We start from the raw sequence: 115343 nt of genomic DNA on the forward strand, positions 1-115343 counted from the left end.
TCATGGGGAGGGCATTCTCGCTGCCGTCTTCAGAAGAACAATGTGTTGCGCGAACGGATGATGACATCTATGCTGATGTCTTCACCGATGATCTGCATTGCCCGGATCTGATCGCTGGAGACAGGACAGACGATGATGCTGTCGTGGTTGTCGTAAAGCGACTGCACCTCGGCAAGGTTGCTTTTAATTTCATCGTAGACGGTCTTGTCGAGGTCGGCAAGGAAGATGGAACGCTGGATGCGTGTGCATCCTTTCCGTTCCAGATATTTTGCGATATGATAGCGTACCTTGTCGCTCTCTATATCATACATGACGAAGAATAGCATATTGGTTGCCGGTCTTACGGGTCTGTTTACGATTCCCATGAGAAAATCCACACGTTCCTGCAGTGTCGGCAGACAGCTGAAGTCGCCGGTCCGTCGGTTGATGACGGGCGATTTCTGCACACCGGCTCTGCTGAGCTTGCGCAAGATTTCTATGTAGGGGATAGCTTTTCGCATGGACTCTCGGGATGATTCGACTATCTGTTTTGCGGGAAATGTCCGTTTTTTTGAACCTTTACGGTACTGCCTGTTTTCCGACCGGGGGTTGTCTGCCTTCCAATCAATGCCTGTTTGCCTTCTTACTGATGCCCTTCCGGCCTGCAACTAACGCCCTTTTGCAATGCAACTGAGCGTCTTTTCAACAGCCCCTTTCAGACTTTCTGCAAGTACCTGTAAATGTGTTTTTTAGAGTTGAGGCCGACAACGTTCCTCCAGAGGATTTGACAGATCCGGCACTCCTCTCCGTGAGCCGGAGACACGGCCGTTCTGTCTGTTATTTTTACTTCTCCAGAAAATTGCCGACCAGTCCGGCGAGCAGTTCGTTCAGTTCCCCGTTGGTTCCGAGGCGCGGCGAGACGACGATGCTGAACCCCCGCTTTCCATAGAAGAGATTTATCTCGGCCTCCTTCTGTCCCAGCCGTGCCCGTATTTTCTTGGCGTATTGAATGTTGATGATTTCCGTCACCTGCAGTCCGGTCGCCTCTATGAAGCATTTCAGATCGGCAATGATTTCGTTGAGCCGTTCGGGCACGTAGGCCGGGGTCGGATCGTCCTGCGGCCGTGTGTTGGGGTTGAGCTGCCGGCGGATGCGTGCCAGCACCTCCTTGTCCGGGTCCTTCGGACGGGATGCCTGCCCGTCATCGCTTTTGTGTGTCACCTTGTCGTGCTCGTCCTGTTCGTGCTTCATCTTGAAGACGGTATCGGGGTCGGCCTCGTCGATATATGCCTTCATGTCGACAGGGATGGCATCAGGGTTGTAGTAGGCATCGGGGTCGATGCTGACAAAACACGCTCTTGCCACATCCGAGGTTCTGCCGTCAGTTACCTGTGTCAGGTTATGGCGCATGGCGAAGGTAGCCGCAAAGGCCTTGTAGAAGATGGAATACAGGCCTGCATCGTAGCACCTTTCCTTGAGCCGGAACATCACCTTCAGACCGTCTTCGCTCGGTGAGGCGAAGCACATCATCACCTGTTCGTCGCGGATGATGTCCTCCCGTACCGTCTTCAGCGACAGCCGCTTGGCAGACAGATGGTCGAAGTCGAGGATGAAGCTCTCGGTATAGGCGAAGTTTTCTTTCCGCCGGAAAGCAGGATTGAACTGTCCGCAGACAAAGTAGGGAAGTCGCCGTTTCAGCTGGGCGTAGCCTTTGGCATCCATGCTGTATACGATGCGCAGCTGCCGGACGGCGGCGGCGATGGCAGGCTTGGGATTGCGCAGACTGTTGTAAAGATATGCTTCCTGCACTTTCCGCAGTTCGTCTGCCGTTGATTGTATGTTTGTTCCGAATAGTAGCATAGGGAAGAGGTTTAGGAGTTGAAGGAGTTAGGGGGGATGGAGTTTATGAGTAAAAAAGTCCGGTGATGCAAACCTGTGTTTTTACCGTTTTACTTTTTACTATCTTACCTTTTTACTGTTTTACTTTCCTCTTTGAACTTCTGTGCGAGCGACTGCACGTAGAGAGTGAGCTGGGTGAGGCGCGAGCGTGTGGTGCCTTTCACGGTGACAACCTCGTCCATGTAATCGTTGAGCGACTGGATGAGTACACGCCGTCCGAGTGCTTCGAGCCAGTAGGAACCGTCTTCGCGGACGGAATAGAATTCTTCAGTGATGACGTTCTGTGCAAGGAGGGTATAGACGACGTAGTCTACCCATATACGGTACATCTCGATGACATCGTAGACGAGTACCGGGCGATTGTAGTCGTCCCGGTGCAGCACCCCGATATAGGGGTCGACGCCCGCCTTGATGAGCGCTCCCTCAATCCTGCCGTAGAGGATTCCGTAGCCATAGTTGAGAAAGGCGTTCGCCACGTCGAGCGCAGGATGCTGCGACCGGGCGTTGAAACGGAACTGCTCCGGGAGGAAGGCATTGATGGTGCTGAAGTAGATGCGTGAAGCCTGCCCCTCCCATCCGCGGAGCATGGGAGCGATGTCGTTGACGATGTCGCCGTCGAGGACACGGATCTTGTTGCGGTAGTCTTCCAGCCGGGCGACGTTCTTCTCCGTGGGTTCGTCCGTGTGGTCGCTCGTGTCGAAGAGCAACATCAGTGCCTGCTGGTTTTCAATCTTCCTGAGCAGGAGCTCCTTGATCCAGTCTACGGCGCGGTGGGAATAGACGAAGTTCAGCTGCCCTTTCCTGATGGTGGAGATGCTGCCGTACTTCGGACTCCATATCCGTCCGATAGGTTTCCCTGTCCGGTCCATGAACATGACTTCTATCTCGTGTTCCACGGCCAGCATCACGGCATCACTCGTGATCTGTGCGCCGCGGCTGATCTGTATGCTGTCTATGCCGACGGCAGGTATGCGCTGTTTTCCGTCGGACGTGCTGATGACGAATCCCTCGTTATCGCGGTTGAGGGAGACACCGTAAGTGTTGAGTATCAGTTCCATAAAGTCTTGGTTCGTTTTTTTGTTTTATCCATCCGGATCCGCCGGGGGTTGATGCCTGCACCAGCCGGAGGCCGTTTTCACGCCAGACCGGGGGCTTCCGTATTCTAATATTCTCTGAACCGGACGAAGGAGAACTGAGCCAGTTTCCGGTCGCCGTCCAGTTCTTCCACGATTCGTTCTGAGGTTGAGGCTACACAGCACACACCCGCCTCCTTGAGCTGACGGGCGGCATGATAGCAGAAGGTCATCTCACCCATGACGTGTACCGTAAGCCCCCTCGCAGGGTAGTGCTTCAGGATGTCGTCGACACAGTCCGTCGCCATTGCCTGCACATCCCCGGCAGAAAGCTCCGGACTGATGTCCGGGAAAGGCATCTCCTCCAGTCCGCCGTATTCCTTTGCCGCAGCAAGCTGTGCGGATGACCATGTGGAGAGGGGATGGTTAGAGAGGTTGAGGAATGTAAAGACAGGCCGGGCAGTCTGGCGAGAATTCCCGGAAAGGACAATGCCGTTTACTTTTTCGATTCTTTCTCCGATCTTACTGATAATTCCCTCTGCCTTCATGGGATTGTTACGGAAGCCCGCATGGTTGAAATCATTTCTTATGTCGGTAGCAACCATGAAACTACTGGAAAGCTCTGCGACGAGAGGGAGGCTGATAAGTTTTCTTACCTCGTTAAGTGCTTCGTCCTCTTTGCCGAATGGGGGGAGTTTCCAGCTGTCTTCTGCCTGCTGTTTCCTGTTTGCGACAATATGAAAGGCGGCATTGACAAGGGATCTGGCATTCTTGTCGGTTATAGACAGTCCTGAAAGTTGACAGATATAGGTGACTATCGTCTCCTGTAAGATGGTGATAGCCTGCTGGTACATCTGATTGTCATAGCACCATTTTGCCGCACATAATCCGTTGGTGATGTCGGCCTCGTCTGCAAAGTCTGAAAATGATTGTTCTATTTTATCGACAACCGGTATCAAAGGCCTTATGATGTCTTCAGACAGTTCGCTGATTATTTTCCTCAGACCGGAGATGTCGTTGTCCTGTGTGATGGAAAGTCCACGACACATCTGGAGGTTATTGGTTATTGTCTGCAGTGACTTGGAAAATGTCTTCAGGTTTTTAGCCTGTTCGTCCCGTCCCTGTGTCTCACTTAAGATGGGTCCGTAGACCTGTGTGGTGAGGTGTACCAGATGTTCGCTATGGCCGTTGCGCAGGAAGTCGGCAGCGGCGAATGTCCAGTCCTGCAGCACTGTCAGGGGCAGGAGGTCGACGATGGGTGACCCCTCCTCGTTCCGTGCTTCGTAATTTCCATAGGATATATGTGCGATGTGTACGTTCTTCAGAAACTTCGCATAATTGCCGAGGACAAGGACGAGCATGGGAAGATAGCGGAAGCTGTGGGTGAGATCGAAGTAAAGTTCGTCCCCCTCCTGTATTTGAGAGAAGATAGTCTGGAATATCTTCCACATCTCGTTTTCGTCTTTTCCATTGAGTATAGGGACCGGATGGATTTTCGGCAGTAATTCCATCTGTTGGAGAAGGGTGTTTAGCCCCTCGTAGGGAATCATTTCATCTGAATGCGGGCTTTTACGTGATGTCGCATTCCAATTGAGTTCCTGTGCCTTTTCGGTGAGCAGTATGCAGACCTCGTCGTTTTCCGTCCAGGTTTCCTTGCAACCGATCAGTTCGAGTGTCGCCTGCTGGATGAATCTTGTTTCAGACGATCTGAACGGGCCTTGTGTATAGACTCCTTTTTCGTATAATCCTGTACCGAGTACGGATATGAACAGTTTTCGTGCCATAAATGTTTTTATTTGATGATGGTTGTCAGGGTATTAAGATACTCTTTGAGCAGGTCGATCATCCTCATGGGTTTCTTGTCTGTTTCAAGTGAATGGGCAAGACTGTTCCTGACGCTGTTGGCTTTGCGGAAGATGTCTGTAAGCCCGGCATCAATCTTCCACGAGCTGGTGTTCTTCCGTAAAGCTTTCTTTGCTTCTTCCCTTGTTTCGTAGTCTTCCCATGGCTTATGGTTTATCTCGCAGGCATAAGTGATGATACTCTCAATGACAGAGATGTATGCAGCCGTGTAGTTACAATGCTCACACTGCCATTTTGCCAGCCGGAGCTGGAAGAGGGCATGTGAACTGATGTCGCCGAACTGTTCGATGAATGTGTTGATGATAGGAGTGATGATGAGACCCGGTATCAATGACCGGTATTTCGTATTCCTGATGGCTTTCAGGTTTTTCACCTCTTTCTGCAGCAATCCTAAGTGATTCAGGTTCATTAGATTGGAAAAACGGCGGAGGCGTTCGCTGACGCTTTTGTTCTCGCTTTCAATCAGATCGGCAATCTGATAGGCATTGCCATAGTTCTCGAAGGCATAGGCTCCCGTAATCCATCTGCTGATGTCGAGCATGCTGCCGAGTTCTGTCACAGGGGTATAACCGAGTTCTTTCGACACTTCTATCATGCCATAGTAGACGTGTGATATGCGTATGTCCTTGCGGCTGACTGTCTGAAGATAAATGAGGAGATTCATCAGCAGGATGGGGAGCGAACGGAAGGAATGAGTTATGTCGACGACCAGTTCGTCCCTTTCGTTCAGTTCTTCTTCAATAGCCAGAACGGTATTGATGTTTTCCTGGATTTCTTCATCTGTGATGCCGTATTTGATCAAGATAATCTGAGCATCCTTTCCGATGGACCGCTCGATGAGTTTTTTGTACGGGATGTCCAGAGAGGATGAATGCCCGGCTTTATTGCAGTGCTCGAGGATTTCAAAGTACTTGTCTTCATCAAGCTGCTTCCCGTCCTTTTCGGTAAAGTATCTGTAGACTTCTTCCCACATAGAATGGACTGTGCCAATCAGTATTATCTTGTCGATATTGCTGTGCTCGGCAAGTGCGGCGGCGACAAAGGTGTGTTCTTTTATATCACCGTTGTTGAAACGATACCTGGCGGTACGGTATTGACGTTCGCTGCAGGAAGGAGCATTGTTGCCTGTATCTGGTTTCAGTGCACCTGTTCCGAGAAATGATATAAGTATTTTCGACATAGAACCTTATTGTTTAAGATAGTCTTTTATGTTATCGGCATTTATCTCTATCCCCAGGATTTTCGAGGCTTCTTTCCATTTGAATTTCCTCTGGTCGGCTTTCTTTGCATTCACATATAACTCTGCAAGGGCGGCCGCACCTGTTTTCTGTTCTGTTTCCGTGAGTGCGGTTCTTCCGTTGTCGTATGCTGCGCACCACTTCTTCCATTTCCTCATGCGTCCATCCCAAACACCATAAGAGGTGAGGGAGGTGAGGAGGCGGGCAATACCGGTAAGGAAATCCTGTCTGTCTTTGTTGGCTAGAATCGCATCCTCTAGTGTCGTCCGTCTGGTAGTCCATTCCGTCTTCAATTCATAGTAGAAGTCTCTTCGTTCCCTATTCTTTTCCTTTTCATATTTCTCTTGAAGTTCCTCTTTTAGCTCATGGAAGTTCTGGAGAGCCTCTTGCGGAGGCATTGAAAGGAGTTTATCAAAGCGTCTGTTGTAGGATTCGCGTATCTCAGCATTCTCTGCATCTATCATGGGTCTGTATATTTCTTCACCACGTGCGTATAACGACTTTAGGTGGATATTTGCTGTCAGAATCTGTCGGGCTGGAGGGAGATATTCATGTGCATTTTTTGCTTTCACAAATTCGTTGCTCCCTTTCATGTCCATTGTCATGTATTCGAATGAACTGCCTTGAACATTCTTGGAAGCCATCGCCAAAAGCGTCACGACCTGTCCTGACGTGCCCCAGGGTGTAAGCTGCCCGGAGACAGAAAGGGTAGTAAGTTCTTTTGTCATGGCATATTCAAAACAGGCCATGTAGTATTCCAGATCATTATTCTTGTTGTCACAGTCGAGTTCGATGTGGAAACTCGTCTTGCCGAATCCGTAGGGTTTCCCCTGTCCCAGACTGTGATAACAGTCCGGGGTTCCATGGTATGTAAGCGCAGAAAGCAATGCACCGAGTTCGACTGGGCGTAAGTTGTGGAATGTGATACGACTATGGAAAGCAGCACCGGCTTTGACAGGATGGATGACCGTGTTCATCTTCTCTTGATCCATCGCATTCCGCCATGTATGTTCACGGATATAATAACGCTTCCATCCTGCCGGTGTCCCATCATTGTAAGTGCTGTATTCTGTGACAATTCCATTTTTCCCATTTTGCCGGATATAAATAGGGTAGTAGGAGGCCTTGGGCGAGTTGAGCACTAAGGTGACATCTTCATCGGGCTGCGCATCCTCCGAAAAGGCGTTGCCGAACTGCACTCTCCCTTTCAGGCTCTTATCCTTGGACGTGTATCCGAAGATACATTGTGCGAGGTCGATTCCATTCTGCCGGTGTGCTTTAGGAAGTGCCTCATAGGGTGTCCGTTCATAGGGCAGCTTGTAAAGGTAAGCCATGCCGAAATCCTTTATCCCTGTCTCCTCAATCCTGAAAAACACGGGAACTCCCTGTGAAGTCTCAATCGCCTTCTTGATTCGTTTCCACTCGTCTGAGCCCTGATAGATAAATTTGTAGTGTTCGAAGGTCTCTTTTGAAAGGTCATATACTGTTTGCTTCTTTGTATCATCATAATCAGCAAAAACGAACTCATAATACTTTCCTTTCGGTGTAGTCTTTTCAGAAGTTCCTTTTTCTTCTTTGCTTACCCGTTCTGTCCAGCGATCCGGTTGCCCTGTCAGCACGATGGTTCCTGTAATGTTTCCTGTTTCCGACACGAATACCCTTCGAGAGCTGTTCTTCGTACAGTTTTCTTTGTCAATTTCAAAGGACAGATTGTCAGTAGGGACACCCGCCTCGTTCATGAGATGATATTTGAATGCAGCAGTCTTGGGGTCGTAACCGGCTATTTTCTCGTTCAAGTTTAATTTGTGTTTCTCGGAGAAATAACTTTCCATAATATTTCTTCCGATGTATTCATCAAGACGCTTATGACTGATACGGTAGGGCTTTCCACAGTCTCTGATCTCGTAGTTTTCCCCTTTCCGCCTCAGCCAGCCACAATGAATCGCATCTGGAGTGGATTTGATGGGATAAAGACCGCTCTTCCCCATCTCTCGCTGTGCGAATAGCATTCTTCGGTCTACATCCAACTTGGAGAAACTCAATATCTCCAGTATATTACGTACCTCTCCCTTGATGGATGTCCCCGGGATGAAATAGCGGTCTGCAATATTTGAAAAGCTCTTATAGACAGCATTCTTGTCATCGGCATCCTGCTTTGTGTGTCCGTTACGGACAAATGTCGGCGTATGGGTCGTTATGGCCAGATGAATGACTCCGCAGATACCATCTGAAAAGGGTATGTCGTGGGATATTTGTCCGCTCCAGTCAGGGAAATATACATTGTTAGAGACGGGGATAAAGTTAAATGGTGATTTTATGTAAGTCATAATCTATTCCTCCTTCGTTTTGAATCCGACAAACACTTCTTTTTCAACTTCCTGTACATTCATGTCAAGACAGGCGGGGTCGGGAGTCTCCGTCCAGTAACGGAGGAACTCAGCCCACAGGGCATCCGAATGGTCCATGCGCTGGGTGAGATAGCACAGGCGGTCCGTGTCCTTGCTGTTGAAGTCGGATGGCTTCACCTTGTCTATATAAATACGGTATCGTCCATCAATATACTTTATGCTGATGGAAATGCCCTTCTCATGGTTGAACAGATAGCCTTCTGCCACAAACGGGTTATGGCCTTCGAACAGCTGTCTGTCGATCAGTGACTCGGGGTGGAATACCTGTGGATGGTTCTCGTTGCTCATCCACAGATAACCCTCGTAAGGTTGGTTGAAATCAATATTTATATCCATCATAGATTGTTTCTCCGTTTTTATTTAGTTTTCCTTTGAATGTTCCATTGCCGCGGTTCACGCCGCCTCCCAGCGGCAGATAGCCTCTGCAGAGGTCAGTCAGAGCCGCTTCAAAAGCCTTGACGATTTTTCCGTCTTTTTCATCTACAGCCGTTTTTCGGAGCATCAATTCAAGGTTGAAAATCTTTCCGGGTGCATAGAGTACTTCCTCTGAGAAGAGTGCTCCGTCAACGGCTCCACCTGTAAAACGGTCTATCTTGACATGATTGAGCACTTTCTTTTCAAGGGGTGCTTTCTGCTTCTCGATGACATCAGAGAAAAGAATGTTCCCTCGCTGCTTGTTCTTTCCTTTGCGGTCGCCTTCCGAACCGAATAAAGTCTTTACGGCTTTGTTTTCTTTGCCGGTATTCTTTTCAAGTTCCTCTGCGGTCTTTTTATCTGCAAATACTCCTTCCAACCGGTTGTAATGATAGGCCGTGCGGTGTGCCAGTGCGCCTTTGACGGAGGAGGCCGGGATGAGTATCACTCGTTCCAGCTCCTCAACAGTTGCTTCTCCCCTGTCCCATGATGTGACGACCGGTTCCCGCACAAAGGTCATGTCCGACCGGTCGTCGCCGAAACCGGAGCCGAAAAACATGAAGTCGACAGGCCTTAGTTCCAGTGTGTATAAGATGCAGTCAGGATCTATTGCTGCAGATGGTGTGTGCGGCCTGTACCCTTCCCATGCTTTCGCCAGTGACGAGGACTTCCCAAGGTAAAGCGCCAGCTCGTCCGGTACACAGAGATCCAAGTCCCTCCGAAGGATGCCGACAACTTTTATCTTCCCGAATCCGCTCCGGCTTCCACTGCCGATACGGAATCCATCCGATTGGATGATGGAAAGTATCGTGTCCATTATGCCGGGCTTGTCTTTTTCTGCCATCAGTTCTATCTCGAAACAGAAACGTACACCTTTGGGCACGATTTCTTCATCGAACTTACCGTTTTTCACAGCCGTTCCCTGCTGGTTGATGCGTACATGCTGGCGGATGGGCAGCTCACGGCATAGCCGCATGATTGCGTCCTCGTCAAGGTTGTCGAAGTTCAGTCCATCAATAGGATTCCCGTCGGCCGACAATATTTTGCCTTCAGACAGCATGATTCTCGATCCCTCTCCATCCTTCTTCTTCTGAAATCCCATCCAATACTCCTGTAGTTCCTCTGGGAGTGAATGTCGGATAAGTCCTGCCAAGGTCGTTGCAGGGATGTAAGGCAGTTCGTTTATATCTTTTGCAACGACCGAGTCGGTCTTGATGTCCTTGTTCCCGCTTCCGATTGCAAGCGGCGTTTCTGTTTCCAGGATGATTCTTGCCAGTTGCCTGTATCTATATGTATTCTCCATATTGGTTCATTGTTTTATGGTTTACAAATCTTCGCCATTTCCGACGCCAGGTTGATGACAGCCTCCTGCAGATGTCCCTTGAGTTCCTCGTTCTCCAAGAATTCCCAGAGCCTTTCCTTTCGTCCACGTTGGTCCCATTTTTCTGCTGCCGTTCCGTGGTTGATATAGCCTTTTCCCTCCTCGTCTTGTTTCCTGCTGCCGATGATTTCTTTCAGCTTCTCTTCATCTTCGTAGACCATGGCAAGACTGCGGATGCTTCCCCATTGCGAGGCGAACACATCTTGCTTAAACAGTCTCTTGTTCGCTTCTACAAACTTGTTTACCTCCGTGATGATAATATTCTGTTTTTCAGCATCTTCCTTTCTCTTTTGCAGGAATCGTACCAGGCTGCTGTCTACTCCTTTTTCTCTCTTCTCGCAGGCAGGCTTCTCCTGCTTGACAAACTGGAAGATGGAGTGTCCCTCCTTGTCGCCCTGCAGGAAAACCGGGTTGTAGACAACCTGTCCGAACCCTTCTGTCTGATAGCAGCCTACGGTGCCTGTTGCAGGCGGCGTACAGTCTGTTTCCACAAGAAAGACACTTCCTTTCTCTATTCCGCAGCGGTCAGCATCGAACGCCTGCCGCTTGTAGTTCCACGGCGCATACTGGAAGGTGCGAATCTGAGACCGTCCCCAGTCAATCTCTCCATGCTCTATCCCGAGGTCGGCAGGCTGTGGCCGGAACGTGCTGTTTCCATACCCGTCGAAAAAGACAAGGCGGCTGTCTGCATACACGGCGACGTACTGCCGGCTGCCAATGTGCAAGGGAGTCTGCAGGGTGGCGGCTTCTGCAAAACCACACTCTGCTATTTCCACGCATCCGTACTGTGCAGAACGTGAGCGTCCCACATGATGAAGTCCGCAGATGGCTTTGACAATGGCATCTTTATACGCTTTTGCCTCCTCGTCAATCTCAATGGAGAACAGCAGGACGAGTCCTCTGCAAAGAGCTTCGTAGCCGAATATCTGGTTGTCCATCGGCCTCCGTGTGTCGCTGTCGTATGCCGACTTGATGGCAAAGTCTTTGTCGACGGTAATCTGCGTGGCAATATGCTCTGGACCGAAAGTGCAGAAGCCTTCCCGGCATTGTCTCAGCTGCATTTTCCTGGCGGCATCCTCCTCTACGAGGTAGCGGACATAGCAGCCGCCCTCTATGCCTTTCAGTTTCGGATAGAAGAGTGAGGCGGGTATGCGCAGCCCCCTTGTTCCGTTGGCTGAAGGATGGGCATCGCCGAAGCGGACGTGTCCGCTGTGGAAGATGAGCCATGCTGCTTCATCCGTCTCCTTATATAATTGCGATGCCACAATCCCCAGAAAGTTGTTTCCCGGAATGAAGTCCAGACTTCTTCTTTTCCCTTCTGTTGCCGACGAGGCGTTCAGGACAATGTCTGAAAGCAGCTCGCATCTGAATTGTATCTTTTCCATAGTCTTAATCTTCTTTTGTTATCTCACAACGTCCGTAGCCGCGGTTGCGTCCCAGCCCCATCCGCTTGATCCATCTGAAGGCATGGGTCAGTACCTCCACATCTCGCTCGTCGACATTCATTACCGTGCCGTAGACACAGCAGGGCAGCGTAGTCTCCACCTTCCGGAGCGAATGGTCTTTTGCAATACCGTCCGCCCCGATGGCTGTCGAAGCCACCGACCGGTAGAGATGTGGCGTGAGCTTCTGGCTGATGATGGCATCCCGTTCTCCTTTGTCGAGTGTCGCATTGGTGAACGATACACTCCTGAACTCGAGGCCGTCTGCGCTACCTGCCTGTCCGAAAAGCCGGTGAACACTCTCCTCCGGAACATCCATGAACTGGTCGAGCATGGCAGCTGCCTCACGGAGCAGTCCCTTTACGGTGCGTCCTGGCACATAGGGCAGACCGTCTCGGTCCTTGATGACCAGTTCGTCGGTATCGGCACCTGCGGCAAGTCCCGATCCACAGTGCCAGCTGGAAAAAAATGTTATCTTGTATCTTACGTCTGTCATTGTCTTTCCTCCTTTGTCTGTTGGTTTATAATCGTATGGAGTGCCAGCACATCGTATGCCGGGTACACTTTCCCGTCCTTTTCCAACGGTCTTCCGTCTGTGAGTTTTTCAATCAACAGCCGCTGGCTTTCATTCATCGTCAGCAGTCGTTTCAATCTTTGGGCAGCCTTCCCACCGTTTTCGTGCATGAGCGTCAGCCACTGTCTGATACCGGTTTTTATGCCGTCTGTCTGTTCGTCGTCCAGCATTCTGCTCAGACTTTCCAGTTCGTCTATACTGTAGTGGGCTGCAGGTTCCTGTCCTTTGTTGAGAAAATAGGGGCCGTAGCAGAATGAGTTGCCTTCGGCAGTCGTCAGCTCACGCTTTTCTATTTCATCATAGTTCATGATGAATGAGTCCTGCACCTTGTGGAACATCAGGCAGGAGGGAGCCGTGGCGGCATTGTTTTCTTTTGCCCGCTTCTTAGCCCTGGTACAGAGCTGTTCGGCCAGGGTATAGCCATAGTAGAAAGGATAAGCCGATTTTGTAAAAGCCACGCCGGCACAGGCTGTCAGCCGGTCCATGCCGGCTTTCTCCAGAATGCGCCGCAGTTCGCCTTCACCGGTGTTTTTCTCGAACTGTCTCATGAATTCCGCAACATATTCTATTGCGAGGTCCCCGCGGATGATGGCGGTCATGTCGTCTCCGCCCAGTACGATCGGTCGGACGGGTATGGTTCCCTTCCAGCCTCCTTCCGGGCTTATCTTCCTGAAAGCGTCGTTGGCAGCTGCGATGGTCGCACGGTCCAGTGCATGGGAGAACCGTTTGAAATCGTCTATCTGATGTCCGATTTTCTGTACGACCTGTCCCAGACCGTTGCCGTCGGCATGGACGATGGCTATCCAGTCGTTCTTCCCTGTCATCTTGGATATTTCAAAAGGAATGGAAGTGCCTGCCTGTAATTTCACGGCCTTTCCGAAGCTCTTCTGGCAGAGAAATGGCGTATTGTTGCGCTTTCTTTTCGCACAGGTAGAGGCATCAAGGTGTTCGTTGTTGTCAACGCTTGTGATGGGAAGGCCTGTCTGTGGCGACCGTTTCAGTCCGAGTCTCCCTGTCGTCACGCTCATGCCAGGCCTGTTCCGCTGACTGCGCAGCTTGCCTTCAAGTTCGTTCACAGCCTGTGTGAAATCATCGCCAAGTTCCACAGCAGCCTGGCTGATGGTCACTCCAGGTGCCTCGGTCATCACCTTTCTCGGGAACGTACGCACCACTTCCCTGCATTCGGTTTCTGTCTCGAAGACGTACTTCACATTTCCCGCTGCTGATATAATCTGGTTGCTTTCCGCCCATCCTTTTCCTACCATTTCCTTGAAGAGGTCTGTGCAGATAAATTCTACCAGTTCACTTGCTCCGACGATATCTTTCAGCTCATTTGTCTGAAAGATGAAGCGTTGGATACCCTGTACGGATGCTCCATATAAATATTTTGCCATACGCTATAGATTATTGTTGCTTTTCTTTCTTGTCAGTAATCCGGCTCCCAGACTGCTGTGTTTCCCAATTCCAATGTAATCGGGCAGCGACAGATTGACGGAAAAATCAAGGTCGATGCTGACCATATTCAGATGCTTGTATTCGACGGGCCTGCCAATGGTATAGTCTGTTATGACTACCTGCAGTCGGAAATTGATGAAGATTCCCAATCCTTTCAGCAGGGAAAGAATGTTGCCCGTCAGTATCTTCTCCAGCAGGTGTGTTCTCTCCACCAGACTCTCTGTGGATTGGAAGTGTCTGTAATTTACTTCATTCAATGCAATCCAGTCCTTGATATGGTAGGAGAGGGGGAGGGGTGATGGCTTCAGATCCGTCTCTTCCACCCTGATGTCTTCTATCTTCAGCACTACTGGATGCTTTCCTATGCAGATGTTGAAATCAGCATGAACGAATAGTTCCTCCATAGCCCTTATCCCTTCACCTATACAGACAATGGCTGCTTTCCCTTTGATCCGTTTGTATTGTATCAATGGATAGGCGTAACGCAGTGTCTTACCATCATGGTTGTGGAACAGAAGGTTACCTGAGGGGATTGCGGCAATAACAGCGCCGCGGAACAGTGGAAGGTCTGCACGACGCAGTGGTGTGTCAAATAACAGGATCAGTGTTTTTATCTGGGTCATAATTTTCCGTTTTTTGCAGGTACGTGGCGCATATGGTGTGACTCTTGTGAATTTTTGCGGAAGAGAACCAGGGACGGGCCGGAATGTTTAGGTCTTTGGCCACAAATATATGAAAAATCCATCAATAGTACAATCAATATCATAAAAAACAACTGGAATTTTTCTGAAACAAGGAGAGAAACGGGGAGAGAGGAGAAAAGAGGCACTTCCGAAATATGGAGTGATGGAGTAAGCCTACTACATAATAAGTCACGCAGAGAATCGGAGAACACTCTAAACACCAAGGAATTGCCGATGGCACAAAAGGGCGAAAGAGAAGTAACGTACGGGTCTCTTCTATTTTCGGGATAAACGTCTTTCACCATTCTCACAGATAAATGCTCTGGTAAAACTCTCAGATAACCCTCCGCTCCACGCCTCCGTTATAGTGTTTTACCTCTACTCACCGCCTCTGTGTGATATTTCATCAAAGTCATCAACTTATGGGACAAACTTCATCACGCCAAATTCCTGAAGACTCGGCAAAGAGACGTCGGCAAGTGCTTCGCTGCATGTCAACAGTTGGGTAACAGGTTTATTCTGCCAGTGATAATTTGTGATGACAGCAGGAAGAGCAGAGACTCTGATTGTAATAATAAAGTCATGCAGGATTTTACAGGTGCCTGACAACGTTGCAACCAAGGCTTGACAGGGGTGCAACCAAGGCTTGATTGGAGGTTTAAAGGGCGTTAGTTGGAGCGCAACCAAGCATTGATTAGCTTACTGTTCTGCAACCGGTTGACTGTGTGTCGGTTGTGTATGAGGATTTTTAGGATATTTGTTGAGGATTAAAATCGCTTCCCAGCTTGTAGTGTAAAGATATTTCACCGCACAGGCTCATTTACCAGAGTGCTTTTCCCGGATTGTTGAAAAAGCCGGCACGTGTCTACATCCGGCGAATGTTTCATTCATTACCCGGCGGTGGAAGAGGGTTGGGTAACAGGCTGATGATAAGAAGGCAGATGGTCTGTTTCAGCGTAGAAAGGAAATCGGACGGATGTCATTCTATAAAAAAAGAAAGCAGCATGCCGTAACACGAGACCTCCGCCGACCTTGTTTACACGGAGGAAGCGTTGTAGACTGTCAATGAGTCGCTTGTTTCGTCACCGCTTAGCAAAGAGCTTTTGACGTGGCTCCAAGATGTCTGTTTTAGTGTGTCTTCCGGCCGCATTGTCACTGCGCTTTTGAAAGCCGGTCGATGGAATCTGCTTTTTCAGGTTTCCGGGAAGCTCATGTCGGTTAGACTTTTCCGGACGTGTTTATCTGCTTATCCGGAAGCCTTCTATCTGTTCGTATTGTCTTTCTTTCATTTTCCCGCAGATTCTGCCTATCCATCGGCGGTGGGTAAAGATGAAGCTGCAGCCGAGAAGGGAGAGAACCGTATGCGTAAGCAGGGGACGGCCAAGCCACCAGCTGCCCAAGGCGATGACGGGAAACGGACTGAAAAGAACCAAGAAAGGCACGACTGACAGAAGGTAAGGTGTTCCGGAACGTTTCCCGGTATGAACGGTGTTCAGGGGCTGTGCCACCTTATTATATACAGCCATCTGAAAGAGGATGCGGTAGCAGACTCCGGCTGTGTACAGCGCATAAGCAATGATTGTCCACGGACTTATCGTGCCAAGGATCGCGGCAGGCAGCAGCAGGAGAACCGGCAGCAGCAGCAAGGCGGCATAAAAGTAATATTTCGCAAGCAGCAGGGTGTACAGGCTGTTTCGCTGCATGAGCAGGCACTCAAAGTAGTTGCCTTCAACACTCATGATTCTTGTGAGGAAAGCAATGCCATAGATGGTGAAACAGTAAAAAAGGAAAAAATGGTTCTCTCCGTTTCCCACCCCGATTCCGAAGCATGTGCTCAGTGCGTAAAGGATGATGAATGCCGTATCGGCGATAAAGATGTATCGTAACCGTTTGTTTCGGAGAATGCTCCGTGTCTCGAGCTTGAAGTATTCTCCCAGAAGATGGAACCGTTCGAAGAAAGTGAGCGGCAGGGGGGCTTCTTTCCTATAGACAGCTGCCGGGGTGAGGTATTGTTCGTGACGGATCTGCCATTGAAGAACACGCCTGTTCAGGTCGGACAGCAGGAACAGCAGGGAGAACAGAGCCGTATAGACCCATAGGTTCCAGGTCATCAGGGCATTCCCGATGAAACCGAAGGAATCGACATAGGAACGAGGGGTGGGGAAGAAGAAGATGGTCGCTGCGGCAGACAGGTAGACGGCCGTCGGAAGCAGCCAGTAATAGATTCTGTGTGCAATGAGCACTTGTGTGATTTGGAAGAACTGTCCGTTGACAAGCAGCAGCAGATACAGGCCGACCGTATAACCGGCCATGGCTCCTAAGCCCGATTCCGGGACGACGGTTTTAAGGCCGAAAGGAATACAGAGAAACAGGAAAAAAGTGTTCTTGAAATCTGTCAGCTGGCGGACAACCAGATAATCTGCGTAGATGTTTCCCGGCAGCGGCAGCAGGAGGTAGGGGCGCACCTGCATCAGCCTGCGGTTGTCGGACGCATAGCGAAAGAAGTAATCGAAGAGGAGCAGGAGAGGGAGCAGCGCATAGATGAATCGGTAGCCGCCGATGTCCGAGCTGGCGACGAGATCCGCCATTTCTGCCCCTGCCCAGCCCATGTATACACAAACAAAAACAGCCAACACGTAGTAAAGAAACCTTCCTGCGTTGTTGGCTTGCCATTTAGGATTCCTCCTGTCCGAGAGGCAGAAGTGCGTATGTAGGGTGTAAAGTGCTTCCCAATAAGTCATTTACCGTAAGTCTATGATTTCAGCAGACGGATAGCTTTTCCTGTTGAAAGTAAAGATGGCATCGGAGAGATTCCTGCGCTGGATGCCCGTCACGGTGATGGTAGTCCATTTACCGTTTTGCTTCATCCTGACACCCTGTAACTGGTAGTTCCTGCTTACCGTCACATAAACCTCGGACACGCTCCGTCTGGCATCAAGCGCCTTCATGTGTACCACGTAGGCGTTGCCTTTGTCTGTCATCGAGAGGCTGTACCCCTGCCGGTACATCGTCAGCAAGGTGTAAGGATTCATCGAGAACCGCTGCGCCTCGGTGGGCGTGGAGATGTTCACTTCATTGGTAGACCTCATGTACGACCACTGGGTTTTCCCGTTGAACCAGATGGTCATCTGCGGGGTGGAGGCTACGAACTTCGTGCCTTTTACGGATATTGTGCCCGAAGTTCTTCCTACGGCTCCGGGTCTGGACAGTGCAAAGCGGGCGGTAATGCCTCCCCGGCTGGATACGATGGCCGTGGCTTTGTCCAGACAGGCCTTGGCCTGGCTGGAGTTCTGTGCGAGAACACTGTTTGCCGCAAAGAGGACGGACAGTAATAAGAAATACTTGATCTGTTTCATCGTTATGATGTTTACGCTGTTTTGTTCTTTACCGTTCTGGTCAGCAAGGGGACGGATGAACGGTGTTCTCCATCCGTTTGTCGACCGCCTGTAACACCTCATCCGTGCAGAGAAGCGAGCATGTTGTCGAGGCTTACCTCATCCCCGATCAGTACCTCACGCGGCTTCGAGCCTTTGGCAGCTCCTACGATGCCGGCTTTCTCCATCTGGTCCATCAGCCGGCCGGCACGGTTGTAGCCGATGGACAGGCGGCGTTGGATCATACTCGTCGAACCCTGCTGGCTGATGACAATGGCACGTGCGGCCTCTTCGAACAACGGGTCGAGACTGTGCGTATCCAGTGAACCGCCTCCGCTCACCTCATCTTCTGAAAGCGGTTCCGGAATCTCCAAAGGATGTACCGGCCCCAGCTGGTTGGCGATGAATTTCGTTATCTTCTCCACCTCGGGAGTATCCACAAAGGCACACTGCACGCGCACAGGATCGGCACCGTTGAGATAGAGCATGTCACCGCGTCCGACAAGCTGCTGCGCCCCCGGACGGTCGAGGATGATGCGGGAATCCATCATGGCACCGACACGGAAGGCGATACGGCCCGGGAAGTTCGCCTTGATGTTGCCGGTGATGATGCTGGTGGTCGGTCGCTGTGTCGCAATGATCATGTGGATGCCGACGGCACGTGCCAGCTGGGCTATACGGGTGATGGGCATCTCCACTTCCTTTCCGGCAGTAAGTATCAGGTCGCCGAACTCGTCGATGATGACGACGATATAGGGCATGAACTCGTGTCCGTCCTCGGGATTCAGCCTGTGGCTGAGGAACTTCTGGTTGTATTCCTTTATGTTTCTCACGCGGGCTGCTTTCAGCCTGTCGTAACGCTCATCCATGAGCACGCACAGGCCTTTCAGTGTCTTCACGACTTTCTGCACATCAGTGATAATCGGTTCTTCCTCGTTCTCTTCGACGGCCGCCATGAACGGTTTGGCTATCGGTGAATAGACACTGAACTCAACTTTCTTCGGATCGACAAGTACAATTTTCAGCTCGTTGGGATGTTTCTTGTAGAGCAGGGAGGTGATGATGGCATTCAGTCCGACGGACTTACCCTGACCTGTGGCACCGGCAACAAGCAGGTGGGGAATCTTGGCAAGGTCTACCATATAGACCTCGTTGGTGATGGTCTTGCCCAATGCTATCGGCAGTTCCATCGTCGATTCCTGGAACTTGCGGGAATTGAGGATGGAGTACATGGATACGATGTTCGGCTTGGCGTTCGGCACCTCTATGCCGATCGTTCCCTTGCCCGGCATCGGAGCGATGATACGGATGCCTATCGCCGCCAGACTCAGTGCAATGTCATCTTCGAGGTTCTTGATCTTGGAGATGCGGATGCCTTGTGCCGGAGTGATTTCATAGAGGGTGATGGTAGGCCCGACGGTAGCCCGTATGCTGCGGATCTGTACCCCGAAGTCGTTCAGTACCTTGATGATGCGGTCCTTGTTCGCTTCCAGTTCCTCGTGGCTTACATAGCTCGTCTTGGAGTCGGAATCGTACTCTTTCAGCAGATCGAGTGTCGGAAACTTCCAGTTTGTGAATGGTTCACGGGGATTGATCGGTGTCAGTGGCAGATTGCTGTTTGCCACGGTCCTGCCATGTGCCTGTTCGGTGTCAGGGACTTTTTCCACTTCCAGGCCGGGTGTCTCCTGACCGGCTGTATGCTCCAACGCATCATGGTCGTCAGGAGCATAGAGGGAGTCGCATTCGCGCTGTACGGCAGCTGGCCTTGTGGACAGGTCTATGGGCTGGGCAAGTTCGGGGTCTACCGGTGCCGTCAGGTTGTCGGATACGTTGTCTGCAACCGCCTCATCTGCATACAGTCCGTCCGCAGCGGCTTTGTTGTCATGATGGACTACGGTGAATTTGACCTTGTCGCGTATGTAGCCGACCGGGTTCATCATTTTGCGTACGACCGTGATGGTCTCCGAAGTAAGATAGGTCAGGTAAGCCAGCATGACGATGACCAGTATTGCCATCAGTCCTGTCGTCCCGACAAGATTCTCTATATACTGCATACAGAAGACACCGTGATCTCCGCCGGGATTGAAGACCTGGTCACCCATCAGCGGGGTGAGCAGTTTGGCAAATGTAATCGAGGACCATATCATTACCAATGCCATTCCCATGAACCATTTCATCAGGTTCAGCTTCTTGTAAGCCCCCATCATGCGGAGACCGCAGAGGGTGATGAAGGCCGGGATGATGAAGGCCGGAATGCCGAAACAGCGTGAGATGAGACCGTATGAGAGCAGAGCGCCGAGCGATCCGCACGCATTCTGGAAGACCCTGCCGGTGTTTTCGACCTCACCGGGACGCAGGTCGGTTACTAAACTCTGGTCGGCGGCACCGGTGTTGAAATAGCTGAAGAAGGCCACGCAGATGAAGAGCGCAACACCAAGGAGGATGAGACCGGCTACAAATCCCGTCTTGTCGTTAATGATATTGTTGAGCCCGATTGCCTCTGTAAATGTCTTGCTTTTGCGTTCCGTTTTCTTCTTTGCCATTGGTTCATCTTCGTTTTATCCTTGCAAAAGTAATAAATTCATGCCACATAAGTACAGGATTTCAGACTTTTTTTCTTAATTTTGCAGGTCAGTATACATTCTGAAATGAATAGGGTATTATATAACAAATTCGACAAAAGCAGAATCTCGCAGCTGCCGAGAGTTACTTTTCCGGGGAGAATCGTCGTTGTCCTGAATGAGGCAGAGGCGGAGAAGGCCGTCAATTATCTGCTTTCACGTGACATCATCGGCATTGATACCGAAACACGTCCCACCTTCAGAAAAGGGCAGCACCACAAAGTCGCGCTCTTGCAGGCCTGCGACAAGGAGGTGTGTTTCCTGTTCCGACTGAACCTGTTGGGTATGCCTGACTGCATTAAACGTTTTCTTGAAGATACGACCGTACCGAAAGTAGGGCTTTCCTTGGGCGATGACATGCTGATGCTGCACCAGCGTTCAGCTTTCAAACCGGGCTATTTCATCGATCTGCAGGACTACGTGAAGTCGCTGGGCATCGAGGACATGAGTTTGCAAAAGCTCTATGCCAACGTTTTCCATGAGCGCATCACGAAACGTGAGCAACTGTCGAACTGGGAGAATCAGATTCTCAGTGACAAGCAGAAACTCTATGCCTCAACGGATGCGTGGACGTGTATCAATCTCTATGAACGGCTGCATGAATTGAAACATACTGGTGATTACGAACTGATTGTAGTGCCTCCGAAAGAACAACCGGTTCCTGCCGGGCACAAGGAAAACGTGGAGAGTGCTGCAATCTGACATTTCAGAACCGGACTGTCCCACGGCGATTGATTTCCCGTGACGTGTAGCAGGGAAATCGCTTGGGTCCGGTAGGGTCCAAGGACTGACAGACCGATGAAACGGGAATAATAGTGAAATTGAAACTTTATGTATAAGCAAATATATCTGAAAAAAGGCAAGGAGGACAGCCTGCTCCGTTTCCACCCCTGGATATTCTCAGGTGCTGTCGATGGAATCGATGAAGGACTTGAAGAAGGTGATACTGTCCGGGTGCTGACACATGACGGAAGATTCATTGCCGTCGGACACTTCCAAATCGGTTCCATCGCCGTCCGTGTCCTTTCTTTCCGTGACGTAGAGATTGACAATACCTTCTGGGAGAGCCGTCTGGAAGCGGCCTTGCGTATGCGGGAAGCCATCGGTGTCGTCTGCGAAGAAGGAGATGCCGACTCCTCGTTTGTCAACACGACCTACCGGCTTGTTCATGGGGAAGGTGACAATCTGCCAGGCCTGGTCATCGACATTTATGGCAGAACAGCGGTCATGCAGGCACATTCTGTCGGCATACATGTATGCCGGTCTGTGATAGCAAAGGCCCTTGTGGACGTGATGGGAAACAGGCTGGACAGCATTTTTTACAAGAGTGAAACAACCCTGCCTTTCAAAGCCGATCTCGGACAGGAGAATGGTTTTATCTACGGTGAGACGGATCATGATATTGCGGTTGAGAACGGATTGAAGTTCCATATCGACTGGTTGAAAGGACAGAAGACCGGCTTCTTCATCGATCAGCGCGAGAACCGTTCGCTGCTGGAACGCTATGCCAAGGGGCGCAGTGTGCTCAATATGTTCTGTTATACAGGTGGCTTTTCTGTTTACGCCATGCGGGGCGGTGCGGAACTCGTACACTCCGTGGACAGTTCGGCCAAGGCGATAGAACTGACCACAAAGAATGTAGACTTGAATTTTCCGGGCGATCTGCGTCATGAAGCCTACTGTGAAGATGCCTTCAAGTATCTTGACGAACATGAAGGGAAGTACGACCTGATCGTCCTTGATCCTCCGGCTTTTGCAAAACATCGGAAAGCTCTGAAGAACGGTCTGCGCGGGTACACCCGGTTAAATGTCAAGGGATTTGAGAAGATCAAACCGGGGGGGATTCTCTTTACTTTCAGCTGCTCTCAGGTCGTTACAAAGGACAACTTCCGGCAGGCAGTATTCACGGCAGCTGCACAGGCCGGGCGTAAGGTGCGCATCCTGCATCAGCTCCATCAGCCTGCCGATCACCCCATCAACATCTATCACCCTGAAGGTGAATATTTGAAGGGACTGGTTCTCTATGTTGAATAAAGTCAGACGTTTCATAGCTAACGAACATCTACTGCATGCGGAGGCTCTATACTTAGTCGCCCTGTCCGGCGGTGCAGACAGTGTCGCCCTGCTGTTGACCCTGAAGGAGTTAGGCTATCGTGTTGAAGCTGTACATTGCAACTTCCAACTGCGTGGGGAGGAAAGTCTGCATGATGAACGGTTCTGTCAGGAACTTTGCCGGCGGGAGAACATTCCGCTTCACAAGGTGCATTTTGACACACGGTCTTATGCCGCTTTGCATAAGGTGAGCATTGAGATGGCGGCACGCGACCTGCGTTATCATTATTTCTTTCAGTTGAAAGAGACGTTGGGAGCGGATGCCGTCTGTGTGGGACACCACGAAGAAGATTCTGTAGAGACGATCCTCATGAATCTTGTCCGTGGAACGGGGCTCAAGGGGCTGATGGGGATTCGGCCGAAGAAAGACGGTATTGTCCGTCCGCTGCTCTGCGTGTCACGCCATGAAATCGAGGCATATCTCCATGCACGGAATGAACCATTCGTAACGGACAGTACGAATCTTGTTGCCGATGTGGTACGTAACAAGATACGACTGACCATTCTCCCGAGGCTGGCTGAGATAAACCCATCTGTCAATGAGGCCATCCTCCATACGGCAGAACACCTTTCTAATGTAGACAGAATAGTACAGAATGTGCTTCAAAATACTTTGAGAGAGGCGATTATCCCTGTCGATTCAACTATTGGAGAAGAGGATATTCCCTCAACGGATCATGCCTTTAAACTTAATCTGAAGGTCATTCGCCAATTTCCCGCTCCCTCTCATCTCCTTTTTCATGTATTGAGACCTCTCGGTTTTACCCCCTCTCAGATTGAAGAGACGGCCGGGCATCTTGAAGGACAGACAGGACAGGTCTGGACGTCTTCCACACACGAGCTCACACATGACCGTGACGTTTTTTTCGTCATGCCGGTGGAGAAAGAAAGGAAACATACGCTTGTCATGCCTGAACCAGGACGCTATGTCTATGATGACGGCCTTTCCGTACGATTGACACGAAAGCGTCTGCTTCCTTCCCAAAGTCCTTCTTTCTCACGCAGTCAGACCATTATCGACCTTGATGCCTCTTCCATCCGCTTTCCTTTGACCCTCCGCCGTGCAGCCGAAGGCGACCGCTTTGTCCCGCTCGGAATGGACGGTGCTCAGCTTGTAAGCGATTTTCTCACTAATCTCAAGCGTAACCGTTTTGAGAAGCGAGGACAACTGATCCTGGCAGATGCCACGGGTACGATTCTCTGGGTTCTCGGGCTGCGTATCAGTGATCGTTTCAAAATCACGTCACACACGACCTCCATCCTGCATATCGAACTGCTTTAGCTTTCTTGTACGGTGTCTCTTTCCGGTTAACCCTTTATGATTCCGCCCGGCATTCGTATGATCTGCCGTTTCTTCGGTTCTTCCGTTAAATACATAGATTGGAAAAAGAATAAAGGATTATGCGCTTCCATGGTACGGTTGTCCAAAATCAGATAGTCTTGCAAAGGAGGATAAACTACAAGATGAAATGCAGAAAAGGCTAATTGAAACGATGTCCATTTATCAGCAGGCCTTTCTGCCTTCTACAAACAACTTATTCCTATATCATCAGTGTTTGTAAACTGTTTTCATGCAACGCAAAGCAACACATGCTCTTTCAGCTTCTAAAAGATGCCTGATTGACCTGCAACAGGTGCTCTTTCAGCGTGTTACCAACGCCCTTTTGGAGTCCAATCAAGCACCTTTTCAAAACGGATAGACAACCAATTGATTTACTGCTGGTTGCAAACTTGCTTTTGGCACGTGTTTCCTATATCCGCAGATGATTTATTTAAAATTATGTAATGGTTTTTCAAAACCGTGGTCTTCGGGACAGGACGGTCTGTAACTTTTGAGTTGCTGTCCGTTGAAACGTAAATGTCATCGATTTCTGTGCGGAATTTCCTTATAAATCAGTAATGCCTCTTGGCCGTAGGGAAGCAAGTTCCCCTTTATTCAATTGATGACGTTAGCCTTTGGCTTTTACTGCATGCCGCTCCCGTTCCGGAAACAGAGGGCAAGATCGTATGCCCTCGACATGTCCCGTGTCCGCTGCCGGCACAATACGTGTCGGGCATCAACACGATGTGTGGCGGACATCAGTATATCGGCAGAAGAAAGGAAGTTCCTGCCATGATCGGCAGGCGAAAAGAGGGCTGTCCTATAGGGAAAATACTACCGGACAGCAACACAGGGTCTGCATCCTCGCATTGCCAATGGCGTAGTATCGGTTTGATGGTCAGGAAATAAAGTTGTAGGCCGGGTGCATGCCGAGGAATTAAACAGAAGGGGAGCCTTGCCTCATCTGCCTATAAGACAGATTTCTCCTTCAAGACGGACGGGAGCGTTATCCCTACGGTGCATCTTCCAATTGATACATTCGGGGGTGTGTCGGGATGCGATTTCAGCCAAAGACAGCTGTCATGTATAAAGAACAACCGCTGCCAGAGAGCTGATAACTCGATGGTAGCGGTTGTTTTAATGTTTCTGAAGGATAGAAGCTGTCATTATGAAAGGAGACTCTCCACGGATTCTGTGTCTTGACGCACCCGCCTCTCTGTAAGATTATTCTGCAAGTTTCTTTTTTACTTCCGCGAGTGCTGCAATCCAGTCTGTATCGAGCGAGAACTGCGTAAGGTAATCTTCACGGTTGAAATAAGCCAGCACAAGGTCTTGGTCGGGATCATTATACAACGGATGATTGATGCTCGTCTCCTTGAACAGCTTGAGAATGCGATCCCTGTCCCGTTGCTTTGTCGCATGGGCGTATTGGCGTGTAAAGAGGTTGACATACTCGTGCATGCAATAAGACATGGAGTCGAGCTGGGCATTGAGATGGGCGATTTCCTTTTTGGACAGCTGCCGGGTCGTATCAACGATAGCCGATAATGTACGGGTATTCAGATAGGTGATGGCGTCGACCTTGAATGAGGCCGCCTTACGTACATCTACATCCTCTTTGGAATCAGTCGCTACTTTGTAAGCACTGGTATAAATCTGTTTTGAGACACGTTCCTGTTGCGCATTTACAGTCAGCAGTGAAGCGAACAGGAATGTCAGTACCATTAATTTAGTTTTCATACGCTTTGATAGTTTTAATATTGTTACTATATTTTTTCCCCGATGTGATTACCATGCCGGTCTAATCCGCACAAGTTGGACAGCTAACCCCGCCCTAACCATCTGCCTCCGGCACTGTTTCCCTTGAAGATGCAGGCTGCCGTACAAGGTCATCTTATCCGGTCAGCATGTGACCTTGCAAAGTCTTTCCAGGAACCATAATGCCGGGCATCAGTCGTCGGACGGTTCATCTGCAGGAAATGGCAATAAGCAGCAGCGACAGCATCTGTAGCATCCATGAAGTGTGGCATCTGGTCGTCACGCAGGTGGAGCAGCTTCTGTAACATACCCGCCACCTGTTCTTTAGAGGCCGACCCGTTCCCGGTGATGGCCAGTTTGATCTTTAACGGGGCATACTCACTGATCGGGACGTCATGATGAATGGCTGCTGCTATGGCCACGCCTTGCGCACGTCCGAGTTTCAGCATCGACTGCACGTTCTTCCCGAAGAAGGGTGCTTCGATGGCAAGTTCGTCAGGCAGGAATTCATCGATGATGCCAGTGACACGGTCGAAGATCTTGCCCAGCCGTAAGTACACATCTCTCTCTTTGCGCATATCGATCACTCCCATGACGACCAGTTCCGCCTTGTTGCCGCTGACACGCAGCACGCCATACCCCATGACATTGGTTCCCGGGTCGATACCCAGCAGTATCTTTTCAGTCTGTGAACTTCTTGTCTGCATTCTGAATTACTTTGATGCAAAGCTTCTCAACGGTCCATGTAGGGATTGTGGGCAAGTTCAAATCCAATGGTCGTCTTAGGCCCATGTCCCGGGTAGACGACGGTGGAGTCTGGAAGCTGTGCAAGTTCTCTCAGGCTGCCGATGATCTGGAACATGCTGCCACCCGGGAAATCGGTTCTCCCGATGCTTCCCTTAAAGAGGGTATCGCCTGTGAAGAGAACATTCTCTTCCGCACAATAGAAGGAAACCGAACCGCCCGAATGTCCGGGCGTACGGATAATCCTGAAAGTATGTGCTCCGAAGGATATTTCCTTGTTTTCAGTGAGATTCAGCTTGCCGGCGGGGAGTCGGTCGTTTAGTGTGATTCCCAGCATCTGGCTGGCAGCCTGTTCCGGATTCTCCATGAACACGCCATCACATTCATCCACTTCCGGCAGCAGCTTGAAAGCTTTGAGAATCGCAGCATCACCGAGGTGATGGTCAAGATGTCCATGTGTGCCAAGATTGTGGATGGGTGTCAGTCCGTTATTCTTTATGTAGTCGATGACCGTGTTCTGTTCACTCTCCGTGAAGGCACCACAATCGATGATGACGCATTCTTTGGTATCGTCGCTGACGACGTAACAGTTTTCCTGAAGAGGATTTACTTCAAATGTCTGGATTTTAAGCATAAGCGTTTATGTAGAATAGTAAGGAAGCGCAGATGAAGGGACGAGGAGGGGAGCCATGGGGGAGAAGGTCTTTCCGTCAGGGGATTATCCCGGTACATAGATGAGATACTTCTCTTTAAACCATGCTTCGTCAAACCATTGCGACAATTCTGTCTTTTCGGCAATCTTTCGGAACGGTCTCAATTCTTCGTCAAGGCAGCCTCCTTTGAGGACAAGTACGCCATTGGGAAGTACGTTGTGCTGGTCGCAGGCAATATTTTTCTTGACTACTTTCATCAATTCAGGCAGAGGCATCACAGCCCGCGAAACGATGAAATCGAACTTTCCCTTTTCCTCTTCGCCCCGTTGGTGCATGGGGAGAACATTCTCGAGGCCGATGGAATCGGCAATTTCCCGGGCAACCCTGATTTTCTTTCCTGTCCCGTCTATGAGTTTGAAATTTGACTCGGGAAAAAGAATGGCAAGCGGGATGCCGGGAAATCCGCCCCCCGTGCCGAAGTCGAGGACATTTGTTCCTTCCCGGAAGCGAATCCGTTTGGCGATTGCCAGGGAATGCAGGATATGATGTTCATAAAGGTTGTCAATGTCTTTGCGGGATATGACATTGATCTTGGCATTCCAGTCATGATACAGTGTGTCGAGTGCGGCAATCTGTTCTTCCTGTCGAGGAGTGAGATGAGGGAAGTATTTTCTTATTATTTCTGTCATTGTCTTGTTGAATGTCGGGGGATGTCAAGGTGAATGTGCGAGGGAGCGGAGGAACAGGCGGAGGGAATCTGACAGGAGGCGGATGAGTCTGCAAGGTGCCACCAGACGAGCAAGCTCAATTTTCCACCGCCACGCTTACTTCTTTCCGGCTGATTTCCCCGGGCGTATAAATGAACACGGTGGAATCATCCGTAAGGATGAAATTGTCGGATGGATAGGGAGTAATGCCCACGAAATATCCTTTCGATTGCAGCCTTTCAATATCGTTGTCCTCTATGTCTTCACGTTTTGACAGCCTTTCGATGATTTTCTCTGTCAGTTTCTCCCCGGCATCCTTTCCGAAATGTTCCGACAGGGTGACACGGTGTCCGTCTTTCAAATCGAAGTTGCGTGCTATTGTGTACTTTGTCAGCCTCCCGTTTCCATTGTTGATGGCGATATGTGAGACAGCTGTGACGTAATGATCTGCCGCAGCCCTCAGTTCTGTCTTGATGGACAGTTCCCCAATCAGTTGACTTCTTCCTTTCTCCTTCTGACGTATGAGGCGTGCCATTTCCATATAGTCTCTTATATATTGGCGCACGAAGGAGGGAATGGCCGTCTTTGGTGAGAGCGGACCGTAACTGATAGAAAGATAATCAGGCTGCAGAAGTCCCATTCGCAGCAAGGAGTCATTGACAGCAGCATACTTCCGTTCCTTCAGGCAGGTGAAGTCGACATGAACATGACACTGTATCGCATCAGAAAGACGAGCCAGCGTGTCTGCGGACACGACTATTGTAGAAACCTCCAGCTTCTTGGGAGGGCTCTTCCGATGCCCGCAGCTTCCTGTTGTCAGCAGGAAGACAGCGGAGAATGCAATGATTGAAAATAACTTCTTTGTCATATTACAGACGGCAAAGTTACAAAAAGTTTTTGTAACTTTGCATTATACATCTTATAATAAAAGGGAAAGAATGATAAAAGCTTGTTTGTTTGATTTGGATGGTGTCGTGTTCGATACAGAACCTTTATACACCTTGTTCTGGCATGAAATGGGGCGCAGGTATTGTCCTGACGTCGAAGGTTTCGAGTATGCCATAAAGGGACAGACACTGGTACAGATCTTCGACCGGTATTTTGCCGGGGAAGAAGAAGTGCAACGGCAGATTACGCATCGTCTGGATGTATATGAGCAGAATATGCCATATCATTATGTTTCTGGTTTTGAATCGTTTGTAAAAGACCTCAGAAGTAAAGGACTAAGGACGGCGGTCGTGACGAGTTCCAATCTTGACAAGATGCGGAATGTCTACAGATCCCATCCGGAGTTCAAGGATTATTTTGATGCCATCCTCACGTCGGAAGACTTCGCTGAAAGCAAACCGTCGCCAGACTGTTATCTCAGGGCTGCAGCCCGGTTCAATGTCCCCGTCGAGGCATGTGTGGTCTTTGAAGACAGTGTCAACGGCTTATGTTCCGGCATCTCTTCCGGTGCACGGGTCATAGGTCTTGCAACCACCAATCCGGCAGCTGACATCAGGCGCTATACCCATGAGGTCATCCGTAATTATGAGGGATTCACTTTGTCGGATGATTAAAAAGAGGTAACTTTGCAGCCTGAACGCAGGGCTTGCAGTCCGTGATTCTATGACAGGAGGAGCAAGAATGTATGTTCTGGATCACAGAAGGTAAATATGAACCGGAATTGTTGATTGTGAATCCGGAGACAAGAACAGGTATATGGGATATTTAACAACAGACAAGAAAAAGGTAACGGCCAGGACGCTGCTGGAGATGAAAGCGGCAGGGGAGAAGATTACCCAGATGACGGCCTATGACTACACTACGGCGGGAATCATCGATGCAGCTGGCATAGACAGCATTCTCGTCGGCGATTCAGCATCCAATGTGATGGCCGGCAATCAGGATACAACCCCGATCACTGTAGACGAGATGATTTATCATGCACGTGCTGTCGTACGTGCCTGCCAGCGATGTCTGGTCGTCTGTGATATGCCTTTCGGATCTTATCAGGTAAGCCGGGAAGATGGAATACGCAATGCCATCCGCATCATCAAGGAGACAGGTGCAGGAGCAGTCAAGATGGAAGGCGGCACGGAAATCGTCGATACCGTAAGAGGAATCATAGCAGCGGGGATTCCCGTTGTCGGACACCTCGGCCTTACTCCTCAGAGCATACACAGGCTCGGCGGCTACGGTCTCCGTGCAAAAGAGGAAGCCGAAGCACAGAAGCTCATGGATGATGCGCTTGCCCTTGATGCTGCCGGCGTGAGCGCCATCACGCTCGAGAAGGTGCCCGCTGCTCTCGCCGCCAAGGTGACAACGCTGGTTAAAGCCGCGACCATCGGTATCGGTGCGGGGAACGGGACAGACGGTCAGGTGCTTGTCTATGCGGATGCACTCGGCATGACCCAGGGGTTCAAACCTAAGTTCCTACGCCATTTCGCCAATGTCCATCAATGTATGACAGATGGGGTACAGGCGTATATCAGATGTGTGAAAGAAGTTACTTTCCCATCGGATGCGGAGTCCTATTGAGATGCAACAACCCGCAGACCGGCTTGTGTCTTTACACCGTCAGACAGGGCATGATTCCGGTTACGGAGCCGGACAATAGGATGAAAACGTGGCAAGATGGGTTGCCTGCGTCGACCGATAAAGGATAAGCATATAGGCAGAAGGGGATCCTTACTCCTGTCTGTCAAATGATTATAGAACTTTGATTCTACCATAAAATAAAGGTCATGGACACTCAAAACATACCTGTTCACGTCAGACTCTGGAACAAGCGTTTCTGGATGCTGGCGATGGCAAACCTCCTGCTGGCGATGTCTTCTTATATGCTTCTTCCCGTAATTCCACTGCGAATGAAGGCATGGGGATATACGCATCTTCAGATAGCATGGGTGCTTGGAATCTTCTTTGCAGGGCTGTATCTGTTCGGATGTATGTCGGGTTATCTCGTGCAACGCTATCGCCGTAAGAACGTGTTCTGTGTGTCGACTTTGGCATTGTGTGCTGTCACGGGGGTTTTCTACTATCTGAATACACGTCCGGATGATTCTGTCGATTATGCACTGCTTCTGCTGCTCCGGCTGCTGCAAGGAGCATTCTATGGTCTGTCTCAGCTCGTACTTCTCGGTACTTTGATCATCGACACCGTGGAGGCTGTACACCGCACGGAAGCCAATCATGCAGCAACATGGTTTGGCCGGTTCGCCCTTGCCCTCGGTCCTTTGGCGGGGCTTCTGGTCTACCGGCATGGTCAATTCGGATCGGTGCTTCTCCTTTCCTGCGCCTGTCAGTTTCTCTCCTTCATATTCGTCTGTCTGGTTCGTTTTCCCTTCCGTATGCCGAACGAGGATCTCCACCGCTTTTCTTTCGACCGTTTCCTTTTGAAAGACAGTCACTGGCTGTTCCTAAACGTCATGCTGGTTACCGCTGCTGCAGCCCTTGTACTGACCCTTGCACACAGCCTGCGCTTTTATGAATTTGTCATGCTGGGTTTTTTCATGGCGCTTCTTGCCGAGCGGTATGCTTTTGCTGATGCCGACCTCCGAAGTGAGGCGACTACCGGGATGACGGCGATGGGGATTGCGGTCTTGCTCCTGATAACGCACAGTCGGGAGAGTGTCGGCTATATCGCTCCTCTCCTCATGGGTTTCGGAATTGGCGTGACAGGAAGCAGGTTCCTGCTGTTCTTTATCAAGCTGTCCGACCATTGCCAGCGCGGAACAAGTCAGAGCACCTATCTGCTTGCCTGGGAGACCGGGATTGGAGGGGGGCTGATGGCTTCCTTCGGCCTGTTCAACTGTTCTCCCGCTCCTGTACTGTGGACGTGCCTCGGGATTCTTGCAGCAACCTTGATCCTCTATGTGGCCTTTGTCCATAAATGGTACATTGCACATAAAAACCGGTAAGGAAAAAGAGGGAATAAGCCGAGACGGACGTCTTTTTCGGTTCTTCCGTTAAATGCATAGATTAGAAGAATAAAGGGCTTATACACTTGCAGGGTATGACTGTCCGAAATCAGATGGCCTTGCAAAGGAGTGTAAACTACAAGGTAAAATGCAGAAAAGGCAAATTGATACGATGCCTGTACATCAGCATGTCTTTCCGTCTTCTACGGACAATTATTCCCATATCATCGGTGTTTGTAAACTGTTTTCATGCAACGCAAAGCAACACATGCCCTTCTGGCTTCTAAAAGATGCCTGATTGACTTGCAACAGGTGCTTTTTTAGCGTGTTACCAACGCCCTTTTGAAGTCCAATCAAGCACCTTTTTGAACGGCTTCACAACCAATTGATTGACTGCCGGTTGCAAACCTGCTTTTTGAACGTGTTTTTTATATTTGCAGCTGATCCATTTGAAATTATGTAATGGTTTTTCAAGACCTTCTCTGATTTCAACAGATTAAATTGAAAAGGTCTTTGTATCGGATGATGATGATAGAATAGCCAGCCAAGACGATCTTGCTGTGTTTTGTTTAGTGATTAACTTCGGTCTTCCGTTGAAGCTATACGAAAAGCATACACGCATTTAACGGAAGAACCTTTTTTCTTTTCCATTTATCACGCTCCGTTTTTTCATGCTTCAAGCCGTATTGGCGTTTCCATGATGAGATTCCGGACTCTCCACGGCTTCTGTCTCATCCGCATTGAGCAAAGACTGTATCAATGTGGGTGGTGTACACCCCGTATTATCCCCCCTTGCCGGAGATACAGGTGTTTTCTGATTGTCAGCTCTTCGATTTAGAGTACACATATCCAATGCGATTGCCGTCCGGCAAACCTTCCCTGAATCAGTCAGCCATTCACTTTCCGTCATAACGGCAGGAATCCCCTCGTCTTGCCGTTTCCAGCCGATGTGTTGATGCCCAATACGCATTGTACCGCTCGCAAACACCAGACGCACTGAGGGCTTGCATCGTATCGTCCGTCGCAGCTATATTCTTGTCTATCGTCCACACATCTGTTTGTAAGGGCAATACTTGCACCGGTCCCAGTCGTCTGTCGGGACGAAAGCTATGTCCGGATTGTTGATTTCCTCCAGTTTCTCCGTGAGGTTCCTGAAGAAGTCCTTCTCGTATATGGTGGCATCCGTAATTTCTTCACCGTCCATGGACAGCACCGGGCTGTAGTCTTTGCCCCCTGCATGCTGGATGAAAAGCAGTGCGGGACTTACGGGACGATGGTCGGGATTGTGCTCAGGATCATGTCGGGCCTCGATGAGACTGTAAAGCATGGCCTGCATTGTGTAGTCGCTTTTCTTCCCGATGTTCTTCGGGTCAAAGATTTCATCGACGTTCTTCAACGGTTCTGCAGCCTTTCCTCCTGTTTTATAGTCGACGACACGTAGGCGAGAGCAGTCTGTATTGAGACATATTTCATCGAGACGGTCGATTCGCCCGCCGGTTTCTATCTGCTTTTCGGTTCCGTTGACCTTGACGGTCAATGTCTGTCTCACATCGAATTCATGACCGATTACACACAATGGGGTCATCCGCCTGTCTATCCGCAGTAGTTGATGAAGGTACTTGATGATGACCTCGCGGTTGATCAGCTGAAGACCGTTGAGTTTCGGATGTTTCCTGCTGCCTGCCTGCTGATGGAATAGCTCCGTTGCGAACGCCTCGTCTACGACATCGTCCAGTGTAGCGGGAATGTGTCCGGCTGGGGTCGGGCGGGCGCTCTTCCCGGTCTTTAGCAGGTAATCAATGTCCTTGGCCGTGATGACCTCCTTCGGAAGCAATTTCTCGTACATGAGCTGGGCAGCGGCATGGAAGATATTACCGAACATCCTGTTGTCGACATCATCAACATCCGTCTCATCGTTTTCTTTGATTCCGGCAATGTATTTAAAGTAATACTTTAATGGGCAGCTGATATATGTATTGATGGCAGTCGGTGAAAAATAACTGATTCCATCGAGCTTCCTGCGTACGGCTTCATCTTTCTTCACTGCATGAGCTTCACAGTGCATGGGTTCCTGCCCTGCTTGCAGAGTCTGCCGGTGGATGGGATGGTTCCATTCCACCATCAGCTGTAACATGAAACGGCTCATTTCCCCTGTCCTGCTTCCTTTTGTGGAATTGTTGTAGAGGAAAGTTATGTCTTTCGCCCGTTGGATCAGACTGTGAAAATAGCAACTGTAGATGGAAACCTTATTTTCAATAGTGGTCAGGTCGTATGCTTTGCGGATGAGATGGGGGATAAACGACGAGTCGTCAACTCCTTTGGGCATATTGCCTTCATTGCAGGAAAGCACGAGCACATGGTCGAAATCAAGGTTACGCGTTTCCAGTACGCCCATCACCTGTACGCCTCGTGCCGGTTCGCCATGGAAGGGGATGCTTGTGGCTGCGATGAGTTGTGTCAGCAGGCGTCGGAAAATGATCTTGTCTGCTTCGAGATCGCCGCTTGCCATCAGGTCACTTAGCCTTGTGAGCAGAGTGAACATACGGAATATTGACTCTTCAAAGAGCGGGTCTTTGTCTGCGGCTCCATTCACTCCAATGGTACGGATGGTTTTGGCAAGCCAATCGACCAAGGCCGGCAGATGCCGTCTGTCGCCCGGATGATATTCAAAGAGAGAGCCGGCCTGCGGGATGATGTAAAACCGCCTTTCCTTGTTCAGCCTCTCGATGACCTCGGCCACATCCGGAACAAGATACTTGCCGTAGGGATGTCGCAGCACCCTGTTTACGTAATGTAGTCTGTAACCTTGCTCTTGTACGGAGAACCCTTCTGTCTGGAGTGTCAGCAATTGCGTCACCATGGAGGCTATCGGAGTCTGCTGTAGAGGATATCCGGTGGTCACATTGAGCGACTCCACTTCGTTTGGAATACAGTGGATGACGGTCTGCAGCAGATGTTCATCGCAAAGTACGATGGCAGTGCGTTTTCCGTCTTTGTATCTGTCTCCATCACGCAGCCACTCGGTAATGAACCGTGCCTGTAGATTCTCTGTCGGTGCAGAGATGAAGCTGATTTCTTTCTCCTTGTCGAGATTTTCGTACAGGTCATCGCAGTCGTTCGGAAGAGCATTGGGAAACCGGTCGAGCCACCGCCTGATATAGTTGCCGGCCTCGTTCGTCCGCCTCATATAATAGCGGTCATAATCCCAATAGAAGCTCGCCTTTTCTTCATCTTTGAAGCGTTTGAAGAGTCGCTGTTCAACTTTCTGAAGGACGTTGAAACCGACAAATACATAATGTTTGTATTGCGTTTGGATATCGTCCTCTTCAACGACTTCTCTATAAAGCATTCCTTCATAGGCAAGTCCTTGTGAATGAAGTTTCTTCTTGAATTGGTTGTATATATCATTTAATCGTCCCCACAGCATGATGAATCTCTCCTTGAGCCCCTCAGGGTTGTCGTCGAAATTGGCGAAGAAACGGTGCAGTTCAGCCTTTTGCTCCTCGTTGAGATAGCTGAGGTCGTCCAATTCCCTGAGGTCACGGATATTGGAGAATACCCTGTGTGCATCTGCCATATTCTTGTCGATGTCATCGAAGTCGGCCAACAACAGCTGTCCCCATCCGTAAAACTGGTCAAGCGTCTCTCCCACATTGCCGGTCACCTCTCCATATGTTTTGTAGAGGTCGCATATACTTTTGATGGGATCGGCCACGGTCAGTTCGGAGTGCTGGCGGAAGAAATCAGAAATCGTAATATAGGCTGGACTCCAGAGCGGCCGTCCGGCCATCCGTGCCAATGCCTGGTTCAGGAAGAGGGATGCCCGTTTGTTCGGAAAGACGACTGCTATGCCCGACATGTCCGTTCCGTACTTGTCAAGCAGGTCTTGTGCTACGTATTCAAGGAATGTAATCATATTTTAAAACTTAGACTTCCTTCAGAGACGATGGAAGACTGACTTCATCAACTTGTTTCTTTTATTTAGCTGTACTTTACTGACCCGTTTATTTACAATAGGTTGCCAGGTGTTCTGTATGTAAGGCCTCCGATACTCGGAATCGTCGGTTCCAATGTCTGCAACGGATTTTCCGGGTACTCGGGAGTACTGTTCCTTTAGGGAAACAGAGGGTCAAGGGAGAGTGGGAACGGGGACTACTTCATTTCTGACGACATACCAGATATAGCCTGACACCTGCCGGTACTCCATGGATGTAAGCAGCTTCATGTATCTTTGTACCTGTTCACGATATTCCTTGCGAGGCTTGCCGAACTTGAAATCGACAACGATCATCTCCTTGTCATCGGTCATGACACGGTCCGGCCGGTGTTCACGGACTTCCCCGGTCTCTTTGTCATATTCAAGGATCGTACACTCGTTAAATAGCTTCCAACGAGGGCTGAACCAGCTTTTCACCTGTTCATTTTTCAGGGCTTGCGAGATTCGTTCCTTGAGTTCTTTCGATGTGACCTCATCATTGTAGACGATTCCCGCTTGCTCAAGTTCCTTCAGTCGGGGCTGGATATCAGAATCGGTAAGGATCGTGGAAAACAGCTGGTGGAGAATATTCCCCATCTTTATATAACGGTTCGCATCCGGGAGCTCAAGATCTTCTCCGTTGATAAAATCGTGGCTTTTATTGCTCTGACGGAAACTTACGGGGTGAGGGAATGTCTCGATTTTCAGCGTGTGGGTCTCTGGTGTGATCTCAAAGGGATTGGTGGAGTGCCGTCCTTTCCCGGCCTTCTGTGTGCTGTCCGACAGACTGCCCATTTCAAAGACGAGCGGTTCTTTCTCCCCCCGGTCTTCAAGTGTCGCTCCATGGAGTTCGGCAGTAAGATCATTGAGAATGAGTTGTATGATCTGTGAACGGTTGGAAGCCGTACCGCCCTCCTGAAGTTCCTTGAATCTCTTTTTGGGAGCTCTTTTCCCTTTGATAAAGAGGTTCTTGCCAGCCCTGGTAAAGGCAACATAGAGCAGATTCATGTTGTCCACGGTATTCTGCAGATGTTCTTCTTTATAGTCGTTTTCATACACGGTGCCCATCATGCTGTTCTTCGAAAAGTCTACGGGAATAAGCGGCAGTTTTCCATAAGGCATCTCCTTGTCGTCTCCCGGGCACCATATCGTGTTCCCCGACTTTTTTTCCAAATCCCAGTCGCAGAATGGAATCAGCACATTGTCGTATTCCAGTCCCTTGCTTTTGTGGATGGTGATCAGGCGTATTCCGTCCACCTCGTCACTCTGGATGGTATTGCTCGAAAGTGTGTTGTCCCATTCTTCGATGAAATCGTCTATATCCGCAGGATGATCGCGCAGGTATTCATTCAGCGTATCATAGAAAGTACAGACATACGCACTCTGCCCTTCGAGTCGGTCAAGGTTGAAAAGGGCGTATATCTCATCGACAAGGTCAACGAGCGACATCCTTAACAAAGTCTCAAACCTGCTTGTATAACCTTTTGGCAGCAAGCTCCTTGTGGATGGCGTATCATTGTCAACGAACAGTGTGTTGTCGTCCATCCCCGTCTGCAGAACCTGTTGCTGATAGAGTTTGACGAGCTTGCTTTCCGTGAGTCTGTCCTCACGGTGTGTCAGCAGGTGAAGGGCATAGACAATCACATTCACTGCCAAAGAGGCATCCAGGCGGAAGGCCTCGTCGGAAACGATGCCGACTTCCGTGCCGAACTCGTGTAGAAACTCGTCTGCAATTGCCTGTATGACTCCTTTTGACCGTACGAGGATGGCGATGTCTTTCTGCTTGTAACCGTGTGAAAGGAGCTCACGTACATTGTCGGTCAGCTCGCCGAGTATGTTTTCTCTATATTCCTTTTCGTTTCTACCGCAGTAAAATAGTTTCACACGGACACAGCCCTTTCCGTCGTTTTTCTTAGGATGCTGTTCGATCTCCTGATAGGCTTCTGTCAGTTGGTCGGCATCTCGGATTTCATCAGTCTCCAATTCCTTTACCGTCCGACTTACGGCCAGTGAGAAGAAAGCATTGTTGAATCGGATGATGTTCTCCTCCGAACGGTAGTTGGTGTCAAGCGGCTGTATTCTTATCTGTTCGTCGTGGAAGTCATGTTCGATGTTGTTCAGCAGTTTCCAGTCTCCTTGCCGCCAGCGGTAGATGCTCTGCTTGACATCACCCACAATCAGATTGTGCGAGTCGATCTGTGCCATGCAGTTGTCAAGCAGCTTCCGGAAGTTCTTCCATTGAATCGTACTTGTGTCCTGAAACTCGTCAATCATGATGTGTTTCAGATAGGCTCCCATCTTCTCGAAGACGAAAGGCGTATCGGAGTCTCTCATCAGTGTGCTGAGCAATGATTGTGTGTTGCTTAGCATAAACCGGTTCGTGTCTTTATTGATTTCATCGACAGCTTCGGATATTGCATGGAGAAGTCTGAGCTGGGAGAGATGCGTCAGCGTGAGGTTGGAGGATTGGTATTCCTTCCATCCCTCTGTCCTGTATCTTTCCAGAAGCTTCAGGTCTGCACACAATGCGGTTGACGCAAGGTCGGTAATGGCGGATTTCTCCGCTGCCGGGCAGTCGCCTGACGGCCACTTTCCGGCATCCTCGATGCAGGCATTCACATATTTGGGCGCACCGACACTGGAAGGCTTCTCTTTCGCCAGTCTGACGATGTACGGATAGATCCCTCTTGACTTGTTGTTGAACAGGTTCTGGTCGTCAAGGTGTGCCTCATGTATTTTCCCCAGCATTTGCGACGCATGGTCATTCAGGCATTTCTGTGCTGAAGCTCGCCGTTTGCGCAGGTCGGTGATCAGTCCGTCAAAGAAATTCTCTTCTCTGAAACGCTCGTCCAGTTCCTTCTGGTGATCCTTGTAGAAATCCTTGAAGATATTTTTACCGAACTCTTTTATCTGATTGATTACATTCCATCCCTGGTCATCCTCGATGTTTTTGTCTATGTAGTCACGAATCCATTTCAGCACTTCTTCTCCCTCCTCCAGGCTGTTGATCATTTCATCTACGGCCTGTGCTTCCACCTGGTCGTCGTTGAGGTCGATGCGGAGGTTGGCCGTCAGATTGAGCTCGTGCGCAAGGTTGCGCAGCACAGACTGGAAGAAAGCGTCAATCGTCTGTACACGGAACTCATTATAATGGTGGGTAAGCAGGGAGAGCGCTTCAGCTGCATGCTCACGGATGGTCGTCTCAGGGAATCCGGTATTTTTCACGACCTGGTCGAAGTACGCCTGCGAATCGGAAAGGCCATGGGCGATGCCATAGAGTTGCGATAGGATGCGCATTTTCATTTCCTGTGTCGCTTTGTTGGTAAAGGTCACGGCAAGGATTTTCTTATAGTCCTGCGGATTCTTTATCACCAGGGCGATATATTCGGATGCCAGGGTGAAGGTCTTTCCTGATCCGGCCGATGCTTTGTATACTGTCAACGCTTTCTCCATCTTCTGACGGCAATACCGGGATTAGAGGCGGACACAATAGATGAACATTCCCGGGAAGTCCTTCTCCAAGGCGGCAGGGCGCTGGCCGAAGATGCCGAAGATCGTACTTCCGCTGCCGGACATCTGTGCATAGATAGCCCCGCGGTCGTACAGGGTCTTCTTCACGGCTGCAAGTTCCGGGTGTCTGGCGAAGACAGAGGCCTCAAAATCGTTCGTCAGTTCATTGCGCCATGTGTCGATGGGCTGCCGGACGATGTCACGGCAGCATTTGGCGGGTTTTTTAGGCGTGACTCCTGCGTATGCTTCGGCAGTAGCTACATCAGTCCCCGGCTTTATCAGTACAAGATAATATCCTTCCAGATTGCAGTTTTCATCGTCTGCGGGGGCGAGAATATCGCCGACACCTGTCGCAAAGGCGATCTCGGAACGGACGAAGAAGGCACAGTCCGCCCCCAGCTGTGCTGCGTAGCGTTCCATCTCGGCACTTCCCATATTCAGGCGGAAGCGTTCGTCAAGCAGCCGGATCATGTATGCCGCATCCGAAGAACCGCCGCCGAGTCCGGCTTGCATGGGGATGCGTTTGACCAGGTGTGCGTGGACGCGGGGGAGGGCGTAGTCGCGGGCAATAAGATGGTAGGCCTTCACGACCAGGTTTTTGTTCTCGTCACAGCCGACGGCATTTCCCGTCACCTTGAGGTCAATAGGCGTAGGAGACGGAAATTCTTCATCCATCTTCTTTATCTCGAGTGCATCACAGAGCGGAACAGGGTAGAATACCGTCTCAAGGTCGTGATAGCCGTCAGGACGTTTGGCAACAATGTTTAATCCAAGGTTGATTTTGCAGCAGGGAAATGTAATCATAGTCTGAAATGTTGTTTTAAGAATTATTTTGCAAAGATAGTAAAAGGTTGGAATATTGGTGTACCGAATGGAATATTTTTTGTAAATTTGTCGCCAAATGCCGGAAAGAAATAGTAACAGCAAAAGCAGTCGCAGGAGCCGTCAGGCTCCCATCGACACAACCTTTGGTCATCTGCAGCCGCAGGCGACAGATATAGAGAAGGTTGTCTTGGGTGCCCTTATGATAGACAAGGACGCCTTTACGGTCGTGTCCGAACTGATCAGGCCGGAGACCTTCTATGAAGCCCGCCATCAGAAAATCTATGAGGCGGTACAGTCGTTGAACCTGCAGGAGAAGCCTGTCGACATCATGACGGTCGTCGAGGAACTCCGCCGGAAAGGGACGCTGGAAGAAATCGGCGGCCCTGCCTACATCGTGGAGCTGAGTTCCAATGTGGCGTCCTCTGCCCACATAGAGTATCATGCGCACATCCTTGCACAGAAGTTCCTCGCCCGCCAGCTGATCCAGTTTGCTTCGATGATCGAGACGGATGCCTTCGACGAGACGGTCGACGTGGATGACCTGATGCAGAAAGCCGAAGGCGCACTGTTCGAGATCTCCCAGAAGAACATGCTGCAGGATTACGTGCAGATCGATACCGTCGTGGAGCAGGCTCACCAGCTGCTGCTCAAGGCTGCCAACAACAAGGGTGGACTGACGGGAGTCCCCAGCGGCTTCCACGACCTTGACAAGATTACGGCGGGCTGGCAGGCCTCCGATCTCGTCATCATCGCCGGGCGGCCGGCCATGGGTAAGACCTCCTTCGCACTCAGCATAGCGAAGAATATCGCCGTCGACTACCGCAAGCCGATCGCTTTCTTCTCCCTTGAGATGAACAATGTGCAGCTTGTGAACCGTCTGATTTCCAATGTCTGTTCCGTCCCGGGCAGCAAGATTCTCAACGGACAGCTGACGAATGACGAATGGGAACGCTTCGACTCGAACATCCGGAAGCTGCAGGGAGCACCTATTTATATTGATGATACCCCCGGGCTTTCCATCTTCGAGCTCCGGACGAAGGCGCGCCGGCTGGTACGCGAACATGACATTCAGATTCTGATGATCGACTACCTTCAGCTGATGAATGCCAATGGAATGCGTTTCAACAGCCGGCAGGAAGAGGTGTCGACCATCAGCCGCTCTCTGAAGGGACTTGCCAAGGAACTGAACATCCCCGTGCTGGCTCTCTCGCAGCTGAGCCGTGCCGTAGAACAACGTGAGGGCGTGGAGGGAAAACGGCCGCAGCTGAGCGACTTGCGTGAGTCGGGTGCCATTGAGCAGGATGCCGATATGGTGCTTTTCGTACACCGGCCGGAATATTACCATATCCTGCAGGACGAAAAAGGGAATGACCTGCATGGCATGGCGCAGATCATCATCGCCAAGCACCGTAAGGGTGCGACAGGAGACGTGCTCCTGAACTTCCGTGGCGAATATACCCGCTTTGCCAATCCGGAGGATGCGGCTCTCTCCGTACCGATGCCCGATGATGCGTTGGGAGGAGAGATTATCGGCAGCAAGATGAATGATGGACCGCTGCCGCCGCCTCCCAGTGGTGATCTGCGAGCACCTTTTTGAATAGAAAGGCAGCTTCTGGAGGACACCTCTGATTGATATTCGTCTTTTTAGGCGGCGGTCTCCTTCTTGTTGAAAGCGGTATGGCGGGTGCCATGCGGCAGTGAAAGAGAAAGCTGGAGGATCTGCATGCAAGAACCATCTATGTTGAGACGAGAGGCTTCCATAGCCACCCGTCTGTCTGTGTATATTTTAGAACCTGTCATAAAGCATTTCCCCACGGGATTCGATAGGACCTGTCGTCTGATTCTGTCAGTTCTGCATACTCCTTATGTATGCGGAACATCTGACAAGGTTTTCGTCTGTTTTTCCGGCCGAGCAGGCGGAGCTGTCAGTACCTCCTTCGCTCGTCTGACCGTATATTGATGGAAAATGTTTCTTTTGTCCTGATAATTTGCTCCTTGTACCCGGAGATTGCCTATCGCATATATGTTTGAAGAGGATGAAGTCCCTTCGATGAAGATATGTTTAGACCATCTTTTCTTGTTTTTATAAGCCGTTTGTAACCAGTTGGTTAGCAAGTCCTTTTCAAAAGGTGCTTGTTTGCGTTCCAACCAACGCCCGATTGAGGCTCAATCAGGCGTTGGTTGGAACGCAAGTAACGCCCGTTTGGAAATCAAGCGGGCATGGGTAAGAATGGACAGGCTGGCGATGCGTTCCGTCAGGCATCGTTTTCCCTTTCCACAGACAGCGGCCAAAGGGAAAAGAACCGACCGCTTTCCGGATAAAGAAAAGCAGTATTTTTGATTCTTCCCAAATATGGAGTGATATAAAGTCCGTTTTCAAAAGAGGCGTCCAGCCTGTCTTTACGCAATGCTTAAATAATGTTTTTTCGTTCTAAGCGTTTTGTGGTGTGGAAAAATATTCGTATCTTTACACCTTGAAAATGAAAGAAAACGGCTCTGGGCGAAAATAAAGGCTATTGTAGACGATTTCGGCCTTTCGGCGATGAGCTTTTGTTTCCATGGAATTTATAACAATATAATATAATGGACGAAAATCAGACAATTGATCAGGACAGAATCATGAAGATCAACATCGAGGAGGAGATGAAAAGCTCCTACATCGACTATTCTATGTCGGTGATTGTGGCACGTGCCCTCCCTGATGTCCGTGACGGCTTCAAGCCTGTCCACCGGCGTATCCTCTTCGGTATGCGTGGTATCGGCAACTTCAGCAACCAGCCTTATAAGAAATGTGCCCGCGTCGTCGGTGAGGTGCTCGGAAAATATCACCCTCATGGTGACTCTTCCGTCTACGGCGCACTTGTGCGTATGGGACAGGAGTGGAATATGCGCTATAAGTTGGTTGACGGGCAGGGAAACTTCGGTTCTGTCGACGGTGACTCTGCCGCTGCGATGCGTTACACGGAATGCCGCCTCTCAAAGATGGGTGAGCACGTCATGGACGATATCGAGAAGGATACGGTGGACATGGTCAACAACTTCGACGATACGCTGCGCGAGCCTGCCGTGATGCCTACGAAAATTCCCAACCTGCTGGTAAACGGCGGTAACGGCATTGCCGTGGGCATGGCGACGAATATCCCTACGCATAATCTCGGCGAGGTGATTGACGGCTGCTGTGCCTATATCGACAATCCGGATATTTCTACAGACGGACTGATGGAGTTCATTCCTGCTCCAGACTTCCCTACAGGGGCTTATATTTATGGTCTTCAGGGCGTAAAAGATGCCTACGAGACAGGACGCGGACGTGTCGTGATGCGTGCCAAGGCTGAGATTGAGAGCGATGAGAGCCACGACAAGATTGTTGTTACAGAGATTCCTTATGGAGTCAACAAGCAGCAGCTTATTGAATACATTGCCGATCTGGTAAAGGAAGGAAAAATCGAGGGTATCTCGAATGTAAACGATGAAACGGGCCGCCAGGGGATGCGGATTGTCGTCGACGTGAAGCGTGATGCCAATGCGAATGTCATCCTCAACAAGCTCTTCAAGATGACGGCGCTGCAAAGTTCGTTCTCCGTGAACTGCATCGCACTGGTGGGCGGGCGTCCACGCCTGTTGAGCCTGCGTGAGTGCATCAAGTACTTCGTTGAGCATCGTCATGACGTCACCATCCGCCGTGCCCAATTCGACTTGAAGAAGGCGCAGGAGCGTGCACATATCCTGGAGGCTCTGATAAAAGCCTGCGACAATATTGACGAGGTAGTTCATCTTATCCGTGCCAGCAAGACACCTTCCGAGGCACAGAAGAACCTTGAGGAGCGTTTCGGTTTCGACGAACTGCAGTCCAAGGCAATTGTCGATATGCGTCTGTCCCAGCTGACGGGTCTGCGTCTCGATCAGCTGCACCAGGAATTTGAGGAACTTATGCAGACCATCAAGGACCTGCAGGAGATTCTGGACAACCCGGAGCGTTGTAAAGAAGTGATGAAGGCAGAGCTGCAGGAGGTAAAGGAGAAATATGGCGATGACCGCCGTACGGAAATCATCCCTGACGAGCACGAGTTCAATGCAGAGGACTTCTATCCCAACGACCCTGTCGTCATCACCATCAGCCACCTCGGCTATATCAAGCGTACTCCGCTCGCCGACTTCAAGGAGCAGGCTCGTGGCGGCGTGGGATCGAAAGGTGCCCGCACACGTGACAAGGATTTCACAGAATATATTTATCCGGCGACGATGCACCAGACGATGCTCTTCTTCACCCGTAAGGGACGTTGCTACTGGATGAAGTGTTACGACATCCCTGAGGGCGACAAGAACTCAAAGGGACGTGCCATCCAGAATATGCTCTCACTTGATCCGGGCGACTCTGTAAATGCTTTCCTGCGCATCCGTGGTCTTGACAATGAAGAGTTCCTGGATTCGCACTTCGTGGTATTTGCCACAAAGCAGGGCATCGTCAAGAAGACATCCTTACGGGCCTACTCCCGCCCGCGTACGAACGGTGTGATCGCCATCAACATCAATGAGGGCGACGAGGTGGTAGACGTACGTCTGACAAACGGCAAGAACGAGCTGATCATGGCTGACCGCAACGGCCGCGCCTGCCGTTTTGACGAGTCGAAGATCCGAAGCATGGGACGTGTCTCGACCGGTGTGCGCGGCATGCGTCTGGATGAGGACGGTCAGGATGAGGTTGTCGGCATGATTGTTGTCAATGACCCTGTCAACGAGACGGTAATGGTAGTTTCGGAAGAGGGCTACGGAAAACGCTCACAGGTTGCGGACTACCGGTTGACGAACCGTGGCGGAAAGGGGGTCAAGACCCTGAACATCACGGACAAGACAGGCAAGCTCGTCGCCATCAAGAACGTCACTGATGCGAACGACCTGATGATCATCAACAAAAGCGGCATTGTCATCCGTATGTCTGTCGCCGAGTGCCGTGTCATGGGACGCGCCACACAGGGTGTCCGGCTGATCAACCTCGCCAAGAAGAATGATGTCATTGCATCCGTATGCAAGGTGATGAGTTCTGAAATGGAATCACAGGTAGAAGAGGAAAGCCGCGAGCAGTGGGCGAAGAACAGTGAAGACATCAAAAACGACACCGCCTCCGTATAAAATTATAATTCAAAGAAATCACCGTCCGGAATCATGATCGTCGAGCAGTCCTGCCGTACAGGGCGAAGGTTCACCGATGAGGCGGAGGACACCGGCATACGGAGGATGGACTGATTCCGAATACTGAAGAAATAGGATATAAACCTTTTAAAATGATAACTGATATGAAAAAGTTAATGTTCGCAGCATGGATGCTACTAAGTACATCAGCTGCATTCGCTGGTGACAGCGAACCGTTGAAGGCAATCCTGAAGGCACAGACCTATGCTGAGGCAGCAGATCTCCTGAAGGCAAACATTGCACAGATCACGGACAATGCCGAGAAGGCGAAGGCCTACGACAAGCTCTATGAACTTGCCATGAAGAAAGTCAGCGCCGAGCAGGGGGTACAGCTTGAGAACCAGACCAACCAGCAGATGGGCAAAGAGGGCAACAAGCCTGTTGATGAGAAAGGACTCTATGAGGCTGTCGGCCAGGCCTTCGATGCCGCTGCGGAAGTTGTCAAGTATGACAATATGCCCAATGCAAAGGGGAAGGTGAAGCCGAAGTATGCGGGACTTGTCGACCAGCTCTATCCGCTCCGCGGCCAGCTCATCAACGGAGGCATCTTCTATCAGGGAGCTAAGGACGATGCCAACGCTTACAAGTATCTTGCCCGTTATGTAGATTCTGCTGACGACCCGATGTTCGCAAAGTTCGACAAATCCAAGGACGAGAACCTGAACGAGATCGCCTATTTCGCAACTTACTATGCTTACCAGAACAAGGACTATCAGAAGGCAGAGAAGTATGTTTCGTATGCGATGAAGAGCAAGGACCGTGCGAAAGATGCACAGCAGCTGCAGCTGGCTATCCTCGGCGCACAGCTCAAGACCCGTCAGGACTCTGTGGATTATGCGGAGAAACTTGCCGGTATCTATGCGCAGGATCCTGAGAATGATGCCGTTCTGACAACGCTGACATCTACTTACAGCGCGCTTGGCATGCAGAACAAGGCTGAAGAGATTGTCAATGCCGCTTTGGCCAAGAATCCTAACAGCTATGGTGCATTGGTCATGCAGGGACAGTTCGCAAGCCAGAAAAAAGAATACGAAAAGGCCGCTGACTACCTTTCAAAGGCGTTGGCTCTTGCAAAAGATGACAATGCCAAGATTGCGATCAATGCGTCAATCGGTCAGTGCTGGTTCTACAAGGCACAGGAGCGTGTTGCAGCCGTAAAGGGTGTGTTGTCGCAGGCTGCACGTGCCCAGTTCAATGAGGTGTACAACAAAGCCATCTCTTACCTTGAGACCGCCAAGAAGCTGGATGTACTGAAAGAGCAGAAGAGCTCATGGGCTTATCCGCTCTACGGCTGCTACTATTTCGTAAAGGGTCCTCAGGCTCCTGAAACACTTGCAGCGGCAGCTGATGCCGGTGTACAGCAGTAACATCTTCTGTCAATCACCCCTCTTGTATAATGCTGCTCCCGTCAGATTATATGAGAGGGGGATTCTGTTTCACGAAAACCATTGTGGATGAATCGATTACTGATACTGGCGTTTACGGTCCTCACAGGAGGCAATATCGCCGGAGCACAGGAGGCATACAAACAGGCCGGGTCTTTTAACCGTCTTGCAGAGGAAGCCGTCTCCCGCATGGAGAAATGTTCGGATAGGGATTCTGTGGCCATCTTCAAAGCCGTTGTAGATGGTGTGGAATATTCATTGAAATGTGATGAGTTTGACAGAATGCCTAACCGAAAAGGAAAAGTGGCTCCGAAGTTTGAAGAGGAGAACAGACACCGGCTGTCCCTGCTGCATCCGATGCTGATAGACGCAGGAAAATACTTCAGCAAGGTAAGCTGTCGGAAACAGGAGGGATTGGATGCCCTGAAACTCTATCTGAGGACACGGAAGTCGCCCTTGGTGAAGGACAATGCGGACGAGTCGGGGGTGGCGGCCTACTACCTTTCTTATTATTATATGAGAGCGCATGACCTTCCGAAGGCCGATGCGTATGCTGATACGGCAATGCTGTATGATGAGACGGCACAGGCGGCGGCAGAGATCAAGGCGCAGTGCATGCACGACAAGATGCAGAACGGTGAGGATTCACTCCGTTATCTTTCAGTAGTGCAGCGACTCTATCAGGCTGATCCGACGAATGAGACTTACTTCGCATGGATAATGAAATTCTATCAGAAACCTTCTCGGAAATTCAATATAGAGGATTTCATAGACAAGCTGTTGGAAGAAAACACGAACTCTACGGTGCCATGGATTTTGAAAGGTGAGATTGCCATGCATGCAGAACGCTGGGAAGAGGCCATCGATGCCTATAAACAGGCGGATGAGATTGATCCGAGCAGTATTCCCGTTGCATATAATATAGGTGTCTGTCTGAATACGGTAGGCATGGTTGTCCGCGACTCTGTCGCCAGGCGGAAGCGGAAGGGCGAGCTTGTGTCGGAAAATGAATTCTTGGACTATTTTGCAGAAGCACGTACTTATCTGGAACGTGTAAGGGCAAAAGACCCGCGTAGAAACAGGGTGGATTGGGTAGGACCGCTCTATCTCGACTATACCATATTGAATGATAAAATCAAGGCTGAAGAACTGGAGCCACTCGTAACGAACTATAAGAAGTGAAGAAGATAAGAGCATTGTTATTCTGCATTTGCCTGTTTTCCACATGCCTGTGCTATGCCCAGAAGAGGCAGCTGCAGACGGTTCGTGACCAGGTAAAAGCGGGGAAGGAACTTGCGAAGGCAGAGAAAACGCTTCGCGGACTACTCGTTGATTCTGCTGCAAGAAGGAACGGCAGGATATGGCTCATGCTCTGTGACGTGCTGGCGAAACAGTATGAGCAGGGAAATGAAAAGTTATATCTGAGACAGAAGTATGATACGGCGGCGTTCTTTTCTGTCACAAGGAAACTGTATGATGCCATGTCAAGTTTCGACTCACTCGATGCCCGCCCGGATGGGCAGGGGAGGATTCGTCCGAAGTATCGGATCAAACATGCGGCTTTTCTGAATTCCATCCGTCCGAATCTCTTCAACGGCGGCGGGTATTTTGTCCATAGGGGGGATTATCAGACGGCCTTTGACTATTACAGCGACTATCTCAGGTCGGCTTCGTTCCCGGTCCTTGCGGGCTATGATTATATGCGGAAGGATGCCCTCATTCCTCATGCAGCCTACTGGGCGATGTTCTGCGGGTATAAGCTGGGGGATGCAGATAAAATCATGCGTTTCAAGGAACTGGCTGAGCGTGACACGTCCATGTTGAACTTCGTAAGGCAGTATGAAGCTGAGGCCTATCTGGTGAAGAAGGACACTGCCATGTATGTGAAATCCCTGCAGGCGGGCTTTGAACAGTACCCGAACTTTGCCTTTTTCTTTCCCCGGCTGGTGGAATACTATGCCGGTATCGGTGAACATGAAAAGGCATTGGAAATTACGGAGCGGGCGCTGAAAGCCGACTCTACGAGCCTCCTGTTCCGTTTTGCAAAGAGCACCGCCCTCCTGAATCTTGGCAGGTACAGTGAGTGTGTCCGGTTGTGCAGGCAGCTGATAAGTGAGAAAGACTCTTTCGCGGATGCGTATTACAACATCGGTCTTGCTTATTTCAATCAGGCGATAGAATTGAATAAGGACAGACAGAAATACCGTGCCAACAAAGAGAAAGTCATCTCTTTGTATAAACTTTCCAGACCTTATATGGAGAGATACAGAGAACTTGCCCCTACGGCAAAGGAGAAATGGCTGGCTCCCCTGTATACCATCTACCTCAATCTGAACATGGGCAGGGAATTTGATGAAATAGACAAGATAAGAAAGGAAAAATAAAATGAACAGCAAAATTCTGACCAAACTCGGTATTACCCTGAATGCGATGCAGGAGGAGACTGCCGATGCCGTCTTGCATACAGGAAAAGACGTTGTGGTGATTTCGCCTACGGGATCAGGTAAGACGTATGCCTATCTTTTACCGCTGATCCAGCGACTGAAGGCTTCGTCCGATGAATTGCAGGCGGTCGTATTGGTGCCGGGCCGCGAACTGGCACTGCAGTCAGCCAGTGTCCTCAAGGATATGGGCAGCGGGCTGCGGGCCATGGCATTATATGGCGGGCGGCCGGCTATGGAGGAGCATCGGGCACTAAGGGAGGTGAAGCCTCAGATCGTCTTTGCGACGCCGGGGCGTCTGAATGATCATCTCGACAAGGCGAACATCGATGCAGGGACGGTGAAATGGCTTGTGATAGATGAATTTGACAAATGCCTTGAACTGGGCTTCCAGGAGGAGATGATGCACATTCTCAGCAGGCTGCCGGGTATCGAACGGAGGATTCTGCTCTCGGCGACCGAGTCGGAGTCGATACCTGATTTCGTCTCTATGGGAAGGACTGTGCGTCTGGATTACCGTACGGATAATTCGGGTGTCTCCGACCGAATCCGTCTTTATACCGTTGCAAGTCCCGAGAAAGACAAACTTGAGACGTTGAGCAGACTGTTGCTTTCATTAGGAGACAAAAGCAGTATTGTCTTCCTGAACTATCGTGATTCCGTGGAGCGTACGGCCCTGTTTCTGAAAGAGAAAGGATTTACAGTCAGTTGGTTCCACGGAGGGTTGGAACAGCACGAACGCGAAGCTGCACTCTACCGGTTCTCCAATGGCTCTGCGCCGATCCTCGTCAGCACCGACCTTGCTTCGCGAGGACTGGATATTCCTGATGTCGATAACATCATACATTATCATCTTCCTGAGACGGAGGAAAATTATGTACACAGGGTAGGACGTACAGCACGCTGGGACAAGGAGGGAAAGACTTTCTTTGTGCTCGGCCCCGGAGAGCACTTGCCCGAATATGCAGGTAAGTGTCAGGATGAATATCAGATCCCGGAGCGTCTTCCGTCCCCGTCCCAGCCCCGCATGGGTACTATATATATAGGTAAGGGGAAGAAGGACAAAATCTCGAAGATGGATATTGTCGGGTTTCTCTGTAAGAAAGGCGGACTGAATGCCTCCGAGATAGGGAAGATTGATGTGAAAGACCGTTTTTCCTATGTTGCGGTGTCGCGCAGGAAAATCAAAGAATTGCTCAGGCTGACGAAAGGTGAAAAAATAAAAGGGATTCATACCGTTGTGGAAGAGGTCAGATGATGTATGGGGCAAAGTGTCATTCCATGGTTTTTCGGAGACAGCTATATGTATAAGCGGCCGGAATTATGTCGGATAAAATTTATCTGTTTTTATTTGGAAGTATAAAAATAAAAGCGTATCTTCGCAACGTAAAACCATAGAAAGCTCTGACACTTTTTGATACAGATAATAACTATAAAACATAAGTCGAATTTTAACTAAACAAATCAGATGAAGAAGTACAATTTTAATGCAGGTCCTTCAATGCTTCCACGCGAAGTGATTGAGAATACTGCGAAGCAGATTTTGGATTTCAATGGTATTGGTCTTTCCCTTATGGAGATCAGTCACCGCTCAAAGGATTTCCAGCCGGTTATTGACGAAAGCGTTGCCCTGATCAAGGAGCTCTTGGACGTACCGTCAGGCTACTCTGTCATCTTCCTCGGTGGTGGTGCCTCACTGGAGTTCATGCAGATACCGGCCAATTTCCTGATCAAGAAAGCGGGGTATCTGAATACCGGTACATGGGCCAAGAAAGCCTTGAAGGAGGCTAAACTCTTTGGTGAAGTCGTTGAAGTCGCTTCTTCAGCTGGTGACGGATATATGAAGCTGCCTCACAACTTTGACATCCCCAAGGACTTGGATTACCTCCACATAACAAGCAACAATACAATTTATGGTACAGAATACAGAAAGGATCTCGATTCTCCCGTTCCACTGATCGGCGATATGTCTTCTGACATTATGAGCCGTCCGGTTGATGTATCGAAGTATACCTGTATCTATGCCGGTGCGCAGAAGAACATGGCCATGGCCGGTGTGACCGTTCTCATTGTCAAAGACGACATGCTGGGCAAGGCTCCGCGTGAACTGCCGACAATGGTTGACTACCGCACACACGTTGAGAAGGGTTCTATGTTCAACACCCCCCCTGTTGTACCTATCTATTCTGTACTGGAGACCATGCGCTGGGTGAAGGCTCACGGTGGCGTGAAGGAGATGGAGCGTCGTGCTGACGAACGTGCCCGTATTCTCTATGATGAGATCGACCGCAACAAACTCTTCAGAGGCACTGTCGCAACAGAGGACCGCTCTGTGATGAACATCTGCTTCGTGATGAACGACGAGTACAAGGAACTTGAAAAGCCGTTCTTCGACTTCGCTACTGAGCGTGGCATGGTAGGTATCAAGGGGCACCGTTCTGTCGGCGGCTTCCGTGCTTCCTGCTACAATGCACAGACCCTGGAAGGTGTGAATGCACTCGTTCAGGCGATGAAGGATTTTGAGGCTCAGCACTAAATCCATACTTGTCAGACTCGGCAACAGCGGATATGCTGTCCGCCGGGTCTAAACACCATCTTCATTATTTCCAAACCTAAACTTTAAAGCTATGAAGGTTTTAATTGCAACTGAAAAACCGTTTGCACCGGCTGCTGTGCAAGGTATTACAAGTGAACTGAAGAATGCGGGACATGAAGTTGTTCTGCTCGAGAAATACACAGAGAAGGGACAGCTCCTTGATGCTGTAAAGGATGCCGATGCCATGATTGTCCGTTCAGACAAAATCACCCCTGAAGTACTTGATGCTGCCAAGCAGCTGAAAATCGTTGTCCGTGCCGGTGCAGGATATGACTCCATTGATACTGCTTATGCAAAGGGGAAGAATGTGGTTGTTGAGAATACGCCGGGGCAGAATTCCAATGCCGTTGCCGAACTCGTATTCGGTATGTTGGTGTATGCTGTCCGCAACTTCTTCAATGGAAAGGCCGGTACCGAATTGAAAGGCAAGAAACTCGGTATTCTTGCTTTCGGAAATGTCGGGCGCAATGTGGCACGCATCGCCAAGGGCTTTGATATGGATGTTTACGCATACGATGCTTTCTGTCCTGCTGACGCTATCGAGGCTGCCGGGGTACATGCCGCCAAGTCGCAGGAGGATCTGTTCAAGACTTGTGACGTGCTTTCACTCCATATTCCTGCAACGCCACAGACCGTGAAGAGCATAGACTACCGTCTGGTCAATCTGCTTCCAAAGAAGGGGATTCTCGTAAATACTGCACGCAAGGAGGTTATCAACGAGGGAGAACTGTTGAAGTTGATGGCTGAGCGCGAAGACCTGAAGTTCATCACGGACATTAAGCCCGATGCTGATGAGGAATTCAAGAAGTTTGAGGGCCGCTATTTCTCAACGCCGAAGAAGATGGGGGCCCAGACAGCAGAAGCAAACACGAATGCGGGCATTGCGGCTGCAAGGCAGATCAATGCGTTCTTTGCGACAGGTGACACCAAGTTCCAGGTAAATAAATAACATTCTATATATAAGGATTGATTGTCCTGACCATTGGCACAGGTCTCGACGGTCAATCCTTTTATCATTTTCTAAAACCTAAACACTATGGCAATTATCAAACCTTTCAAGGGTGTTCGTCCACCTAAGAATCTTGTAGAATCTGTCGCAAGTCGTCCTTATGACGTACTCGACTCTGAAGAAGCACGTGCAGAAGCAGGCGACAATGAGAAGAGTCTGTATCATATTATCAAGCCTGAAATCAACTTCGAGCCGGGAACCAGCGAGTATGATCCACGCGTCTACAAGAGTGCAGTTGAGCAGTTCGAGAAGTTCCAGAAAGAGGGATGGCTGGTGCAGGATGACAAGGAGCATTACTATATATATGCCCAGACGATGAATGGCAAGACACAGTATGGGCTTGTTGTCGGTGCTTTTGTCAATGATTATCTTACGGGTAACATCAAGAAGCACGAGCTGACTCGTCGTGACAAGGAAGAGGACCGCATGAAACATGTACGTGTATGCAACGCCAACGTGGAACCTGTATTCTTTGCTTATCCTGACGATCGAGTACTGGATGATCTGTTGAAGAAGTATGCCCAGACGACACCGGAATATGATTTCGTTGCCCCGGACGATGGCTTCCGTCATCAGTTCTGGGTGATCTCGGATGAGGCTGACATCAAGACCGTGACGGAGGAGTTCCGTAAAATGCCGAGCCTTTATATAGCAGACGGACACCACCGTTCAGCGGCTGCCGCTTTGGTGGGAGCAGAAAAAGCCAAAAACAACCCTGGACATAAGGGGGATGAGGAGTACAATTACTTCATGGCAGTATGTTTTCCTGCAAGTCAGTTGACTATTCTCGACTACAATCGTGTCATCAAGGATCTGAATGGCATGACTGTTGCAGAATTCCTGAAGGCTTTGGAGAAGAACTTCACCGTTGAGCTTAAAGGAAAAGAGGAGTATCGTCCGAAGAAGCTGCATGAATTCTCTATGTATCTTGACGGCAACTGGTACGGCCTGGTTGCCAAGCCCGGTACATACGATGACAACGACCCGATAGGGGTTCTCGATGTGGATATCTCAAGCCGTCTTATACTGGACGAGCTGATGGGCATCAAGGATCTCCGTTCTGACAAACGAATCGACTTCGTCGGTGGATTACGTGGTCTCGGTGAACTGAAACGTCGTGTTGACAGTGGCGAAATGCGCTGGGCACTGGCGCTTTATCCCGTATCTATGCAGCAGATCATGGACATCGCAGACAGCGGGAAGATCATGCCGCCTAAGGCAACCTGGTTCGAGCCGAAGCTCCGTTCCGGTCTTGTCATCCACAAGCTGGATTAATGTGAGAACAGTAATTTTCTGAATGGATAACGATAAATACAGAACAATAAAAGAGAAGGCAATTGGCGAGGGATTTTACTCTGAAAAGCGGAGTAAGTTCCTCGCTTTTGCACATCATGTCGAGTCGGCAGAAGAGGCTCTGGAGATCATCAAGGAATATAAAAAGAAGTATTACGATGCACGGCATTGCTGTTATGCGTACCGTGTGGGGGCTGATGGTGCTGATTGTCGGGCCAATGACGACGGTGAACCTTCTTCGACTGCGGGAAAGCCTATTCTTGGACAGATTGACAGTAATGGACTGACAAATACCCTCGTCTGTGTCGTCCGTTATTTCGGAGGAGTGAAACTCGGTACTGGCGGGCTGATTGTAGCCTATCGAGAAGCTGCCGCTGACGCCTTGTCGAACAGTAAGAAGGAAGAGCGGTTTGTAGAGGAAGAAGTAAAGTTTACTTTTACTTATCCCATGATGAATGATGTCATGCGAGTTGTAAAAGACATGAATCCGCACATCGTCAGTCAGCAGTTTGACAATACATGTGAAATAACACTTTCTATTCGGAAAGGAAAAGCGGAAGAACTTCGTACACGGCTCAAAAATCTGTCCTTCGAGTGACCGAGTCCGATCGAATAGACGCATCCAATACGATTCAGGGATGTGTTGCAAAAAAGGTGAGGCAAGTCCGTCTGGGAAGGGAGAATAAGGTACAGGTTATTTTTTCATCGGTACTTCATAGAACATTTATGGTTGCTGATAGGGGGGAAGGAGATGCTTCTTTTCCCAAATTCGATGTGTGGAGAAGTTGAGAGTATGTCGATAATCCCGGATCTTGTCAGGCTGCATGCAATTATCGTTTGAATAATTTGGCGTTTACAGTAGAATTGTTTACTTTTGCACTGTCAAATTAAGGAAGTATGGCAGAGTGACCGAATGCGCTGGACTCGAAATCCGGTATACGCCCTTACGCGTATCGGGGGTTTGAATCCCTCTACTTCCGCTTGTGAAGCCGTAAGCATTTTGTTTACGGCTTTTTTCTTGCTTGTACTAAAGCCATAATAAATCCATAATAATAATGGGTCAGTCCTAAAACCCAGTTGCAAGTCTATCCTCTTAAGCACACAATTTCATAAGTATTTATTACCTTTGCATCATGAAGAGTCACCAATTATTACGTTGCATCTTTCCAGATGTACTTGCCGACTACTTTGATGTTGTCGATATTCAAGAGAGATAATGGGACAGTAGATATTTAAGGGCAGCCTGTTTGTGCTCGGAACAGTGGACTCTGCAAAACGCAGTCCGTTCAGAAAACCGTTATTGATAATCAACAAGCAATACGCATTAAAGTTTCCTACTTACAAAGCTGTTTTGCAGAGGTCTTGAAACTGTGATTTCCATGGGAATATGAGACTGTGCGTTCCTGTCCATGAGACTTTCTGATCCTCTAATCTGTTCATGTACGCAATTTTAACTTGGTTGCTGGAATCCGATTAACGGATGATATGTTATGAATGCGCTGCACTGATCACCTTATATTTTTCTTCCTCGTTTATGACCTTTGAATTAATCTTTCGTTTATTAAATCTTATGACAATCTTGTATGGTATATCGTCTGAATTTGTATAAAAGAGGCGTCTGAATTTTATTCGCTCTCCAATGCCCTGTCTATCACGATCATTTATAGAATTAACAAGCTCTCTAATGTTTGAAGAAGATAAATAAGAATAGTCAGCTGTCCCGTCCGAGATGGTACCTTCCAAACTAGCTCTCCATCCCTTAAAATGGGAAGAAATAGTCTTGCCATTGCGTGTATAAATTTCAATAGATTTGATTCTCTCATCAATTCCCTTTAGACCGGGTTCAACCCCTCCTCCAAAAAGAGTGAATTTTGAATGACATAATACGGTAGTGAAGCCTATCAAATAATATTTCTTTTTTGAGTTAACGGAGTCGCTCAAAGTGACAGCGTGCATACTTATCCCTGTGATCTTAAAGTTATTATACTGATAATCACAAGAAATGAAAGCCATTGCAGCCAATAAACAAATCATCTTCTTCATATAAATTATCATACAGTCATATAAGATTTGATAGATGCCATGTATCTGTCAAAAAAGAGATTTACGAGGTCTGTTTTCTTCCAATGTCGGGAAACTTGCAAAGTTTTGTCGATTGAATACGATAATTTCACATGAGGATTTTGAATGAAATCATCCGTTATATTGTCTTCCGTCTGTTTCTGTATTCATACATTCTAACCATACCTAACCTACTTTGACAGTAGTCTGATGCTTTTCATCCTCATAGTTGCAGGCGGAATTGTACAATTTCGACATCGGCATGAAGTCGATACGCTGCAAAATTTATTGTCATATTCGCAAGGAAGGGATTTACCGGTCATTCATGACTTTCTTTATACATATCCAGAGAGTGAAGGCATAAGTTATTAGACTTACGAAATCTGGTAAGAAGTTTTCAAGAAAATAAAGTCGTCTATCTATGTATATGCTTAATGAACCCAGGGAGAGAAGCATAGAAAAACTTCTGGCTAATATACACCAAGATAAAATGCCAACTGCCAGCACTGTTGGCAAGTGCTTAGATATATTTCTTTTCATGTTTTGCAAAATAATTTTAGGAAAGACATATTCATAAAGAGAATCCTTCTCCTTCTTTCAGCTGACTAGTGAGGAAAAATCATTTTTTTTAGAATAAAATTATCTGCTGCTATATTTCTCCTGTTCTTCACAATGAACCTATATTTTCCTTGGGGCATATATCCACTTGATATTAATGAAGTAACATTGAATTCCTGCCTGCAATGGCATCTTTTCTTTGAATTCATTTCCCTCTACATAAAGAAAAGCTTGTCAGTATCTTTTCTTTTATAGAATTTAGTTAGAACGGCAATTAAAAAAAGAACAATATACACGTATAAAATTTTAGCGTCATCAGAAAAACAGGGGTGAATGGTGTAAGCTGCATCAGAAACAGCATTTCCACTTTCAACTATAGGGGGAGTGTAATAAAACTTAATATTGTCTGGAAGATAATCTATCACCATTCCTAAAACATAAAAAATTATCCAAAACAGTGTACTTTCAATCACGCATACCCATTTGCTTCTCATCCATATTCCATTTATCTTAGTGAAATACAGCATCCATAGGAAAAAAACATTTAACCAGCCAAGATACCCGAACGTAATAAAAGAAAGAATAAAAAGACCATTTATCATTTCTGTCATTCTATCCGGGAAAATGGTTTCCTGACGGGCTCCTGCCAGAAGAGTTGTAATGATATATAAAATCATTTGCATCCCCCAAAAGATAAGGAGAGAAATAAAGGATGTGTATAGAAAGAATTTAAATTTCTTCATTTTCTTAATGACTGTTTTGGAGGCCTTCCGTTAAATCCATAGATTGGAAATAGAATAAAGGTTTATGCACTTGCAGGGTATGACTGTCCAAAATCAGATGGTCTTGCAAAAGAAGATAGACTGCAAGATAAAATGCTGAAAAGACAAATAGATACGATGTCTGCCCATCAGTATGTCTTTCCGTCTTCTACAAACAACTTGTTCCCATATCATCGGCGCTTGTAAACATTTTTATGCAGTTCAAAACTGACACATGCTCTTCAGGCTTCTAAAAGATGCCTGATTGACTTGCAACAAGTGCTCATTTAGCGTGTTACTAACGCCCTTTTGCCCCCCAATCAAGCACCTTTTTGGAATGACTTGATAACCGGCTGATTGACTGCCGGTTACAGACTTGGTTTTTGCACATGTTTATTATATTTGCAGATGATTCGTTTGAAATTATGTAATGGTTTTTCAAAATCTTATCTGTATTTCAACGTATTAAAATGAAAAGGTCTTTGTATCGGAGGATGATAACAGGATAGACAGTTGACGGTCTTGGCTATATTTTTTAATGGATAACTCTGTTTCTTCCGTTAGTAAGGCTATACGAAAAGTATCCACGCATTTAATGGAAGAATCTTTTTTATTCTTAGTCTCATCAATCTATTGTTTATAAACTTTCTTCTATCGTCTTGTATCAAATCCCCCCATCGGACTGTCTCTGTTGAATTTGTGCGGCATACCTAAGTTGGCATGCTATTCAAATCTTACACATCTTATATAAGGCTTACTTATTTCTGGGTGTTTAATGTCATAATTTACTGCTATCGTATCTCCACTTTTGATCGAATTAAAAGCTCCTGTTCGTTTTTCAGAACCTTTGAATTCTTTTCCATTGACTCTGTATGTATAAGAAAAGTAGGGACGGTAATGAGCGTAATACAAGTCCTCTATTATTCCAAAAGTCACAGAGGGGTTTTTCGTGATTTCATTATTTTCCCATACGTGGTAAATTGGAATTGCAAGAAAGGCCAAAAGGGCAAAGCATGATATGATTTTATTTTCTTTTTTCATTGATGCCTTCTAATATTTAAAATTTTACTCTTGTGCTGTCTTGCTTCGTTTGATTCCTCACAACTTCTCGTGAGGGAGATGGATGATAATTAAAAGCGTCTCATAGATAGCCGGTTGTGTATGAGCTGTTGCGACCGTAGACGTTGTTAAACAATCCTGTACCGATACGGCTGGTGTACTTGTCACATCTCTCCATCCTCCGTAACAGTAGCTTTAAAACCTCTGTATAGCTAAAAGCGTTATTCATCTAAACAATAAAATATCGAATAGACAGCCGTAGGTTTTAGTCTCATAGACAAGATGTCGTTTTTTGATAAGTTGCTTACTGATTCCGCCTCCTTAAGAATAACGAATTCCTTTTCTTCCAACATCTTTTTTAAGGTAAAAGACAGACTTTTCCCCCCCCTTTCAGAGCTATGCCGATGTATTTTATAAAAATAATATCACCCGAAAAATAGTAACAAGATATTAATTGACCACGACTATTCTTTGGATAATAAAAAGCACCTGCGGAATGTACAAGAGTACCATCATATCCATATTCAAGATCAGATAAATAGAGATCTCTTTTATAAATACCTCTTTGTGCATCCAAAGCAAAATCCATATTAATAAATTTCCGATATTCCAAAGTGTCTAAAGGATTGGTCCATTTACGAATCTTAGAGTTATCTTCTATCCTCATATAGAACGGATAAGTTTTCCCTTTTATCGAAATCGTATGCCCTTTACGTATATAACATAATCCGTTAGAGGATAACTCGTAATACCCTTTTATAATCGCTTTTTCTACATGGATGGATTTAAAAGTAGTCTGCGCATTAAGCACTATTGCGGGTATCAGAAAGAGGACAGCCCATACCGTTTTATTTCTGCATTTCATAATTCCCGTTTAGATGAATATTTACTGTTTACTCTAGAAGAATGATTATCAGGAACTGCTTGTAATATCAGTCCAATGCCATATGATAACTCCTGTGGATTTATGAAATATTTTACCGTGGAGTCCTTATGCCTCCCTCTATTAAACTCTGTTCTGACAAATCTTCTGCAAGCATTTATTCAGAACCGCCACTGTCAATGTAAGACTTAAAGTATTCAATACCATTTCAAATAGATTTTTCTCTACTTCACTATGGAAGATTAACTCACTCGAAAAAATCTGATTAATCCGTAAGCAATTGCAATAATACCAGCTTCATAGCCACCAATATGCCATGAATATTCAATCGTAAGACCAGGGGAAGGCTTGTTCTTGTCACGATATGTAAAAATGAAGAAAACAACACCAAACAATATTGCGCAAATCCCATGATATTCATCAACAAGTATAGCTATTACGGCTAATATCACCATGAGACATCCAGTACACAAAGAAAAGAAACTTAAAGGTTTTATCGATCGTATTCCATTCTTTGCTATACGATATACAATGATGGCACCTGCAACAAGGGATAATGAATCCCAAATATAATCACAATACATCATATTAATTTCCGTTTTGCTTACTTCCTATATTCTCTTTTTTTCGATAAGTTTATCTGTTAGCCGTTCTACACCAGACAGCTTCAAATTTACACCTTGTTTTATCACTTCAGTTCCTAAATCAAATCCTTCTTCACCAATTTTCTTGCCATAATCTGGAAGGACTTTGTTTAACCCCATACCGACTAATTTTCCTGCAAGCACATAGAAACCTCCTTTTCCTGCATTAAAATAATCACCATTTGCAAAATCAAGAAGAATTTCGCCTAAACTGCCTACGCCAGAAACACCTTCTCCGATTCCTGCTAATGGTGCCCCAATTTCTGCTCCTGCCCCCGTCAGAGTCTGTCCATATCCTGCTAATGCTGCTCCATCAACAACATCCTGCATTCCTTTGACAAAATCAGTGCTAAATTTATAATGAAGTGTAATTTCAAATCCATTACTAGATCCCTCATAGGTACTATACGTATATCTAAATTGAGGATTAGAGGTGTTGTAGGCGTGATTATCTGTGATGTAAGACATGTAGCCGAGGTGATCACCGTGATAGAAGAATGTTTCTTCACGTGTCGTGTCGTTAGGGACGTAAGCCGTAATCGGCCTGCGGATCGTCGGGACCGATCGGTCATCCCGAGAGACCAAGGGGGCGGGATGGGGGAGATTGAAGATGCGGGAACAGAATCAAAATCCGGGGGACGTAACTTCCCTTCTGTGATGTTCATCACAGTATAGGGAAATTCTTCTCCATCACAAACCGACCTCCACCGTAAGGATCTATACCCGCAGACGTCCCATGTCATGTGTTATGTTGTGGATACACCGTTGCAAAGCCTGTCCTCTCCAAAGTTTTACAGAGGAACGCACACACCCGTGGCAAACCACTTTCAAGAGCAAATATACAACTTTATTTTGTAAATACACTATTGAACGGATTGAAAACAAAGATTAGCCCTATCCATTCATTCTGCATCCTGTTTTCCAGCTTTCTGGTTAGGTCCTGATATGTTCTTCTTTGTTCTGTTTTGTTTTTGATTTCATCTGCTGTCACTTTTCATATTCAGCCTAACCGGATTTCTATCATCAGGTTAAGCAAATCTCGAAAGTGACAGAAGTGACAGCAGACTTGGAAAAGCATTTTCCAGTCTTTCCTGTTGGCAGTACTGATCTTCTTGCATTTCACTATTGGCGGCTCCTGACCGTCAGCAGATTGGAAGCGTGTGTGCCCTCAACACACTTGATGTCGACCGCAAACACAACCGGTGCCGGGCATCGGCACATCGGCAGGAGGTGGAAAGAGTTGCATGCCAGTCCATACAACACATACTCGTAAGAGACGGATTCCAGACTCATCTGGCGAGTGGCTGCTGTACGGCAATACCCGGGAAAGAAAGGGAAGACTGGGAATCGATGAAAGTCGGGGGGATAAGGCATGTTTTGAAAAAGCAAGTCGGTCTGTCGTTGACAGGGTGGAGAGTCGTCTATATTTGTGCTTTCTTATGCGGGATTTCCTGCTTTCCCATTCTGCTGCATCCTTCCCTGTGTCCTTTCAAGAAGGAAGCAGGGGCTGATCGCCTGAAAAGCAAAAAAAATCATGGATAATTCCAGAATCTGCCAAAAAGGCAATGGGCGTTGATGAAGCGCATTAAGCAATTCATCAACGCCCATCTATTATCAGGCATTCTGAAAAATCTATGTCGGTCTGTGTCTGTCGTTGATAAGGATATTGCCGACTTAAGCCCCTTCGAACTCCCGGAGGAAGCGGGTGTCGTTCTCGGAGAAGAGGCGGAGGTCGCTGACACGGTACTTGAGGTTGGCGATGCGCTCGACACCCATGCCGAAAGCGTAGCCGGTATAGATGCTGGAGTCGATGCCGCAGGCCTCAAGGTCGTGCGGGTCGACCATACCGCAGCCGAGAATCTCCACCCAGCCGGTGTGTTTGCAGAAGCCGCATCCCTCGCCGCCGCAGATATTGCAGCTGATGTCCATCTCGGCACTCGGCTCGGTGAATGGGAAGTAACTCGGGCGGAGGCGTATCTTCGTGCCGGCACCGAACATTTCACGGGCAAAGGTGAGTAGCACCTGCTTGAGGTCGGTGAAGCTGACGTTCCTGTCTACATAGAGCCCTTCTACCTGATGGAAGAAGCAGTGGGCGCGTGCCGAAATCGCCTCGTTGCGGTAGACGCGGCCCGGACAGAGCACGCGGATCGGCGGCTTGTGGGTAGACATATAATGTGCCTCGTCGTTGGAAGTATGGCTGCGGAGAAGCACGTTCTTCGTCACGTCCATCGTATTGCTGCGTTCGATGAAGAAGGTGTCCTGCATATCGCGCGCCGGATGGTCGGCGGCGAAGTTCAGCATGGTGAACACGTGCTGGTCGTCGTCAATCTCCGGACCCTGATAGAGCGTGAAGCCCATCCGTGCGAAGATGTCGATGATTTCGTTCTTGACAAGTGTCAGCGGATGCCGTGTACCCAGGCTGATGGGGTAGGCGGTGCGTGTAAGGTCGATGTCGTCGCTCTGTGCCTCGCTGGTCTCGAGCTGGTCCTTCAGCTCGTTGATTCTGTTCTGTGCGAGCTGCTTGAGTTCGTTGATTTTCATGCCGACGGCCTTCTTCTGGTCGGCCGCCACATTCCGGAACTCACCCATCAATGCGTTGATTTCGCCTTTCTTGCTGAGGTATTTCAGTCGGAGCTGTTCCACGTCGCCGGCATTCTGTGCCGTAAGTGCGCTCACTTCCTTGAGAAGTTCTTCTATCTTGTCTAATAGCATACTGCTTGGTTATTTTCCTGCAAAGGTACGATTTATAATCGGAACGGAGAAATTACCCTGATATAAATTTATGTTTTTCCTGTCTTATTAGAAATAAATATCGTACATTTGCAGGAAATTTGAGACGAATAAAACGAGCGTATGAGAAAAGCATTTTTACTTGTTGTATGTGTCTGTGTGGCCATGATGGCGGTCACCACAGGCTGTTCTAACAGGAAGGTTGAAGCGGTAGACAGTTCCAGTACGGATTCTGCCATGGCGGCGGACAGTGACACCGCTGATACCGTCGACTCTGCCACGGAGGTGATTGCCTCCACGCCGATGCCGAAGGCGGCCGACCAGCTGTTCGATGACTTCTTCTTCAATTTCATTGCCAACAGGAAGCTGCAGCGCAGCCGCATCAAGTTCCCGCTGCCGGTTGTCAACGGCGGGAAGACATCAGAGCTGACGCGCAGCCAGTGGAAGACCGACCATTTCTTCCGGCCGCAGGGATATTACACGCTGATTTTCGACAACGAGAAGCAGATGAAGTATCCGAAGGCAACAGACCTGGACAGTGTGATTGTCGAAAAGATCCACTTGAGGAAAAGAACCGTGGAACAGTACTGGTTCGACCATCAGGATGGGAAATGGAAGCTGAACAAAATCTGTACTATCGGTTTCAAGCAGAGCTATAACGCTTCATTCTTCACTTTCCTTTCCCGCTTCTTTGCCGACAGCGGCAGGGGCTTCGTGAAGAATCCGCTGGCCTATTCAGGACCCGATCCCAATGGCGAGGAGGTCGCAACCATCAATACCACCATCCCTGCCGGGGAGTGGTCGTCGTTCCTTCCGGAAGTACCGGGCGAGATGATTTACAATATCCTCTATGGCCAGAAGTACTCGGAGTCGGACCGCAAGATTCTTACTTTCCGCGGACTGGCCAATGGAGCGGAGACGCAGCTGTTCTTCAGACGGCACGGAAAGGACTGGCGGCTGGAGAAGATCGTCGCTTATTGACGGGAAGGCCCTCTGCCTGATCATCGGTAGCGGGTCTTTCTTTAGCATATATCCAACTTTACAATGCCTGTTGCTTATGAAAAGTGAACGTCAGAAAGCCTTGGATGGTGAGTTCTTTAATGCTGTCGACCCGGAATTGCAGCAGATAATATTACGTACGAAACGCTTATTGCGTAAGTTGAACGATTGCGACTATGCCGACCATGAAGGCAAGCGCAGGATTTTTGAGCAGCTGTTTGGCTCTGTCGGTGAGCCGGTTCATATCGATGTTGATTTTCATTGTGAGTATGGTGTCAATATCCACTTGGGCGACTGGGTCGTTATCAATATGAACTGTACGTTTGTAGACAATAACCGTATTGACATCGGCAATCATGTTCTCATCGCTTCAGACGTGAAAATCTATACAGCCGCGCATCCTGTCACTGCCGGGGAACGGATGATTCCCGGCGGAGGGTGGAATATCTATGCCCGACCTGTCAAGATAGAAGACGGTGCGTGGATTGGCGGCGGAGCCATCCTCCTGCCCGGTGTGACGATAGGTCGTAATGCCGTGATAGGCGCAGGAGCAGTGGTGACAAAGGACATACCTGCCAATGCTGTTGCTGTCGGCAGTCCGGCAAGGGTCATCAGATACCAGGAAGAATAGTTCCTTGTTATAAGTTATGAACAGAAACAAAGGCAACGCCAAAACGGAATAAGTTAAAATGAAGATAGAGTGTGACTATAGTCTGTTAGAGCATAACACGTTCGGTATTGATGCAAAGTGCCGGCGTTTCGTTGAATACGAGTCCGTGGAGGAGGCACAGGAGGCTGTGTGTTCCCTGAAGGAAGAAGATCATCCGTTGCTGATACTCGGCGGCGGCAGCAACCTGTTGCTTACGGAAGACTATAAGGGGACGGTACTCCATTCGGGTATCTCGTTTATAGAAGACGTGGGCGGCGGGCGTGTACGTTGTGGGTCGGGTTACGTGTGGGACGACTTCGTAGCGTATTGTGTTTCCCATGGGCTTTACGGTGCAGAGAACCTTTCGATCATCCCCGGTGAGTGCGGTGCGAGTGCCGTACAGAACATCGGGGCGTACGGTGCGGAAGCCAAGGGCCTGATAGAAGAGGTAGAGGCTGTGGAGATTGCCACAGGCAGGGTGCGTCACTTCAAGAATGCGGACTGCGGGTACAGCTACCGTCAGAGCCGCTTCAAGCATGAGTGGCGCAACAAGTACCTCATTACGTCGGTGACCTACCGTCTTTCCAGCACCTACAGGCCCAGGCTCGATTACGGCAATATACGCACGGCACTGGCAGAACGGGGTATTGCACACCCGACGGCAGACGAGCTGCGACAGACGATTATCGCCATCCGTAATGCCAAGCTTCCCGACCCCAAGGTGACGGGGAATGCGGGCAGCTTCTTTATGAATCCCATCGTCTCCAAGGAGAAATACGATGAACTGGCGGCGCAGTACGAGCGTATGCCTCACTATACAATAGACAGTACGCACGAGAAGATTCCTGCCGGATGGATGATCGAACAGTGTGGATGGAAGGGCAGGTCGCTCGGCCGTGCCGGTGTCTACGATAAGCAGGCACTGGTGCTGGTCAACCTCGGGGGTGCTGCCGGGGCCGATGTTGTCCGTCTCTTTGAAGCCATACAGCATGACGTAAAGGAGAAGTTCGGTATTGAGATACATCCGGAAGTGAATGTGGTGTGACCTCCCCCTGACCCTCCGAAGGGAGGGAAGTGCCTGGCGGAAGCAAGTCCCCTGACCGTCCAAAGAGAGAAGAAGGGCTGATGGGGGCAAAGTCCCCCTCCATCTTTGTAGGAGGGAGGGAGCAATGTCTGTGACTTGCCGGATGGAAGGATTCTTCTTGGTGCCAGAGTATATATATGGAGGACGGATCATATAAAATAAGGTGTGTCATGCGTAATAACGAACGCCTCAGGGTGATGGGAGTATTACGGTGACAGCGGCTTTTATTTCAAAAACGACATATCTTTTGGACAGACAGCAATCTTCGACCGGTACACAGTCCGTCAGACCCTCCCTTCCTTTCGGAGGGGGCGGGGATGGCTTCTCCTCTTCTTCGGAAGAAGCGGGGGGCACCTTGACTTTCCTGGGCACAGGTACTTCCAACGGCGTACCCGTCCTGGGCTGCACCTGCGAAGTCTGCAAGAGCAGTGACCCGCATGACAGCCGGCTGCGCACTTCAGCCCTTCTGGAGACCGCACAGACGCGGGTCATCATCGACTGCGGACCCGACTTCCGGCAGCAGATGCTGCCGCAGCCATTCCGGAAGATAGACGGACTGCTGATAACACACATCCACTACGACCATGTGGGCGGCATCGACGACGTACGTCCCTATTGCAGGTTAGGCGACATAGATGTCTATGCCAATGCCGACACCTGTGCCGGACTGCGGCATAATTTCCCCTACTGTTTTGCCGAACACCTTTATCCCGGTGTTCCCAAACTGAACCTGCATGCCCTTCCACCTCATTCCCATATACGGATCGGCGACATAGAGGTGGGGCCTGTCAACGTGATGCACGGCAGGCTGCCCATCTTCGGCTATCGTTTCGGGAAGCTCGCCTACATAACGGACATGAAGACGATGGACGATGCCGAGCTTCCTTATCTCGAAGGGGTCGAGACCCTCGTGGTGAACGCACTTCGCTGGGAGCGGCCGCATCATTCGCACCAGCTGATACCGGAAGCCGTCGAGTTCAGCAGGCGGATAGGTGCCAGACGTACTTATCTTACCCATCTCACCCATCAGGTCGGATTGCATGAGGAGGCGCAGCGACGGCTTCCCGACGGTGTGTTCCTTGCCTATGACGGGTTGAGAATCAAGGTGTAGTCGCCCGGACGGATTTTTTTTCCTGTTCACACATCGGCCACAGAATGCTATAAAACACCTCAGAGATGTTAATGCTGTGAGAAAGGCAGAAGCTGATACAGGAGAAGCAAGCCCGTCAGGATGCAGTACCTGATCCATCAGGATGGGATGGGACGACTGTCCGATGGAACTTGGTGGGATGGGCCGGCCGAGTTCTTTTTCTATCGTATGTCATGTCCTTTGACACGTTTTTTCTTCTTAACCTATCGGGAGATACCGCACGAAGATACAAGGGACGGCCAGTTTGATTTGAGAGGGGCAAATCGGCAATGTGGAATTTGGATGCAAACCTTATAATTTGCCTGCGATAGTTTGTTATCTCATGCTTTTTTACTATCTTTGCGGGCGAAATGAAAAAGGGGCTGTTCTATATCGTACTGTTGTTCTTCCTGTCCGTCTTCGATGCGACGGCAGGGGGACGGCCGGTAGTATATGCTGACAGTGTCCAGGTCTCTCTCTTGACCTGTTCTCCGGGTGAAGAAGTCTGGGCGCAGTATGGACATACCGCAATCCGTTATCTTGACAGGAAGAGCGGGGAGGATATAGCCGTCAACTATGGCATCTTCTCCCAGGACCAGCCTTATTTTATTCCTCGTTTTATCCTCGGACTGACCGACTACCGCATGGGAGTCGAGCCGATGGATATGTTTCTCGCACAGTACCGTTACGAGGGGAGGGGTGTCATAGAACAGGTGCTGAACCTGTCGGCGGAAGACAAGCAGGCTATCCACAGTGCCTTGCTGGAGAACATGAAGCCCGAGAATGTCGTCTATCGCTATAATTTCTTCTACGACAACTGTACGACGAGGGCGCGCGACATGCTTGTCAATCACCTGCATGGGAAGGTCACCTATCCGGTCGCTGACAAGCCGGAAACGTTCCGTTCGATGTTGCACAGGTGGAACCATGATTACGAATGGTCGCAGTTCGGGGAAGATCTGTTGCTTGGTGTGGATGCCGACCGCAAGACAACAAAGGCCGAGCAGCAGTTCCTTCCGGACAACCTAAGGTGTGACTTCGAAAAAGCTACCTATAACGGCAGGCCTCTTGTAGCGGAGACGCATACCCTGCTGCCTCCACAGAAGAAAGACATCGAGAGCGGTTTCCCACTTTCCCCGTTGTCCGTCTCCCTCCTGTTCGTTCTCCTCTGCGTCGTGATGATGACGTTCAGCAACCTTAAACGGCAGTTGTATTGGGGCTGGGATGCCTTCCTTATGCTTGTGTCGGGCCTGTTGGGAATGATCTATTTCATCATGCTTTTCTCCCAGCACCCCTGTGTAAGCCTGAATGTGATCATCTTCTTCTTCAATCCGCTTCCACTCTTTTTCCTTTACAGTACTGTCAAAAAGAAGAGAGATACTTGGTGGAAGATATGGAGCATCCTCATTGTCTTAGGGTTCGCCGGTTGTCTTTTCCAGCGTGTCTCCGTACCGGTATTGATTGTGGCATTGTTCTTGCTGCTGCATTGCATATTACATTTACGAATAAGCCGTTCGCTCAAGCGCGTGGCTCAAAGAGAGAAGGCACATGAATAAGTATATCACCGCTTTACTTGTCGTTCTGGCGGCAACAGGGGTCGAGGCGCAGGGCTGTCAGTCTGTGCTGAAGATCGCGTTGGGTGATGTCAACATTGAAGACCTCTGTCACCAGCAGGCCTTCAAAGGTGTCGGACAGGATCTTCTCTCCGTCCTCGAAGCCTTTAAACAGATCAAGGAAGGCGAAGAAGTCGATCCGGCACAGAGCAAATTGGTCTATACCGCGGACCGCCCTGAAGGGCTTTTAGCAGCGTCAACATCTTATTCACATATTCATCAGGAGCAGCAGCTCTTTCTTCCCAATCCCTCCTTGACGACGGGGATTCAAATCCGTGCCCCCAGTCTGGTATCTTGATTTAAACAGGACGGGGCCATCGTGTCCGCCTGTTTGCATGAAGATAAATTGTCCAGAGGAAGAACCACCTCTTTTTTTAATCAAACATCCGATAAGTACGTCGCAGGCTGAGACTTTGTTCCAGCAGGGCTGTAATGTCTTTGCCCAGACAGTATCTCGTTCTCGGATTTCCGGTTATGTGGGAATCCTGTTCCCGACTATGTGGGAATCTTATTCCCAACCGTATGGGAATCTTATTCCCAGCCCTTGGGACACTTGTTCCCGACCGTTGGGAACACCTTTCCCGACCACAGGGACACATCGTGACCAGACGATAGTGGAACGGGAGGGAAGATGGTACTGACAGTCAGTGTACTGTCGGATGAAATAAAATTTATAGTAGAAATGAATTTCAATAAGATATTAAAAGCGATTTTCGGTGACAAGTCAGCACGTGACATGAAGTTGATCCAGCCTTATGTGGATAAGGTCAAGGCGGTATATCCGGAGATCAAGGCGCTCAGCAACGATGAGCTGCGTGCCAAGACAAAGGAGATACAGAAATATGTGCAGGATGCTGCCAGGGAGCAGCGTGAGCAGATAGCAGAGCTGCGTGCAAAGATCGAGGAGACCCCGATTGACGAGCGTGAGGAAATCTTCAACCAGATTGACAAGCTGGACAAGGAGGCCCTCGACAACTACGAGACGGCACTCAACGAGGTGATGCCGGTCGCCTTCTCCATCGTGAAGGATACGGCACGCCGTTTCTCGGAGAACGAGGAAACGGTTGTCACGGCAACCGACTTCGACCGTGAACTGGCAGCTGACCCTGCCAAGGACTTCATCACGATCGATGGCGACAAGGCCATTTACCACAACCACTGGACAGCCGGCGGCAACGACCTGAAGTGGGAGATGGTACACTATGACGTACAGATCTTCGGCGGTGTCGTCCTGCATCAGGGCAAGATCGCCGAGATGGCGACAGGCGAGGGCAAGACCCTCGTTGCCACCCTTCCGGTGTTTCTCAATGCGCTCACCGGCAACGGTGTCCACGTCGTAACCGTCAACGACTATCTGGCAAAGCGTGACTCCGAGTGGATGGGGCCGCTCTATATGTTCAACGGACTGTCCGTCGACTGTATCGACAAGCACCAGCCGAACTCGCCGGCACGCCGCAAGGCCTATCAGGCAGACATCACCTTCGGTACGAACAACGAGTTCGGATTCGATTACCTGCGTGACAACATGGCCGTGTCGCCGGCCGACCTCGTACAGCGTCAGCACAACTATGCCATCGTCGATGAGGTCGACTCGGTGCTGATCGACGATGCCCGCACGCCGCTCATCATCAGCGGTCCTGTGCCCAAGGGCGACGACCAGATGTTCGAGGAGTTCCAGCCCCTGGTACAGAGTCTTTATGAGGTGCAGCGCAAACAGGCTACCGAACTCCTGTCGGAGGCCCGTCACAAGCTGGCAGAAGCACAGAAGAATGCCGGCGACAAGGCTGCTTCCCAGAAGCTGCAGGAAGAGGGCTTCCTTGCTCTTTACCGCTCGTTCAAGGCCCTGCCGAAGAACAAGGCACTCATCAAGTTCCTTTCCGAAGAAGGCATCAAGGCCGGCATGCTGAAGACGGAAGAGTTCTACATGGCCAACAACAACCGTGAAATGCCGAAGGCCGTCGAACCGCTCTACTTCGTTACGGACGAGAAGATGAACTCCTGCGACCTTACCGACAAGGGTACGGCATGGCTCGCCAACCAGGTGAAGGACGACCAGCTCTTTGTCCTGCCGGATATTACGACGGAGCTTTCCGCACTCGAGAAACAGAAAGACGACAAGGTGATTGACGAGCAGACCTACATCGACCGGAAGGATGCCATGATGGCGCATTACGGCGTGCAGAGCGAACGTGTACACACCTTGCAGCAGCTCTTGAAAGCCTATACCATGTTCAACAAGGATGACGAGTATGTCGTCCTGAACGGTGAGGTCAAGATCGTCGACGAGCAGACAGGACGTATCATGGAAGGCCGCCGCTGGAGCGACGGCCTGCATCAGGCGGTTGAGGCAAAGGAACACGTGAAAGTGGAGGCTGCCACGCAGACGTTCGCTACCATTACGCTGCAGAACTACTTCCGTATGTACCACAAGCTCGCCGGCATGACCGGTACGGCTTCCACGGAGGCCGGTGAGTTCTGGGACATCTACAAGCTGGACGTCGTCGAGATTCCCACCAACCGTCCTGTCATCCGCAAGGATATGGAGGACCGTGTCTACAAGACGGCCCGCGAGAAGTATGCCGCCGTCATCGACGAGGTGGAAACCATGCGGAACCAGGGCCGCCCCTGTCTTGTCGGTACGACTTCCGTCGAGATCAGTGAGCTGCTGAGCAAGATGCTCACGATGCGCAAGATTCCGCACCAGGTGCTGAATGCCAAGCAGCACCTGAAGGAGGCGCAGATTGTTGCCGAGGCCGGACGGTCGGTGAATGGTCTCGGTGCAGTGACGATTGCCACCAATATGGCCGGCCGTGGTACCGACATCAAGCTGACAAAGGAAGTCAAGGATGCCGGAGGTCTGGCCATCATCGGCACTGAGCGGCACGAGAGCCGCCGTGTAGACCGCCAGCTTCGTGGTCGTGCCGGCCGTCAGGGCGACCCCGGTTCATCCGTATTCTATGTGTCGCTTGAGGACAAGCTGATGCGTCTCTTCGGCTCGGAACGTATCGCCAAGGTGATGGACCGGCTGGGCTTCGAAGACGGCGAACGCATTGAAAGTTCGATGATTTCCAACAGCATCGAGCGTGCGCAGAAGAAGGTCGAGGAGAACAACTTCGGTATCCGTAAGCGGCTGCTGGAGTATGATGATGTCATGAACAAGCAGCGTACCGTCATCTACGAGAAGCGTCGTCATGCGCTGATGGGCGAGCGTATCGGTATGGACATCTCGAACATCATCTGGGACCGCTGTGTGAACATCATCGAAAAGAACGACTACGAAGGCTGCAAGGAAGAGTTCCTGAAGATTCTGACGATAGAGTGTCCGTTCACAGAGAACGAGTTCATGAACGTTGACCATGACGAGCTGGCGGAACGCAGCTTCCAGCAGGCCATGGAGGCTTTCATGCGCAAGACCGAGCGCATCCAGACCGTCGCATGGCCTGTCATCAAGCAGGTCTATGAAAACCAGGGAGCCATGTACGAACGCATCATGGTGCCCGTCACTGACGGCAAGCGTGTCTACAACATTCCCTGCGACCTGAAGGAGGCCTATGAGAGCGAGGGCAAGTCGGTCGTCAAACAGTTCGAGAAGGTCATCCTGCTCCATATCATTGACGACGACTGGAAGGAGAACCTCCGCCAGCTGGATGACCTGCGGCATTCCGTCCAGAACGCTTCTTACGAGCAGAAAGATCCGCTGCTCATCTTCAAACTGGAGAGCGTGAAGCTGTGGGACAACATGATCGACGACATGAACAACCGTACGGCGAGTGTGCTCATGCGCGGTCAGATTCCAGAGATGCAGCCGGCCGAGGAGGTGCAGGAGGCTGCCCCGGAGCAGCGTTCACAGCGTTACAATGAAGAGAAGGTAGACCTTGACGATCCCGGTCAGACGGCTGCCGCACGGCAGGATACCCGTGAGGGAGCGCAGCAGGCACGCCACACTCCTTACCGTGCAGACAAGATGCCGCGTCCTAACGACCCATGCCCCTGCGGCAGCGGCAAGAAGTTCAAGAACTGTCATGGTCGAAATATCCGTTAGTCAACTGATAAAGAAATTCGGGGATAAGACGGCAGTCTTTATCCCCGAATTCTGCTTTCCGGCGGGTGAAATCATCGGCCTTGTCGGTAATAACGGTGCAGGGAAAACGACACTGTTCCGCCTTATTCTGAATCTCGTCAAGGCAGATAGCGGCAAGGTGTTTTTCAATGTAATGGATAATTCCTCCGTGCCACGACACGGAAAAGACAGCGAGACCGCACAGCGCATCTCTCATCTTGACGAAGCGTGGAAACAGTATGTTGCCGCTTATCTGGAAGAAGGTTTCCTCATCGATTTCCTTACGCCGAGGGAGTACTTTACCTTTATTGCCAAAGCAAACGGCATAGAGAAGCAAGATGTTGAGGGACTTCTGGAAGATTACAGGCCCTTTCTCGGTGACGAGATCCTCGGCCGGCAGAAATATATCCGAGAGTTTTCTGCCGGTAATAAGCAGAAGATCGGTATTGCAGCCGCCTTGCTGCCTTCTCCGCAGTTTGTGATTCTTGACGAGCCTTTCAATTTTCTTGATCCGAGCAGTCAGAATCATTTGAAAACCTTGCTGTTGGAATATAAGAAACGCTGCCATGCGTCGATCCTCCTCTCCAGCCATAACCTTCATCATACGACGGATATAAGCGACAGGATTGTATTGATGGAGGACGGCTTCGTCATAAAGAACATTTCCGAGAGAACGGATGGGGCGATAAAGGAACTGGAAGACTATTTCCTGTAGAACATGGTTCTGTGGAAAATTCTGCAACCTGTGTACAGGCAGAGACGGCTTGAGGATGTGTCGATACTCAAAACCCGGAAAGTTTCCTTTTCTGTTGACAGTCTCAATCCCTCATAAATATAAAGACAACCGCTGCCATTGAGCCATCAGCTCTTTGGCAGCGGTTGTTCTTTACAACCAATAGACAGCCGTCTTGGGCTGGAATCGGGTTTTTACACATCCTCGCTTTATCCGCAATGGATTTTGCGCCGAACGGTATAGAGTTCCTTTGCCATCCCGTGGAACGATCGGTCAGGCCAGCTCTGACAGTTCCAGCCACCGGAGTTCCATTTCGTCTAATTGCTCTTTCAAAAGGGGAAGCCGCTTGCTTTTTTCGGTGAGTTCTTCCACAGACAGTCTGCCTGAACAGAGGGCTTCTTCAAGCTGTTTCTGCTCTGCTTCCAGCTGAGAGATCTTGTCTGAGAGCTGCTCGTATTCACGTTTCTCCTTGAAAGACATCTTCCGTTTCGCATGGTTGCGGTACTCCTTTCCGGCTGTCTCCTCCGTCTGTTTCTTTGATTTGAGGTTTTTCTGCTGCTCTTCCTCCTGGGATTTCATCTTCTGGAAATCACGGTACTGAGTGTAGTTGCCGGGGAAATCCTGAATTTCACCCTCTCCCTTGAACACGAGGAGATGGTCTACAACCTTGTCCATGAAGTAACGGTCATGCGACACGACGATGACGCAGCCGGGGAAGTCCTGCAGGTATTCTTCAAGTATCTGCAAGGTCTGGATGTCCAGATCGTTGGTAGGCTCGTCCAGCACGAGGAAGTTCGGATTCTTCATCAGTACGGTACACAGATACAGCTTGCGTTTTTCTCCACCCGACAGCTTATACACATAGTTGTGCTGTTCCTCCGGGGAGAAGAGGAAGTAGTTGAGGAACTGCGATGCCGTCATGTGCCTTCCGCCGCCCAGGTCTATGTAGTCGGCAATGTCCGTGATGATGTCGATTACCTTCTGGTCTTCACGGAACTGCAGTCCTTCCTGTGAGAAGTAGCCGAAGCGGACCGTCTCCCCGATGTCGAACCTGCCGCTGTCCGGTGCTGTCTTGCCGAGGAGCATCTTGACGAAAGTGGATTTTCCGGTTCCGTTGTTCCCGACGATTCCCATCTTCTCAAACCGTGAGAAGTTATAATAGAAATTGTCGAGGATGATTTTGTCATCAAACTTCTTTGAGACATACTGGCACTCGAAGATTTTACTTCCGATATACACGCTGGAGGACTTCAGGCGTATCTGTCTTTCTTCAATCCGCTGTTTGGCTTTTGCCTGTAGCTCGTAGAAGGCTTCTTCACGGTAGCGTGCTTTGTGCCCGCGTGCCTGCGGCATACGGCGCATCCACTCCAGCTCAGTCCGGTACAGGTTGTTGGCACGTGCTATCTCGGCCCTTGTGTTGTCGATGCGTTCCTGCCGTTTTTCCAGATAATAGGAGTAATTGCCCCGATAGGTGTAGAGGGTCTGGTTGTCCAGTTCCAGGATGGTATTGCATACGTTGTCAAGGAAATAGCGGTCGTGCGTAACCATGAAAATGGTCTTGTTCCCACGGGATAGACAGCCTTCGAGCCATTCGATCATCTCCAGGTCGAGATGGTTTGTCGGTTCGTCGAGAATGAGGAAGTCGGGCTCCAGAATCAGCACGTTTGCCAGTGCGACACGTTTCTGCTGCCCGCCGCTCAGCTGTCCCATCGGCTGTTCCAGATCGTGAAGCTTCAGCATGGTAAGTATCTGCTTCGCTTTCAGGATGCGCTCCGGGTTTCCCTTATGATTGAAGCACGCATCCAGTACGCTCTCTTCCGGGTCGAACTTCGGGCTTTGTTCGAGCATTCCCACACGCAGGTCGTTACGATAGATGATCGAACCGCTATCATAACTCTCCTTGCCCGTGAGGATGGAGAGCAGGGTGGACTTCCCCGTACCGTTCTGTGCCACGAGCCCGATGTGCTGCCCTTCTGCAATGGAAAAGGAAATGTCTTTGAAGAGAACCTGTGCACCGAAACTTTTTGTCAGGTGCTGCACATCAAGATAAGGAATCTGCGCCATGCTCCTATTCTAATGTATTGTTGATTTGTTCGATATAGTCCAGCACCTCCTCTTTCCCTGCTTTCGTCTCTGCGGAAGTAATGAAGTAGGGTGGGAGTGCCTCCCATCTGTCTTCCAGTTTCTTCATCCACAGCAGGGCATTCGATTTCGCTTTGGAAGGCGACAGCTTGTCGGCTTTCGTGAAGATGATGGAGAAAGGAATGTTGCTTTCTCCCAGCCAGTCGACAAATTCACGGTCGATCTTCTGTTGCTCATGCCGGATGTCTATCAGTACAAATACATTGACAAGCTGTTTGCGCTGCAGGATGTATTGTGCGATCATCTGCTCCAGCTTGTTTCTCACCGTCTTGGAGTTTTTGGCATAGCCATATCCCGGGAGGTCGACCAGATACCACTCGTTATTGATGATGAAGTGGTTGATGAGCAGTGTCTTGCCCGGTTTGGCCGAGGTCTTTGCCAGTCCTTTGTGGTTGCAGAGCATGTTGATAAGACTTGACTTGCCTACGTTCGACCGCCCGATAAAGGCATATTCAGCTTTGGTGTCTGACGGGCATCTTGCTATTGACGGCGAAGATATGGTGAATTCTGATTTCTTAATGATCATAGTGCAGTTTATGTGTCTGTAAATTACTGCAAATTTACATAAAAAGTGTGATTTACAAGCCTGTGGAATCAAGAAAATGCTTTTTTCTTTAGGTGAAAGCTCATAAAAATTTAATTGTTAGTAATGGTAAATTGGTGGTTTTTTGTAATTTTGCAGTAGACAGGATGATTCGGTGTGGACAGTGGTCATGTTTTCCTGCCACGATTCCTGCTATTCTGCAAAAGACAATGTGTAAAAATGAAACAGATCAACTGGGGATTCATAGGTTGTGGAGAAGTAACGGAAAAAAAGTCCGGGCCTGCCTTCAATGAGGTGATGGGTTCGCATGTCGTCGCCGTGTTCAGCCGCAGCGAGCTGAAAGCCCGTTCATACGCTGAACGTCATGGCATCCAACGCTGGTACACAGATGCGCAGGCACTGGTGGACGATGCGGATGTCAATGCCCTCTACATTGCCACCCCTCCCTCTGCCCATGCCACCTTCGCCATTATGGCGATGCGCGCCGGAAAACCATGCTATATAGAGAAGCCGCTGGCGGCCTCGTATGAAGACTGTGTGCGTATCAACCGAATATCTGAACAGACCGGTGTACCCTGTTTTGTGGCTTACTACCGCCGCTATCTACCTTATTTCAAACGGGTGAAGGAGATTGTAGACGCAGGCGAACTGGGCAAAATCCTCACGGTGCAAGTGCGTTTTGCCGTCCCGCCCCGCGACCTGGACTACGAACAGAACACGCAGCTGCCGTGGCGGCTGCAGTCGCACATCTCCGGCGGAGGGTATTTCTACGACCTCGCCCCTCACCAGCTCGACCTCCTGCAGACGCTCTTCGGCGTCATCGTGAAGGCGCACGGCTATACCGCCAATCGTGTCGGGTTGTATAATGTGGAGGACACTGTGAATGCTGTGTTCCGCTTCGAGAACGGACTGACGGGGAGCGGCGCCTGGTGCTTTGCAGCCCATGAGAGCGCACGCGAGGACCGCATAGAAATCTACGGCTCCAAAGGCAGGCTGTCGTTCTCGGTCTACACATATTCACCTATCCGGCTTTGCACCAGTGAGGGGGTGAAGGAAATGGAAGTGCCCAATCCTCCCTATGTGCAGCTTCCGATCATCAAGTCGGTCATTGAGGACATGCAGGGATATGGCGCCTGCGACTGTACAAGTGTCAGTGCAACGCCGACAAACTGGGTGATGGACCGTGTTCTTGGGAAAATATGATGGCCTGTCTGGAAAATTTGTTCTCGATCTGTCAATTCACGATGAAGCAGCCCTCAATCCACAGGATCTGTCTTTTCGTTCTCCTTCTTGTAGCGGGAGAAAACACTTTGCATGCCGTTTCCATGCGGATGTCGTCCGACTGTACAACGCAGAGGACAGACAGTGGAAGGCTGCGCACCGTCGGCTGGCAGGCTTTGGATTCCGTGAGATGGATGCGCAGAGAAACGACGGCACACCGGTCCGGACACCATCACAACAAAGAAAGCCGGTTTGTACATAAATTCAACGAGATTGACACTGCTTACATAGAACCGCAACGGTACAACTTCGCCTTTATGCTGCAGAACACGAACACGTATGAGGTGTACCGCCTGAGCAGTTCGAGCGGACAGAGCATCACCTTTGCCCCCGAGGCTACGGTCCGTGTCGGACCGTATTTCGGCTGGCGGTGGATCTTCCTCGGCTATACGCTTGACATCAAGCATCTGGACTTCTGGCATGGAAACGACAGCCCCCGGCAGGAATATGATCTGAGCCTGTACAGTTCGATGATAGGGCTTGACATCTATTATCGAAAGACGGGAAATGATTACAAAATCAGACAGTTGTATCTGGGCAGGAAGGTTGATACGGATGCTGTCCGTGGCTGCGCGTTCGGCGGGTTGACCTCCACCATCAAAGGCTTCAATCTGTATTATATCTTCAACCACCGACGCTTTTCTTATCCGGCGGCCTTCAGCCAGAGTACGATACAACGCCATTCGGCGGGAAGCCCGCTGATCGGCATCGGATATACCCGCCACAGTCTGGATGTAGACTGGGAGGAACTGGGCAGGATCGTTGCCGACCGGATGGGCAGCCGGATTGACGACACGCCGATCGACAGTACGCTGATGTTCAGCCAGGTGAAATACACGGATGTTTCGGTCAGCGGAGGATATGCCTACAACTGGGTGTTTGCCCATAACTGGCTGCTGGCGGGTTCGCTCTCCATGGCACTGGCGTATAAGCGGAGTACGGGAGATGTCACACACCGCAGTTTCTCTTTCAGCGACTTCAAGTTCAACAACATCAATTTTGACGGCATCGGACGTTTCGGACTTGTATGGAACAACAGCAGATGGTATGCGGGCATGAGCGCAGTCTTCCATGCCTATAATTACCGGCGAAGCAAGTTCTCAACCAACAATTTCTTCGGGAACGTGAATCTGTATGCCGGCTTCAATTTTGGCAGGAGGAAGATGAAGTAGAAGGCCGTGCAACAGGACTCCAGGGATATCGCTGTCCGGTGGTCATTTCCCATCCGCCTGTCATCAGCCGCTTGCTTATAAAGATTCCATTGACCGGGAAGTCACCACCTCCGGCTTTCGTGCGGATGCCTGTCACCACCTGTTCTGTTGGTGGACACCATGCGTGCTGGGCGTGAACACCATTGCGGTCTGCTGCCGGTACGGAACCATTGTTTCGTGACAAAAGCGTGCTGCATGCTGCTGAAAATCAACGCGGCCAGTTGGAGGTAGAGGGCATGCCTTTCCGGACACTGCAAGGAACGGCCTGTTTAAGAGAATCTGCACACAGAACACCGTGCGATTTAAGCTCAATGAATGCGCTGATAATGAAGCTGTTTCCGAATCGTATTTAATAATTTGTAAAAGTTAGTATGATCATTGATTATAAGAATGAAACTGAAGTATATCTTTATCTTTCCGCCCCTGTTTGTCCTGACCGCATGCGGAGCGAAGAGCAGGCAGGAACAGCAGACTGTAACAGCCGACACAACAGACCTGATACAGCAGCGGTCATACACCGCTTCAGACAGAAAGATGACTGCGAGCGACACGCTGCCGACCTATGTTGACAGATATTCAAAGGCTGACAGTATGCTGGTGTGCAGGATTCTGAGAGAGACCGTCCCTCTGCGGTGCCGGCTTTCTCACGGGCAGCTCATCTTGAAAGTTGCCAGGACTTTTGTCGGCACACCGTACGTGGCACATACACTGGACCGGAATACAGATGAGAAGCTGGTAGTTAATCTGCACGGACTGGACTGCACCACCTTCATAGAGACTGTAACTGCGTTGGTTTTGTGTATAGAAAGAGATGAAGTCCGTTTTTCCGACTTCGTACATCAGTTGGAGCAGATACGTTATCGAGGCGGGAAGACCGGATACCTGAACCGTCTGCATTATTTCCACTGGTGGCTGGAGGACAATGTCCGCATGGGATTCATTGCGGAAATCAATACCCCCGTTCCTCCTTTTACAGCTGTCCAGACTCTGAAGATCAACTACATGACCCTGAATGCACCGGCATACGATATGCTGAAAAACAGTCCGGAGCGTGTCGCCGGACTGAAGAAACTGGAGGATGCAAGCAATGGAACGAGGATACGTTATATTCCCAAGAGCCAGCTGGGAAACAGCGGGCTGCTCAAAACGGTGGTCCGTGACGGAGACATAATTGCCATTGTAACCAGCAAACGTGAACTGGACACCACGCATCTTGGCTTTGCGGTCTGGCATAGGGACGGACTGCATCTGCTGAACGCATCGAGTCTTGAACAGAATGGCCGTCAGGTAATAGAGCCCGTAGAGACTTTCTACCATTATATGATGTCTCATCCTTCAAGTATCGGTATTCGGATTGCACGGATACGGTGAACCGTCCTGTCTGGCGGGCGGGAAGAGGGGGGCTTCTGTGCCCGGGAGGGCTTCCCGTCTCGGGTCAGGACACTTCGAGGGGGAAAGGAAAAACGATATCAGAAAAGAGAGAAATAGAACAACCGACAGGATAAAAAGATTAAATAATATCAAACTTTTCCTCTCTAAATTTGTAAGTCTGCAATATAATATATAATTTTGCACATGATATTTGCGATGTGCAAATCGTATAACAGAGGAATAACAAAGGTATGTCAATATCGAAAACCAGACAGAAACTTGTTGATGTGGCACGCCAGCTCTTTGCAAAGAACGGCATTGCCAACACGACAATGAACGATATAGCGAAGGCTTCGGAAAAGGGAAGGCGTACGCTCTATACTTACTTCAAGAGCAAGGATGACGTATATTATGCCGTCATAGAGTCGGAGCTGGAACGGTTGTCGGACAAACTGGACGAGGTAGCCGCGAAGAAGATCAGTCCGCAGGACAAAATCATTGAGCTGATATACACACATCTCAGCATGATCAAGGAGACCGTGATGCGCAACGGCAATCTGCGTGCGGAGTTCTTCCGGAATATATGGATGGTCGAGAAGGTCCGCAAGAACTTTGATGAAGACGAAATCGAACTCTTCCGCAAGGTCTATGCGGATGCCAAGGAAGACGGTGAGTTTGATATTGACAATGTCGAACTGGTCGCAGACATCACACACTATTGCATCAAGGGGCTAGAGGTGCCGTTCATCTATGGCCGCCTCGGACACGGGCTGACGGAAGAGTCCTCCCGTCCCTTGGTTGCCAAGGTCGTATATGGTGCATTGGGCAAAAGCGGGCTGAAGTAGTCCGTCTTGTCCGCCGGCACGGTACAGGAAGAGGTCTCCTTGCGGGTACGTTCTGTCTGGAGTGTACCGGTCTGGCAATCATCAGAAATCAACATAACAAATATAGGAACTAACAGTATAAATCAAAACAACATGAAATTATTGGAAGGAAAGACAGCCCTCATCACAGGTGCTGCACGCGGTATCGGCAAGGCTATCGCATTGAGGTTCGCAGAAGAAGGTGCAAATATTGCATTCACCGACCTTGTCATCGACGAGAACGGCAAGGCTACCGAGGCGGAAATCGCTGCAAAAGGCGTAAAGGCCAAGGGCTATGCAAGCAATGCCGCCGACTTCGCACAGACAGAAGAGGTTGTCGGTCTGGTCAAGGAAGAGTTTGGTTCTATCGACATCCTTGTCAATAATGCCGGAATCACGAAGGACGGTCTCATGCTCCGTATGACCGAGCAGCAGTGGGATGCCGTCATTGCTGTAAACCTGAAGAGTGCCTTCAATTTCATCCATGCCTGTATCCCGGTGATGATGCGGCAGCGCAGCGGAAACATCATCAACATGGCAAGTGTGGTAGGGGTACATGGCAATGCCGGTCAGGCCAACTATGCAGCTTCGAAGGCCGGCCTTATCGCTTTGGCAAAGAGCATCGGTCAGGAGATGGGACCCAAGGGCATCCGTGCCAATGCCATTGCTCCCGGTTTCATCGATACCGCTATGACACAGGCCTTGCCGCAGAACATCCGCAAGGAGTGGATTTCCAAGATTCCGCTTCGCCGTGGCGGTACGGTCGATGATATTGCCAATACGGCTGTCTATCTCGCTTCCGACCTGTCAAGCTACGTATCCGGTCAGGTCATCCAGGTTGACGGTGGTATGAATATGTAGTCTCTTTCCCCTCTTTCCTGTCATGGGAAGGGGGAATCTCAATGTCAGAATCTCCCTTGCTGCCCCGGGACAGGGGCTTATGATGTCCGGTGGGAATCCGTTTCCGTCAGGTATCTTTCCTTGATGGAGGGGCAGGGGAGATTCCCTTTTTCCTTACTATACTATGCAAGTACTTTACGAAGATAACCACATTATCATTGTCTACAAGGAGCCGGGCGAAATCGTCCAGGCCGACAAGTCCGGTGATGAGCCGCTTTCAGAGATCGTCAGGCGATGGATAAAAGAGAAGTACCAGAAACCCGGTAATGTCTTTCTTGGGGTCGTTCACAGGCTTGACCGTCCTGTATCGGGGCTGGTTGTCTTTGCGAAAACCTCAAAGGCACTGACGCGCCTGAACAATATGTTCCGCAATGGCGAGGTCCACAAGACTTATTGGGCGATTGTCACACGTCCTCCTCTCGATCCGGAGGCGACATTGACCGACTGGCTTGTGCGCAATGAGCGGCAGAACAAAAGCTATGCTTATAACCACCAGATTCCGACCGCCAAGAAGTCTGTCTTGCATTATAAGACCATCAACCGGTCTGACCGGTACACGCTGCTGGAAATCAACCTCATGACAGGCCGCCATCATCAGATCCGCTGCCAGCTGTCCAATATTGACAGTCCCATAAAGGGGGATCTGAAATACGGAGCACCCCGTTCCAATCCCGACGGCAGTATCAGTCTGCTGAGTCATCGCGTAGAGTTCGTCCATCCCGTTTCCAAAGAGAACATCTGTGTAGAGTCTCCTTTGCCTGATGACGCACTTTGGCAGGCCATCGGGCACTTTCAATGAGGACGGAAAGGACGGGTGTACGGATAAAACCGGCCGGTTTCTGCTTTTGTACAATCCCCAAAAAAATTGCTGGATTTCCTTCTTTTAAAAGGTTCTTCCGTTAAATGCTTGGATGCTTTTCGTATGGCTTTAACGGGAGAACCGAAGTGATTCATTCAACAAAAACATAGCCAAGACCGTCAGCTGGCTATCCTGTTATCATCCTCCGATATAAAAGTCTTTTCAATTTAATATGGTGAAAAGACAGATGAGATTCTGAAAAGTCATTACATAATCCCAAACAAATCATCTGCAAATATAAAAGAAACGTGCAGAAAGTAGGTTTGTAACCAACAGTCAATCAATTGGTTATTAAGTCGTTTGTAAAAGGTGCTTAATCGGTCTTCAAAAGGGCGTTGATAACACGCTAAAAGAGCATCTGTTGCAAGTCAATCAGGCATCTTTCAGAAGTCAGAAGGGCATGTGTTGCATTGGGTTGCATGAAAACAGTTTACAAACACCGATGATGAGGGAATAAGTTGGTTGTAGAAGACGGAAAGACAGGCTGATGGACAGGCATCGTAGCAATTTTCCTTTTCTGCATTTTATCTTGTAGTTTATCCTCCTTTGAAGCCCCCTCTGATCCTGGACAGCCATACCCTGCAAGTGCATAAGCCTTTATCCATGTCCAATCTATGTATTTAACGGAAGAACTCTCTTAAACGGGTTGATCTGGCTTTTGCTGCAGGCGTCCAATATCAGACGGACCTGAGGCTGATGATGGATGTCTGCCTTGTGTAGAAAAATCCATTCCTGCCTGCTTGCCATCCGATAAGATTTAGTAACTTTGCAGACAGAAATTCATTCCCTATGGTTAAGAAGGTTCTTAAAGTGATAAGGTGGGTATTTGTCCTGACCTTTATTTCCACAATATTGACGGTAGTGGCCTATCGCTTCGTCCCAGTGTATTTTACTCCTCTGATGATCAGCCGCTGCTTTGAGCAGATAGGGAAGGGGGAGTCCGTCAAACTCTATCATGACTGGATTCCTCTGGAAAAGATGCCGAAGTCGATGCCGGTAGCCGTGATGGCAAGTGAAGACCAACGGTTTCTGATCCATCACGGGTTTGACTACCAGGCTATAGAGATGGCGGCGGAGGAGCATCTGAAGAAAGGCAAGAAACTGCGTGGCGGTTCGACTATTTCGCAGCAGACGGCAAAGAATGTCTTTCTATGGCAGGGACGTTCGTGGGTGAGGAAGGGGCTGGAGGCTTATTTCACATTCCTCATAGAGGCCTTGTGGAGCAAGCAACGCATTATGGAAGTCTATCTGAACTCAATTGAGATGGGAGATGGTATCTATGGTGTAGAAGCCTGTGCCGAACAGAATTTCGGGATGGAGGCCATACAGCTGGACCGGCGCGACTGTGCGCTTATAGCGGCTACCTTGCCCAATCCACGCCGATTTTCTTCCAAGACACCGGGTCCCTATATGCGTAAACGGACCGGACAGATCGAACATCAGATGACTTTTATCGCTCCTTTTCCCGAGGAACATGAATAATGCAGAAAGTCATATTGTTCTGCCATTCTGTTTAATGACCGAATAAAGATTATCTCCTGAAAAAGCAAAATGGATCATCAAGAAAGGGAAGAAGAACTCCTCAACGCTTTGAATGAAAGCCAGCGCAAAGCAGTAGAATATTGTGCAGGTCCCTCACTGGTGATTGCCGGTGCCGGATCCGGCAAGACCCGTGTACTTACGTATAAGATAGCTTATCTGCTCGAGAAAGGGCTGAAACCCTGGAATATTCTTGCGCTTACGTTCACGAACAAGGCGGCGAAGGAGATGAAAGAACGAATAGCGCAGATCACGACGGCAGGTGAGGCTCGACGGCTATACATGGGTACTTTCCACTCCATCTTTGCCCGTATCCTTCGTAGTGAAGGCGAACTGATAGGATTCGGACACAATTTTACCATCTATGATGAGACCGATTCACGTTCACTCATCAAGAGCATTGTAAAAGCCTTGGGACTCGATGAGAAGATCTATAAGCCGGCAGCGGTCCATAACTTCATCTCCATGGCAAAGAACCGCCTCATAACGGCTTCTGAATATGCAGAAGACCGTGCTGCACTCAATCGGGACAGGAATGCCCGTATGCCGGCAGTCTATCAGATCTACAAGGCTTACGAGGCGAGATGCCGGCAGGCGAACGCCATGGACTTTGATGACATTCTGCTGTATACTTATCTTCTTTTCCGCGACCACGTGGATGTAAGGAAAAAGTATGGACAGCTCTTTGAGTATATTCTTGTAGACGAGTACCAGGACACCAACTTTGCCCAGGTGAGCATCATCAGCCAGCTGGCGAATACACACCGCCGCGTCTGTGTCGTGGGCGATGACTACCAGAGCATCTATTCTTTCCGCGGGGCGAATATCGACAACATCCTTGACTTCAGAGAGAAGTTCACCGATGCAAGACTTTTCAAGCTGGAGCGGAATTACAGGTCCACACAGCTTATCGTGCAGGCTGCGAACTCGCTGATGAAACACAATGAGCGGCAGATTCCCAAGGAGGTCTATTCAGAAGAGGGCGAAGGACATAAGGTGCTTTACAAGCCCTGTTACAGCGACCGGGAAGAGGCCATGGTCGTGGCCGGTGAGCTGAGGCGTATCAAACGTGATGAACGATGTGATTATGGCAGCTTTGCCATCCTCTATCGGACGAATGCGCAGAGCCGTCCTTTTGAAGATGAGTTCCGCAAGCAAGGGATACCCTATAAAATCATCGGTGGACTGTCTTTCTATCAGAGAAAGGAAATCAAGGACATCATCGCCTATTTCCGTCTGGTTGCCAATCCTGATGACGAAGAGGCTTTCCGGAGAATCATCAATTATCCGGCACGCGGAATCGGCAGCACGACGGTCCAGAAGATCGTCGACTGTGCCCAGCACCATGCTGTCTCGCTGTGGGAGACAATCCTCAACCCGACTGGATACGGACTGAATGTCAACAAGGGGACATTGACGAAGCTCCTTGCTTTCAAGACGTTGATCAGTGGATTTATAAAAAAGGCGGCACTGACTGACGCCTATGAGCTGGGGCGTGAAATCATAGAGGAAAGCGGCATCGGTGCAGATATTCGTTCGGGGAGTGACCCGGAAGATCTGGCACGGCGTGAGAATCTGGAAGAGTTCATGTCGGCTATGCAGGATTTTGTCGACATCGGCCGGGAGGAAGGCCGGGAAGAGAACGTTTATTTGACCGACTATCTTCAGGAAGTGGCTTTGTATACTGACGCTGACAAAAAAGACGACGACACGCCCAAAGTGACCCTGATGACGATTCATGCAGCGAAGGGACTGGAATTTCCCACTGTATTTGTCGTCGGACTGGAGGAGAACGTCTTTCCGAGTCCGATGGCATCCGGTTCGAGACGCGAGGTGGAAGAGGAGCGTCGGCTGCTTTATGTGGCCATTACACGTGCGGAACGGCATTGTATTCTGACAAACGCCAGGAATCGTTTCCGGTACGGGACGATGCAGGTTGACGATCCCAGCCGTTTCCTGGACGATATAGATGCTTCACTGCTTCAGGAGGAGAACAATGGTTCCGATGTCTTTAGAACTCAACGGCAGAAAATGCCTTGGGATGATGATCCATGTAAGCGGAGTGGCGGAAGTACACGTGAATATGAACCTAACCGGCCCTATACGGGCAGTCGGCCATGGGGACAGGAATACAGACAGATGGGGGCTCGATGGCAGAATGCGAACCCGGTAGCCAGCCAGTTCCGTGCTGATCCGAAACCGAAGATTACGGAACGGAAGCGGCCGGAGGCGGCAGTTGATCCCCTGTCCGAGCGTACAAAGCGCAGGATTCTCTGCGAAGGAGGCAACTTCAAGCGGCTTTCTTCTGCAATGACAAATGGGGGAAGGATACTCCCAGCTTCTTCTTCCGGTGCAGCAGATTCCGCCTCGGCCTCAACGTCCGGGCTTCGTGTGGGGATGACCATTGAACATCAGCGGTTCGGCATCGGTAAAGTCTTGGGGCTCGAGGGTACAGGTGAGAATGCAAAGGCAACCGTCGAGTTCCGTAATGCCGGGAGAAAGCAGCTCCTGCTGAAGTTCGCCAGATTTAAGGTCATCGGGTAAAGCCGGCTGGTGGAAACTGACGGTGACGGGTGATGCCAGAGGCTGACGGGTAAGGAAAGGCAGTGGTCATCGTTGACAACAGCAACTTACCGTAAGGGGGAATAGGGGCCAAGGCATCTTGATAGCATCTACCGATACCCCCTCCCGCAGCCGGTCTATATCTACATAGGTCCAGATGCCACGTACTCTTCCACGCTTGCTTGATTGCCATATATCATGCTTTGCACCAAGTAGTTCAGGAGAGACGTTATAGTTTGCAATGAACAGGTGATAACGGTTGAAGTCCGGATAGAGATTCTGATGGTAGTACACTTCATTGGTATAAATCATAGGTGCATGACCTGTACGGTCCTTTACCAGGCGGATAAACTCTGCAAGGTTCTTCTGGATGAGTCTGCGGTTCCAGCCCCGTGTACCGTCTTTTTCTATGTCGACGAGCAGCAGCAGATCCTGCCTGTCCAAATCAATATGTGACAGAAAATTATCAACCTGCTCGGACATCGATGTACGGCGAGTAAGGAAGTGGTAGGAACCGACAAGCAGCCTCTTTCTTTTCGCTTCTTCAAAATTCTGTTTATAGAAAGGGTCTGCCATTGAACTTCCCTCCGTCGCCTTTATGTAAACAAATTGCAGCTGCGGATTCTCATCTACCAGCTCATCCCAGTGTACCCTTCCTTGATGTCGGGAGATGTCAAGGCCGTCAAAGTCTTTGGCGTATTCCCCTTTCGTCATGTCGTGATAGGGCCATTTGTCGCTGACTGCCGCATGCGGTCTGTGCCATGGTTTGAGGTCTATGATCAGAAGCATGGTCAGAGCAGCCAGGCCACAGCCCGCCAACCGCCACAGCTTTCCGTTCTTATATTTCCTGTTGTTACGTTTTCTTTTTCGTTTCACCATCTTTTCTAATTTTGATTCTTTCAAGGCATACCCTGAAAATCTCACATTGCTCTGTCGTTGACAGGAATACGGCCAACGCTTTGTCTCATTTTGTTTTATGTGGCATCATCAGCTTTTCCTTTCACGCGCATAGCTTTGCTATGTTCTTATACGGGCGACAGATTGTAAGCGTGTGAGCCATCGACACGACCGGTGTTTACCATCAACACAACCGGTGTCGGGCATCGGCACATTGGAAAGAGGCCGGGTTCATTTCTGGCGTCATCATGCCATACAGCAAGAGGGAACGACCGACCTTTACGGAAGAGGTGCAGCGGTCTGAGACAGCTGCCTTTGCGACCGCTTTGGGCAGGAGGAAACTTGCGTCCGCCCCCCGCAGCCCGATCAAATCGGATGGTCTTTTCCAAGTCCTGTTTTCTTTCCTTGTCCTGTTGTCTTGTTTGCCGATTTTCAGGACAAAGTTACGCATTCTTTTCCACTGCTGCAAATTATCGGGTATGGCCTCGACAAAGCTGCCTATGACCTCGAACAGCTGCGGGTTCACATCCTTTCAGATAATCTAAATTCATTTCAAACTTTATATAATTATTCTTAAATGGTTGGTTTACAGGTATATTTTTCGTACCTTTGCAACATTAACATGAAGCCGAGGCGTGGTGGTAACTCATTCTCACATAGGAACACGCCGTAGAAAGCAGCTGTTTGAAGCACTTTCCAAGGCTTCGGAAAAGATTTAATGATGAGAATTTTAAAAGTAGTAAGTATTTGTTTCTTAATGATTTTTGCTTCACACGTTGAAGTATCTGCCAAAGACGATGGCTTCGACTGGGAACCCGTGATGAATGCTATCATCCAGATTGAAAGCAAGGGAAATGCTGCGGCTGTCAATGGCTCCTATGTGGGCGTGCTGCAGATTTCGCCTGTACTGGTGAAAGAATGCAACAACATCCTCAAGAGTTCTGGCAGCAAGAAGCGTTATTCGCTCTCTGATCGTTTCAGTGCCGCCAAATCAAAGGAGATGTTCGTCATTATCCAGGGCTTTCACAATCCGTTGAACAGCATAGAGAAGGCTATTCGCTTGTGGAGCGGGGGCATCCGCTATAGCGTTTCGAAGACACAGGCTTATCTCCGCAAAGTCATGCGCAGATTAAATTGACGGAGAACACAGATGATTTAGGAAAATCCTTATGAAAAAGTCCGGCTATCTGTCCTTCAGGATAGATAACCGGACTTTTCTTTCCCTGTCTGCCCCTTTTTGTTTACTTTTGCATAGAAATAACTTTACTATAAGAAAAATTCAGGCATGATGAGACTACGCTTTCTATCTCTCTCTTTCCTCTTGACTCTCCTTTCTGTACAGGCTCAGAAAGTGATGTATCATGGGACAAAACATTATGATGCAAAGGTAAGGCAGTTTCAGAGGGAGGGGAGGTTACCTGATGGGGCAATCATCATGTTGGGTGACAGCCACTCCGAGTATGGGGAGGACTGGAATCGCTTTTTCCCCGATGTAACGAAGATCGTCAACCGCGGAATCATCGGAGACGACAGCAGGGGCATCCTCAACCGCCTCAATCAGGTGCTGCCATATAAGCCCAGCAAGATTTTCTTTGAGTGCGGAACAAACGACTTGAGTCATGGATGGACCGTTGATCGTACCTTTCAAGGGATCGTCCGTGTCATCGAGACAATCCGCAGGGACAATCCGGGCACGCGGATCTATGTGCAAAGTCTCCTGCCGCTGAATGAACGTGTCGGTGTCTGGAAGCTCCTGAAAGGAAAAGAGGACATGATCATCCAGCTGAACCACAGGCTGGAGGACTATTGTATCCGCCATTCCCTCACCTTCATCGATCTTTATACTCCGCTCCTTGGGGATCGTCCCAAAACCATGCGTGAGGACTGCTGTCGTGACGGACTTCATCTGACTGCCAAAGGCTATGAAGTCTGGGCTGATGCCATCCGTGCCTATATCAATGAGTAGGCAACGTAAGAAACGGATATTTTCCTGTCTGCTGCCACACGGCTTCCCGACCTTATCCGGCCATCAACCGAACAATGCCCGGAGAGCTTCTTCCACCTTTCTGACGGGATGGAGCTGTATCTTGTATTTCCCCTTAAGCCCAGACAGGTTGTACTTCGGGAGAATGATATGACTGAACCCCAGCTTTTCGGCTTCAGCTATACGCTGCTCTATCCGGCTTACCGGACGCACCTCACCGCTAAGTCCCACCTCACCGCACATACACCATCCTTGTTCTATCGGTGTGTCAACATTCGATGAGAGGACGGCGGCTATGACACTCAAGTCCATGGCCATGTCCGTCACACGGAGTCCGCCGGCAATGTTCAGGAACACGTCTTTCTGCATAAGTTTGAAGCCCACCCGCTTTTCCAGTACGGCAAGCAGCATGTTCAGTCTGCGCTGGTCAAATCCCGTTGCTGAACGTTGTGGAGTTCCGTATGCAGCAGAAGATACAAGAGCCTGTGTCTCAACAAGAAAAGGCCTGATTCCTTCAATAGTACTTGAAATAGCCACCCCTGACAGTCCCTCATGGTCTTCTGCAAGCAGCAGTTCGGAAGGATTGCTCACCTGTCGTAATCCCTGCTGCTCCATTTCATAAATACCTAACTCGGAAGTCGAACCGAAACGGTTCTTGATGCTGCGGAGTATGCGATACATATAATGCTGGTCGCCTTCAAACTGAATGACGGTATCAACGATATGCTCCAGTATCTTCGGCCCCGCAATGCTTCCTTCCTTGTTGATATGCCCGATGAGTATCACGGGCACACCGCTCGTCTTGGCAAAGCGCAACAGTGCGGACGCACATTCACGTACCTGCGTGATGCTCCCCGGACTGCTGTCCACATCTTCTGTTGAGATGGTCTGGATGGAATCCACGACCACCAGATCCGGCTGTACGTCCCGGATGTGCTCGAAGATATGTTCAAGTGATGTTTCTGACAGGATGATGACGTTTTCAGCAATATCCTTCGTTATGCGTTCGGCACGCATCTTTATCTGATGGGGGCTTTCCTCGCCACTGACATAGAGTACACGCTGCGTCATGTGGAGGATTGTCTGGAGGGTCAGCGTACTCTTTCCGATACCGGGTTCGCCGCCCAGCAAAACGATGCTTCCCGGAACCAGTCCTCCCCCCAGCACTCTGTTCAGCTCTCCGTCATGCAGGTCCAGCCGCGGTTCATCGTGCGAAGACACGTCACGCAGCCGCTGGGGTTTATTGGCCAGCGCAGAGACCGCACCGCCTGTCCCCGTGTTGCACAGCGACGTAGCGGCATGCCGGGCTGCCTGGGTGCCTGTATCGGCGGCAATACGGATTTCCTTAAATGTGTTCCATTGCCCGCAGCTGGGGCATTTGCCTATCCATTTCGCACTTTCCTGTCCGCAGTTGCTGCAGACATAAGCTATTTTGTCTTTTGCCATAAGTAGGACAAAAGTAATAAGTTTTTTTTTAGTTCCAAAATTTATTCTTAAATTTGCAACTATATGAAACTTATCAATTCCCTATCCATACTCTTTGTACTCATTTTTGCCGGCTGTGGCAAGAGCGACAAGGAACGGCAGGCAGAGCGGCTGGCACAGAGACTTGCAGAGCAGGAAGCTTATCAGAAGGCTTACAAGATCGCTGTGATGCCGACGATGGACTGTCTGCCTGCTTACCTGTTGAAAGACAGCCTTCTGTATGATTCTGCTAAAGTAGATGTCAGACTTTGCAGATTCAATGCCCAGATGGACTGCGATACGGCAATGGCCGGCGGGAGTGTGCAGGCGGCTTTCACCGATCTCGTTCGTACAGAACGGTTGAAGCACAAGCGAAAAGTGCTGATGCACTATCTGACGGATACGAATCTCGACTGGCAGCTGATAGCAGACCACGGCTCCAAGCTGAAGAAGCTGTCTGACCTCAGTGACAAGATTGTCGCAATGACCCGATATTCAGCAACCGACCTGCTGACCAATCTGGCAGTACGGAAAGGCAAGCCCAAGTATCAGGTATTCCGTGTACAGATCAATGATGTGATGGTACGGCTGCGTATGTTGCAGAACCACGAGATTGATTCCTACTGGCTTGCCGAACCGCAGGCTGCAAAGGCCTTGCAGGCTGACAACAACGTTATCTTCAGTTCGGCAGATGCCGGCGTACACCTCGGAGTGGTGGCCGTGATGGATAAGGTACGTCGCCAGACCGAAGAAGCGGCTTTTGCCGAGGCGTACGACAAGGCGGTAGATCAGATTAACAAAAAGGGCGTGAAATATTATGCCGATCTGATAAAGAAGTACATGAAAGTGGACGATGCTACGGTGCGTGCGCTGCCTGACATCAAGTACACGAAGATCGGGCCGCCCCGACGATCGGATCTGCTCATGGTTCATAATTTCCTGACGAGCGGAAAGTAAGAACAGAACTGGATATTAGTAATAAAAGCACAAGACGGTGAACGTAGAGGATATTCTAAGCAAAGCGGTTAACCTTTTGATGGACAAATGGCTGGGAAAAGCCATTGAAGTATTAGAACAGCTGTACATCCAGCATCCATCCCTCATAGGGCATAGAGAGTTCGACTCCATTCGAACTGATTACCAGCTGATGGTAGACTACATGGGAAAGGGCTATCCGGACCGTCAACGCGAGTCGCTCTATCGGGCTTTGCTGCAGCGGCTCTATCGGGTCACTGCCAATCTCGAAATCAGCTGGCGGTGCAAGAATACCGGCGCATATATTGATGCTTTTCGGACAAGCGACCATTTGAACATGAGCCACGACCTTATCCGGACGGTTCTGGAGACCTTCGTGTCGGAAGTCGCAATGCTGTCATTACGGTCTGGGGCTGAGCGGGAACGGAGGAAGAACGAACTCTACGACCGTCATCACCAGTTTGTCGACCGCCTTTTCAATGCGCTGTGGACCTCCTGTCAATGGACGGATGAAGACAGTGCCTTCTATACCGACCTGCTGCTTTCTCCGACGATTGTTTCCAGCGACCAGCAGATCATCGTGAGCGCCATCAGCATGGGAGCCATGAACCTGTTTGATGTCAATAAGTTCAAGACGCTTGTCTCTGTCTACCGGCGTTCCACAGACGAGTCTGTCCGCCAGCGCGCATTGGTTGGCTGGGTGCTGTCGGTCTTTGAAGGAATGGATATTTTTCCCGAACAGGAGTCGCTTGTGCGTGAACTCTGTCAGGATCCAGCCGTCACCCACGAACTGTTGACGCTCCAGATCCAGTTCTTTTATAGTCAGGATGCCGAGAAAGATAATGACAAGATCCAGCGTGACATCATGCCCGACCTCATGCGCAGTTCCAATCTTGCCATCGGCCGGCTCGGTATCATCGAGAAGGAAGACGACAGTATCGAGCATGTCCTGCATCAGGATGCGGAAGACAAACGCATGGAACAGATGGAAGAAAAGGTACGCCGGATGATGGAGATGCAGAAGCAGGGATCGGATATCTATTTCGGCGGTTTCAGACAGATGAAACGTTTTCCATTCTTCAGGGATATGGTAAACTGGTTTACACCCTTCTATTTGGAGCATCCGGCCTTGCGCACGACGACACAGCGTTTGGGAGACTCACAGTTTCTACAGATTCTCATGGACAAAGGTAACTTCTGCGATTCGGACAAGTATTCTTTTACACTCGCTCTGGAGCACGTCATCAACCAGTTACCTGCCAACATGAAAGAAGTAATGGGCTCTGAAGCGGCCCTGGGATCCCTTGCATCAACAGATGATCCACAGGATGCGGTTGCTATTCGACGTACTTATCTGCAGGATCTCTATCGTTTTTTCCGTCTCTATCGTACAGCAGATGATTTCATCAATCCTTTCGTGGATAACGGAAAGGGCAACTTCATGGGAGACACTTTCTTTTTTACCTACAAGACATTCATGGGGACAGCGCTCGATGAGGTCAAACTGCGCATGGCATTACACCTTTACAGGCATCATCGGTTCACCCAGCTTGCCGAACTGCTCACGACCTTCCAGAGCGATGATCCGCGCTATGCGATTCTTCTGGGCTATACAAATATCAACATCGGCAGGCCGGAGGCGGCTTATCAGTTCTTTGACAAGGTGCTGCAGCATGAATCTGACAATCTGTGGGCATTGAAAGGGAAGGCGCGGGCGGCACTTGCCTGTGAAGATTACAGCACGGCGGAAAAGGTCTATGCCCATTTATTGAAACTCGATCCGGCGCATAAGAACTATACTTTGAACCGCTGTGTGGCGCTGTTGAAGTTGGACAGGGCAAATGAGATTCGTGACGACCTTTTCCGCCTCGACTATCAGTATCCCGATGACGAGAACGTGAAACGTGTACTTGCCTGGGCGATGCTGTCAGACAACTGCCTTGAGAAAGCATCGAAGATCTATGACAGGCTTCTTGCAGCCACGCCGACCTGTGAGGATTATCTCAATGCCGGTTATTGCCAATGGGCACAGGGAAACACACGGCGTGCAGCCGAACTGTTCCGAGAATGGATGACAAGGAGCAAGAACAGTCGCGACCAACTTCTGGAAGAGTTCCGTAATGATGCCGGCATATTGAACAGATACAACATTTCAGAGACAGACTGTTTTCTGATGTTGAGTCTGGTGGAATAGAATAAGATGTCGTTCTTTGCCTTATGCAAGATGCCGGAAAATGAAAGATCCGGATCAAAGGAGATCGGCTTTGCATTGGAATCAGACAATTCACTCCCATCCGATGGAATACAACCGGCGGTGACTCCCCTTTCATGTAGTGGATATACACCCAAGCAAAAAGACTGCCGGCACTATTGGCAATTGCTTAGACATTCTTTCATGTTGCTGTCCAAGTAATTGGATAAACAGGAAACAGCCCTTATATGCGATTCGTCATATAAGGGCTGTCCTGTTGTTGTCTCAAGGTCGGATGACATGAAACGTGGCTGCGGTCTCTTTCTTTAGAAAAATCCGACACGCTTCATCCTGCAGTCCCGAGGACAGGTTGATGCACGTTCAAAGCGGGAGATCATATCCTCACGACCTCTTTGACACCTTTTACCGTCCTGAGCTTTTTGATGAGCATATTCAGTTTTGAATTGTCGTCAAGCAGAACGACAAGGTTGCCGGAGAACAGTCCGTCATGCGAATCGATGTTGATGGAACGCATGACGATTTTCTCGTCTTTGGAAATGATGTTCGAAATATTGCTTACAATCCCTATATCATCATTTCCGATGACCCGCAGGGTGATGGCATACTGGGACGTGCCTTTTCCGCTCCAGCGTGCCTTGACTATCCGATAACCGAAACGCTTACGCATCTCCGGCGCATTGGGGCAGTCACAGCGGTGGATTTTGATACCTCCGCTGACGGTCACAAACCCGAAGACGGGATCGCCATAGATCGGATGGCAGCATTTGGCAAGCGAGAAGTCCAGCCCCTTCAAGTTCTGGTCGATGACAAGTACATCATCGTTCTTCTTCAGGAACTCGGTCGACGGGTTCTCAAATTCAAAGTTCTCCGCACTTTCAGCCTCTTTGGGCTGATTGAGATTGTGGTCGTGGTTGTAGACCTTCTGATATTCCTCGATGATGTAGTTGGGATCGAGCTTTTCCTCGGCGATCTGCTTATAGAACTCAGACACTTCCTTGAATCCCATCTTTCGCAGAAGATGCCCCATGGTCGCCTCTTCTATGTCTATCTTCTTGTTCTTGAACCGCCGTTCGAGGAGTTCCTTGGCATAGAGTCCGTCCTTGACCTGCGTTTCTTTCAGTGCCAGACGAATCTTGGCCTTTGCCCGTGACGATTTGCAGATGTTGAGCCACTCCTGCTTGGGTTTCTGTGTCGTTGACGTGAGGATTTCCACCGTATCGCCACTGTGCAGCTCGGTACGGAAGGACACGTTCTTGCCATTGATTTTCCCTCCCACACACTGATTGCCGATCTTGGAATGAATGTGATAGGCGAAGTCGAGTACGGTTACTCCCTTGGGGAATTTCAGCAGGTCACCCTTGGGGGTGAAGACATAGATCTCCTTTTCGTAAAGATCAGACTTGAACTGATCCATCACCTCAAGGTTGTCTCCGGCTTCAAGAGCCGCACGGATGGAAGCCAGCCAGTCGTCCATGCCGCCTTCCGCCTTCACCCCCTTGTACCGCCAGTGGGCAGCCAGACCGTGCTCGGCAATCTCGTCCATGCGTTCTGTACGTATCTGTACTTCCACCCATTTCTTGTCCGGCCCGAGAACCGTAATGTGCAGACACTCATAACCGTTGGATTTCGGCACAGAAAGCCAGTCCCGCAGCCGCTTCGGATTGGGCTGATACATATCCGTCACGATGGAATAGGCCTGCCAGCACTGCATCTTCTCCTTGTCTGCCGGGGAGTCGAGAATGATACGGATGGCGAAAAGGTCGTAGATACCTTCAAACCCGCACTTCTGCTTCTTCATCTTCTGCCAAATAGAGTGGATGGACTTTGTCCGTCCTTTGATATGGAACTTCAGCCCAGCCGCCTTCAGATGTTCGCTGACAGGGGTGATGAAGCTGCTGATATACGCATCGCGGGCCGCCTTGGTGGCATTCAGCTTGTCTTTTATAAGGTAGTATGCGTCATGCTCGAGGTATTTCAGGGAGAGATCCTCCAGCTCGCTTTTCAGCTGGTACAGTCCCAGCTTGTGTGCCAAAGGGGCATAAAGATAGCTTGCCTCTTCGGACACGCTGCGCTGCGCCTCCTTGTTTTCGACATCACGGATCTGCCGCATGAGATTGACACGGTCGGCGATCATAATCAGGATGACACGCATGTCCTCCGCAAAAGAAAGCAGAAGATTCCGGAAGTTCTCACTCTCTATGACAGGGGTCTTCTGGTATAGCATCCGGATACGGATCAGTCCGTGAATGATCTTTGAGACTCCCTCTCCAAACCGGCTGTCAATCTCCTCAAGCGTCAGATTACCGTCCTGGACGCTCTGATGCAGGAGAATTGCAAGAACAGAATCGCGCTTCAGCCCAATATCCTTGACGGCGATAGCGGCTGTCTGCAGTGCGCAAAGGATGGGATTCAGTCCGAAGACATTACGTCGGATAGCATTGGCTGCAATCGACCTGCTCAAATGATTGCGCAGCTTCGGCAGGTCGTTTTCGAGAAACGACTGTCCAAGGGTATCCTGCAATTCCGTAAGTATCTGTTCAGACCTCTCATTCTCTTCATCCGTATAAATGAATTTCTCCTCCATAGGCAACATTCCGTTTATAGTTCATGGACAAAGGTACAAAGAAAAACGATATAATCGGAAATAAAAGTGACAATTAGTTTCTTCTTTCCAATTTAATTCGTTATTTTTGCATTTACAAAACAATCTTTTTAATACTTTACCGATTATGTTGAATAAAGAAGACCTAAGACAGATTCTTGAGAAAGGGATAAGCGAGGAGCAGATCAACCGCCAGCTCGAAGAGTTCAGACGGGGATTTCCTTTTCTGAAACTGGAAGGTGCCGCCACCCCGGGAAAAGGTGTCGAGGTGCTGGACGAGACAGCCTGCGAGGAGGCCTGCCGGGAATGGAAAGAATACCAGTCGGCTGGACACCGGGTGGTCAAGTTCGTCCCGGCATCAGGTGCAGCCAGCCGTATGTTCAAGAATCTCTTCGCTTTCCTCAATGGGGATCACGAGATACCTGCGAGCGACTTTGAAAAGGAGTTCTTTGCGAATATCCATCATTTTGCTTTCTTTGAGGAATTGTCGGACAAATGCCTGCAACTGGAAGGCAAGAGCGTGGACAGTCTGATGGCGGAAGGGCGTTACAAGGCCGTCGTCGCCGCCTTATTGAACAAAGAGGGACTGAACTACGGGCAGCTTCCGAAGGGCTTGCTCCTGTTCCATTCTTACGGGGATGGGGCGCGCACGCCCATGGAAGAACACCTGGTGGAAGCCGCACGCTATGCGGAGAGCGGCAGGAAGGCGCATGTACACTTCACCGTATCGCATGAACACCTGCACCTCTTCAAGCAGAAGGTAGCGGAGAAACAGTCGGAATACGAGGCGAAATTCGGAATCGGGTTCGACGTCACGTTCTCAGAACAGAAGCCCAGCACAGACACCATTGCGGTAAACCTCGACAACACCCCTTTCCGCAACGAAGACGGTTCGCTGCTGTTCCGTCCGGGCGGACACGGAGCCTTGATAGAGAACCTGAACGATCTGGAGGCGGAAATCGTTTTCATCAAGAACATTGACAATGTCGTTCCCGACAGACTGAAGGATTTATCCGTTGATTGGAAGATGGTTCTTGCAGGGAGACTCGTCGCACTGCAGAAACGGGCTTTTGACTACCTCCGGAAACTGGACGGAGGAACCTGCAGCCATGCGGAACTGGAGGAGATGGCCGGCTTCGTACAGAATGCGCTTTTCTGCAAGAAGCAGGACTTTTCGGATCTCGATGATGCTGCACTGGCTGCATATCTCTACAAGAAGCTGAACCGGCCGATGCGGGTATGCGGCATGGTGAAGAATGTGGGCGAACCGGGAGGAGGTCCGTTCCGGGCTTACAACGAGGATGGCACGGTCAGTCTTCAGATACTCGAGAGTTCGCAGATCGACAAGAAGGACGAGGCTTCCATGAGAATGTTCACGGAGGGGACGCACTTCAACCCGGTAGATCTCGTGTGCGCCATTAGGAACTACAAAGGCGAAGCTTTCAACCTGACGGCCTATGTAGACAAGTCAACAGGATTCATCAGTGCGAAGTCAAAGAACGGACGCGACCTGAAAGCGCTGGAACTGCCAGGCCTGTGGAACGGAGCCATGAGCGACTGGAACACTGTCTTTGTGGAAGTGCCGCTTGGGACATTCAATCCTGTAAAGACTGTCAACGACCTGCTGCGTGAGCAGCATCAGTAATGCCCGCAACCGTACGGAAGTACATGCTGCACGTACGGTCGGATTTGTTCCCAGCGGTTGGGACTCGGATTCCCAGCCGTTGGGAACGCTGTTCCCAGCCGTTGGGAATCATATTCCCGGCCGCTGGGAATCGCAGTCTTTGTGGATGAGCGGCAGGAAGTGTGCGGAGAAGGCTGAGACTGCCTGTGGAAGGTTTCATCTTCCGTAAGGGGGACTTCCCCCGTCAGCTACCGTTTCTCCTTGCCGAAAGCTCTCTTTCTCAATGGAGTCGTCTTAAAAAAAACAGGATAATTCTTGTGTGGTTCAGATTTTTATTATACCTTTGCGGCACAAAAAGACACATTTACGGATGTTTCTGCTTATGAAACATCAATGCTATCAGATGTAATTTCCCATACATATTATATATGTTAAGCAAAGAAGAATTATTAGACAAAGACGTTTCTGAGCTTGAAGCGATAGCCCAGAAAACCGGTGCCGTCTATACGCCAGGTGATGACAAGGACAAACTCGTCTACGCCATCCTTGATCGTCAGGCAGAAGAGGTGGGCACGGCACATCCACTGGAGTCAAAGCGTAAGCGTACGAGAATAGCGCGGAAAGATACGGACCGGGTCTACTCGGTGCATGGAGAGGAAGGAGAAAACTTTGACATGCAGAAGAACAAGACTGCCGGCGCTTCCGTCCAGACCACCTTGTTCAAGGACCTTCCAGAACAGCAGAGCAGCAAAAAAGCGGAAATGACACCGGAAGAGATTCTGGCTTCCATTCCGAAACATCGCGGCCGCAAGTCGAAGGCCGAACTGGAAACCATTGCGGCTGCGGAGGCAGCCATCAAAGCTAAGGCCGAACAGGGGGATGAGAAAGGCGGACAGAATGATTCCGAGCAGAAGAAAGAACCTGCCAAGCCTTCTGCCCCGGAGGACTTCATTCCCGAAGACCAGTTTGCAGGCGGCCAGTCACAGGAAGAAACCGATGGAAAGGACGAACTCCTTGCACGGCTGAAAGAAAAAGTGAATGCACACAATATGAATAATGAAACAGCCAATTCACCGGCTGGTCCGGAGGGGGTCTGGAGCGGAGACCCGGGTGACGGAACAGACTTTATTCCTGTTGTCGACTTACCGATAGAGGATCAGGGTATTGTTCCGAACTACGATATGTTCGACCAGCCGACGACACCTGCACAGATGTCCTCAATGCATTCGTACGACAGCATGGGCGCCTCTGACAACACGGAAAGCTATGATTTTTCCGACCTTATCAAGGCGAATGGCGTACTCGAGATAATGCCGGACGGTTATGGCTTCCTCCGTTCGAGTGATTACAACTATCTGTCGTCGCCGGACGATGTCTATATAGCCAACAGCCAGATAAAGCAGTTTGGCTTGAAGACGGGTGACGTGGTGGAATGCCATGTCCGTCCGCCGCGCGAGGGAGAGAAGTATTTCCCGCTGACCAGTATCGACAAGATCAACGGCAGGAAACCTTCTGAAGTCCGCGACCGTATTCCTTTCGAACATCTTACACCGCTATTCCCGGAAGAGAAGTTCTCGCTATGCGGCGACCCGAATACAACGAACTTGTCTACCCGGATTGTGGATCTTTTCTCACCTATCGGCAAAGGACAGCGTGCCCTGATCGTTGCACAGCCTAAGACAGGAAAGACCATCCTGATGAAGGATATTGCCAATGCCATTGCCGCCAACCATCCGGAAGCATACCTGATGATGCTCCTGATTGACGAGCGTCCCGAGGAAGTTACGGACATGGCGCGTACAGTCAATGCAGAGGTCATTGCCTCTACGTTTGATGAACCGGCAGAACGTCATGTGAAGATTGCAGGCATCGTATTGGAAAAAGCCAAGCGTATGGTTGAGTGCGGACATGACGTCGTCATCTTCCTCGACTCCATCACGCGTCTGGCACGTGCTTACAACACGGTGGCTCCAGCCTCCGGAAAGGTACTGACAGGTGGTGTCGATGCCAATGCGCTGCAAAAACCGAAACGGTTTTTCGGAGCAGCCCGCAACATAGAAGGGGGCGGCTCACTGACCATCATCGCGACAGCTTTGATTGATACGGGCTCCAAGATGGATGAAGTCATCTTCGAGGAATTCAAGGGAACAGGAAACATGGAGCTGCAGCTTGACCGCAGCCTCAGCAATAAGCGTATCTTCCCCGCAGTCAATCTGGTTGCGTCAAGTACACGCCGTGATGATCTTCTGCAGGACCGCACCACACTCGACCGCATGTGGATTCTTCGAAAGTATATTGCCGATATGAACTCTATTGAGGCGATGAACTCTATCCATGACCGCATGGCCCGTACAAAGGATAATGACGAGTTCCTGATGTCGATGAACGACTAAGGGTGCAAGAATAAAAGTGCATCAGAGGGCAGGACGGTTCTGTTCCGCTCTCTGATGCACTTTTTCTGATGTTTTGGATGGATGTATCGAAAGATTCCAGTCCCTTTCAAGGGTCGGCTCTTGCCCCCCCATGAAAAGGCCTTGTGGATGTTTTGCACAGGGAAGAGCGCAGAGGAAGTCTGACAAGGTGCGTCAAGGCCTCTGCAAGCTGACCTGTTCACAAGAGGAAGATATGTCCGCCGTGGAAACGGTCAGAACGACCCTTTCACGAATCTTACATTGGCATAGGCTACAAGTCTGTCAGTCCTGCCTCCTTGTGGTCGGAAATAAATGAGTGCCTGATAGCTGTTTTCCGTCTGAAAATGGCCTTTGTCTACACTGAAAGGAAGGATTTCCCCTTGTCCATCCACTGCAAGGAATTGATAATTATAATAGCCGAATTTTAAAGGCACTGTCGCTTCATAACATCTTTTTTCAGCATCATAAGTCATCTTGTAGGATGGCAGCAGGCGGCTATACGTCCAGTCACCATTGAGATAGATATCGTAAGGGTAGGGGGACGGCGTGCTGAGCCGGAAGTGGACAAAGACATAATCACTGGCGGTGTTTATGTCCATATTGTCTGAATTGCGAATGAGGAAGGCACCGTCGGCATCCTCGTCATAGATGTAATTCAACAGCGGTGATGCGGCGAAGGGATAGACGTGGAAGTGGCTTCCGTCCCAGCTTATCCTGTCGATTCCCATCGAGGCGGCATCGGTAGAGAGAATCTCGAATTTACGGTATTCGTTGCCTGCCGGGAAAATATAATCGGGGGCGTGCTTCCAGCGCAGTCCATCCGCCATCACATATTGTGGCCTGCTGTTCCATCGGGCATCTATCCAGTTCCTGTTCTGCATCACAACGGTCTTGATCTGCTGCTGCGGATAGTTGACCCTGTTGTTACCGTAATCGACCTGCATTTCCAACTGCTGGTGTCTGTCGTTGATGGTCTTGTCCGTATGTGTCGTGACATTCAGTTTTACCCCCATGGATCGGTCTGCCGGTTCTAAAATCATAAAGCAGGCAGTGAGCAGAGGGGCATCAGGGGTTTCATCATCGTACACATACAGCCTGTAATTCCCAGACAGCCTGGGACTGCATTTTTCGTTGGGAATATCCAGATGGTAGTGGGTGTATAACGTGTTTGTGAGCACGGAGCCCTTGACGTTGTCGATCGTATTCCCTGACAGGAAACCGCTGGCAACATCACTGTCGAACAGACCCGTAGAGGGCTGCCAGTCGGCTTCACAATGTTCCAGCCGGTAAGTCATCCGCCGGTAAGTGTGCGTGAGGTCGTCAAAATCGATGCTTATTTTTCCGGTGTTGAGCATCATGACCGGCAGCTCCATCCACCTTCCATCAGCAATTACCTGTAGAGAACGGATTCGGGCATCCCGTATTTCATGCCGCTGTGCAGACATGGGAACCGCCGAAAGACACGCCAGGCAAAAGAGAAGCCTCAAGATCCTTTGCTTCATTTCTCCTGATTCAAAATATCTTCCAGGAAACTGTCAAGTTCTTCGTCCAGCCCCTGCATGAGGTCGCCTCCCAAGATTGCCATATCGTCGTCTACAAGATACAGTTCTGCGACATTGTTTTTGTCATCATCCTCGAGCAGGAAGCTGTAAGGTTTCATGATCGACAGATTCTCCGTCACCTCTTTGATGCGGTTGAGCTCTTGACGCAGGATGGCCGCCGCCTCCGGATAGAAATTGTCGCTCTTGTCGTCAATCCACTGACTGACGACACAACGGGTAATCTCGTTGTCGCTGTCATCAAATGCCATAAGATCTCCACTGTCCTGTGAGGCGCGCAGATGAATGTCCGTCATGGGCATGTCACAGCCGCCGGCCGTGAATTTCTGTGCGATTTTCTTCAGGAAACGTTCAATCTGCTGCTGGGTCTGCTCGGTTTCTGTCATGTCTCGGTATGTATTGATATTGTTCTGGCAAATATACAAAAAGTTTTCGATTATGTAGAAATCAGCGAACTTTTTTACATTCTTTTTTTTGAAAGTAACAAAAAAACACTAACTTTGCAGCGAAACTGATGGATGCAGGTCAGCCTAAATAAGGAAAAACGAAAGATAAAATGAAACAAACAATTCTTGTTACAGGAGGAACCGGTTTTATCGGTTCGCATACGAGTGTCGAACTGATTGAAGCCGGATACGACGTGGTAATCGTCGACAATCTGTCTAATTCGAAGATAGAGGTGCTGGATGGCATCGAGAAGATAACGGGTGTACGTCCTGCATTTGAACAGATTGATCTCCGCGACCGTGAGGCAACAGAAAATGTTTTCCGTAAGTACCCGAAGATAGAAGGGATTATCCACTTCGCCGCATCTAAAGCCGTCGGTGAAAGCGTGCAGGAGCCGCTGCTGTACTATCGGAACAATATCGTTTCTCTGATCAATCTGCTGGAACTGATGCCGGCATATAATGTGAAAGGATTTATCTTCTCAAGTTCCTGTACCGTCTATGGGCAACCCAGACCGGAGAATCTACCGGTTACAGAGGATGCCCCTCACCAGAAAGCGACTTCTCCATACGGTAACACAAAAGAAATCAACGAGCAGATCATTCTGGACTATATCCATAGCGGCGCCAATATCAAGAGCATCGTCCTGAGATATTTTAATCCCATCGGTGCGCACCCCTCTGCTTTGATCGGAGAGTTGCCGAACGGTGTCCCCAACAATCTGATTCCTTATGTTACGCAGACGGCGATGGGCATCAGGAAGCAGCTTACCATCTTCGGCAATGACTATGACACGCCAGACGGAACCTGTATCCGTGACTATATCTATGTCGTCGATCTGGCAAAGGCTCACGTAGCGGCCATGGCACGTGTGTTGGATCAGGATACTGACAACATCGAGTACTTCAATATCGGAACGGGACATGGCAATTCTACCAAGGAAATAGTGGAGACCTTTGAAAAGGCCACAGGAGTAAAAGTAAACTGGAAGTTCGGCCCGCGCCGTGAGGGAGACATAGAAAAGATCTGGGGAGACTGTACCAAGGCTAACACGGTGTTAGGCTGGAAGGCTGAGACTCCTTTGTCTGATGTTCTTGCATCAGCATGGAAATGGCAGGAAAAACTCAGAGCCGATGGCGTGATGTAAAGACAGAGATCCAAGGATTAAAAAAATATTCTACGATTAACAAAGTCTGTATTTGCAAGCAAAAACAGTATTGCAGGTGTATCCTGCTTTATTTTGTGTTTGTGTTGTTGTTATCCCTCGATGCGAATCGGGGGATATTTTTTTTGAAACTTGTGTACTGACGAGAAGGATGGAGGCTGTCCGTTCTGGGCATTCTCTTGTTTTCTACGAAGTTGTCTCATTTATATTGGGTCAGTCCTAAAACCCAGTTGCAAGCCTATCCTCTTAAGCACATAATTTCATAAGTCTATATAAAAAGAAAGGAATATCTGTCACTCCTCTGAACTGTGCCCTGAATGCCTTAACTTTAGCATTGAATGACTCGGCATTTGCATTCGTAGCTCTGTTTACAAAGAAATTGAGTATGGTCTGATAATGATTTTCAAACGTGTCAATCACTGTGTAGAAATTGTCCACTCCCAGCTCTTCAACCTCATTAAACCATTTTGCCAGCTTCAGCCTTGCAGCATCCTTGATGCTCTTGATGTTATAAATGTCGGTAAGTTTCATAGCCAAATCATATGCCTTTTTCAGTGTCGGATAATGTTCAAAGATGATTTGTGCCCTACCTTTCTGTGTTTCAGTCCACTTGGTCTTGTGCTTGGTCAATATGAACTTTGCTCTGGCGAGCAACTGCTTGCGCGTGTCACCATTGCTGTATCTAAATGGTATATATTCCTTACCCTTACTTTTAGCTTCTTTTATCTCCTCATTCTCTTTATCTCTTGCCATCCATCGGTAAGCAATACGCATGTCATCCAGAGCATCATAATATAGTTTCTGCACATGAAATCTATCATTGGTAATAAGTGCTTTTGGGAAAACAGAGCGGGCTATGCGCATCATCGAAGATGACAAATCGAGTGTTATCTCCTTGACAGTCTTCCGTTTAGAAAGGTTTATCTTCTTGAGAACCTGGATGACGTCCTCTGCCTTGGTCCCTTTAACCACAGCTACCAAAGTCCCTTTTCTGCCCTTTCCCGCCTTGTTGGTCAGAAAAGTATAAACCTCGCCACTGCTTAGACAGGTCTCATCAATACTTAGACTCTCACCTATGTTATTTTCAAACAATAGCCAGTCTTGAGCATGATCCAGCTGATCCCAGCTGCGGTAGTCACTGAAATGTTCCTTGTACTGTGTGGATAACAGCTTGCCATTTACGCCATAGTGAGCACCGATACTTGCGATGCTCTCTGCAGTGGACTCAATTCTATTCTTTTAAAAAAAAAACGAACTCGGGGGATAGTCTACTGCCCTCAGCCGTCAAATCATCATATGAATAAGTAAATATCTCTCCGTTGGAACTGTCACGCCACTTGCGACGGCGGACATGGAGGTAAACTGCTTTGCCACGAAGGGGGAAGTCCTGAATAACACGCTCGCTGGTAAAACCATAACTGCTTACAGTGCCTGACTTATGGTCTGACTTTTCCATGAAGTTACGCTCGTCAAGCCAAAAGTCAAACTGCGAAACACTCTCGTGAATATCGACAACATCAAAGTAGTCGGCAAGTACATCTGGAAAGATGCAACGTAATAATTGGTGACTCTTCATGATGCAAAGGTAATAAATACTTATGAAATTATGTGCTTAAGAGGATAGGCTTGCAACTGGGTTTTAGGACTGACCCTTTATATTACTTTCAGTCGCATGGCAACGTCCTGTTCCTTCAAGGAGGAAGCTGTTTCTGTCACTTAACAGGCAGAAATCGATCAAGAGTGTTCTTTAAGCCTGCTCATAATGAGCGTACTGTCCTTGAGCCGTCATCGGGCAGTCGGCATGAGGCCGTCAGAAAGAATAGGCCAGGTTGATCAGTACCGAACTGCTGGCGGCATGGTATTTCCCGTAGGCAAGGTTCAGCTTGAATCGTTCAAGGTTGATGCCGCCGCCGATGCTGAAGCCTGCTCCGTGCGCAGAGGCTTCCTCCGCCTTGCCGACGGTCATCTCGTCAGCCCGGCGGAGATTGTAGCCTGCGCCGATCCATATACTCTCGGAAAGCAGGAGGTCGAGGCCGAGGTCGAGGTGATCGGCAAGGCGGTAGCTGTAATGGGTAAGGTCGACGAGCGTCGCCGACAGCCTGACGGGCAGAGCGGCGAAGGTCTTGCTCACACCCACCTGCACATCCGTCGGCATCTTGCCGTAATCCTCCTCATAGGCCTTGATCTGGCCACCGAGGTTCTTGGCGACCAGTGACACCGACCACTGTTCCTCCGGCTCATACCAGTTCAGACCGAGGTCTACGCCTACCGCCATCGAATTGTAATGTCCGATGTAGGACGTGATGAACTTCGCCGTGATGCCGCCCACGATGTTCCGTGCCAGTTCGTAGGCGAAGATGCCCTCGACGGCAATGTCGCTGGCGTTGAAGGTGCCTGTCCGCACGTTGTTTTCGTCGGTCTCCTTCATCCGTCCGTAGTTCATGTACTGTACGCCGCCGGCGACGGTGGCTTTTTCGCCCAGGGCCTTGGTATAGGAAGCCCCCATGTAATTGGCTCCGTGCATATAGTTCATGTAACTGAGCCCTACGGTCCGGTCGCTCACCGATGCTGCCAGTGCCGGGTTGGAGAACATCAGTGAGGGGTCGTCCTCAATGACGGTGATGTTCTCTCCGCCCAGTGCAGCAGCGTGTGCGCTCAGCGGCAGCCGCAGGAAGTTGTATTCTGTCTGGCTCTCCTGTGCCTGCATGGCAGCAGAAAAAAGCGTTAGCAGGAGTGCAGAAACGATTTTTTTCATTTAATCTGACTTAATTTCTCGGCAAAGTTACGGCTTTTTCCGAATATCTTATTACTTTTGTCTTTTGAAGTTCCGGCGCGGTGCAGAGGATTTTCCTGCGATGCCTGCCATGGTTTGTATAACGGCGTAAGCGCACATTTAGTATATTTTGTCTTGGAAATAAAGAAGTCGGACAGGGCAGACCTGGAGAATAAGCGGTGGGTTGGTTTCCTTCTGGGAATCATCATCGCCCTCTCTGTCTTTTTTGTGGCGATGGAATACAATGCGGCAGGTACGGACGATGATGCGGCCGACTCCAGGACCTTGAAGAATGTGACGCTCCACGACCTGGATATGCTGCCGGCCATCGACCAGCAGGATCTGGCGAAGAAACAGGACGAGAAGAAACCGACCATAGAGGATATGCTCAACCTCAAGCGGCGCGACATCCCCAACAAGGTGACACCGCACGACGTGGGCAACATGAACGCCAACGACAGGAAGACGGGGGCTCCGCAGATGAGCGACGAGGCTGTCGTGATGCCGATGGTGACCACCACCCCCGAGCCGCCCAAGGTAAAGGAAGAGGCAAAGAAGGAGATGGAGAAGATGACCGATGACCCTTCAGAAGAGGAGGCGGAACGCTATGACGACAAAGTCAGCAAGCGCATTCTCTCCCAGACACCGACGCCGCCCGGCGGATGGGTGGAGTTCATGAAGTGGCTTACGAAGACGCTGCTGTACCCCGCCGATGCAAAGCAGAAGCAGGTGCAGGGGACGGTGAACATCACCTTCATCATCAATGTGGACGGGACGGTGGACGATGTCCGGGTGAAGAGCGGGAAGATTCCTGTGCTCAATGCCGAGGCACTGCGGGTTCTCAGGACGATGGGCAGATGGAAGCCGGGAATCGAAAAGAACCGCCCGTGCCGTTCTCTCGTGGAGATTCCCATCGTCTTCCAGCTCTCATGACGCCCCCTGATATGCAAAGGCGGATCCGTCGCCGGTGAAGAAAGAAAATAACTGTTTAACCAAACGCTCTATCATGTACACTGCTGATGAAATTCTCGACAAAGTAAACGAGTATATAGGCAATCTCTCTTACGGACGCAGGCCGCAGAGCCTGTACGAACCGATCAGATATGTACTCTCGCTGGGAGGGAAGCGCATACGTCCGACGCTGATGCTTCTGTCCTACAACCTCTTCAGGGACGACCCTGAGACCATTCTCTCTCCGGCGTGCGCCCTTGAGACCTATCACAACTACACGCTCCTGCACGACGACCTCATGGACGACGCCCCGCTGCGCCGCGGACAGCAGACGGTACACGTGCGCTGGGATGCCAATACGGCCATTCTCTCGGGCGACTCGATGCTTGTCCTGGCATTCGAACGGATGCAGCAGTGTGACGACAGGCACCTGCGGGATGTGCTGCGGCTCTTCACCGTGACGGCACTCGAAATAGGGGAGGGACAGCAATACGATATGGAATTTGAGCACCGGGACGATGTGACGGAAGCGGAGTACATCGAGATGATCCGGCTCAAGACCAGTGTCCTGCTGGCCTGTGCGATGAAAATCGGTGCCATACTGGCCGATGCGCCTTCTGAGGATATGGACAATCTCTATAAGTTCGGCGAACAGATCGGACTGGCGTTCCAGCTGCAGGACGATTACCTGGATGTTTATGGGGATCCCAAGGTTTTCGGCAAGAAAATCGGGGGGGACATCACGTCGAACAAGAAGACGTATATGCTGATCAATGCGCTCAACAAGGCGAATGCACGCCAGCGGAAGGAGCTGGAAAAGTGGATAGGCTGTGAGTCGTTCCACCGCAACGAGAAAGTGGCGGCCGTCACGGCATTGTATAACAAGATAGGTGTAGACAGAATGGCGATAGACTGCATCAATCATTATTTCGATGAGGCAAACAAGTATCTTGCCGCCGTGAAAGTCTCTGATGAACGCAAGACCGAACTGATGGCATACGCACAGAAACTGCTGCATAGACAGCGTTGACAAGCTGTATCTGGCTTCATCCGTTCCTCCGCATTTCACCGCCTATCTCCATCTGCATTTCCATCTCGACCATCTCATATCCTCCTCCTTTGCAGGAGTTCGGAGATACTTTCTTTTTTATTACCCATACAAATGATCATCGACACCCACGCCCATTTAGATGTAGAAGATTTCAAGACCGACCTTCCGGAGGTCGTGCGCCGTGCCCATGAGGCCGGAGTAGGAAAGATCTTCCTGCCTGCCATCGACTTGAAGTCGGTTGACTCCGTCCTGGCTGTCTGCCGTCAGTTCCCTGACACCTGCTGGCCCATGATCGGCCTGCAGCCCGAAGAGGTGCGTGACGACTGGCGTGAAGTGCTGGCTGCCATGCACCGGCGCATCCTCCTTTCGCTCCGTCAGAAGGCGGAGGGAACAGTGCTGCCGGGCGAGACGGTCGTTGCCATCGGTGAGGTGGGGCTGGACTTCTATTGGTCGCGCGAATACGAACGGCAGCAGCTTGCCGCCTTCGAGGAGGCCGTGAAGTGGAGCGTGGAGACACGGCTTCCGCTGATGATTCACTGCCGGAAGGCGCAGAATGAACTGCTGCGTGTCATGCGTGCTTATGAGAGGGAATTGCCAGGCGGTGTCTTTCACTGTTTTACAGGCAACCGGAAAGAAGCCGAGGCGTTCCTCCGTTTCGACCGTTTCGTCCTTGGTATCGGGGGCGTGTCAACGTTCAAGAGCAGCCATCTGCGTGAGGATCTTCCTGCGGCGGTTCCCTTGGACCGCATCGTCCTCGAGACCGACAGCCCTTACATGGCTCCTGTCCCTTATCGTGGAAAGCGCAACGAGAGCGCTTTCATCGTAGAGGTGATGCGTACTCTTGCTGCCTGCTATGCCGTCGACGAGGCTGCTATCGCCCGTCAGACAAATGAGAATGTAAGGCGTGTGTTCGGCGTGGAGATCTGACGTGTCATGCGTCTTCTTCATCTGGAACGATGCGGAACATCTGTTCCCATGTTCTGAAACGTTGCAATCCTTCCTCTCCGAATTTCGCAAGACTTGTTTCTGCTTCCTCCAGACTCTTTTCGTGATCGAGATGGCTCTTGGAGAAGAACTTGTCAGCATAGCAGATAAGTTTCTCTTCTGCTGTCTCAGGCAGGAAGTCGTGCATGGGAAGGGGCAGATGCTGTACGAGTATCTGTTCACGAGTGATGCCTGCTCCGGTGTGGCGTTCGCAGACGCGGGCATGTCGCGGGAAACCTTCTGCAAGCAACATCCCGGCTCCGATGTGTCCATGACAGATGTAAGGCTCGCTGCCGAAACACTGTATGCCGGGCGCATTGCAGCGCACGATTCCGATGTCGTGCAGCATGGCAGCCTCTTCAATGAACCGTCTGTCAAATTCCAGCTCAGGATGCTGACCGGCGATGGCGAGAGCCTTGTCAGCTACGGAGCGGCTGTGGACAAGGAGGATGTGGCGCAGAGCATTGTCTTCGGGATAATATTTGTCTATGATTGCCTGATAATCCATTGCTTGTTGTTGTACAGATGGAGTAGGGGGAGGACGGCATCCTTGGGAACATTATACCTTTCTGCTGTCAAGGCTCCAGCTACCCTGTGATTATAAGAATCGCCCGTTATCCGACCAAAGCCCATGTATCTGTGGGCTTTACCGTTCCTGACAGTCCCGTTGAGCTTCTTGCCGGCAGCGGTACCGCTGTTCTATATATGCTGTCTGGGCGTTTCCTTCCATCAAAAAAGCCATGACTCCTCTCCCTGCCGGCATTCACCGACATGAACGAGGAAGCATGGCTTTGATCATTTAAAATATCTTTATGCTTCGTGAGCTCTCTCGATGTAGGCGATGACATCACCCTTGCCCACCTTGGCACCCTGCTTGGCATTGATTTCAACCAGCTTGCCGCCGAGAGCGGCAGGGACGGTGACGAACTCGCCCCATGGAGCCTGGATGTAACAGAAGACATCGCCCTCCTTGTATTCCTTTCCGATGTACGGCTCGACTGCCGGAGCAGCTTCGCCGTCGCCCTGGAACTCCCAGAAGAGCTGACCCTTGACCGGTGCGACGATGGCGTCGGCCTTGGCATGCTTGAAGGCTGCCGCCTCCTCCGGGCTGACCTTGGCGCCGAGCTTGGCATCCTTGGCGGCCTGCAGGTCGGCAAGGAAGTTCTTCTTGGCCTGTCCGCTCTTGTAGTTGCGGTACTGTTCCGGGTGCATGGCCAGCTCGAAGAGTTCCTCATCGTCCTGCCCGTAGTCCCATCCGTTCTCGTCCATTTCCTTGCGGAAGTCGTCGAGTGCGTTGGAGAGCAGGGTATGCGGGTCGGCATCGGTGAACTCGAGACCTTTCTGCTTGGCAAGATCCTTCAGCTCCTGGCAGATTTCACCAGGTACACGACCGCTCTTGCCGAGAATCATGCCCCACATGGAATCGTCCATCATCACGAAACGTCCCTTGCCCTGCTCGAGGGTAAGGAGGTTCATCAGGGCGATGTTCTTGGTATATTGCGAGAAGGGGGTCACCAATGGAGGGTAGCCGACGCGCGGCCATACGTATGCCACCTCGTCGAACAGCTTGATGAGCATATCGTCTACTGAAAGCTCCGGTTCGCCCTTCTTCCTGCGGAGATTGTTGATTGTCGTGCGGATGCCGCCGAGGTCGGCCATCATCGATCCCATCATGCCGCCCGGCAGACCGCAGGTAAGCAGCAGCGAACTCATGTACTTGTTCTGTGGGTTGATGAAGTAGCCGAGCCACTCATCGATGAACTCCTGGGTCATGGCGCGTGCCTTCATATAGGCGTCCATGTTGATATCGGGCACGTCGAAGCCGGCATTCTTCAGCATGCTCTGTACAGAGATGACATCCGGATGAACCTTGCCCCATGACAGCGGCTCGATGGCAACATCGAGAATGTCGATGCCGTTCTTGGCAACTTCGAGCATGGAAGCCATGGAAAGACCGGGGCCGGAGTGCCCGTGGTACTCCAGGAGAATGTCCGGATGCTTCTCCTTGATGCGGCGCGTCAGTTCACCGAGGAAGACCGGCTGGCCGATACCGGCCATGTCCTTCAGGCAGAGTTCTTCTGCACCGGCGGCAATCTCCTCGTCGGCCAGCTTGCAGTAGTATTCGATGGTGTGGATAGGGGAGGTGGTGATGCAGAGCGTACCCTGCGGTGTCATGCCGCCTTCCTTCGCCCACTTCAGTGCCGGGGCGATGTTGCGGATGTCGTTCAGACCGTCGAAGAGACGGGTGATGTCCACGCCCTGCGCATGCTTCACACGGTACATCATCGCACGCACGTCGTCAGGAACAGGGTACATACGCAGTGCATTCAGACCGCGGTCGAGCATGTGGGTCTTGATGCCGGCCTCATGCAGGATTCTGGTGTAGGCACGGACAGACTCGTTCGGGTTCTCACCGGCGAGGAGGTTCACCTGTTCGAAGGCACCGCCGTTTGTTTCTACACGTGCGAAACAGCCCATCTCGATGAAAACAGGCGCAATACGTACCAACTGATCCTTGCGTGGCTGGAACTTACCAGAGCTTTGCCACATGTCTCGGTAAATGAGACTGAACTGAATTTTCTTTCCCATATATGTTTTCTGTTGTTATCTAAATGAAGGGATTGCAGACTGCAATCTGACCTGCAAAATTAGATAAAATTTTCCAAAAAACAACTGACAGCTAATATTTTTTGCAATAATTGACTAACTTTGCAGTCTAAAAGTAAATACATGAAGAAATTGTCTTTTCCCCTTGCCAGTCTGTTCCTGCTGCTGCTCACGGCCTGTTACAACCAGGCTACGACGGGCGACCAAGGCGCTATCGACGTGGAGACCCAGCTGAAAGGCGACAGTACCCGATACGGTCTGGCGTGCGACGGATGCTCCGATTCGGTGATTGTCCTCCTGCCGAACGAGGGAGGAGACCCGGTAAAGTTCGACATCGTTACGGCCAAACGCAACGGTCAGGTGTACGGTACGCCGGAGATCGGAGACGAACTGGCGATCGTACCGAACCCTATCGACCCTTATGAGGCGGAGATGGTCATCGACCTCGAACAGATGAAAGGCACGTGGACGTTCCAGGTCGTACCGAAGCTGAAGCCGAACCCGACGAAGTCGGAGGATGAAATCATGGCGGAGATGAGCGACTCCATGAAGGCCGCACTGTTTATCCCCAGGGAGTACGGATTCACTTTGAAAAGCTACAACCAGGCTTCTCCGGTAGGCTATATCATCAAATCCAATTCACTGGAGGACGAGAGCCCGGTGGAATATCCGAAGGTGACCGTCTATACCAGCTGGCATATTTTCAACGGAAGGCTATATATCTACAAGGATACGGTTGACGAGCAGGGACACCGTATTCCGCAGGATTCCGTCGGCTTCGACTCCGGCTCCATGCGCTATCTCTCAGCCGACTCCATGGCCGCCCTCTTCGGCAAGAAGGTGATGCAGTACCATCGGAAGAAAAACGCCATGGAGGCGAACAAGGAGGCACAGGAGGCAGAATCGAAGAACCAAGCTAAATAGCACGCATCACTTCTCCTGTCACCTTTGTCTATCCCTCACGGACAAAATCAAGCGCCTCCCGGACCTCCTCTTCGGATAGGGTCTGGTCGATGCGGATCTCGCCGATTCCCGCCAGAAGCGTGACATTGATTTCACTGCCCCGGTTCTTCTTGTCGTGGTGCATCAGTTCTATCAGTTCGGGATAGTCATTGCAGGTAAAGGGAAGGACACCATAAAAGGCACGGATAAAGCTGACGGTCTGCCTCATCTGTTCGACAGGGAATCCTGTCAAGGCAGCCGACAGGTAAAGTTCGGCTATCAATCCGAAGGCAACGGCATATCCGTGGAGGACCGGCTTGCGTCTCAATGACCATGCCTCAAAAGCATGACCGAATGTGTGCCCGAGATTCAGAGCCTTCCTGATCCCCTTCTCATGCGGATCCTCTTCCACGATACGTTCCTTCACCTTGACGCTCTTCCCGAGCATCACCGAGAGTTTCGACAGGTCAGGCCGTGCAAGGTCAAAGCCGACCAGCTCTGCCCACATTGTCTTATCCGCAATCAGGCCGTGCTTCAGCATCTCCGCATATCCGCTACGGATGTTCTCTTCATCAAGGGTCTTGAGCCATCCGGTATAAAGGATGACGAAAGCCGCATCAGAGAACACGCCGACTTCATTCTTCAGTCCTCCGAAGTTGACACCGGCCTTTCCCCCCACGCTGGCATCCACCATGGCGAGGAGTGTCGTCGGAACATTGATGAAGTTGATTCCACGTTTGAAGGTCGAGGCGGCAAATCCTCCAAGGTCGGTCACCATTCCTCCCCCCAGATTGACAAGTAGCGAATGACGTGTTGCCCCTCCCTCCTGCAAAGCCTTCCATACTTCTGTGAGTGTCTCGACGGTCTTGCAGCTGTCGGTCGCTCCAATCGTGATAAGCCGTGCGCCTTTCAGGCAGAAGTAGTCCTTGACACATTCCCAGCATTTCACACGTGTCGTTTCATCGACAAGTACAAAGGTTCTGTCGTGTTCACACTCCGAGATGGCCGCCGCCAGATCTTTTCCGAACAATTCCGATATGATCACATTCTGTCCCATAAGCTTTCTCCTAATTTAATACTTACACAAAAATAACTTTTTCCTGTTACAATATGATGGAATAGGATGGAAATTTCACACACTTTAATACTGTTGGATACATTCTTGCGCAGATGCTTCCGCCTGTGTGCAACAATTGGAAAAGCCAGACAAAGGAGGATAAACTACAAGACAAGATGCAGAAAAGGGGAGTTGATATGATGCCTGTCCATCAGCACGTCTTTCCGTCTTCTACAGACAAATTATTCTCATATCATCGGTGTTTGTAAACTGTTTTCATGCAGTTCAAAGCAACACATGCTCTTCTGGCTTCTAAAAGATGCCTGATTGACTTGCAACAGGTGCTCTTTCAGCGTGTTACCAACGCCCTTTTGAAGTCCAATCAAGCACCTTTTTTGAACGGCTTGATAACTGATTGACTGGCTGCTGGTTGCAAACTTGCTTTTTGCACGTGTATTTCATATTTGCAGGTGATTTTGTTTGAAATCATGTAATGGTTTTTCAAAATCATATCTGTGTTTGCTACCAGTTGTTTTCATCCGGGTGGCAGATGACAAACGTGCGAGCCTTTAACACGACTGGTGTTAGCCCTTAACACGGTTTGTCAACAGCACATTATGTAAAATTGTCTGGTGAGACTTATGCCTGCCGTAAAGGAACAGATTTATTCAGATTTCGAAGGTCTTCCCTTCCTGTGTCAAGAAAGTATTTGGAAATACTTCTTTGGCTTCCTCCAGCAGCTTCTCCTCATTCCCATAGCGGGCGGAATAATGCCCTAAGAGCAGTTTTCCCACACCTGCATCACGGGCTACCTGTGCTGCCTGATGCGATGTGCTGTGCCAATAGAGACGGGCGCGTTTGACATCTTCGGTCGTGTAGGTGCTTTCATGATAGAGGGTGTTGACCCCTTTGACCAGTTTGCAAAGCGTCTTGAAATATCGGGTGTCCGAGCAATAAGCATAGCTGCGGGGGGGATTGGAAGGGTATGTCAGCCGGCTGTTAGGAACAAGGAACCCCTCCGGTGTCGTCCAGTCTGCACCGGCTTTGATGTTGTTGATCTGACTGACGGGGATATGATAAAAGTCGAGCATGTCACGACGGATATGCGGAAGTGTCGGTTTCTCCCGGAACAGGTAACCGCAACATTCTATGCGATGCTGCAAAGGAACCGTCTCCACGGTCAGACTCCTGTCTTCATAGACCACCTTTTGCAAGGTGGTATCAACGGGATGGTAGACGACTTCAAAACCTAAATTCTGACAGAAAAAGTCAAGCATCTGACGGAGAACCGGCTCAAAGGCAGCAGGCGCATAGAGATGCAAAGGAGCGGTACGCCCCGTCATGCCGAACGTGGACAGCATGCCCGGCAGACCGAAGCAGTGGTCACCGTGCAGGTGGCTGATGAATACGGCTATAATCCTCGAGAAACGTATGTGCAGTCGGCGGAGCTGGATCTGCGTTCCTTCCCCGCAGTCGATCAAGAACTGCTTCTCCCTAAGTTCTACAACCTGCGAAGAGGGGAAATGCTGCAAGGTCGGCAGGGCGCTGCCACAGCCAAGGATCCTTACGGTGAA

88 protein-coding genes and 1 tRNA gene (1 of these 89 cut by a window edge) are annotated in these 115343 nt (G+C 49.9%); 44 read left to right on the top strand and 45 right to left on the bottom strand.

All coding sequences use genetic code 11. The features are described 5' to 3' along the window. Nucleotides 1–29 precede the first annotated feature (29 nt). The 15 genes from cas2 to J4864_RS06945 form a co-directional block, all read right to left on the bottom strand. A complete protein-coding gene (cas2, locus tag J4864_RS06875) occupies nucleotides 30–500 on the bottom strand; it encodes a CRISPR-associated endonuclease Cas2 (protein WP_211815066.1) in 471 nt (156 codons plus the stop codon). A 322-nt stretch (nucleotides 501–822) separates the two neighbouring features. Continuing rightward, nucleotides 823–1839 (bottom strand): CRISPR-associated primase-polymerase type B, encoded by a 1017-nt coding sequence (locus J4864_RS06880; protein WP_211815067.1) that lies wholly within the window; start codon nucleotides 1837–1839, stop codon nucleotides 823–825. 104 nt (nucleotides 1840–1943) lie between these two features. Then, on the bottom strand, nucleotides 1944–2936 hold the full coding sequence (gene cas1 / locus J4864_RS06885) for a CRISPR-associated endonuclease Cas1 (protein WP_211815068.1): 993 nt from the start codon (nucleotides 2934–2936) through the stop codon (nucleotides 1944–1946). Between the two features lie 104 nt (nucleotides 2937–3040). Beyond that, the gene (csx2, locus tag J4864_RS06890) at nucleotides 3041–4735 is read right to left on the bottom strand and encodes a TIGR02221 family CRISPR-associated protein (RefSeq protein WP_211815069.1); all 1695 of its coding nucleotides are present in this window, start codon (nucleotides 4733–4735) and stop codon (nucleotides 3041–3043) included. A gap of 8 nt (nucleotides 4736–4743) precedes the next feature. Continuing rightward, the gene (csx2, locus tag J4864_RS06895; protein ID WP_211815070.1) at nucleotides 4744–5994 is read right to left on the bottom strand and encodes a TIGR02221 family CRISPR-associated protein; all 1251 of its coding nucleotides are present in this window, start codon (nucleotides 5992–5994) and stop codon (nucleotides 4744–4746) included. A 6-nt stretch (nucleotides 5995–6000) separates the two neighbouring features. Beyond that, a complete protein-coding gene (locus J4864_RS06900; protein WP_211815071.1) occupies nucleotides 6001–8379 on the bottom strand; it encodes a TIGR03986 family type III CRISPR-associated RAMP protein in 2379 nt (792 codons plus the stop codon). 3 nt (nucleotides 8380–8382) lie between these two features. Then, nucleotides 8383–8799, bottom strand: coding sequence for a TIGR04423 family type III CRISPR-associated protein (locus J4864_RS06905; RefSeq protein ID WP_211815072.1), 417 nt, complete (start codon nucleotides 8797–8799; stop codon nucleotides 8383–8385). Then, on the bottom strand, nucleotides 8780–10177 hold the full coding sequence (locus J4864_RS06910; RefSeq protein WP_211815073.1) for an RAMP superfamily CRISPR-associated protein: 1398 nt from the start codon (nucleotides 10175–10177) through the stop codon (nucleotides 8780–8782). The genes J4864_RS06905 and J4864_RS06910 overlap by 20 nt, the downstream gene beginning before the upstream one ends. Before the next feature lie 14 nt (nucleotides 10178–10191). Further along, entirely contained in the window at nucleotides 10192–11640 is a 1449-nt protein-coding gene (locus tag J4864_RS06915) for a hypothetical protein (RefSeq protein ID WP_211815074.1), read from the bottom strand. Between the two features lie 4 nt (nucleotides 11641–11644). Further along, a complete protein-coding gene (locus tag J4864_RS06920; protein ID WP_211815075.1) occupies nucleotides 11645–12193 on the bottom strand; it encodes an RAMP superfamily CRISPR-associated protein in 549 nt (182 codons plus the stop codon). After that, nucleotides 12190–13665, bottom strand: a complete 1476-nt coding sequence (locus J4864_RS06925; protein ID WP_211815076.1) for a Cas10/Cmr2 second palm domain-containing protein — start codon at nucleotides 13663–13665, stop codon at nucleotides 12190–12192. The genes J4864_RS06920 and J4864_RS06925 overlap by 4 nt, the downstream gene beginning before the upstream one ends. Before the next feature lie 3 nt (nucleotides 13666–13668). Beyond that, a complete protein-coding gene (locus tag J4864_RS06930) occupies nucleotides 13669–14349 on the bottom strand; it encodes a CRISPR-associated endonuclease Cas6 (protein ID WP_211815077.1) in 681 nt (226 codons plus the stop codon). 1298 nt (nucleotides 14350–15647) lie between these two features. Further along, entirely contained in the window at nucleotides 15648–17150 is a 1503-nt protein-coding gene (locus tag J4864_RS06935; protein WP_211815078.1) for a DUF5687 family protein, read from the bottom strand. Further along, on the bottom strand, nucleotides 17151–17765 hold the full coding sequence (locus J4864_RS06940) for an outer membrane lipoprotein periplasmic chaperone LolA1 (RefSeq protein WP_211815079.1): 615 nt from the start codon (nucleotides 17763–17765) through the stop codon (nucleotides 17151–17153). It lies immediately after the preceding gene. A gap of 98 nt (nucleotides 17766–17863) precedes the next feature. Beyond that, on the bottom strand, nucleotides 17864–20326 hold the full coding sequence (locus J4864_RS06945) for an FtsK/SpoIIIE family DNA translocase (RefSeq protein WP_211815080.1): 2463 nt from the start codon (nucleotides 20324–20326) through the stop codon (nucleotides 17864–17866). Between the two features lie 105 nt (nucleotides 20327–20431). Between J4864_RS06945 and J4864_RS06950 the strand changes: the two genes are divergently transcribed. The 3 genes from J4864_RS06950 to tilS all read left to right on the top strand — a co-directional run bounded on the left by J4864_RS06950 (nucleotide 20432) and on the right by tilS (nucleotide 23798). Next, the gene (locus tag J4864_RS06950; protein ID WP_211815081.1) at nucleotides 20432–21106 is read left to right on the top strand and encodes a 3'-5' exonuclease; all 675 of its coding nucleotides are present in this window, start codon (nucleotides 20432–20434) and stop codon (nucleotides 21104–21106) included. Between the two features lie 129 nt (nucleotides 21107–21235). Further along, nucleotides 21236–22438 carry a class I SAM-dependent rRNA methyltransferase gene (locus tag J4864_RS06955; RefSeq protein WP_211815082.1) on the top strand — a complete coding sequence of 401 codons (1203 nt, stop codon included), beginning with the start codon at nucleotides 21236–21238 and terminating at the stop codon, nucleotides 22436–22438. Then, a complete protein-coding gene (tilS, locus tag J4864_RS06960) occupies nucleotides 22428–23798 on the top strand; it encodes a tRNA lysidine(34) synthetase TilS (RefSeq protein ID WP_211815083.1) in 1371 nt (456 codons plus the stop codon). The genes J4864_RS06955 and tilS overlap by 11 nt, the downstream gene beginning before the upstream one ends. Before the next feature lie 1263 nt (nucleotides 23799–25061). Here tilS and J4864_RS06965 read toward each other — a convergent pair. The 5 genes from J4864_RS06965 to J4864_RS06985 form a co-directional block, all read right to left on the bottom strand. Next, on the bottom strand, nucleotides 25062–25577 hold the full coding sequence (locus J4864_RS06965) for a hypothetical protein (protein WP_211815084.1): 516 nt from the start codon (nucleotides 25575–25577) through the stop codon (nucleotides 25062–25064). A 149-nt stretch (nucleotides 25578–25726) separates the two neighbouring features. Beyond that, nucleotides 25727–26302, bottom strand: a complete 576-nt coding sequence (ruvC, locus tag J4864_RS06970; protein WP_211815085.1) for a crossover junction endodeoxyribonuclease RuvC — start codon at nucleotides 26300–26302, stop codon at nucleotides 25727–25729. Nucleotides 26303–26328: 26 nt separating this feature from the next. Beyond that, complete coding sequence (locus J4864_RS06975; protein ID WP_211815086.1) at nucleotides 26329–26973, bottom strand: MBL fold metallo-hydrolase; 645 nt, start codon at nucleotides 26971–26973, stop codon at nucleotides 26329–26331. A gap of 84 nt (nucleotides 26974–27057) precedes the next feature. After that, nucleotides 27058–27681 carry a 16S rRNA (guanine(527)-N(7))-methyltransferase RsmG gene (gene rsmG / locus J4864_RS06980; protein WP_211815087.1) on the bottom strand — a complete coding sequence of 208 codons (624 nt, stop codon included), beginning with the start codon at nucleotides 27679–27681 and terminating at the stop codon, nucleotides 27058–27060. A 115-nt stretch (nucleotides 27682–27796) separates the two neighbouring features. Next, complete coding sequence (locus J4864_RS06985) at nucleotides 27797–28567, bottom strand: RsiV family protein (RefSeq protein WP_211815088.1); 771 nt, start codon at nucleotides 28565–28567, stop codon at nucleotides 27797–27799. Nucleotides 28568–28637: 70 nt separating this feature from the next. Between J4864_RS06985 and J4864_RS06990 the strand changes: the two genes are divergently transcribed. From J4864_RS06990 to J4864_RS07000, 3 genes are all read left to right on the top strand, one after another. After that, the gene (locus J4864_RS06990; RefSeq protein ID WP_211815089.1) at nucleotides 28638–29261 is read left to right on the top strand and encodes an HAD family hydrolase; all 624 of its coding nucleotides are present in this window, start codon (nucleotides 28638–28640) and stop codon (nucleotides 29259–29261) included. Nucleotides 29262–29403: 142 nt separating this feature from the next. Next, the gene (gene panB, locus J4864_RS06995; protein ID WP_211815090.1) at nucleotides 29404–30222 is read left to right on the top strand and encodes a 3-methyl-2-oxobutanoate hydroxymethyltransferase; all 819 of its coding nucleotides are present in this window, start codon (nucleotides 29404–29406) and stop codon (nucleotides 30220–30222) included. Between the two features lie 206 nt (nucleotides 30223–30428). Next, complete coding sequence (locus J4864_RS07000; protein ID WP_211815091.1) at nucleotides 30429–31604, top strand: MFS transporter; 1176 nt, start codon at nucleotides 30429–30431, stop codon at nucleotides 31602–31604. 1039 nt (nucleotides 31605–32643) lie between these two features. Here J4864_RS07000 and J4864_RS07005 read toward each other — a convergent pair. From J4864_RS07005 to ispE, 3 genes are all read right to left on the bottom strand, one after another. Next, on the bottom strand, nucleotides 32644–35520 hold the full coding sequence (locus J4864_RS07005) for a PD-(D/E)XK nuclease family protein (protein WP_211815092.1): 2877 nt from the start codon (nucleotides 35518–35520) through the stop codon (nucleotides 32644–32646). A gap of 213 nt (nucleotides 35521–35733) precedes the next feature. Continuing rightward, complete coding sequence (locus J4864_RS07010; protein WP_211815093.1) at nucleotides 35734–39033, bottom strand: UvrD-helicase domain-containing protein; 3300 nt, start codon at nucleotides 39031–39033, stop codon at nucleotides 35734–35736. Nucleotides 39034–39054: 21 nt separating this feature from the next. Then, nucleotides 39055–39894 (bottom strand): 4-(cytidine 5'-diphospho)-2-C-methyl-D-erythritol kinase, encoded by an 840-nt coding sequence (ispE, locus tag J4864_RS07015; protein ID WP_211815094.1) that lies wholly within the window; start codon nucleotides 39892–39894, stop codon nucleotides 39055–39057. 97 nt (nucleotides 39895–39991) lie between these two features. Here ispE and dnaB point away from each other — a divergent pair, with 97 nt between their 5' ends. The 11 genes from dnaB to J4864_RS07070 all read left to right on the top strand — a co-directional run bounded on the left by dnaB (nucleotide 39992) and on the right by J4864_RS07070 (nucleotide 54809). Next, complete coding sequence (gene dnaB, locus J4864_RS07020) at nucleotides 39992–41512, top strand: replicative DNA helicase (protein ID WP_007366436.1); 1521 nt, start codon at nucleotides 39992–39994, stop codon at nucleotides 41510–41512. Nucleotides 41513–42498: 986 nt separating this feature from the next. Beyond that, nucleotides 42499–45045: a DNA gyrase subunit A gene (gyrA, locus tag J4864_RS07025; RefSeq protein ID WP_211815095.1), complete on the top strand. Its 2547-nt coding sequence runs from the start codon at nucleotides 42499–42501 to the stop codon at nucleotides 45043–45045. Between the two features lie 164 nt (nucleotides 45046–45209). Beyond that, nucleotides 45210–46472, top strand: coding sequence for a tetratricopeptide repeat protein (locus tag J4864_RS07030; protein ID WP_211815096.1), 1263 nt, complete (start codon nucleotides 45210–45212; stop codon nucleotides 46470–46472). A gap of 87 nt (nucleotides 46473–46559) precedes the next feature. Further along, on the top strand, nucleotides 46560–47672 hold the full coding sequence (locus tag J4864_RS07035; protein WP_211815097.1) for a tetratricopeptide repeat protein: 1113 nt from the start codon (nucleotides 46560–46562) through the stop codon (nucleotides 47670–47672). After that, complete coding sequence (locus tag J4864_RS07040; protein WP_007366428.1) at nucleotides 47669–48874, top strand: tetratricopeptide repeat protein; 1206 nt, start codon at nucleotides 47669–47671, stop codon at nucleotides 48872–48874. Before J4864_RS07035 ends, J4864_RS07040 begins: the two co-directional genes overlap by 4 nt. A gap of 1 nt (nucleotide 48875) precedes the next feature. After that, nucleotides 48876–50189: a DEAD/DEAH box helicase gene (locus tag J4864_RS07045; protein WP_007366427.1), complete on the top strand. Its 1314-nt coding sequence runs from the start codon at nucleotides 48876–48878 to the stop codon at nucleotides 50187–50189. 210 nt (nucleotides 50190–50399) lie between these two features. Then, nucleotides 50400–51467 (top strand): 3-phosphoserine/phosphohydroxythreonine transaminase, encoded by a 1068-nt coding sequence (gene serC, locus J4864_RS07050; RefSeq protein WP_007366425.1) that lies wholly within the window; start codon nucleotides 50400–50402, stop codon nucleotides 51465–51467. Between the two features lie 91 nt (nucleotides 51468–51558). Beyond that, the gene (locus tag J4864_RS07055) at nucleotides 51559–52476 is read left to right on the top strand and encodes an NAD(P)-dependent oxidoreductase (RefSeq protein WP_211815098.1); all 918 of its coding nucleotides are present in this window, start codon (nucleotides 51559–51561) and stop codon (nucleotides 52474–52476) included. 87 nt (nucleotides 52477–52563) lie between these two features. Beyond that, on the top strand, nucleotides 52564–53811 hold the full coding sequence (locus J4864_RS07060) for a DUF1015 domain-containing protein (protein WP_211815099.1): 1248 nt from the start codon (nucleotides 52564–52566) through the stop codon (nucleotides 53809–53811). 22 nt (nucleotides 53812–53833) lie between these two features. Then, on the top strand, nucleotides 53834–54427 hold the full coding sequence (locus tag J4864_RS07065; protein WP_211815100.1) for an IMPACT family protein: 594 nt from the start codon (nucleotides 53834–53836) through the stop codon (nucleotides 54425–54427). A gap of 293 nt (nucleotides 54428–54720) precedes the next feature. Continuing rightward, a tRNA-Ser gene (locus J4864_RS07070) sits at nucleotides 54721–54809 on the top strand. Between the two features lie 508 nt (nucleotides 54810–55317). On the opposite strand, the gene J4864_RS07075 is transcribed toward J4864_RS07070, so the two are convergent. The 8 genes from J4864_RS07075 to pheS all read right to left on the bottom strand — a co-directional run bounded on the left by J4864_RS07075 (nucleotide 55318) and on the right by pheS (nucleotide 62507). Beyond that, entirely contained in the window at nucleotides 55318–55872 is a 555-nt protein-coding gene (locus tag J4864_RS07075) for a hypothetical protein (RefSeq protein WP_246479498.1), read from the bottom strand. Nucleotides 55873–56663: 791 nt separating this feature from the next. Then, entirely contained in the window at nucleotides 56664–57191 is a 528-nt protein-coding gene (locus J4864_RS07080; RefSeq protein WP_211815102.1) for a hypothetical protein, read from the bottom strand. 741 nt (nucleotides 57192–57932) lie between these two features. After that, a complete protein-coding gene (locus J4864_RS07085; RefSeq protein WP_211815103.1) occupies nucleotides 57933–58250 on the bottom strand; it encodes a hypothetical protein in 318 nt (105 codons plus the stop codon). 376 nt (nucleotides 58251–58626) lie between these two features. Further along, a complete protein-coding gene (locus tag J4864_RS11805) occupies nucleotides 58627–58935 on the bottom strand; it encodes a hypothetical protein (protein ID WP_246479499.1) in 309 nt (102 codons plus the stop codon). A 458-nt stretch (nucleotides 58936–59393) separates the two neighbouring features. Next, entirely contained in the window at nucleotides 59394–59738 is a 345-nt protein-coding gene (locus J4864_RS07095) for a hypothetical protein (protein WP_211815104.1), read from the bottom strand. Between the two features lie 24 nt (nucleotides 59739–59762). Further along, nucleotides 59763–60263, bottom strand: a complete 501-nt coding sequence (locus J4864_RS07100) for a hypothetical protein (protein ID WP_211815105.1) — start codon at nucleotides 60261–60263, stop codon at nucleotides 59763–59765. Between the two features lie 654 nt (nucleotides 60264–60917). After that, on the bottom strand, nucleotides 60918–61088 hold the full coding sequence (locus tag J4864_RS07105) for a hypothetical protein (RefSeq protein WP_211815106.1): 171 nt from the start codon (nucleotides 61086–61088) through the stop codon (nucleotides 60918–60920). Nucleotides 61089–61469: 381 nt separating this feature from the next. Beyond that, nucleotides 61470–62507, bottom strand: a complete 1038-nt coding sequence (gene pheS, locus J4864_RS07110; RefSeq protein WP_211815107.1) for a phenylalanine--tRNA ligase subunit alpha — start codon at nucleotides 62505–62507, stop codon at nucleotides 61470–61472. A 141-nt stretch (nucleotides 62508–62648) separates the two neighbouring features. On the opposite strand from pheS, the gene J4864_RS07115 reads away from it, so the two are divergent. The 8 genes from J4864_RS07115 to J4864_RS07150 all read left to right on the top strand — a co-directional run bounded on the left by J4864_RS07115 (nucleotide 62649) and on the right by J4864_RS07150 (nucleotide 72774). Beyond that, on the top strand, nucleotides 62649–63506 hold the full coding sequence (locus tag J4864_RS07115; RefSeq protein ID WP_211815108.1) for a DUF4348 domain-containing protein: 858 nt from the start codon (nucleotides 62649–62651) through the stop codon (nucleotides 63504–63506). A gap of 76 nt (nucleotides 63507–63582) precedes the next feature. Next, complete coding sequence (locus tag J4864_RS07120) at nucleotides 63583–64155, top strand: sugar O-acetyltransferase (protein ID WP_007366409.1); 573 nt, start codon at nucleotides 63583–63585, stop codon at nucleotides 64153–64155. A 58-nt stretch (nucleotides 64156–64213) separates the two neighbouring features. After that, the gene (gene murB / locus J4864_RS07125) at nucleotides 64214–65218 is read left to right on the top strand and encodes a UDP-N-acetylmuramate dehydrogenase (protein ID WP_211815109.1); all 1005 of its coding nucleotides are present in this window, start codon (nucleotides 64214–64216) and stop codon (nucleotides 65216–65218) included. Nucleotides 65219–65612: 394 nt separating this feature from the next. Further along, the gene (locus tag J4864_RS07130) at nucleotides 65613–66368 is read left to right on the top strand and encodes an MBL fold metallo-hydrolase (RefSeq protein ID WP_211815384.1); all 756 of its coding nucleotides are present in this window, start codon (nucleotides 65613–65615) and stop codon (nucleotides 66366–66368) included. A gap of 389 nt (nucleotides 66369–66757) precedes the next feature. Beyond that, nucleotides 66758–67942, top strand: coding sequence for an Lnb N-terminal periplasmic domain-containing protein (locus J4864_RS07135; RefSeq protein ID WP_211815110.1), 1185 nt, complete (start codon nucleotides 66758–66760; stop codon nucleotides 67940–67942). Continuing rightward, nucleotides 67935–68297 (top strand): hypothetical protein, encoded by a 363-nt coding sequence (locus J4864_RS07140; protein ID WP_211815111.1) that lies wholly within the window; start codon nucleotides 67935–67937, stop codon nucleotides 68295–68297. Before J4864_RS07135 ends, J4864_RS07140 begins: the two co-directional genes overlap by 8 nt. A gap of 384 nt (nucleotides 68298–68681) precedes the next feature. Beyond that, complete coding sequence (secA, locus tag J4864_RS07145; protein ID WP_211815112.1) at nucleotides 68682–72041, top strand: preprotein translocase subunit SecA; 3360 nt, start codon at nucleotides 68682–68684, stop codon at nucleotides 72039–72041. Beyond that, nucleotides 72022–72774: an ABC transporter ATP-binding protein gene (locus J4864_RS07150; RefSeq protein WP_211815113.1), complete on the top strand. Its 753-nt coding sequence runs from the start codon at nucleotides 72022–72024 to the stop codon at nucleotides 72772–72774. The genes secA and J4864_RS07150 overlap by 20 nt, the downstream gene beginning before the upstream one ends. A 291-nt stretch (nucleotides 72775–73065) precedes the next feature. Here J4864_RS07150 and J4864_RS07155 read toward each other — a convergent pair whose 3' ends face one another. Both J4864_RS07155 and yihA read right to left on the bottom strand, forming a co-directional pair. Next, nucleotides 73066–74856, bottom strand: coding sequence for an ABC-F family ATP-binding cassette domain-containing protein (locus J4864_RS07155; RefSeq protein ID WP_211815114.1), 1791 nt, complete (start codon nucleotides 74854–74856; stop codon nucleotides 73066–73068). A gap of 4 nt (nucleotides 74857–74860) precedes the next feature. Continuing rightward, complete coding sequence (gene yihA / locus J4864_RS07160; RefSeq protein ID WP_007366400.1) at nucleotides 74861–75460, bottom strand: ribosome biogenesis GTP-binding protein YihA/YsxC; 600 nt, start codon at nucleotides 75458–75460, stop codon at nucleotides 74861–74863. Between the two features lie 237 nt (nucleotides 75461–75697). On the opposite strand from yihA, the gene J4864_RS07165 reads away from it, so the two are divergent. The 8 genes from J4864_RS07165 to J4864_RS07200 all read left to right on the top strand — a co-directional run bounded on the left by J4864_RS07165 (nucleotide 75698) and on the right by J4864_RS07200 (nucleotide 86046). Continuing rightward, entirely contained in the window at nucleotides 75698–76681 is a 984-nt protein-coding gene (locus J4864_RS07165) for a Gfo/Idh/MocA family protein (RefSeq protein ID WP_007366399.1), read from the top strand. Between the two features lie 212 nt (nucleotides 76682–76893). After that, nucleotides 76894–77931: a DUF4421 domain-containing protein gene (locus tag J4864_RS07170; protein ID WP_246479529.1), complete on the top strand. Its 1038-nt coding sequence runs from the start codon at nucleotides 76894–76896 to the stop codon at nucleotides 77929–77931. Nucleotides 77932–78360: 429 nt separating this feature from the next. After that, on the top strand, nucleotides 78361–79341 hold the full coding sequence (locus tag J4864_RS07175; protein ID WP_211815116.1) for an N-acetylmuramoyl-L-alanine amidase-like domain-containing protein: 981 nt from the start codon (nucleotides 78361–78363) through the stop codon (nucleotides 79339–79341). Between the two features lie 251 nt (nucleotides 79342–79592). Beyond that, nucleotides 79593–80186, top strand: coding sequence for a TetR/AcrR family transcriptional regulator (locus tag J4864_RS07180; protein ID WP_007366395.1), 594 nt, complete (start codon nucleotides 79593–79595; stop codon nucleotides 80184–80186). A gap of 132 nt (nucleotides 80187–80318) precedes the next feature. Continuing rightward, the gene (gene fabG, locus J4864_RS07185) at nucleotides 80319–81065 is read left to right on the top strand and encodes a 3-oxoacyl-[acyl-carrier-protein] reductase (protein WP_211815117.1); all 747 of its coding nucleotides are present in this window, start codon (nucleotides 80319–80321) and stop codon (nucleotides 81063–81065) included. A 163-nt stretch (nucleotides 81066–81228) separates the two neighbouring features. Then, nucleotides 81229–81903 (top strand): RluA family pseudouridine synthase, encoded by a 675-nt coding sequence (locus J4864_RS07190; RefSeq protein WP_211815118.1) that lies wholly within the window; start codon nucleotides 81229–81231, stop codon nucleotides 81901–81903. Between the two features lie 849 nt (nucleotides 81904–82752). After that, nucleotides 82753–83445, top strand: a complete 693-nt coding sequence (mtgA, locus tag J4864_RS07195) for a monofunctional biosynthetic peptidoglycan transglycosylase (RefSeq protein ID WP_211815119.1) — start codon at nucleotides 82753–82755, stop codon at nucleotides 83443–83445. Nucleotides 83446–83514: 69 nt separating this feature from the next. Further along, a complete protein-coding gene (locus J4864_RS07200; protein WP_211815120.1) occupies nucleotides 83515–86046 on the top strand; it encodes an ATP-dependent helicase in 2532 nt (843 codons plus the stop codon). A 66-nt stretch (nucleotides 86047–86112) separates the two neighbouring features. Here J4864_RS07200 and J4864_RS07205 read toward each other — a convergent pair whose 3' ends face one another. Beyond that, on the bottom strand, nucleotides 86113–86943 hold the full coding sequence (locus J4864_RS07205; RefSeq protein ID WP_211815121.1) for a glycoside hydrolase family 25 protein: 831 nt from the start codon (nucleotides 86941–86943) through the stop codon (nucleotides 86113–86115). A gap of 736 nt (nucleotides 86944–87679) precedes the next feature. Between J4864_RS07205 and J4864_RS07210 the strand changes: the two genes are divergently transcribed. Then, on the top strand, nucleotides 87680–88099 hold the full coding sequence (locus tag J4864_RS07210) for a hypothetical protein (RefSeq protein WP_211815122.1): 420 nt from the start codon (nucleotides 87680–87682) through the stop codon (nucleotides 88097–88099). 147 nt (nucleotides 88100–88246) lie between these two features. Beyond that, complete coding sequence (locus J4864_RS07215; protein WP_211815123.1) at nucleotides 88247–88927, top strand: GDSL-type esterase/lipase family protein; 681 nt, start codon at nucleotides 88247–88249, stop codon at nucleotides 88925–88927. 63 nt (nucleotides 88928–88990) lie between these two features. On the opposite strand, the gene radA is transcribed toward J4864_RS07215, so the two are convergent. After that, a complete protein-coding gene (radA, locus tag J4864_RS07220) occupies nucleotides 88991–90391 on the bottom strand; it encodes a DNA repair protein RadA (protein WP_211815124.1) in 1401 nt (466 codons plus the stop codon). 63 nt (nucleotides 90392–90454) lie between these two features. Here radA and J4864_RS07225 point away from each other — a divergent pair, with 63 nt between their 5' ends. Together J4864_RS07225 and J4864_RS07230 are read left to right on the top strand one after the other, a co-directional pair. Next, complete coding sequence (locus J4864_RS07225) at nucleotides 90455–91366, top strand: ABC transporter substrate-binding protein (RefSeq protein WP_211815125.1); 912 nt, start codon at nucleotides 90455–90457, stop codon at nucleotides 91364–91366. A gap of 37 nt (nucleotides 91367–91403) precedes the next feature. Continuing rightward, nucleotides 91404–93578, top strand: coding sequence for a tetratricopeptide repeat protein (locus tag J4864_RS07230; RefSeq protein ID WP_211815126.1), 2175 nt, complete (start codon nucleotides 91404–91406; stop codon nucleotides 93576–93578). A 391-nt stretch (nucleotides 93579–93969) separates the two neighbouring features. Here the strand turns inward: J4864_RS07230 and J4864_RS07235 are convergent, their stop codons facing one another. Further along, on the bottom strand, nucleotides 93970–96180 hold the full coding sequence (locus J4864_RS07235; protein WP_211815127.1) for a RelA/SpoT family protein: 2211 nt from the start codon (nucleotides 96178–96180) through the stop codon (nucleotides 93970–93972). A gap of 145 nt (nucleotides 96181–96325) precedes the next feature. Between J4864_RS07235 and J4864_RS07240 the strand changes: the two genes are divergently transcribed. Together J4864_RS07240 and rho are read left to right on the top strand one after the other, a co-directional pair. Next, nucleotides 96326–97843 (top strand): DUF4301 family protein, encoded by a 1518-nt coding sequence (locus J4864_RS07240; protein WP_211815128.1) that lies wholly within the window; start codon nucleotides 96326–96328, stop codon nucleotides 97841–97843. Between the two features lie 407 nt (nucleotides 97844–98250). Further along, a complete protein-coding gene (gene rho, locus J4864_RS07245; protein ID WP_211815129.1) occupies nucleotides 98251–100215 on the top strand; it encodes a transcription termination factor Rho in 1965 nt (654 codons plus the stop codon). 251 nt (nucleotides 100216–100466) lie between these two features. Here the strand turns inward: rho and J4864_RS07250 are convergent, their stop codons facing one another. Beyond that, nucleotides 100467–101735 carry a type IX secretion system plug protein gene (locus J4864_RS07250; protein WP_211815130.1) on the bottom strand — a complete coding sequence of 423 codons (1269 nt, stop codon included), beginning with the start codon at nucleotides 101733–101735 and terminating at the stop codon, nucleotides 100467–100469. Beyond that, nucleotides 101732–102178 (bottom strand): hypothetical protein, encoded by a 447-nt coding sequence (locus J4864_RS07255; RefSeq protein ID WP_211815131.1) that lies wholly within the window; start codon nucleotides 102176–102178, stop codon nucleotides 101732–101734. Before J4864_RS07255 ends, J4864_RS07250 begins: the two co-directional genes overlap by 4 nt. A gap of 170 nt (nucleotides 102179–102348) precedes the next feature. On the opposite strand from J4864_RS07255, the gene galE reads away from it, so the two are divergent. Beyond that, nucleotides 102349–103386: a UDP-glucose 4-epimerase GalE gene (gene galE, locus J4864_RS07260; RefSeq protein WP_211815132.1), complete on the top strand. Its 1038-nt coding sequence runs from the start codon at nucleotides 102349–102351 to the stop codon at nucleotides 103384–103386. Between the two features lie 264 nt (nucleotides 103387–103650). Here the strand turns inward: galE and J4864_RS07265 are convergent, their stop codons facing one another. From J4864_RS07265 to porQ, 3 genes are all read right to left on the bottom strand, one after another. Next, a complete protein-coding gene (locus tag J4864_RS07265; protein WP_449579663.1) occupies nucleotides 103651–104634 on the bottom strand; it encodes an ISAon1 family transposase in 984 nt (327 codons plus the stop codon). A 1-nt stretch (nucleotide 104635) separates the two neighbouring features. Next, nucleotides 104636–104980, bottom strand: a complete 345-nt coding sequence (locus tag J4864_RS07270; RefSeq protein ID WP_211815133.1) for an ISAon1 family transposase N-terminal region protein — start codon at nucleotides 104978–104980, stop codon at nucleotides 104636–104638. Between the two features lie 234 nt (nucleotides 104981–105214). Further along, the gene (porQ, locus tag J4864_RS07275) at nucleotides 105215–106159 is read right to left on the bottom strand and encodes a type IX secretion system protein PorQ (RefSeq protein WP_211815134.1); all 945 of its coding nucleotides are present in this window, start codon (nucleotides 106157–106159) and stop codon (nucleotides 105215–105217) included. Nucleotides 106160–106312: 153 nt separating this feature from the next. Here porQ and J4864_RS07280 point away from each other — a divergent pair, with 153 nt between their 5' ends. The 3 genes from J4864_RS07280 (at nucleotide 106313) to J4864_RS07290 (ending at nucleotide 109106) form a co-directional block, all read left to right on the top strand. After that, nucleotides 106313–107110 carry an energy transducer TonB gene (locus tag J4864_RS07280; RefSeq protein WP_211815135.1) on the top strand — a complete coding sequence of 266 codons (798 nt, stop codon included), beginning with the start codon at nucleotides 106313–106315 and terminating at the stop codon, nucleotides 107108–107110. A gap of 73 nt (nucleotides 107111–107183) precedes the next feature. Beyond that, nucleotides 107184–108158, top strand: coding sequence for a polyprenyl synthetase family protein (locus J4864_RS07285; protein ID WP_211815136.1), 975 nt, complete (start codon nucleotides 107184–107186; stop codon nucleotides 108156–108158). 132 nt (nucleotides 108159–108290) lie between these two features. After that, nucleotides 108291–109106: a TatD family hydrolase gene (locus J4864_RS07290; RefSeq protein WP_211815137.1), complete on the top strand. Its 816-nt coding sequence runs from the start codon at nucleotides 108291–108293 to the stop codon at nucleotides 109104–109106. A gap of 4 nt (nucleotides 109107–109110) precedes the next feature. On the opposite strand, the gene J4864_RS07295 is transcribed toward J4864_RS07290, so the two are convergent. Both J4864_RS07295 and J4864_RS07300 read right to left on the bottom strand, forming a co-directional pair. Beyond that, on the bottom strand, nucleotides 109111–109671 hold the full coding sequence (locus J4864_RS07295) for an HD domain-containing protein (protein WP_211815138.1): 561 nt from the start codon (nucleotides 109669–109671) through the stop codon (nucleotides 109111–109113). 302 nt (nucleotides 109672–109973) lie between these two features. Next, a complete protein-coding gene (locus J4864_RS07300; RefSeq protein ID WP_211815139.1) occupies nucleotides 109974–111752 on the bottom strand; it encodes a biotin/lipoyl-binding protein in 1779 nt (592 codons plus the stop codon). A 141-nt stretch (nucleotides 111753–111893) separates the two neighbouring features. On the opposite strand from J4864_RS07300, the gene J4864_RS07305 reads away from it, so the two are divergent. Then, nucleotides 111894–112694, top strand: coding sequence for a hypothetical protein (locus tag J4864_RS07305; protein WP_211815140.1), 801 nt, complete (start codon nucleotides 111894–111896; stop codon nucleotides 112692–112694). A gap of 28 nt (nucleotides 112695–112722) precedes the next feature. Here J4864_RS07305 and aroB read toward each other — a convergent pair whose 3' ends face one another. Together aroB and J4864_RS07315 are read right to left on the bottom strand one after the other, a co-directional pair. Continuing rightward, nucleotides 112723–113769 carry a 3-dehydroquinate synthase gene (aroB, locus tag J4864_RS07310; RefSeq protein ID WP_211815141.1) on the bottom strand — a complete coding sequence of 349 codons (1047 nt, stop codon included), beginning with the start codon at nucleotides 113767–113769 and terminating at the stop codon, nucleotides 112723–112725. A 668-nt stretch (nucleotides 113770–114437) separates the two neighbouring features. Then, nucleotides 114438–115343: the 3' portion of a ribonuclease Z gene (locus J4864_RS07315; RefSeq protein ID WP_211815142.1), read on the bottom strand. It continues 9 nt past the right edge of the window; 906 of the gene's 915 nt are visible here — the last part of the coding sequence; the start codon falls outside the window, past its right edge — the gene reads right to left on this strand; its stop codon occupies nucleotides 114438–114440.

It is taken from the genome of Prevotella multiformis (genome assembly GCF_018127985.1).
Classification (GTDB): Bacteria; Bacteroidota; Bacteroidia; order Bacteroidales; family Bacteroidaceae; genus Prevotella; species Prevotella multiformis.

What these genes read in the sequence shown, in the direction of transcription:
- J4864_RS07225 (WP_211815125.1), top strand. Translation starts at nt 90,455, where the DNA reads ATGAAACTTATCAATTCCCTATCCATACTCTTTGTACTCATTTTTGCC.
- radA (WP_211815124.1), bottom strand. Translation starts at nt 90,391, where the DNA reads ATGGCAAAAGACAAAATAGCTTATGTCTGCAGCAACTGCGGACAGGAA.
- J4864_RS06900 (WP_211815071.1), bottom strand. Translation starts at nt 8,379, where the DNA reads ATGACTTACATAAAATCACCATTTAACTTTATCCCCGTCTCTAACAAT.
- J4864_RS06935 (WP_211815078.1), bottom strand. Translation starts at nt 17,150, where the DNA reads ATGACTTATTGGGAAGCACTTTACACCCTACATACGCACTTCTGCCTC.
- J4864_RS07065 (WP_211815100.1), top strand. Translation starts at nt 53,834, where the DNA reads ATGGATAACGATAAATACAGAACAATAAAAGAGAAGGCAATTGGCGAG.
- J4864_RS07000 (WP_211815091.1), top strand. Translation starts at nt 30,429, where the DNA reads ATGGACACTCAAAACATACCTGTTCACGTCAGACTCTGGAACAAGCGT.
- J4864_RS07155 (WP_211815114.1), bottom strand. Translation starts at nt 74,856, where the DNA reads ATGGCGCAGATTCCTTATCTTGATGTGCAGCACCTGACAAAAAGTTTC.
- J4864_RS07085 (WP_211815103.1), bottom strand. Translation starts at nt 58,250, where the DNA reads ATGAAAAAAGAAAATAAAATCATATCATGCTTTGCCCTTTTGGCCTTT.
- yihA (WP_007366400.1), bottom strand. Translation starts at nt 75,460, where the DNA reads ATGATCATTAAGAAATCAGAATTCACCATATCTTCGCCGTCAATAGCA.
- tilS (WP_211815083.1), top strand. Translation starts at nt 22,428, where the DNA reads ATGTTGAATAAAGTCAGACGTTTCATAGCTAACGAACATCTACTGCAT.
- J4864_RS07080 (WP_211815102.1), bottom strand. Translation starts at nt 57,191, where the DNA reads ATGAAGAAATTTAAATTCTTTCTATACACATCCTTTATTTCTCTCCTT.
- cas1 (WP_211815068.1), bottom strand. Translation starts at nt 2,936, where the DNA reads ATGGAACTGATACTCAACACTTACGGTGTCTCCCTCAACCGCGATAAC.
- J4864_RS07115 (WP_211815108.1), top strand. Translation starts at nt 62,649, where the DNA reads ATGAGAAAAGCATTTTTACTTGTTGTATGTGTCTGTGTGGCCATGATG.
- J4864_RS07035 (WP_211815097.1), top strand. Translation starts at nt 46,560, where the DNA reads ATGAATCGATTACTGATACTGGCGTTTACGGTCCTCACAGGAGGCAAT.
- J4864_RS06965 (WP_211815084.1), bottom strand. Translation starts at nt 25,577, where the DNA reads ATGAAAACTAAATTAATGGTACTGACATTCCTGTTCGCTTCACTGCTG.
- J4864_RS06945 (WP_211815080.1), bottom strand. Translation starts at nt 20,326, where the DNA reads ATGGCAAAGAAGAAAACGGAACGCAAAAGCAAGACATTTACAGAGGCA.
- aroB (WP_211815141.1), bottom strand. Translation starts at nt 113,769, where the DNA reads ATGGGACAGAATGTGATCATATCGGAATTGTTCGGAAAAGATCTGGCG.
- J4864_RS07190 (WP_211815118.1), top strand. Translation starts at nt 81,229, where the DNA reads ATGCAAGTACTTTACGAAGATAACCACATTATCATTGTCTACAAGGAG.
- J4864_RS06930 (WP_211815077.1), bottom strand. Translation starts at nt 14,349, where the DNA reads ATGACCCAGATAAAAACACTGATCCTGTTATTTGACACACCACTGCGT.
- J4864_RS06910 (WP_211815073.1), bottom strand. Translation starts at nt 10,177, where the DNA reads ATGGAGAATACATATAGATACAGGCAACTGGCAAGAATCATCCTGGAA.
- J4864_RS07200 (WP_211815120.1), top strand. Translation starts at nt 83,515, where the DNA reads ATGGATCATCAAGAAAGGGAAGAAGAACTCCTCAACGCTTTGAATGAA.
- J4864_RS07010 (WP_211815093.1), bottom strand. Translation starts at nt 39,033, where the DNA reads ATGGAGAAAGCGTTGACAGTATACAAAGCATCGGCCGGATCAGGAAAG.
- dnaB (WP_007366436.1), top strand. Translation starts at nt 39,992, where the DNA reads ATGCCGGAAAGAAATAGTAACAGCAAAAGCAGTCGCAGGAGCCGTCAG.
- J4864_RS07005 (WP_211815092.1), bottom strand. Translation starts at nt 35,520, where the DNA reads ATGATTACATTCCTTGAATACGTAGCACAAGACCTGCTTGACAAGTAC.
- J4864_RS07120 (WP_007366409.1), top strand. Translation starts at nt 63,583, where the DNA reads ATGAAAAGTGAACGTCAGAAAGCCTTGGATGGTGAGTTCTTTAATGCT.
- J4864_RS06975 (WP_211815086.1), bottom strand. Translation starts at nt 26,973, where the DNA reads ATGCTTAAAATCCAGACATTTGAAGTAAATCCTCTTCAGGAAAACTGT.
- rho (WP_211815129.1), top strand. Translation starts at nt 98,251, where the DNA reads ATGTTAAGCAAAGAAGAATTATTAGACAAAGACGTTTCTGAGCTTGAA.
- serC (WP_007366425.1), top strand. Translation starts at nt 50,400, where the DNA reads ATGAAGAAGTACAATTTTAATGCAGGTCCTTCAATGCTTCCACGCGAA.
- J4864_RS07205 (WP_211815121.1), bottom strand. Translation starts at nt 86,943, where the DNA reads ATGGTGAAACGAAAAAGAAAACGTAACAACAGGAAATATAAGAACGGA.
- J4864_RS07140 (WP_211815111.1), top strand. Translation starts at nt 67,935, where the DNA reads ATGAATAAGTATATCACCGCTTTACTTGTCGTTCTGGCGGCAACAGGG.
- porQ (WP_211815134.1), bottom strand. Translation starts at nt 106,159, where the DNA reads ATGAAAAAAATCGTTTCTGCACTCCTGCTAACGCTTTTTTCTGCTGCC.
- J4864_RS06925 (WP_211815076.1), bottom strand. Translation starts at nt 13,665, where the DNA reads ATGGCAAAATATTTATATGGAGCATCCGTACAGGGTATCCAACGCTTC.
- ispE (WP_211815094.1), bottom strand. Translation starts at nt 39,894, where the DNA reads ATGATTACATTTCCCTGCTGCAAAATCAACCTTGGATTAAACATTGTT.
- csx2 (WP_211815070.1), bottom strand. Translation starts at nt 5,994, where the DNA reads ATGTCGAAAATACTTATATCATTTCTCGGAACAGGTGCACTGAAACCA.
- J4864_RS06915 (WP_211815074.1), bottom strand. Translation starts at nt 11,640, where the DNA reads ATGGAAAAGATACAATTCAGATGCGAGCTGCTTTCAGACATTGTCCTG.
- fabG (WP_211815117.1), top strand. Translation starts at nt 80,319, where the DNA reads ATGAAATTATTGGAAGGAAAGACAGCCCTCATCACAGGTGCTGCACGC.
- secA (WP_211815112.1), top strand. Translation starts at nt 68,682, where the DNA reads ATGAATTTCAATAAGATATTAAAAGCGATTTTCGGTGACAAGTCAGCA.
- J4864_RS07150 (WP_211815113.1), top strand. Translation starts at nt 72,022, where the DNA reads ATGGTCGAAATATCCGTTAGTCAACTGATAAAGAAATTCGGGGATAAG.
- J4864_RS07270 (WP_211815133.1), bottom strand. Translation starts at nt 104,980, where the DNA reads ATGAAGAGTCACCAATTATTACGTTGCATCTTTCCAGATGTACTTGCC.
- J4864_RS07100 (WP_211815105.1), bottom strand. Translation starts at nt 60,263, where the DNA reads ATGTCTTACATCACAGATAATCACGCCTACAACACCTCTAATCCTCAA.
- J4864_RS07250 (WP_211815130.1), bottom strand. Translation starts at nt 101,735, where the DNA reads ATGAAGCAAAGGATCTTGAGGCTTCTCTTTTGCCTGGCGTGTCTTTCG.
- J4864_RS07095 (WP_211815104.1), bottom strand. Translation starts at nt 59,738, where the DNA reads ATGATGTATTGTGATTATATTTGGGATTCATTATCCCTTGTTGCAGGT.
- pheS (WP_211815107.1), bottom strand. Translation starts at nt 62,507, where the DNA reads ATGCTATTAGACAAGATAGAAGAACTTCTCAAGGAAGTGAGCGCACTT.
- J4864_RS07240 (WP_211815128.1), top strand. Translation starts at nt 96,326, where the DNA reads ATGTTGAATAAAGAAGACCTAAGACAGATTCTTGAGAAAGGGATAAGC.
- J4864_RS07290 (WP_211815137.1), top strand. Translation starts at nt 108,291, where the DNA reads ATGATCATCGACACCCACGCCCATTTAGATGTAGAAGATTTCAAGACC.
- galE (WP_211815132.1), top strand. Translation starts at nt 102,349, where the DNA reads ATGAAACAAACAATTCTTGTTACAGGAGGAACCGGTTTTATCGGTTCG.
- J4864_RS07170 (WP_246479529.1), top strand. Translation starts at nt 76,894, where the DNA reads ATGCGCAGAGAAACGACGGCACACCGGTCCGGACACCATCACAACAAA.
- J4864_RS06940 (WP_211815079.1), bottom strand. Translation starts at nt 17,765, where the DNA reads ATGAAACAGATCAAGTATTTCTTATTACTGTCCGTCCTCTTTGCGGCA.
- J4864_RS11805 (WP_246479499.1), bottom strand. Translation starts at nt 58,935, where the DNA reads ATGAGGATAGAAGATAACTCTAAGATTCGTAAATGGACCAATCCTTTA.
- J4864_RS07300 (WP_211815139.1), bottom strand. Translation starts at nt 111,752, where the DNA reads ATGGGAAAGAAAATTCAGTTCAGTCTCATTTACCGAGACATGTGGCAA.
- J4864_RS06985 (WP_211815088.1), bottom strand. Translation starts at nt 28,567, where the DNA reads ATGACAAAGAAGTTATTTTCAATCATTGCATTCTCCGCTGTCTTCCTG.
- J4864_RS07135 (WP_211815110.1), top strand. Translation starts at nt 66,758, where the DNA reads ATGAAAAAGGGGCTGTTCTATATCGTACTGTTGTTCTTCCTGTCCGTC.
- J4864_RS07030 (WP_211815096.1), top strand. Translation starts at nt 45,210, where the DNA reads ATGAAAAAGTTAATGTTCGCAGCATGGATGCTACTAAGTACATCAGCT.
- J4864_RS06990 (WP_211815089.1), top strand. Translation starts at nt 28,638, where the DNA reads ATGATAAAAGCTTGTTTGTTTGATTTGGATGGTGTCGTGTTCGATACA.
- J4864_RS07215 (WP_211815123.1), top strand. Translation starts at nt 88,247, where the DNA reads ATGATGAGACTACGCTTTCTATCTCTCTCTTTCCTCTTGACTCTCCTT.
- J4864_RS07255 (WP_211815131.1), bottom strand. Translation starts at nt 102,178, where the DNA reads ATGACAGAAACCGAGCAGACCCAGCAGCAGATTGAACGTTTCCTGAAG.
- J4864_RS07055 (WP_211815098.1), top strand. Translation starts at nt 51,559, where the DNA reads ATGAAGGTTTTAATTGCAACTGAAAAACCGTTTGCACCGGCTGCTGTG.
- J4864_RS06905 (WP_211815072.1), bottom strand. Translation starts at nt 8,799, where the DNA reads ATGATGGATATAAATATTGATTTCAACCAACCTTACGAGGGTTATCTG.
- J4864_RS07210 (WP_211815122.1), top strand. Translation starts at nt 87,680, where the DNA reads ATGATGAGAATTTTAAAAGTAGTAAGTATTTGTTTCTTAATGATTTTT.
- ruvC (WP_211815085.1), bottom strand. Translation starts at nt 26,302, where the DNA reads ATGCAGACAAGAAGTTCACAGACTGAAAAGATACTGCTGGGTATCGAC.
- J4864_RS07165 (WP_007366399.1), top strand. Translation starts at nt 75,698, where the DNA reads ATGAAACAGATCAACTGGGGATTCATAGGTTGTGGAGAAGTAACGGAA.
- J4864_RS06920 (WP_211815075.1), bottom strand. Translation starts at nt 12,193, where the DNA reads ATGACAGACGTAAGATACAAGATAACATTTTTTTCCAGCTGGCACTGT.
- J4864_RS06950 (WP_211815081.1), top strand. Translation starts at nt 20,432, where the DNA reads ATGAATAGGGTATTATATAACAAATTCGACAAAAGCAGAATCTCGCAG.
- J4864_RS07105 (WP_211815106.1), bottom strand. Translation starts at nt 61,088, where the DNA reads ATGAGTCTGGAATCCGTCTCTTACGAGTATGTGTTGTATGGACTGGCA.
- cas2 (WP_211815066.1), bottom strand. Translation starts at nt 500, where the DNA reads ATGCGAAAAGCTATCCCCTACATAGAAATCTTGCGCAAGCTCAGCAGA.
- J4864_RS07060 (WP_211815099.1), top strand. Translation starts at nt 52,564, where the DNA reads ATGGCAATTATCAAACCTTTCAAGGGTGTTCGTCCACCTAAGAATCTT.
- J4864_RS07045 (WP_007366427.1), top strand. Translation starts at nt 48,876, where the DNA reads ATGAACAGCAAAATTCTGACCAAACTCGGTATTACCCTGAATGCGATG.
- panB (WP_211815090.1), top strand. Translation starts at nt 29,404, where the DNA reads ATGGGATATTTAACAACAGACAAGAAAAAGGTAACGGCCAGGACGCTG.
- J4864_RS07235 (WP_211815127.1), bottom strand. Translation starts at nt 96,180, where the DNA reads ATGGAGGAGAAATTCATTTATACGGATGAAGAGAATGAGAGGTCTGAA.
- J4864_RS07305 (WP_211815140.1), top strand. Translation starts at nt 111,894, where the DNA reads ATGAAGAAATTGTCTTTTCCCCTTGCCAGTCTGTTCCTGCTGCTGCTC.
- J4864_RS07175 (WP_211815116.1), top strand. Translation starts at nt 78,361, where the DNA reads ATGAAACTGAAGTATATCTTTATCTTTCCGCCCCTGTTTGTCCTGACC.
- gyrA (WP_211815095.1), top strand. Translation starts at nt 42,499, where the DNA reads ATGGACGAAAATCAGACAATTGATCAGGACAGAATCATGAAGATCAAC.
- J4864_RS07180 (WP_007366395.1), top strand. Translation starts at nt 79,593, where the DNA reads ATGTCAATATCGAAAACCAGACAGAAACTTGTTGATGTGGCACGCCAG.
- J4864_RS07075 (WP_246479498.1), bottom strand. Translation starts at nt 55,872, where the DNA reads ATGAAGAAGATGATTTGTTTATTGGCTGCAATGGCTTTCATTTCTTGT.
- murB (WP_211815109.1), top strand. Translation starts at nt 64,214, where the DNA reads ATGAAGATAGAGTGTGACTATAGTCTGTTAGAGCATAACACGTTCGGT.
- csx2 (WP_211815069.1), bottom strand. Translation starts at nt 4,735, where the DNA reads ATGGCACGAAAACTGTTCATATCCGTACTCGGTACAGGATTATACGAA.
- J4864_RS06955 (WP_211815082.1), top strand. Translation starts at nt 21,236, where the DNA reads ATGTATAAGCAAATATATCTGAAAAAAGGCAAGGAGGACAGCCTGCTC.
- J4864_RS07295 (WP_211815138.1), bottom strand. Translation starts at nt 109,671, where the DNA reads ATGGATTATCAGGCAATCATAGACAAATATTATCCCGAAGACAATGCT.
- J4864_RS07285 (WP_211815136.1), top strand. Translation starts at nt 107,184, where the DNA reads ATGTACACTGCTGATGAAATTCTCGACAAAGTAAACGAGTATATAGGC.
- mtgA (WP_211815119.1), top strand. Translation starts at nt 82,753, where the DNA reads ATGGTTAAGAAGGTTCTTAAAGTGATAAGGTGGGTATTTGTCCTGACC.
- J4864_RS06880 (WP_211815067.1), bottom strand. Translation starts at nt 1,839, where the DNA reads ATGCTACTATTCGGAACAAACATACAATCAACGGCAGACGAACTGCGG.
- rsmG (WP_211815087.1), bottom strand. Translation starts at nt 27,681, where the DNA reads ATGACAGAAATAATAAGAAAATACTTCCCTCATCTCACTCCTCGACAG.